Genomic DNA, 112,759 nt, shown 5'->3' on the forward strand with positions numbered 1-112,759 from the left:
TGGCGTGCACCTTGTGAAGGGTGCGGACGGCCAACCAAAAGAGGTTGATGCATCCGGAGTGCCGCGCAGCGATTTGGCAAATGTGCCCTCGTCTGTGCAGGCTTCCGCTGACGCAGTGATTTCCAATCTCGTTGAGGTGTTGGGCGTCCAGGCCGCTGGAGGCGATATCTCGCAAGCATCAGCAAAGATGCGCACTGCTTTGGATTCCCTTTTTGACAGGACCAACCCTACGCAGGTACGAGATGCTCTGCGCAACAGCATAAATGAGCTGGCTTGAGCGGTAGCGTCGAAACAGTAGGGAGCTGCAGGAAGCAAGACACCACTATGGATTACCTTTCAAGGTCTCGTGTATGACCTTGGAAGGTTCCATCATCGTTGGCTTTCGCATTGCATGCCGTCGTTTTCCAGCAGTTCATGGATTCGACGGTCCTTTTCCGCCCAGAGCTGGTTGACCCAGTTCTGGACGGTCTGGCGAAACGCCGGATCATTCTCGTAATCCCCTTGCCACAACGCCGGGTCCAGCTCGCGGGTGCGGATATCCACGATCACCTTCGGCACCGCGCCACTGATCAAGTCCCAGAACCCCGGGATCTTGTGTTGCGGGTAGACCACGGTCACGTCGAGTACCGCGTCCAGCTGTTCACCCATTGCTGCCAGCACAAACGCGACGCCGCCTGCCTTGGGCTTGAGTAGCCGGGTAAAGGGTGAATCCTGTTGCGCGCGCTTGGCCTCGCTGAACCGCGTGCCTTCCAGGTAATTGACCACCGTCACCGGCTGGCGCTTGAATAGCTCGCAGGCCTCTTTGGTGATTTTCAGATCCTGCCCTGCCAGTTCAGGATGCTTGGCCAGAAATGCTTTGGTGTAGCGCTTCATGAACGGGTAATCCAGCGCCCACCAGGCCAGGCCGAGGAAGGGCACCCAGATCAGCTCTTTTTTCAGGAAGAATTTGAAGAACGGCGTGCGCCGGTTCAGCGCCTGGATCAGCGCTGGAATATCGACCCAGGATTGGTGGTTGCTGATGACCAGGTAGGAGGTGTCACTGCGCAGGTTCTCACCGCCGCGGATATCCCATTGGGTTGGAATGCACAGCGAGAAAATCAACTTGTCGATCTCGGCCCAGGTCTCGGCGATCCACATCACCGCCCAGGACGCATAGTCACGCGAGCGGCCCGGCGCCACCAGCTTGAGCAGGGCAAACACCATCAAGGGGCCGATCAGGATCAGCGTGTTGAGTAACAGCAGCAGTGTGACCAAACAGCCGGTGAGCAGGCGGCGCATAAATAACTCTTGGAATCTTGTGGGTGGGCCATGATAAGCAAGGTGAGTCTAGAGGCCAAATCGCAAATCAGCGGACGAATGTTTCACAATGTGCCGTGTAGGGTGGCAGTCACTAACCAAGTGCCGCGTTTGCGGTCTAGAATCCGCCTACTTCTTTCCGAGGAACTCACTTCGTGAAACTGTTATTTGCCTCCCTCGCTCTGCTGGCCCTGCCTGTCATGGCTGCCGAACCGACCCTTTATGGTCGCTACGAATACATCCAGTTGCCGGAGATCGGCGAAACCTTCAAGGCCAAGATGGATACCGGCGCGCTGACCGCCTCGCTGTCGGCCCGGGACATCGAGACCTTCACCCGCGACGGCGATGATTGGGTGCGCTTCCGCCTCGGCGGCAAGGACGCCGGCAACAAGGTCTACGAGCACAAGGTGTCGCGCATCAGCAAGATCAAGAGCCGTGCCGACGAAGACGATGACAAGGACGAAGCCAGCGTGGCCAAGCGTCCGGTGATCGATCTGGAGATGTGCCTGGGCGACGTCAAGCGCACCGTCGAGGTCAACCTCACCGACCGCAGCAGCTTCAACTACCCGCTGTTGATCGGCGCCAAGGCCCTGCGTGAATTTGGCGCGGCGGTGAACCCGGCACGTCGCTACACTGCCGACAAACCGGACTGCTGATTGAACCCATGCCGCACATCCTGATTGTCGAAGACGAATCGGCGATAGCCGACACGCTGATCTTTGCCCTGCAAGGCGAGGGTTTCACCACTACCTGGCTGACCCTCGGCCAGGCGGCGCTGGAGCATCAGCGCCAGAGCCCGGCCGACCTGATCATTCTCGACATCGGCCTGCCGGACATCACTGGCTTTGAAACCTGCAAGCACCTGCGCCGGTTCAGCGAAGTGCCAGTGATGTTCCTCAGTGCCCGGGATGCCGAGATCGACCGGGTGGTGGGGCTGGAAATCGGTGCCGACGACTATGTAGTCAAACCCTTCAGCCCTCGGGAAGTAGCGGCGCGGGTCCGGGCGATTCTCAAGCGTGTTGGCCCGGGTGCGGCCCCGATGCTGTTCCAGGTGGACCTGGAGCGCATGCAGATCCACTATCGCGGGCAACCCCTGAGCCTCACGCGCCATGAGTTCCGCCTGCTGCAAAGCCTGTTGGAACAACCCGAGCGCGTGTTCAGCCGCGAGCAACTGCTGGACGCCGTCGGTGTGCCCGCCGATGCCGGCTACGAGCGCAATATCGACAGCCACATCAAAAGCCTGCGCAGCAAATTGCGTAGCGTGGCGGCGCAAGCCGAGCCGATCCAGACCCATCGCGGCCTGGGCTACAGCTACAGCCCGAGCCACAGCTGATGCGCCTGGGGCTGCGGATTTTCCTGGTGTATGCGCTGTTTATCGGCCTGACCGGCTACTTCGTACTCAACACCGTGATGAAAGAAATCCGCCCCGGCGTGCGCCAGTCCACCGAAGAAACATTGGTGGATACCGCCAACCTGCTGGCTGAAATCCTGCGCGAAGATGTGAAGAACGGCACCCTGGGCCAGAGTCATTGGCCAGCGCTGCTCAAGGCTTACGGCAATCGCCAGCCGGGTGCGGTGATCTGGGGCCTGCCGAAAAACCAGGTCAACCATCGTATTTATGTGACCGACGCCAAGGGCAGGGTATTGCTTGACTCCAGCGGTGAGGCGGTGGGCCAGGACTATTCGAAGTGGAACGATGTGTACCTGACCCTGCGCGGCGAATACGGTGCGCGCTCCACCCGCAGCGACGTGGACGATCCCGCGTCATCCGTGATGCACGTTGGGGCGCCGATTCGCGATAACGGCCAGATCATCGGCGTGGTCACCGTGGCCAAGCCCAACAGCTCGTTGCAACCCTACGTGGATCGCACTGAGCGCCGCCTGCTGTGGTACGGCGCGGGGCTGGTCATTCTGGGCCTGCTGCTGGGCGCGCTATTGTCGTGGTGGCTGACCGTCGCCCTCCGACGCCTTACTGCCTATGCCGAAGCCGTGAGCGAGGGCCGCCGCGCCGAGTTGCCGCATTATCGCGGCGGCGAGCTCAAGCAGTTGTCCACCGCCGTGGAACACATGCGCACGCAGTTGGAAGGCAAGGCTTATGTAGAACACTACGTGCATACGCTGACCCATGAATTGAAAAGCCCGTTGGCGGCGATTCGCGGTGCGGCGGAGCTGTTGCAGGGCGATATGAGCCGTGAGCAGCAGCAGCGGTTTGTCGGCAATATCGACAGCGAAAGCGCGCGCCTGCAACAGTTGATCGAACGCCTGTTGAACCTGGCCCAGGTTGAGCAACGTCAGGGGCTGGAAGAGCAATCGAACATCCCGCTGGCGGTGTTGGTCGATGAGGTGCTCAAGGCCCAATGTGCGCGAATCGAAGGTGCCGGCTTGCAGGTGGAGCAGGTCATCGCCGCCGATGTGAAGGTGTTTGGCGAACCCTTCCTGCTGCGTCAGGCCCTGGGCAACCTCCTCGACAATGCGCTGGATTTCACCCCACCCGGCGGCACTCTGAGGTTCAGTGCCCAGGTGCGGCATAACGATGTTCAGGTCAGTCTGTTCAACCAGGCCGCGGCGATTCCCGATTACGCGCTGCCGCGCCTGAGCGAGCGGTTCTACTCGCTGCCACGTCCGGCCAGCGGGCGTAAAAGCACGGGCCTGGGGCTCAACTTTGTCGAGGAGGTGATGAAGCTGCATGGCGGCTCGCTGCAGATCGGCAATGTGCCAGGCGGCGTGCAAGCGGTGCTGCATCTCCACACAGTCTCCACATTGCCCACATAAATCCCCCATACCGGCTGGGCAGACTCTCCCCCATTCAAACAGGGAGAGACCCATGAACCGCAGCCTGCTTTTCAAACTTGGCGCGATTGCGCTGCTGATTCTGCTGTTGCTGATTCCGTTGCTGATGATCAACGGCATCATCACCGACCGCCAGCAACTGCGCGACGGCGTATTGATGGACATCGCCCGCAGCTCCAGTTACGCCCAGCGCCTCACCGGGCCGGTGATGGTGGTGCCGTTTCGCAAGACGGTGCGTGAATGGAAGCTCAATGAAAAGCTCAATAAACGCTACGAAGAAACCCGTGAAGAGCGTGGCCGGTTGTATTTCCTGCCGGAGCATTTCGAGCTCGACGGCAAGGTGCAAACCGAACTGCGTGCGCGGGGTATTTACCAGGCGCGGCTGTTCCATGCCGACAACCGTATCAGCGGGCGTTTTGAATTGCCTGCGCAGTTGGGAATCACCGAAGACTTTGCTGATTACCGCTTTGAGCCTGCGTTTCTGGCGGTGGGCATCAGCGATATTCGCGGCATTGAAAACGCTTTGAAGCTGGAGCTGGGTGATCAGCGCCTGGAGTTCTCGCCGGGCTCGCAGGTGGACTGGCTGGGCGAGGGCGTGCATGTGATGTTGCCGACGCAAGACGGCAAGAAACCTGCCGTGCTGGATTTCGCCTTCGACCTGCGTCTGCAAGGCACCGAACAACTGCAAGTGGTGCCGGTGGGCAAGACCAGCCAGGTGTCCCTGGCGTCCAACTGGCCGCACCCGAGTTTCATCGGCAACTTCCTGCCGGCTCAACGGGAAGTCAACGACCAGGGCTTCAGTGCCAGTTGGCAGACCTCATTCTTCTCCACCAACCTTGAACAAGCGCTGCAAAGCTGCCTGGACCGCCAGGGCTGCGAAGACTTCAACAACCGCAGCTTTGGCGTGAACTTCATCGACCCGGTGGACCAGTACCTCAAGAGCGACCGTGCGATCAAATACGCGCTGTTGTTTATCGCCCTGACCTTCGCTGGCTTCTTCCTGTTCGAAGTGCTCAAGAGCCTGGCGGTGCACCCGATTCAGTATGCACTGGTGGGTGTGGCGCTGGCGTTCTTCTACCTGTTGCTGTTGTCGCTGTCCGAGCATGTGGGCTTTGCCTTGGCGTACCTGATATCGGCCAGTGCCTGTGTGCTGTTGATCGGTTTCTACGTGTGCCACGTGCTGCGCAGCGTCGTCCATGGGCTGGGGTTCTCGGCAGGGTTGGCGGCGTTGTATGGCTTGTTGTTCGGGTTGCTCAGTGCCGAGGATTACGCGCTGTTGATGGGCTCGCTGTTGCTGTTTGGCCTGCTGGGCACGGTCATGGTGCTGACGCGCAAGCTGGATTGGTATGGGGTGGGTAAGCGCAAGGTGGAGCAAGTGCAATGATTGGGTTGCGGGAGGATCAGCAAGCGGGGGCGCAGTTGGCCTTAAGGATCGCCACCTTCCTCAATACCACCACCGTCCCCTGTGGGAGCGGGCTTGCCCGCGATAGAGGTGGTTCAGAAGCAGATGTACTGAATGACACGCCGCAATCGCGGGCAAGCCCGCTCCCACAGGGGGTAGGTATGCATGTCAGGCGGGCGGTTGGGTCTGCTGCATCGAAGGCCGCTGGCTGACCTCGGCGTACCAGGCGGCGAGCTTGGGGTTGTCCGAGCGCCACTGCATATCCGGATGGCGAAAGTCGAGGTAGCCCAGGGCGCAGGCGACGCTGATCGAAGCGATATCGAAATGGCTGGCCAGTTCGGCGATGGCGTCCTGCTCCAGCTCGGCGAGAGCGCGACGAATCTTGTTGCGCTGTTCGTCGAGCCATTGATCCCAGTGTTTTTCCAGCGGGCGCATGGCGGTCTCGTAACGCACCAGCACGGCGGCATCCATGATGCCGTCGGCCATCGACGCCAACGTCAGGCGCCGCCAGCGCGCCGAGCCATCGCGAGGGATCAGCGGGTTGCCGACATGCTGGTGGTCGAAGTAATCGAGGATCACCCGGCTGTCGTGCAGGACTGAACCGTCGGCCAGGCGCAGGGCCGGGATCTTGCCCACGGGGTTGCCTTGCAGCACTTGGGCATCCGGGTTGACCGGTGTCGGCAGGCAAGCGTGCAGGGCCACGCGGTCCTGCTGGCCGGTCTCGCTCAGCAGCACGCGGACTTTGCGTACGAACGGCGAAGCGGGGTTGTGGAACAAGGTCATGCTGGGGGCGGACATGGGCATTCCTCGAAATGGACTGGGGCTAGCGTAGATGCTTGCGCAGTGGCTGGCGAGGGGGATTTTTGTGATCCTGAGGGCCTCATCGGGGGCAAGCCCCCTCCCACAGTGGACGGCGTTCACAAATCAAATGTGGGAGGGGGCTTGCCCCCGATAGCGCCCTCAGCCGCGCCGCTTGCCCAACGCCCAAGCGCCAATGGCAGCAGGTACGCCCAACCCCACCCAACTCAAGGAATCCCACACCCCATTCCCCAGCAACGCCGCAAACAACCCGGCGGCACTGAGCAGGCCAATCCCCATTGGTATGCCAAACACTTTCCAGAAATTCGACTGCCGAGGCTTCATACCTTGGCCGCCTTGCGCCGCACGATCCACAAGTAAATGCCGCTGACCAGCACGACGATGGTCAGCACATCCAGCACTGCCCACAAGATCTTCATCGGCATCCCGCCGTAATCACCGAAGTGCAGCGGTTGGGACATGCCCATGGCGTCCATGTACCAAGGGCGCTCGGCGATGGCCGTGACGGCCAGGGTGCTGGCGTCGATCAGCACCGGCGTGAGCAGATGGGAGGTGAGGTGCGTGCTGCCTTTCATGAACACCGCATAGTGATGCTCGCTGGAGAAGCGTGTGCCGGGGAAGGCGATAAAGTCCGGCTCCATGCCCGGCGCGGCCTGGGCGGCAATGCTCAGCAGCTCGGTGGCCGGTGCGCGGTGGGTCAGCGGCGGGGCGTTCTGGTAGGGTTCTATCATGGCGCTGAGGCTGTCCTGGCGCCAGGCGGCGATGATCAGGTCGGCGCAGGCGCTGATCACGCCGGTCACGCCCACCACCAGCGCCCACGTCAGGGTGACCACGCCGATCAGGTTGTGCAGGTCGAGCCAGCGCAGGCGGGTGGACTTGTCCTGACGCACGGTGGCGAACTTCAAGCGGCGCATGAACGGCAGGTACAACACCGTGCCCGAAACAATCGCCAGCACGAACAGAAGGCCCATGAACGCCAGCAGTAACTTGCCCGGCAGGCCGGCGAACATGTCCACATGCAGACGCAGCAGGAACAGGGTCAGCCCGCCATTGGCCGCCGGGGTTTCCACTGCTTCGCCAGTGCGGGCGTCGAGCATGAAGGTGTGCGACGAGTTCGGCTCGGTGCCGGCCGTAGCGGCCATGATCGCGATCACACCGTTCTTGTCGTCTTCGTCCCACGCCAGGTACTGCATGGCCTCGCCGGGTCGATGGGCCTGGGCTTTGGCCACAAGCTGCTCAAGGTTGAGCTGCGGCGTATCGGCCGGCATCTGTGCCAGCTCGGGCTCGTTACCCAGCAGGTGGTCGATCTCGTGGTGGAACACCAACGGCAAGCCGGTGAGGGCGAGCAGTAGCAGGAATACGGTGCAGATCAGGCTGGTCCAGGTGTGGATGAAGGACCAGCGGCGGATGGTTTTGCTTTTCATTTTCGAGCCTTCAGATGCACCCAAGCCGCCCTGTGGGGCGGCCTGGTTCTTAACTCAAGCTGATCACCACTGGTAGGTGGCGCTGGCGACGACGCTGCGTTGGTCGCCGAAGTAGCAGTACGAGCCATCACAGGTGGAAATGTAGTCCTTGTTGAACAGGTTGGTCGCGTTCACTTTCACCGACGCGCCTTTAAGGCTGTTGTCGAGGCGACCGAGGTCGTAGTGCACGGCGCCGTCGAACACGGTGTAGGCATTGGCCTTGCCGGCCCAGGTATTGGCTTGGTCGCCATAGGTATTGCCGGTGTAGCGTGCGCCGAAGCCGATACCGAAACCGTCGAGGGCGCCGGTGTGCCAGGTGTAGTCGGTCCACAAGGAGGCTTGTTGGTTGGGCATCAATTGCAGGCGATTGCCTTTGAAATCGCCTTTTTGCACTTCGGATTTAGCCAGGGTATACGCCGCGATTACCTTGAGGTTTTCGGTGACGTCAGAGATGGCTTCCAGCTCCAGACCTTTGACTTTCACCTCGCCGGTCTGGTCGGTGACAGATACACCACCGGACTGGAAGCTGCTGACCAGAACGTTCTTCTGGGTCAGGTCATACACCGCTGCACTGAGCAGCGTGTTCGAGCCCGGCGGTTGGTACTTGATCCCCAATTCCCACTGCTTGCCCTCGGTGGGTTTATAGGACTCTGTAGGTGAAGCGCTGGCGTTGCTCGCCGGTTGGAACGATTCGGCGTAGGAAATGTACGGTACGAAGCCCGAGTCGAACACATAGCTCAGTGCCGCGTTACCGCTGAAATTCTTGCTGCGGTCAGTATTGGTCGCGTCGTTTTTGTTGAAGTAAGTTGTACCTTGGTGCACCCAGTCTTCACGGCCGCCCAGGGTCAGGCGCCAGTTGTCCAGCGCCATTTGGTCCTGCACGTAGAGACCGGTCTGGATGGTTTTCTGGTTGTAGTCGTAGAAAGCGCCGGAGCGTGCGGGGCGTTCAACCGGCGTGGTGTTGACCGGGTTGAAGATGTTGACTCTTCCGGCCTGCCCGTAAATCGACAAGTACGAGGTATCGGTACGCTGGTGGTCCAGTCCGAGCAGAAGGGTGTGGGTGACGTCACCGGTGGCGAAGTCGGCCTGAAAGTTGTTATCGACCGCCAATTGTCCGATGTTCTCGTCCACGTTGGTGGACGAGCGATCCATATTGCCCTCAGCGTCGACCGGCGCCCAGCCATAGGCCCCCACGGTCAATTGCTGGAACGACAGTTCCGATTTGGTGTAACGCAGGTTCTGTTTGAACTGCCATGTATCGTTGAAACGGTGCTCGAATGCGTAGCCGAGTGCGTAATAGGTACGGTCGTAGAACTCGTAGTCCGGATCGCCCAGGTTCTTATGATGCGAAACGTCACCCAGCGGCGACTTGATCTTGGTGCCGACTATCGGCAGGAACTGGCTGGTAGCCCCGGTGTCGTCACGGGTGAACTGTGACAGCAAGGTCAGCTTGGTGTCGGTGTCGATATTCCAGGTCAGGCTCGGTGCGATGTTGTAGCGTTTGTTGTCGATGTGATCGACCTGGGTACCGGCATCGCGCACCACGCCGCCAACGCTGTAGAGAAACTGGCCTTCATTATCGATCTTGCCAGTGCTTTCGAAATTGATCTGGCGGTAGTTGTCACTGCCGTATTGCACCTGGATGGCGTGACTCGATTCAGCGCTGGGGCGGCGGCTGACCATGTCCAACAGGCCACCCGGTGGGGTCTGGCCGTAGACAGACGAGGCCGGACCGCGCAGCAAAGCGAGGCGATCCAGGTTCCAGGTTTCGGCTTTCGGGTTGGCATACACCCCGCGTGGCAGTGGCAGGCCATCGAGGAATTGCGTCGGCTCGAAGCCGCGTACGCGCATCCAGTCGTAGCGGGTGTCGCTGCCGTAGCTGGCGGACACGATACCGGGCATGTATTTGACGGCATCGTCGAGGTTCTGCACGTTGCGGTCTTGCATCTGCTCGCGGGTGGCTACCGAAATCGAGCGTGGCGCCTCGACCAGCGCGGTATCGGTTTTGGTGCCGGCGGCGGTGCGCTTTGCCACATACCCCTCCACCGGCCCCCAAGCGCTTTCATAGCTACCCTGGCCGGTGATGTTGGTAGTCGGCAAGGCGACGACGCCCTCCGGAACCGGCACCAGGGTGTAAGTGCCCGTACTGCTTTGTTCCAACTGCAAGCCAGTACCGCGCAAGGCCTCACGCAACGCGCTCTGTGCATCGAACTGGCCCTTGACCGGGGCCGAGGTCTTGCCGGCGGCGAGTGTCGGGTTGAGGGTCAGCGCCAGGCCAGCCTGGCTGGCGATCTGGTTCAGGGTGCTGGCCAATGGGGCTGCCGGCAGGTTATAGGCGCGCACGCTCAAGGCTTGTTCAGCAGCGATCAGCGAAGTGCTCGCCAGCGGGGCGCTGAGGGCGATGGCCAGGGCTAACAGACTGGGACGCAACAAGGTGTCTAGCGTGCGGGACATAAGGGCGGCTCCTGAATGGAAATATTTCTCAATTGCTTAGGTGCCGAGCGAGAATCGGAAAGTGATAGGGCTGGGTGAAACTATTTTTTTGGCGGTGTGTTTCAGGGCCTCATCGGGAGCAAGCCCCCTCCCACATTTTGATGTGTGAGTACCTTCCAATGTGGGAGGGGGCTTGCTCCCGATGGCGATTGCCCGGTCACCACAGAACTAAGGCTTGGCAGCTACAGTCACCCACCAAGGCGTGTGCTGCTTGATCTGCACCGGCAAGGTCGGCAACAGCGCATTCAACGCCAGCGTGGTGTCGTGCAGGGGGAAGCTGCCGGTGATGCGCAGGTCGGCCACGTTGTCATCCACGCCCAAGTGCCCGGTGCGGTAGCGGCCCAGTTCTTCGATCACATCGCCCAGGCGGGCGTTGTCGACCACCAACATGCCGCGGGTCCAGGCGTCGGTGGCGGGTGTCACGGCCAGCAGCGGGCCAAGGCCATCGCTGCGCATCAACACTTGCTGGCCTGCTTTGAAAACGTGCTCCTGATGCAGCGCTTCAGGCTGGGCGGCCACGGCGGACTGCAACACGCTCAAGCGCGTAGCGTCGTCTTCGCGCTTGACGATAAACCGGGTACCCAGCGCTCGCAGGCTGCCGTCGCGGGTTTGCACATAGAACGGGCGTGAATCGTCGTGGCCGGTTTCGACGAGGATTTCGCCCTCCTGCAACACAATCAATCGGCGCTGTTCGTCGAAGCGCACATCTATGGCGCTATGGGTATTGAGGTTGATGGAAGTGCCATCGTCCAGTTTCAGTGTGCGTTGCTCGCCGGTGGCGGTGCGCTGGTCGGCCAGCCAGTAGTGGATCGGCACGTAACGCTCGCCGGCAAACAAGCCCAGGCCACACACCAGTACGATACTCGCCAGGCCACGGCCCAACTTGCGTACGCGCTGGCGAATGCCGTGGCGCGATTGCAGCAACGCCGCCCGGGCCGGGCCGGCGGCCACGCTGAAGCGCTGATCGAGCATGCCCAGTTGGCGCCAGGCGCGGGCATGTTCCTCATCGCTGGCCAGCCATTTGGTGAACTCTTGCTGTTCCACCGCGCTGCCGTCGCCCGAGTCCAGAGACAGTTGCCAGGCAATCGCGGCATCCAGCACCCGTGCCGAAACCGGTTTGGAGCCAATGGCTGTCACGACGGCTCGCCATACAGCGCGATGTAGCACTGACGTATACCTTGGGCCAGGTACTGGCGCACACGGGGCACCGACACACCGAGGCGCTGGGCGATTTCTGCGTGGCCCAGGCCGTCGAGGCGGTTATAGAGGAACGCGGCGCGGGCCTTGCTCGACAGCTTGCCGAGCAGGCGGTCGATGGCCTTGAGGTCTTCAAGGATCAGTTGCTGTGCTTCCGGCGAAGGGTGTTCGCTTTCGGGGATCAGCATCAATTCGGTGAGATACGCCTGTTCCAGAGCGGCTCGACGGAAGTAGTCGAACAGCAGGCCCTTGGCGATGGCCACCAGGAACGCCCGGGGCTCACGGGGCTCGCGCAAGCCGTCGCGGCCCAGCAGGCGCATGAAGGTGTCCTGGCTCAGGTCTTCGGCGCGGCTCGGGCAGGCTACATTGCGGCGTAGCCAGGCCAACAGCCAGCCACGATGGTCGCGATACAACGCGCCAACAAGCTCACTGTGTGGGGTCTGAACCGACGACAAGGCATCACCGAATAAATAGTAGGTTTAAACTAACGAGAATTATTCGCGATTGTGTCAGAGGCGTGGGATGGGCGCAATTAGCGTCTGTCGGGAGGTGACACTAAAACGATGGCGCTTGTTGGCGCCGTTTCCACTGGGCCAAACGCTCTTGCAGCGCGTGGGGCGTGTCGATCTGCTGCTGCCGTGCACGGCTGAACAGGATCAGCATCAGCTCCGCCGTGACCAGTGCATCGGCGCTGGCGTGATGACGCTCGCCGACCTGCAGCTGGAAATGCTTGACCCAGTCGTCCAACCCGGCCTCGCGCAGCGTGGCGTCGGGGCACAAGAGCGGTGCCAGGTCGGCCACGTCGAGAAACGGGTGGACCAGGCGATAACCCAGGCTGTCCTTGAGCGCCCGGCCCAGCATGTGTTGATCGAACGGTGCATGGAAGGCCAGCAACGGGCTGTCGCCCACGAATGCCATGAAATCCAGCAGTGCCTCGGCCGGGTCGCTGCCGGCGGCAATCGCACTGGGGCCGAGACCATGAATCAATACGCTGGGGCTGAGTTTGGTGTCGGTGCGTTGCAGGGTGCGTTCGAATAGTTGCGAAAAATCCACCGCACCGTCCTCGATCACCACGGCGCCGATGGACAGCACCTGGTCACGGTTTAGGTTCAGGCCGCTGGTTTCCAGATCCACCACGACCCAGCGTTGGTTGCGCAACGAACCATCGCCCAATGCGCAAGGCTTGGGCAGTTGTTCCAGGCGCTGTTGTTGCGCGGCATTCAGCCCCGGTTTTTGCTTATGAAACCAGCCGAACCAACTCACAGTTGATACCGCAAGGTCAGGCTGCTTTGCAGGCGCTGGGCCTGGCGCAGGGATTCACGCAGGATGCGTCGGTCGAGGTGGTTGAGGCTGTCGGGGTCGACGCGGTTGGAGTAGGGCTGGTTCTCGCGGGTCTGCAATTGGTGCTGCTGCATACGGGTTTGCTGAATGAAGTGGTAGGCCTCTTCGTAGGCCGCGCCATCCAGGGGCTCGATCACTTGCTTGTCGACCAACTGACGCAGGCGCTCCAGGGTGTTGTTGGCGTGGATACCATTGGCCAGGGCGAGCAGGCGTGCGCCATCGACAAAGGGGGTCAAGCCTTGCACCTTGAGATCCAGGGTGGCCTTTTCGCCGCCCTTGCGGGTCAGCACGAACTCGCGAAAGCGTCCCACCGGCGGGCGCTGGCGTAATGCGTTTTCGGCCAACATGCGCTGGAACAAACGGTTGTCCGCGACCTGATCGAGAATGCCCTGACGCAGTTGCTCGCAACCACGCTCGTCGCCCCACACTGCACGCAAATCAAAATAGATGCTCGAGCTAAGCAGGTTCTCCGGCGTCGCCTCGCGAATAAACGCGCCGAAGCGCCGCGCCCACTCCACCCGGGACAAGCACAGCTCGGGGTTGCCGGCCATGATATTGCCTTTGCACAGGCTGAAGCCGCACAGCGCCAGGCTTTGATTGATGTGCTGTGCCAGGGGAAGCAGCCGCTCACGGATCTGGGCAGCTTCGACGGCGTCCTTGGCCTCGAACAGAATGCCGTTGTCCTGGTCGGTGTACAGCGTTTGCTCGCGGCGGCCTTCGCTGCCGAAACACAGCCAACTGAATGGCACGCCGGGGTCGCCTTTTTCCGCCAGGGTCAGCTCGATCACCCGGCAGACGGTGTGGTCGTTGAGCAGTGTAATGATGTGGGTGATCTGGGTGGAAGACGCGCCATGAGCAAGCATACGTTCCACCAATTGGCCGATTTCACCGCGGATTGCCACCAGGTTGTCGACCCGGGGCGCGTTGCGGATAGTGCGGGCCAGGTGCACCAGGTCCACGCGTTGCAAAGAGAACAAGTCACGCTCGGACACCACGCCGCACAGGCGCTGGTCTTTGACCAGGCACACATGGGCGATATGTCGTTCGGTCATGGCGATAGCGGCGTCGAACGCACTGTGGTCCGGGCTCAGGAAGAACGGCGCCTGGGTCATATGGCCGTCAATGCCCTGGCTGAAATCGCTGGTGCCGTCGGCCACCACCTGGCGCAGGTCACGCAGGGTAAAGATGCCCAGGGGCGCCTTGTGTTCGTCCACGATCACAATGCTGCCGACCTGTTGCTCGTGCATCAACGTGACCGCTTCACGCAACGGCGTGTGCGGGCTGCACGTCACCGGGTGGCGCATGGCCAATTCGCCCAGGCGGGTATTCAGGGAGTATTGGGTACCGAGGGTTTCCACGGCTTTTTGCTGCACTTGCTGGTTGACTTGGTCGAGCAGGCTACTGACACCACGCAAGGCAAAATCACGAAACGGGCTGGAAAGGGCAAACAGCTTGATAAACGCCGGCTTGTTCAGTTGCAGGCAGAAGGTGTCTTGCGCGGCTTTATGTTCGGTGCGGGTCGCACGTTCACCCAGCAATGCGGCGAGGGGGAAGCACTCGCCGGTAGTGATTTCGAAGGTGGGATCTGGCGAGTCTGGCCGCTCGCCAATCACCCGGCCCTGTTTGACGATATAGAAATGCTCGACCGGCCCGCCCGACGGTTTGAGGATGCTCTCGCCCTGGCCATAGAAGCGCAGTTGGCACTGTTCCACCAGAAAGGCCAGGTGCGCCGGTTCCATCTGGTTGAACGGCGGGAAGCGTTGCAGCAATTGCAAGGTGCCGTGGATGTTCTGCAACACAGCAGTTTTACCCGCCTGTTCGAATGCATCAGCTTTACTCATAACAGTGACCGTAGTTTTTTTGTCGTTATCGTGCTGCATGGTCGACTCCTGCACCGCGGGTGCCCATTGGACGTAAGTCTAGGTCGGTGAAAACGCTGCAAAACTAGGGAAAAACCTTACATGACTATCGTCCAAACCCCGTAGAACGCCCACTAGGCAAACTTTCCGACGAAGTGCACATTGTTCGACCTTGCACAGATGTCTGACGAGTGCTGGGAGATTGATTTAGAACTGCTGAGAAACGTATGTCCGACCACGATATTTTGAGTGATGCCGAGCGCGAGGCGCTGAGCGCCGTGATGCTCGAGCCTGATTTACCGCCCCAACGCGTATTGATCGTGGACGACGACAAGGATGCGCGTGAACTGTTGGCGGAAATCCTGGGGCTGGACGGTATTCGTTGCTTGACCGCCGACAGTGGTGAGGCGGCATGGGATTTGTTGAAATCGAGCGGCTCTATCGGTTTGCTGATCACCGACCTGCGCATGCAGCCCAGCAACGGCCTGGAGTTGATCCGTCAGGTGCGTGAGTCGACCCGGGCGGCGCTGCCGATCATCATCATGTCGGGTGACGCCGAAGCGCCGGATGTGATCGATGCGATGCACTTGAGTGTGGTGGATTTCTTGCTCAAGCCGATAGATAGCGTGAAGTTGGCGAAGTTGGTGAAGCGGGAGTTGGGGATGGCTTCCTGATTTTTGTGATGCTGTGATGGCCTCATCGGGAGCAAGCCCTCTCCCACATTTTGAACTGCGAACACTTTTAGAATGTGGGAGGGGGCTTGCTCCCGATTGCGCCGGTTCAGTCATCCTCAACCCAACTAAAAAGCCCTGATCTCTCGATCAGGGCTTTTTCATTTACAGGCCGTTTTTAGCCTTGAACTCCCGACGCCTGCGGTGCAACACCGGCTCGGTATACCCATTGGGCTGCTTGGTCCCTTCAATCACCAACTCCACCGCTGCCTGGAACGCGATATTGCTGTCGAAATCCGGCGCCAACGGACGATACAACGCGTCCCCGGCATTCTGACGGTCCACCACCGGCGCCATGCGCTTGAGGCTTTCCATCACTTGGTCTTGGTTGACGACGCCGTGGCGCAGCCAGTTGGCAATGTGCTGGCTGGAGATACGCAGGGTGGCGCGGTCTTCCATCAGGCCCACATCGTTGATGTCCGGTACTTTCGAACAGCCAACGCCCTGGTCAATCCAACGGACCACATAGCCAAGGATGCCCTGGGCGTTGTTGTCCAGTTCATTGCGGATCTCTTCGTCCGACCAATCGGTGTTGCTGGCCAGAGGAATGGTGAGGATATCGTCCACCGAGGCGCGTTCGCGCTTGGCCAGTTCGGCCTGGCGGGCAAATACGTCGACCTTGTGATAGTGCAACGCGTGTAGCGCCGCAGCGGTCGGCGACGGTACCCAGGCGGTGTTGGCACCGGCCAATGGATGGGCGATTTTCTGCTCAAGCATCGCCGCCATCAGGTCGGGCATGGCCCACATGCCTTTACCGATTTGTGCACGGCCTTGCAGGCCGGTGCTCAAGCCGATATCGACGTTCCAGTTTTCGTAGGCGCCGATCCATTTTTCCGCCTTCATGGCGGCCTTGCGCACCATCGCGCCGGCTTCCATGGAGGTGTGGATTTCGTCGCCGGTACGGTCGAGGAAGCCGGTGTTGATAAACACCACGCGCTCGCTGGCGGCCTTGATGCAGGCCTTGAGGTTGACCGTGGTACGGCGCTCCTCGTCCATGATCCCGACTTTGAGCGTATTACGCGCCAGGTTCAGCACCTCTTCGATGCGACCGAACAGCTCGTTGGTGAACGCGGCTTCTTCCGGGCCGTGCATCTTCGGTTTGACGATGTACACCGAACCTGTGCGGCTGTTCTTGCGCGTGTTGTTGCCATTGAGGCTGTGGATCGCCGCCAGGCTGGTGATCAGGCCGTCGAGGATGCCTTCGGGCACTTCGTTGCCGTCTTTATCGAGGATCGCATCGATGGTCATCAAGTGGCCAACGTTGCGCACGAACAACAGCGAACGGCCGTGCAGGGTCACGTCGTTACCGTCGATGCCGGTGTAGACGCGATCAGGGTTCATGGTACGAGTAAAGGTCTTGCCGCCCTTGGCCACTTCTTCGGCCAGGTCGCCCTTCATCAGCCCGAGCCAGTTGCGGTAGATCACCACCTTGTCATCGGCATCCACGGCGGCAACGGAGTCTTCGCAGTCCATGATGGTGGTCAGCGCGGCTTCCATCAGCACGTCTTTGACGCCGGCGGCATCGGTCTGGCCGACCGGGGTGCTGGCGTCGATCTGCAACTCGAAGTGCAGGCCGTTGTGTTTGAACAGGAGCGCAATCGGCTCGGCCGCGGGGCCCTGGAAACCGATCAACTGGACATCGTCACGCAGGCCGCTGTTGCTGCCGCCTTTGAGGCTCACGATCAGCTTGCCGTCGACGATCTTGTAGCCGGTGGAATCGACGTGGCTGCCCGCGCTCAGCGGTGCGGCTTCGTCGAGGAAGGCGCGGGCGAAGGCGATGACCTTGTCGCCACGCACCTTGTTGTAGCCCTTGCCCTTTTCGGCGCCGTTGGCTTCGCTTATGGCGTCGGTGCCGTACAACGCGTCATACAGCGAGCCCCAGCGCGCATTCGAGGCGTTGAGGGCGAAGCGCGCATTCATCACCGGCACCACCAGTTGCGGGCCGGCCATGCGCGCGATTTCGTCGTCGACGTTTTGCGTCGAGGCCTCAAAGTCTGCGGCTTCTGGCAGCAGGTATCCGATGTCTTGCAGGAAGGCTTTGTAGGCCACCGGGTCGTGGGCCTGGCCGGCGTGAGTCTGGTGCCAGGTATCGATCCGCGCCTGGAAATCGTCGCGTTTGGCGAGTAGGGCTTTGTTCTTCGGTGCCAGGTCGTGGATGACCTTGTCGGCACCGGCCCAGAACTGGTCGGCAGTAATGCCGGTACCGGGAATGGCTTCGTTGTTCACGAAGTCGAACAGGACTTTGGCGACCTGCAGGCCACCGACTTGAACGTGTTCAGTCATTGCTTGCCTCACTCTGCGGAGCTTATGCGCTTTTTCAGATTTTCATTATGTAGTGCACGGTTGGGCATACTACATGATGACTTGCGGTTGTGAAAATTAGACTAAATACGTCGTTTAGCGACCCACTTTGGTCGTACGGTCACAGCGGAGAATCGGATGTTCTCAAAAAACTATTGGATTGTTCCAGATAAATATAAAAATGGTACACGATTTGTTTTCGAGGGCTCCCGGGTCCACCTTGTAGATTGAATTCCAGAGGGCTTCGCCATGGACCATCTTGTACTCACAATTATCGCTGCCGACAAACCCGGCCTGGTTGAACGCATCGCGCAGAACATTGCCGCCCACGGTGGTAACTGGCTGGAAAGCCGCATGGCCCACATGGCTGGGCAGTTTGCCGGGATCCTGCGGGTCAGCGTGCCGACGGAGCAACGTCAGGCACTGGTGGGCGCGCTGGAAGACTTATCCACACACGGCATACGCGTGCTGGTGGGCGAGGGCAGTACAGGGCAGGCGGCAGTGTCCAAATCGATTGTGATGACGCTGGTGGGCAATGACCGCTCGGGCATCGTGCGCGAGATTACTGCGCTGTTGAGCCAGCAGGGTGTCAACGTGGAGCGCTTGAGTACCGATGTACGCCCGGCGCCCATGAGCGGGGACCCGTTGTTCAACGCCGAGGCTTTGTTGCAGGTGCCGTCTACGTTGTCTCTGGAGCGCTTGCAGGAATCGCTTGAGACCTTGGCCGACGACTTGATGGTGGAACTGCGCAACGAGGAATAACCACCCACAAGGTTATGCATGGAAATCTTGCATGGGCCTGTGGATAACCTGTAGAGACCCGGCGCCAGGCCACGTCGGCCGGACTTCTCCGTCAGCTGAGCAAAAAACGAGCAGTTTCAAGGGCTTGTGCACAAATGGCGGGGATCAGGTTGTGGATAACCTTGGGGTGAAACGCTGCAAGCCACGGGCGCCGTGGCTTGCAAAGGTTTGTGCGTTATTTGATCAGCGTTTGCGCACCGTCAGCCATGCATCCACGCTGTAGATCACCAGCCCGGCCCAGATGAAGGCGAAGGCAATCAGCGTGGCCGGCGCCAGGTGTTCGCCGAACAGCAATACCGCTTCCAACAGCACCAGGGTCGGCGCCACGTATTGCAAAAAGCCCAGTGCGGTATAGGGCAAATGCCGTGCTGCGGCGTTAAAGCAGACCAATGGAATCAGGGTTACCGGACCTGCGGCCACCAACCACCAGGCTTCGGAGGTGCTCCAGAATTCCAGTTGTGCACTGTGGGCCGATGGATTGAACAGCAACCAGGCGACGGCAATCGGCACCAGCATCCAGGTTTCCACCACCAGCCCCGGAAGTGCCTTGACCGGGGCCTGTTTACGGATCAAGCCGTAAAAACCGAACGTCAACGCCAGCGCCAGCGACACCCATGGCAAGCTACCCACCTGCCACACTTGTTGCGCCACACCGACCGCCGCCAACCCCACCGCCACCCATTGCAGGCGGCGCAGGCGTTCACCGAGTATCAACATACCCAACAGTACATTCACCAGCGGGTTGATGTAGTAACCCAGGCTGGCTTCAAGCATGCGCCCACTGTTCACCGACCACACATAGGTCAGCCAGTTGGCCGCGATCAGCGAACCGCTGAGTGCCAGGATCGCCAGGCGCTTGGGGTTGTCACGCAGTTCGCGAAACCAGCCAGGGTGCTTCCACACCATCAACAGCAAGCCGCCGAACAGCGCTGACCACAGCACGCGGTGCACGATGATCTCGGCGGCGGGCACGCTGGCGATGGCTTTGAAATAGAGCGGGAACAGACCCCAGATGACGTAGGCGCTCAGGCCCAGGATGTACCCCTTGCGAGGGTTGGCGGCTTGCATTGCAGAATCCTTGCTTAGGCAGCTAACAAAGCGCGATTGTAAGGATATTTGTCAGACAATGGGGACTTGCTTGGCAATGGGGATTTTTATGTGGGAGGGGGGCTCGCTCCCACATAAAGCAAAGCAGTCAGAAGAGTTTTAGCGGTTCTTCATTGAGCGCCGACAGTTGCTCACGCAACGCCAGCACCTGGTCGCCCCAATACCGCTCGGTGCCAAACCACGGGAAGCTGTGGGGAAACGCCGGATCGTCCCAGCGCCGTGCCAGCCAGGCGCTGTAGTGCATCAGGCGCAAGGCGCGCAACGGTTCGATCAGGGCGAGTTCGCGGGGGTCGAAATCGTGGAACTCCTGATAGCCGTCCATCAGTTCCGACAGCTGGCCCAGGCATTCCTGGCGGTCGCCAGCGAGCATCATCCACAGGTCTTGCACCGCCGGTCCCATGCGGCAGTCGTCGAGGTCGACGATATGGAACATCTCGTCGCGGCACATCATGTTGCCGGGGTGGCAATCGCCGTGCATGCGGATGTTCTTGTGCGGCGTGGCTTTATAAACCTCTTCCACACGCTTGAGCAGGTCGCGGGCCACGGATTCATAGGCCGGCAACAGGCTTTTGGGAATGAAGTTGCCTTCGAGCAAGGTGTTGAGGGAATCGTGACCGAAGTTCTTCACGGCTAGGGCTTCGCGATGTTCGAACGGGCGGGTTGACCCCACGGCGTGCAAACGGCCGAGCAACTGCCCAAGGCGATAAAGCTGGTCGAGGTTGCCTGGCTCCGGCGCGCGGCCGCCACGGCGGGGAAACAGGGTGAAGCGGAAACCTGCGTGTTCGAACAGGCTCTCGCCGTTGTGAATCAGCGGGGCCACCACGGGCACTTCGCACTCGGCCAGTTCGAAGGTAAAGCGGTGCTCTTCGAGGATCGCCTCGTTAGTCCAGCGTTGGGGCCGGTAGAACTTGGCGATCAGCGGTTCGGCGTCTTCGATGCCCACCTGGTACACGCGGTTTTCGTAGCTGTTGAGCGCCAACACGCGCGCATCGCTGAGAAAGCCGATGCTTTCGACGGCGTCGAGGACCAGATCAGGGGTGAGTGTTTCAAACGGGTGAGCCATGCGAACTCCTGCGCGCAGCAGGGCGCCGCGTCCGGCCGGGTATGGTAACGCACCGGGGCTGGGATAGGTGGTGGCTGTGCTATTGCAATCGGGGGCAAGCCCCCTCCCACATTTGAATGTATTCGCAATTCAGAATTGTGGGAGGGGGCTTGCCCACGATGAGGCCCTGTCAGGCGCCTACGATCCCGCCATCATCCCGCCGAATCGCCATCACCGACGAACGCGGCTTGCCGTTCGGCAGATGTTCAGGCCAAGTCGAACCACCGGTTTCTCCCGGATGCTGAATCCCCACAAACAACGTCTTCTGATCCGGCGCAAAGCTGATCCCGGTGACCTCACACGCCACCGGCCCGACCATGAAACGGCGGATTTCCCCGGTGCTCGGGTCGGCACACAGCATCTGGTTGTTGCCCATGCCGGCAAAGTCGCCCGCGTTGCTGTAGTCGCCGTCGGTGAGGATCCACAGGCGCCCGGCCTTGTCGAAGCCCAGGCCGTCGGGGCTGTTGAACATGTTCTGTGGGTTGATATTGGACGAGCCGCCCTTCGGCGTACCACCGTGCACGCCCGGGTTTCCGGCCACTACGAACAGGTCCCAGGTAAAGTCTGTGGCGCCGTGGTTATCGGCGTCGGCTTTCCAGCGCAGGATCTGGCCGTAGACGTTTTTCTCTCGCGGGTTGGGGCCGCCCACCGGCTGGCCGTCTTCGCCGCGCTTGGCGTTGTTGGTCAGGGTGCAGTAGACCTGGCCGTCGGTGGGGCTGACGACGATCCACTCCGGGCGGTCCATGCGCGTGGCCTTCACTACGCTGGCGGCCAGGCGCGCATGGATCAGCACCTCTGCCTGGTTGGCGAAACCGCTGCCGGCGTCGATGCCGTTTTTGCCATGGGTGAGTTCAACCCATTGGCCTTTGCCCTTGGGATGATCGGCGTTACCGTCGCCCGCATCGAAGATGGCCACGTACAAGGTGCCGTGGTCGAGCAGGTCTTTGTTGGCTTTCGGATTGCTGTGGTTGATCTGATCGCGGCTGACGAACTTGTAGATGAACTCGCCGCGTTCGTCGTCGCCCATGTACACCACGGCGCGGCCGTCGCGCGTTTCGGCCAGCGCCGCGTTTTCATGTTTGAAGCGGCCCAGGGCCGTGCGCTTGACCGGAGTGGATTGCGGATCGAACGGGTCGATTTCCACCACCCAGCCATGGCGGTTGAGTTCGTTGGGGTTCTTGGCCATGTCGAAGCGTGGGTCGTGCGGGTGCCAGTTGATGTCTTTGCTGGCGGCCACTACGCCGTAGCGTTTCTGCCCGGCGTCGAACGCTTGCTGCGGGTTGCTGCTGCCGAAGCAGTCGGTGAAGTTCTCTTCGCAGGTCAGGTAGGTGCCCCACGGTGTCTTGCCGTTGGCGCAGTTCTGGAACGTACCCAGGACTTTCTTGCCGGTTTTGTCGGCAGTGGTTTTCAACCAGTCATGGCCGGCAGCGGGGCCGCTCAAGCGGATTGGTGAGTTGCCATGGATGCGCCGGTTGTAGCGTGAGTCCTGGACGAACTGCCAGGTGTCGCCCTTGCGCCGTACTTCGATCACCGACACGCCCTCGCTGGCCAGGGCCTTGCGTACCTCCTCGGCCGATTGTGGCGTGCCGCCGTGGGCGTAGAGGTAGCGGTAGTTGGTGTATTCGTTGTTGATCGCCATCAAGGCGCGGTTGTCGTCGCCCGGGAACGGAAACAGGCTCATGCCGTCGTTGTTGTCGCCAAATTGCTGTTCCTGGGCCTTGGCCGTGCCATTGCCCGACGGGTCGAAAGCCGGGGCGTTCTTGTGCAGCGGCTGGCCCCAACTGATCAGCACCGAAGCACTGTAGCCAGGGGGCAGGGTAATGGTGTCGCTGGTGGCGGCGGCGATGCTGGTAAAACCCAACAGCGGGCTGGCGGAGGCAGCATTCACCGCCAGGGCGCTGCGGCTCAGCAGGTTACCGCCGAGGAACATCGCGGCGCCGCACAGGGCGCCCGCGCCGATAAAGCGACGGCGGGTCAGGCCGACCATTTGTTCAAGGTCAGTGGCTTGGTTTTCTTCTAATAGGCTCATCTCAGGCTCCCGCGATTTTTGCAGATACCTTAAGGAGCGGTTGTGACCAAATTGTTGCAGCCTGAAGACGTTATACCGGGGTCCCGAGCAGCACATTGCTGGGTGCGAATTGCACCTGGATCGGCTGGCCCTCGGCAGCGTTGAGTACTAGGAGTGCAGCGGGCGGTGCCAGCGCGCATAACACCTGGCCGTTGGGCAAGGCGATACGCACCTCGCTGGGGCCATCCTTGGCGTCGAGAATCGTCTCGATCACACCGCTCATGCAATTGTGTCCAGGTGTTTCTGGGTGCCCGATCGCCCGCAACTCCAGCCATCCCGCTTTGATCAGGGCGACCACCTCCACGCCGGCCTGCAGCTCCAGCCGTTGGGTGCTGTCGTGGGTAATCTGGGCGTCGAGGTACAGGTCGCCGGCCAGTTGCAGGCGAATCCTGTCGTTGCGGCCCTGGCTGTCGATGGCGATGACCTGGCCGTGCAATTGGTTGCGTGCACTGGTGCGCAGCATCAAGCGGCTGAGCAGGTTGAAGTCACTGGCCGCTTCGTCCGAACCGAGCAGCTCGGCCTGCAGCACTTGCAGGCGCTGATAAAGGCGCAGCACTCGTTCACCTTCTTGCGTCAGCTTGGCGCCGCCACCGCCTTTGCCACCGACGCTGCGTTCCACCAGCGGTTTTTGCGCCAGGTTGTTCAGTTCATCGATGGCGTCCCAGGCGGCCTTGTAACTCAACCCCGCACTTTTGGCGGCACGGGTGATGGAGCCCTGCTCGGCGATATGCCCCAGCAAGGCAATGCGTTGGGGGCGACGGATGATGTGCTGGCTGAGTGGGCTGGGCAGAGACATGGGCATACGCTTGGATGAGATAAGCCGACGTTGCCGCCCTGAAGCAGGGGAGTCAAGTCAGGGGCCGGGTTTGGGGGTGCGGGCCAGGCAATAGACATCGACCTGGCGTGCGCCGGCGCCCATCAATAACCGCGCCAGGCTGTGGGCGGTAGCGCCGGTGGTGAGTACATCGTCCACCAGCGCCAGGTGTTGCCCTGCGACTTGAGCGCCGGGCGCCAGGGCAAAGGCGTTGAGCAGGTTACGCTTACGCGTCTTGGCGTCGAGGTCTTGCTGCGCCACGGTTTCAAGCGGGCGCAGCAGCGCGTGCTCATTGAGGGGAATGTCGAGCGCGCTACTGAGCCAGCGAGCCACCATCTGCGCCTGGTTAAAGCCGCGTTGGCGCAGGCGTTTGCGGGCCATGGGGACCGGCAGTAGATAGTCGGGGCGGTTGAGTTCGGCGTTATCGAAGCGGTGCTGCAGGTGCTGCCCCAGCAGGCGCGCCAGCATGTGGCCCAGCGGCCAGCGAGCCTGATGCTTGAAGCGGCTGACCAGGGTGTCGATGGGAAAACTGTAGGTCCAGGGTGCGATCACCTGGTTAAAGGCCGGAGGGTGTTTTTGGCACTGGCCGCAGATCAACCCGTCCATCGGCAAAGGCAAGGCGCACTGTTCACAATGCTCAAGCAGCCATGGCAGTTCTGTTTCGCAGGTATTGCATACATTTTCGGCGGAGTCTGTGCATTCGTCACAGATCAGACAGATCTGTTTGTTTTTTAACCAGATGTAAACTTGGTGTTTGTACTCAGGTTGACAGTGCATGAATCTTCCTTAAATATGCCGAGCATCCGTGTCGTGCCTGTGGGTATTGCCCTTCCCGCAGCGTTAGCCAAAGCATAATCAAGGAATCGCCCATGAGCGCCAGCACCTCTGCCACCCTGCGTCACGACTGGTCTTTGGCCGAAGTCAAAGCCCTGTTCGTGCAGCCGTTCAATGACCTGTTGTTCCAGGCGCAGACCGTGCACCGCGCGCATTTCGACGCCAACCGCGTGCAGGTATCGACCCTGCTGTCGATCAAGACCGGCGCCTGCCCGGAAGATTGCAAATATTGTCCGCAGTCGGGTCACTACAACACCGGCCTGGAAAAAGAGAAGCTGATGGAGGTGCAGAAGGTCCTCGAAGAGGCCGCCCGCGCCAAGGCCATCGGCTCGACGCGCTTTTGCATGGGCGCGGCGTGGAAACACCCGTCGGCCAAAGACATGCCCTACGTGCTGGAGATGGTCAAAGGCGTAAAGGCCATGGGCCTGGAAACCTGCATGACCCTGGGCCGTCTCGATCAGGACCAGACCGAAGCGCTGGCCCAGGCCGGCCTGGATTACTACAACCATAACCTCGACACATCGCCAGAGTTCTACGGCTCGATCATCACCACCCGTACCTACAGCGAGCGCTTGCAAACCCTGGCCTACGTGCGTGATTCGGGGATGAAGATCTGCTCGGGCGGCATCCTCGGCATGGGCGAGTCCCTGGACGACCGTGCCAACCTGCTGATCCAACTGGCCAACCTGCCAGAGCATCCGGAGTCGGTGCCGATCAACATGCTCGTGAAGGTGGCCGGTACGCCGTTGGAAAACGCCGAGGACATCGACCCCTTCGACTTCATCCGTATGCTGGCGGTGGCGCGCATCCTGATGCCGCAATCCCACGTGCGCCTGTCCGCTGGCCGCGAAGCCATGAACGAGCAGATGCAGGCCCTGGCGTTTTTTGCCGGTGCCAACTCGATCTTCTACGGCGATAAATTGCTGACCACCGCCAACCCTCAGGCTGACAAGGACATGCAGCTGTTCGCACGCCTGGGCATCCTGCCCGAAGCTCGTGAAGAGCACGCCGATGAAGTTCATCAGGCAGCGATCGAGCAGGCGCTGGTGGAGCAAAAGAGCAGCGAGCAGTTCTATAACGCCGCTGTTTGATCGAGGCCAGCATGTCTTTTGATCTCGCCGCGCGCCTCGCGGCCCGCCGTGCCGAACATCTTTACCGTCAACGCCCGTTGCTTCAGAGCCCCCAAGGCCCTGAAGTGGTGGTGGATGGCCAGCCATTGCTGGCGTTCTGCAACAACGATTACCTGGGCCTGGCCAATCACCCGCAGGTGATCGAAGCCTGGCGCGCCGGTGCGGCTCGTTGGGGCGTGGGTGGCGGCGCTTCGCATTTGGTGGTGGGTCACGTCACGCCGCACCATGAGTTGGAAGAAGCCCTGGCTGACTGGACCGGGCGCCCGCGTGCGTTGCTGTTTACCACCGGCTATATGGCCAACCTGGGCGCGGTCACGGCGCTGGTGGGGCAGGGCGATACGGTGCTGGAAGATCGCCTCAACCATGCTTCGTTGCTGGATGCCGGCTTATTGTCCGGGGCGCGGTTCAACCGCTATCTGCATAACGACGCGGGCAGCCTGGCCAAGCGCCTGGAAAAGGCCACCGGCAGTACGCTGGTGGTCACCGATGGTGTGTTCAGCATGGACGGCGACCTGGCCGACCTGCCAGCGCTGGCCCGGGAAGCCAGGGCCAAAGGTGCCTGGCTGATGGTAGATGATGCCCATGGCTTTGGCCCGCTGGGCGCCCATGGCGGCGGCATCGTCGAACATTTTGGCTTGAGTCAGGACGATGTACCGGTGCTGGTTGGCACCTTGGGCAAAGCCTTCGGCACCGCCGGGGCATTTGTGGCAGGCAGTGAAGACTTGATCGAAAGCCTGATCCAGTTTGCCCGGCCGTATATCTACACCACCAGCCAGCCACCGGCACTGGCCTGCGCCACCCTCAAAAGCCTGGAACTGCTGCGCAGCGAACACTGGCGGCGTGAGCACCTCAACGGGTTGATCCGCCAGTTCCGTCGCGGCGCCGAGCAATTGGGCCTGGCGTTGATGGACAGCTTTACGCCGATCCAGCCAATCCTGATTGGCGACAGCGCCCGGGCGTTGCGTCTGTCACAGATGCTGCGCGAGCGTGGGCTGATGGTGACTGCAATCCGCCCGCCGACTGTACCGGCCGGCAGTGCAAGGTTGCGCGTGACATTGACGGCGGCGCACAGCGAAGCGCAGGTGCAGCTATTGTTAAACGGATTAGAGCAATGTTTCCGGTTGTTGAACGCAGCGGAGCCCGACCATGCGTGATCGCCTGATACTGCTGCCCGGTTGGGGTCTCGGTGTGTCGCCGCTGGAACCGTTGGCCGCGGCACTGCAGGGCCTCAACGAGCACCTGCGGGTACAGATCGAACCCTTGCCGGCGCTGGATTCCAGTGATCTGGATGAGTGGCTTGACGAGCTCGATGCGACGCTGGCGGACGACGTCTGGCTCGGGGGCTGGTCCCTGGGCGGGATGCTTGCTTCGGAGCTGGCGGCACGCCGTGGCGAACGTTGCTGCGGTTTGCTGACCCTGGCGAGCAACCCGTGTTTCGTCGCCCATGATGGCTGGCCCCACGGGATGCCCGCCGAGACCTTCGATGCGTTCCTGGCGGGCTGCCACGCCGACTCCCAGGTCACCCTCAAGCGCTTCGGCCTGTTGTGTGCCAAGGGCGCGCAGGAGCCTCGCGGGCTCTCGCGCTTGCTGGTCAGCGGCGCGCCGCATACCGCCCCCAGCGTGTTGATGCCCGGCCTGGAGCTGCTGGCCCAACTGGATACCCGCGCGGCCTTGCAGGCATTTCGCGGGCCGCAGTTGCATCTGTTTGCCGGCCTGGATGGGCTGGTACCTGCCGAAGCTGCCAGTGACCTGCTGGCGTTGCTCCCGGATGTAGAAGTCGGCCTGATTGAACAGGCCGGTCACGCGTTTCTTCTGGAAGACCCCCACGGTGTAGCGGGGGCCATCCAGGCTTTTTTGCATGAGTGTGTTGATGACTGACTTATCCCACCCTTGTTTGCCGGGTGCCTTGCCGGACAAGCGCCAGGTTGCTGCCTCGTTCTCCCGTGCAGCGGCCAGCTACGACAGCGTGGCCGAGTTGCAGCGCGCAGTAGGGCATGAGTTGGTCCGCCGTTTGCCCAGCGAGCTTTCGCCACAACGATGGCTGGATATGGGTTGCGGCACAGGGTATTTCAGTCGCGTGCTGGGTGAGCGTTTGCCCGGAAGCGAGGGCGTGGCGCTGGATATCGCCGAAGGCATGCTCAACCACGCGCGTCCGTTGGGCGGCGCCGCGCATTTCATGGCTGGCGATGCTGAACGCTTGCCGCTGAAGGCTGACAGCTTCGAGCTGCTCTTCTCCAGCCTCGCCGTGCAATGGTGTGCCAACTTCGATGCAGTGCTCAGCGAAGCTCAGCGCGTATTGCAACCTGGCGGTGTGTTGGCGTTCGCGAGCCTGTGCGTGGGTACCCTGGATGAACTGCGCGAAAGCTGGCGAGCGGTAGACGGCTTGGTTCACGTCAATCGCTTTCGCACCTTCGAGGCTTATCAGCAGTTATGTGCGGCCAGCGGCTTGCGGGTGGTGAGTCTCGCGCGACAGCCCCATGTGCTGCATTACCCGGATGTGCGCAGCCTGACCCACGAGCTCAAAGCGTTGGGCGCCCATAACCTCAACCCCGGCCGCCCCGGCGGCTTGACGGGGCGCGCGCGGATTGTTGCACTGGTAGACGCATACGAGCAGTTCCGTCAGGCTCAGGGCCTGCCCGCCACGTATCAGGTGGTGTACGCCGTACTGGAGAAACCGCTATGAGCGTCGCGTACTTCATCACCGGCACCGACACCGATGTGGGCAAGACCACTATCGCGGCCGGCCTGTTGCATGCTGCCAGGCTCGCGGGCAAAAGCACGGCCGCCGGGAAGCCGGTGGCGTCGGGGTGCCGGTTGACTGCCCAGGGTTTGCGCAATGCCGATGCCCTGGCGTTGCTGGCCGAGTGCTCATTGCCGCTCAGTTATGCCGAGGTCAACCCGGTGGCATTCGAGCCGGCTATCGCGCCGCATCTGGCTGCGCGCGAGGCGGGCGTGGGGCTGACGGTGCAATCGTTGCTCAAGCCGATGCAACAGATCCTGGCCCGTGGAGCCGACTTTACCTTGATCGAAGGGGCGGGCGGCTGGCGCGTGCCCTTGGCCGATCAGGCCAACCTGTCTGACCTGGCCATCGCGCTCAAATTGCCGGTGATCCTGGTGGTGGGCGTGCGCCTGGGCTGCATCAGCCACGCGTTGTTGACCGCCGAAGCGATCGCACGGGACGGCTTGCCGCTGGCCGGTTGGGTGGCGAATATCATCGATCCCAAGACCTCCCGTCTGGAAGAAAACCTCGCCACCCTGGCCGAGCGCTTGCCGGCGCCCTGCCTGGGGCGCGTGCCGAAGCTCAAGGATGCCAGTGCCGCCGCCGTGGCGGAGTACCTGGAGTTGGACCTGCTTGACTGATTTTGGCTATCGCAAGGCATTATGCCATTAGTGTTTTTGACGGGCCTTTTGCCGGGATGTCTGCTTCAATCCACCTTCACGATTCTCTCAAGGCAGGCTTAAGCCATGGAAATCTCTGGAAGCAGCGCGTTTTATTCGGGCCTGAGCAGTATTCAGACCGGGCAGAGCCGTGTCGACCAGGCGGCCGGCAAGATTGCCAGCGCCGCAACAGCCCAGCCATCGGCCGCGCAAAGCGATCGTCTGCAAGCTAATGACCGCGCCCAAGCGTCAAACTCGGCGAGCAATATGGTGGAAATGGCCCAGGGCAAGTTTCAAGTCGAGCTGGGGGCAAAAGTCGCCAAGGCTTCGGACGAAATGCTCGGTACGTTGATCGATACCTACGCCTGATCCCCTGCTGAACTCAATTAAAAATGTGGGAGGGGGCTTGCTCCCGATGCGGTGTATCAGCGTGCCCATTCATAGCTGACCTACCGCTATCGGGAGCAAGCCCCCTCCCATATTTGCCTGTGCCTGGCCCTGAGCTAGTTCTCTATTCGTTTTTTGCAGTGGCATCCCGCCGCAGGCCTTGCCGTGCCTGGCGATGACCTGCGTCAAGACAAACGGCATCTGGCCGACGCTTGACAACCCTGGGTCGTAAACGTATGTTTCAAACACCTGTTTGACCGCCATAACAAATCCACGCGGTTGTTCATCCCAGATACATCAGCAGAGGTTTATCGCTATGCCTGACTACAAGGCCCCCTTGCGTGATATTCGCTTCGTTCGTGACGAACTGCTCGGTTATGAAGCGCACTATCAGAGCCTGCCGGCTTGCCAGGACGCTACCCCGGACATGGTCGACGCCATCCTCGAAGAAGGCGCCAAGTTCTGTGAGCAAGTGCTGGCACCGCTGAACCGCGTGGGCGACATCGAAGGGTGTACCTGGAGTGAGTCAGGCGTTAAGACCCCTACCGGTTTCAAAGAAGCCTACAAACAGTTCGTCGAAGGCGGCTGGCCGAGCCTGGCCCATGACGTGGAGCACGGTGGCCAGGGCTTGCCGGAGTCCCTGGGCCTGGCGGTGAGCGAAATGGTCGGCGAAGCCAACTGGTCGTGGGGCATGTACCCTGGCCTGTCCCATGGCGCGATGAACACCATTTCCGAGCACGGCACCCCCGAGCAGCAAGACGCTTACCTGACCAAGCTGGTGTCGGGCGAATGGACCGGCACCATGTGCCTGACCGAGCCACACTGCGGTACCGACCTGGGCATGCTGCGCACCAAGGCCGAGCCTCAGGCTGACGGTTCCTACAAAGTCTCCGGCACCAAGATCTTCATCTCGGCCGGTGAACACGACATGGCCGACAACATTGTCCACATCGTACTGGCCCGCCTGCCGGACGCACCGGCCGGCACCAAAGGCATCTCGCTGTTTATCGTGCCCAAGTTCCTGCCCAACGCCGATGGTTCAGTGGGCGAGCGCAATGCGGTCACCTGTGGTTCCCTGGAACACAAGATGGGCATCCACGGCAACGCCACCTGCGTGATGAACTTCGACGCAGCCACCGGTTTCCTGATCGGCCCGGCGAACAAAGGCCTGAACTGCATGTTCACCTTTATGAACACCGCTCGCCTGGGCACTGCCCTGCAAGGCTTGGCCCACGCCGAAATCGGCTTCCAGGGTGGCCTGAAATATGCGCGTGATCGCCTGCAGATGCGCTCCCTGACCGGCCCTAAAGCACCTGACAAAGCCGCTGACCCGATCATTGTGCACCCAGACGTACGCCGCATGCTGCTGACCATGAAAGCCTTCGCCGAAGGTAACCGCGCGATGGTGTACTTCACCGCCAAGCAAGTGGACATCGTCAAGTACGGCACCGATGACGAAGCCAAGAAACAGGCCGATGGCCTGCTGGCATTCATGACCCCGATCGCCAAGGCGTTCATGACCGAAGTCGGCTTTGAATCGGCCAACCACGGCGTGCAGATCTACGGTGGCCACGGCTTCATCGCCGAGTGGGGCATGGAACAGAACGTGCGCGATAGCCGTATTTCGATGCTGTACGAAGGCACCACCGGCATCCAGGCCCTGGACTTGCTCGGCCGCAAAGTACTGATGACCCAAGGCGAAGCGCTCAAGGGCTTCACCAAGATTGTGCACAAGTTCTGTCAGGCCAACGAAGGTAACGACGCGGTTAAAGAGTTCGTTGCACCGCTGGCGGCACTGAACAAAGAGTGGGGCGAGTTGACCATGAAGGTCGGCATGGCCGCGATGAAAGACCGCGAAGAAGTCGGTGCCGCTTCGGTGGATTACCTGATGTACTCCGGCTACGCGTGCCTGGCGTACTTCTGGGCCGACATGGCGCGCCTGGCCGCCGAGAAACTGGCTGCCGGTACCAGCGAAGAGGCGTTCTACACCGCCAAGTTGCAGACCGCGCGCTTCTACTTCCAGCGCATCCTGCCGCGTACCCGTACCCACGTGGCGACCATGCTGTCGGGCGCCAACAACCTGATGGACATGAAAGAAGAAGACTTCGGCCTGGCTTACTAAGCCTTACCGGTTCTTTCTGCAACCGCCGCCTCTTTCGGGACGCGGCGGTTTTTTTTGCCCTCCTACAGAGTACGGGCATAAAAAACCGCAGTAATGCACTCAGGGATTACAACCCGCTGCCGTTACAGTAGTGGCAATGTGATACGTGTCAGCCCGGTTGTGCTTAACTGGCTGCATAAAGGCACAGTGCCATTATTTTGCGGGTCGGAGTTTTACCCTTGTCACGCGTGTCTGCTGTACGTTTCAGTCATTTCCTACCTTCGCTGCTGCTGTTGCTGGCCGGGCTTTCGGCTGCGTACGTCAAGGACCTCAACGTCTTCTTCACCTCGCTCTTCAACGTGTTGCCGACCCTGGTCCTGCTGCTCGGCGGCGCGTACTGCGCGGTCTATCGGCGCCAGCGTGAACTGTTCCTGATGATCACGGTGTACGTCGCCTATTTCCTGCTGGATACCCAGACCGATTTCTACCGCGACAATGGCCGCGTGCGTGACGACGCCGCGGTGGTGTTCCACCTGTGTTGCCTGCTGTTGCCGTTGCTGTTCAGCATCTATGCGCTGTGGCAGGAAAAAACCCATCTGTTCCGTGACTTCGTCGCCCGCTGCGCGGTGTTGCTGGCGGTGGGCAGTGTGGCGCTGGCCCTGGAGCAAAGTTTCCCCCAGGCTTTGCTGGGCTGGTTGGCGGAGATTCGCTGGCCGATGCTGCATGGCGCGTGGATGAGCCTGATCCAGCTGTCCTATCCCATGTTCCTGATCGGCTTCCTTACCCTGGCCGCCCAGTATTGGTATCAGCCGCGCCCGCTGCACGCCGCCCAATTGGTGGGGTTTTTGGGCCTGTTCTGGATGTTGCCGCAAACCTTCATCCTGCCGTTCACCCTCAACATCATGTGCAGCCAAGTGATGTTGATGATTGCTGCCGGTGTGGCCCACGAAGCCTATCAAATGGCGTTCCGCGACGAATTGACCGGCTTGCCGGGACGACGCGCCCTCAACGAACGCATGCAACGGCTGGGGCGCAACTATGTGCTGGCGATGAGTGACGTTGATCACTTCAAACGTTTCAACGACACCCATGGCCACGACGTGGGCGACCAGGTGCTGCGCCTGGTGGCGAGCAAGCTGTCCAAGGTCAACGGCGGCGGGCGCGCCTACCGGTATGGCGGTGAAGAATTTGCCGTGGTATTTGCCGGCAAGACCTTGGATGAATGCATGCCGCACCTGGAGGAGATTCGCGAGATCATTGCCGGCTACGCCATCAAGTTGCGTAACCCGGATCGTCCTCATGACGACCACCAAGGCCGTCAACGGCGTGCGGGCAGCGGAGCCTCCAGCGTGTCGGTGACGGTCAGCATCGGCGTGGCCGAGCGTCAGGCCGAGCAGCGTAACCCTGAAGAGGTGCTCAAGTCCGCCGACCAGGCGCTGTACGCCGCCAAGGGCGCCGGGCGTAACTGCGTGATTGCGGCCGGGCAAACCCGTCGTGGCGCGGTGCGCACGCAAAGCGCTGCGGGTTGAGTCAGCGCGCTGTATTTACTGTGACTTAAAAATACCAGATAGTCACAAGCAGACCCTATGTGTCTGAAAAGTTGTTCGGGTACACTCGGGGTCTGTAAAACCGATCCTATCGAATCACTTTTCATGTTCCCACGAGGTTTGCCATGGCTGATTACAAAGCGCCGTTGCGTGATATGCGCTTCGTCCTCAACGAAGTTTTTGAAGTCGCCAAGACTTGGGCCGAACTGCAGGCATTGGCAGACACCGTTGATGCCGAAACCGTTGAGGCGATCCTCGAAGAGGCCGGCAAGGTTACCGCCAAATCCATCGCGCCCTTGAGCCGCGGCGGCGATGAGCAAGGCTGCCATTGGACCGACGGCGCGGTGCGTACCCCGGACGGTTTCCCCCAGGCTTATGCGACCTACGCCGAAGGCGGCTGGGTGGGTGTGGGCGGCGATCCGACCTATGGCGGCATGGGTATGCCCAAGGCGGTGTCGGCGCAGGTTGAAGAAATGATCAACTCGTCGAGCCTGGCATTCGGCCTGTACCCGATGCTGACCTCCGGCGCCTGTGTCTCGATCAACACCCACGCCAGCGAAGAGCTCAAGGCCGCGTACTTGCCGAAGATGTATTCCGGTGAGTGGGCAGGTTCCATGTGCTTGACCGAAGCCCATGCCGGCACCGACCTGGGCATGATTCGCACCAAGGCCGAGCCTCAGGCGGACGGTTCCTACAAGGTCAGCGGCACCAAGATCTTCATCACCGGTGGCGAGCACGACCTGACCGAGAACATCATCCATCTGGTGCTGGCCAAACTGCCGGATGCACCGGCGGGGCCCAAGGGCATCTCGCTGTTTCTGGTGCCCAAGTTCATGGTGAACGCCGACGGCAGCCTTGGCGCGCGCAACCCGGTGACCTGCGGTTCGATTGAACACAAGATGGGGATCCAGGCGTCCGCGACCTGCGTGATGAACTTCGACGAAGCCGTGGGTTATCTGGTCGGTGAGCCTAACCGTGGCCTGGCGGCGATGTTCACCATGATGAACTACGAGCGTCTGGGGGTGGGCATCCAGGGCCTGGCGTCCGGCGAGCGCTCCTATCAGAACGCGATTGAATACGCCCGCGACCGCCTGCAAAGCCGCTCCCCGCTGGGTGCACAGGCCAAGGATAAAGTGGCAGATCCGATCATCGTGCATCCGGACGTACGCCGTATGCTGCTGACCATGAAGGCGGCCAACGAAGGCGGTCGTGCGTTCTCCACCTACGTGGCGACGCAGTTGGACATCGCCAAGTTCAGCGACGATGCGCAGGCGCGCGAGCGCGCCGATAACCTGGTGGCGTTGTTGACACCCGTGGCCAAGGCGTTCCTCACCGACCTGGGCCTGGAAACCACTGTGCTCGGCCAGCAAGTGTTTGGTGGCCATGGCTATATTCGCGAATGGGGCCAGGAGCAGTTGGTGCGTGACGTGCGCATCACCCAGATCTACGAAGGCACCAACGGCATTCAGGCGCTGGATTTGATGGGACGCAAGATCGTCGGCAGCGGCGGTGCGTTCTACACGCTGTTCGCCGATGAGATCCGCCAGTTCATCGCTGAATCGGGGGCCGAGCTGGCCGAGTTCACCACGCCGCTCAGCGCAGCGGTGGATAACCTGGATGAATTGACGGCCTGGGTACTGGACCGCGCCAAGAGCAACGCGAATGAAATCGGCGCAGCGTCGGTGGAGTACCTGCATGCATTCGGCTACATGGCCTACGCCTATATGTGGGCGCGCATGGCCAAGGCCGCGTTGGGCAAAGAGGCCGAGGAGGCTTTCTACGCCAGCAAATTGGGGACTGCACGTTTCTACTTTGCCCGTCTGCTGCCGCGCATTCATTCGTTGAGCGCGTCGGTAAAAGCTGGTAGCGAATCGCTGTTCCTGATGGATGAAGCACTGTTTTAAGGGCCTGTAGGGCGTGTAAGCAATCTCTTACATGACGTGCTGCTAATCGTCCTCTATCGCCAAATTGGATCCACGGATAATCTACTTCACATGGACGTCGCGCAGGAAGCGCAAAGCAACAACACGGACACGTAGGATTCTGCCAGGACGGCGGAGTGAAATGGATGTCAGGGAAACAGTCTGCAAAGCCCCGCTTCGGCGGGGTTTTCTTTTGCCCGCGAAAAAGTCAGGCGCTTGCCTGCGGGGCATTCATCACGTCTTCCAGCAGGGTGCGCAGCAATGCGACGGTGGCCTGTTGGCGTTGCACATCGCGGCACACCAGCCCCACCTTCAATGGCACCCTCGGTTCGCTCAAGGGTTTCCACAAAAGCGCCTGGCTGTTGTGTTCGTCCTGGGAACGCCCCGGTAGCACCGTCGCCAGCTTGGTGTGGGGCAGGCTGTCGAGTATTCCCACCATGGTGTTGAGCTCCGCTTGCACCTGCGGGCGCCGCCCCAGGTTGGCCAACTGGCCCTGCCAGATCTGCCTGACTTGAAACTCCTCCCCCAACAGCAGCATCGGTAACTCGGCAGCTTGTTTGAGCGAGACTTTCTTGAATTCGCGCAGCGGATGGTCGTCGGGAATCACCACCTTCAACTCATCTTCATACAGCAGCACACCGTGCAGGCCTGGCTGGCGTGGTGGCAGGTAGCTGATGCCAATGTCGAGGGAGCCGTTGAGCAACCGCCGCTCAATCTCAAGCCCCGTCAGCTCGTAAATCTGCACCACCAAATGAGGTTGGGCCTTGCGCACGCGCTCAAGCATTTGCGGCACCAGGCTGGTGTGCACGGTTTGCAGCACGCCGATGGCCAGGGTCCGCATGGCCTGGCCCTTGAAGTTGCGTAGCGCTTCGACGGCTTGCTGCATGCCATCAATGAGCGGCAACGCGTGGTTGTATAAGGTGTGCGCCGCCAGGGTCGGCAGCAGCCGCTTGCTGCTGCGTTCGAACAGACTTACATCAAGGTTCTGCTCCAGCTGGCGAATCTGTTGTGACAAGGCCGGTTGCGAGATCGAAAGACGCTCCGCAGCACGCCCTACGTGGCCTTCCTCATACACCGCGACGAAATAACGCAGTTGCTTGAAATCCATAAGGCTTACTTATCGAAAAAGCTGGAAAATCGAAATGGCCGCTGGCCCCCGAGACGCCTAGTCTAGCGCCTATTCGCAGGGCTTACAGGGCCGGATCGGACAATGAACAGCGTTTTTGTTGATAGCGTTTACATAGGCAAGGCAAAAAAACCTCAGGTGCAATGGTCCGGCCGTAACCACCAAGGTCAGGTTGCCAACGGGGGTAAGTTGTGAATCTGTTCAACATCCGCCGCCCCGCCCCGAGCCTGGATGACCTGATCCAGGATGCCCCACGCGACACGCATTCAACCGAGCATTTGATGCCCACTGTGGCGCGCCCACCTCAAGTGTTTGTGCGAGGCCAGGGCTCGTGGCTGTGGGACAGTGATGAGCGTGCCTATATGGACTTCAGCCAAGGCAATGCCGCCAACAGCCTGGGCCATAGCCCACAGGTATTGATCAAGGCCCTGGCTGCGCAAACCCAGGCGCTGATCAATCCCGGCAATGGCCTGCATAACCGTGCCCAACTCAATCTCGTCGAGCGCCTTTGCCAGCATACCGGCAGCGACCAGGCTTACCTGCTCAATAGCGGCGCGGAAGCCTGCGAGGCGGCAATCAAACTGGCGCGCAAGTGGGGGCAACTGCACCGTGGCGGGGCCTATCGCATTATCAGCGCCAGCAACGGTTGCCATGGACATGGCTTCGCTACGCTAGCCGCTTCGGCTGGTACCTTGGTAAACCGCTTCGAACCGCAATTGCCGGGCTTCAGTCACGTTCCCTTCAATGATCTTCCCGCCCTGCATGCTGCCGTGGATGCCCAGACGGTGGCCATTCTGCTGGAACCGATCCAGTGCGAAGCCGGCGTGATCCCGGCGACCGAACACTATCTCAAAGGCGTCGAGCGGCTGTGCCGCGAACTGGGGATCCTGCTGATCCTCGACGAAGTGCAAACCGGCATGGGCCGCTGTGGCACCTTGCTTGCCGAGCAACAGTACGGCGTGCATGCCGACATCATCACCCTGGGCAAGGGCCTGGGCGGCGGTGTGCCGTTGGCGGCGCTGCTGGCACGGGGCAAGGCCTGTTGCTTTGAAGTGGGTGAGCTGGAAGGTACCCATCATGGCAATGCATTGATGGCCTCGGCTGGGTTGGCCGTCACCGATACCGTGCTTGAGCCCGGTTTTCTTGAGCATGTACGCGTGTTGGGCTGTCACCTGGGCGAAGGGCTTGCCCGTCTGGCCTATCGCTACGGCCATGGCCCATTGCGCGGGAATGGCCTGATGTGGGGGCTTACCTTATCGGATGATTCTGCGGATGCGGTGGTAAAAGCCGCGCTGCAAGAGGGACTGATCCTCAGCGCGCCGCAACCCGACTGCCTGCGCTTCACACCGGCGCTGACGGTGAGCAAAAGCAACATCGACGAAATGCTCCTGCGCCTGGCCCGCGCCTTCTCACGGGTGCGCACCGCGCAACTGCAATGTCGAAAGGGCATTGCTGTTTAACCGTCCAATTCCTGAACCGTCTCGCGGTATACGCGGCGCCCTCAGCCTGATTCTTTTGGCTGGGGGCGTTTTTTTGCCTGAGTAATTTCTGGTGTGAAAACGTTTATTGAGTCTCTTTGGAAACGATGGCTTTTTAGCGAGCGTCGGCAAGGACTGCCGGAGGGGCACGACGTGCTCGACTTTTAATCTATACCACTGGGTGGTATGTTTTAGGAAGGGATCTCCATGAGGCTCAGGTTGTTCAAAACAAGGCGATTTGCCGAGGCGGCCACTAAAGTCTGGATCTGCGATTCTGAGTTGAGGAAGGCGTTTGGCGAAATGTTGAGGGGGCAGGCAGATAATCTGGGAGGTGGTGTCTGGAAAAAACGTCTCAACCAGAATCGGCATCGGTCTGTTGTATTGGCCAAGGGCAGGCATTATTGGGTTTATCAGTTTCTGTTCGCGAAGCAGGATCAAAGCAATATAACGCAGAGCGAACTTGTCTGGTTTCGAACACTTGCCAAAACTTATGAAGGGTTAAACGAAGCACAGATTCAGCGCATGCTGGATCTCAGGGAGTTTGTGGAGATACATCATGACCAAGAAGTATAAAAGTGAGGCGCTTGAGTCCATTCATCAGTCTGCCGAAGCGCTTCATGCCATCGGCGCCATCAGCAAAACCACGCTTCGAGAATATGATGAAGCATGCTTATCTGCCATGCCGGACCAAATCCCTGCCGAACAGATCAAGCAACTGCGTGAAAGCAGCCATGTCAGCCAACCTGTATTTGCCCGCTACCTGAACACCAGTGCTTCCACGGTCAAAAAATGGGAGTCGGGCGAGAAACGGCCCAGCGGCATGGCACTCAAGTTGTTGAGCGTCGTGAAGAAGCATGGTCTGCAGATTCTGGCGTGAGATGGCTCGATGCCAGAATCCACTGAACCCTCACGAACCGCCAATGTCGATTAGCTACACGGCTCACACGAGCCGATTTTCTGGAGCTGACCCATGGACATTATTCGTATCATCATCGCTATTCTGCTGCCGCCACTGGGTGTGTTCCTGCAAGTAGGCTTCGGCGGTGCATTCTGGCTGAATATCCTGCTGACCCTGTGCGGTTACTTCCCTGGCATCATCCACGCGGTGTACATCATCGCCAAGCGTTGAAGCCCTCAGCCTTTTGCAATGAGCCGTGAGTTGCGCTCATTGCGAAAGGCCAGTTGCTCGATGGTCTGGGTGGCATGTTCGGCTTCTTCCCGTGCCTGCAGGATGATGCCGTGCTGCTCGGACTTACTGCATACAGGGTCGGCATTGCTGGCGTCACCGGTGAGCATGAACGCCTGGCAACGGCAGCCGCCGAAATCCTTTTCCTTTTCATCGCATGAGCGGCAGGGCTCGGGCATCCAGTCGTAGCCGCGAAAGCGATTGAAACCAAACGAGTCGTACCAGATGTGCTGCATGCTGTGGTCGCGCACATTGGGAAACTGCACCGGCATCTGCCTCGCGCCGTGACAGGGCAGGGCGGTGCCGTCCGGTGTCACCGTCAGAAAGATGCTGCCCCAGCCGTTCATGCAGGCTTTCGGACGCTCTTCATAATAATCCGGTGTCACGAAGATCAGCTTGCACGGATGACCTTCGGCTTCCAGTTTGGCGCGGTATTCATTGGTGATGCGTTCGGCGCGCACCAACTGGTCTCGGGTCGGCAATAAGCCCACGCGATTAAGCTGCGCCCAGCCGTAGAACTGGCAGGTGGCGAGTTCGACAAAATCCGCTTCCAGCGCGATACACAGCTCGATGATGCGGTCGATCTTGTCGATATTGTGCCGATGGGTGACGAAGTTCAACACCATCGGGTAGCCGTGTGCCTTGACCGCACGGGCCATTTCCAGCTTTTGCGCGAAGGCTTTTTTCGAGCCGGCCAACAGGTTGTTCACCTGTTCGTCGCTGGCCTGGAAACTGATCTGGATATGGTCCAGCCCGGCCTTTTTGAAGTCGCTGATTTTCTGCTCGGTCAGGCCGATACCGGAGGTGATCAGGTTGGTATAGAAGCCCAGCTTGCGGGCCTCGGCGATCAGTTCGGCCAAGTCCTGTCGCACCAGTGGTTCACCCCCGGAAAACCCCAGCTGTGCGGCACCCATCTCGCGGGCTTCGCGAAACACCTTGATCCATTGCTCGGTGCTCAGCTCTTTGCCCTGCTCGGCGAAATCCAGCGGGTTGGAACAGTACGGGCACTGCAGCGGGCAGCGATAGGTCAACTCGGCCAGTAGCCACAGCGGCAAGCCGATGGCGGGTTTTTCAGGCAAGGGTGATCCAGTGCTCAGCACGGGCGACCTCCATGAATTGCTCGATGTCTTCACCGAGCTCCGGTACGCCGGGGAATTGTTGGTCCAGCTCGGCGATGATGGCTGCCACGTCGCGCTCGCCGTCGATCAAACCGCCGATCAACGCGGCGCTGTCGTTGAGCTTGATCATGCCTTCCGGATAGAGCAGCACATGGCCTTTTTGCGCAGGCTCATACTGGAAACGGTAGCCCTGGCGCCAGGTCGGTATTTTGCTGCGATCAAAGCTCATAGGGTGATCCCTTTATGCCACACCCGCTGCTCGGTCACGCTGTGATAGGGCGGGCGTTTGAGTTCGTAGGCCATGCTCATTGCATCGAGCATGCTCCATAGAATATCCAGTTTGAACTGGAGAATTTCCAGCATGCGCTCCTGGCCCTCGCGGGTGGTGTAGTGCTGCAAGGTGATCGCCAAGCCATGTTCCACATCGCGACGAGCCTGGCCCAGGCGGGTGCGGAAGTATTCGTAGCCGGCCGGGTCGATCCACGGGTAGTGCTGCGGCCAGCTGTCGAGGCGCGATTGGTGGATCTGCGGCGCGAACAGCTCGGTCAGCGAGCTGCTGGCAGCTTCCTGCCAACTGGCGCGGCGGGCGAAGTTGACGTAGGCGTCCACCGCGAAGCGTACGCCGGGCAGCACCAGTTCCTGGGAGCGCAGCTGGTCCGGGTCGAGGCCAACGGCCTGGCCCAGGCGCAGCCAGGCTTCGATACCGCCGTCTTCCCCCGGTGCGCCGTCGTGGTCGAGCAAACGCTGGATCCACTCGCGGCGGATCTCACGGTCCGGGCAGTTGGCCAGGATCGCGGCGTCTTTCAGGGGAATGTTCACCTGGTAATAGAAGCGATTGGCGACCCAGCCCTGGATCTGCTCGCGGGTAGCGCGGCCTTCATACATCGCCACATGGTAGGGGTGATGGATATGGTAGAAGGCGCCCTTGGCCCGCAAGGCTGCCTCGAACTCGGCGGTCGTCAGCGGTGTGTCAGTCATTTCAGTGGCTCCTACAATTCAATGCTCATGCCGTCGTACGCCACTTCGACATTGCGCCGCACCAACTCGGCTCGCTCGGGGGAATCTTCATCGAGGATCGGATTGGTATTGTTGATGTGGATAAGCACCTTGCGCTGCTTGGGCAACTGCTCCAGCACTTCGAGCATACCGCCCGGGCCGTTCTGCGCCAGGTGGCCCATCTCGCGACCGGTGCGGGTGCCGACGCCACGGCGCTGCATTTCATCGTCATCCCACATCGTGCCGTCTACCAAAAGGCAATCGCTGCCGCCCATGATATCCAGCAGCGGCGCGTCGACCTTGCCCAGGCCCGGGGCGTAGAACAGTTTACCGCCGGTGCGCAGGTCTTCGACGATCAGGCCGATGTTGTCACCGGGGTGCGGGTCGAAGCGGTGCGGCGAGTAGGGCGGCGCTGCGCTGCGCAACGGCAGTGGGGTGAAACGCAGGTTGGGGCAGGCCGGAATGGTGAAGCTGGCGTCCAGTTCGATGCGGTTCCAGGCCAGGCCGCCGTTCCAGTGGGTCAGCATGGTGAACAACGGGAACCCGGTGCTCAGGTCTTCATGGACCATGTCGGTGCACCATACCTGATGCGGGCAGCCTTCCCGCAGGCTCAACAGGCCAGTGGTGTGGTCGATCTGGCTGTCCATCAGGATGATTGCGCTGATACCGGTATCGCGCAGGGCGCGCCCGGGTTGCATGGGCGCAAAGCCCTGGAGTTGCGCGCGGATATCCGGCGACGCGTTGCACAGTACCCAATTCACACCGTCGTCGGAGATCGCGATGGACGACTGGGTGCGCGCCTGGGCCCGCAGGCTGCCATCGCGAAAGCCTGCGCAGTTCACGCAGTTGCAGTTCCACTGCGGGAAGCCACCGCCGGCGGCGGAACCTAGAATCTGGACAAACATGATCTCTCCATCAAGCGCAGCTCAAAACAAAAACGCCCCGGGCGAACCGAGGCGTTGTATTACTCAGCCAATCAACGGCTGGCGAAGTACATGGTGACTTCGAAACCAATACGCAGATCAGTGTAAGCAGGTTTGGACCAGGTCATATTCTTACTCCTATCAAGGGATGGGACGTTCACTACCAAGTAATACATATAGTCCACCTCCCACTGGAGATGTTCAGATATTGCTGCGCAATGTTACGCAATTCTTTTCAAGTTAGCGCTGTCTCGATGGAAAAAGCCTGTTGCAGGGTTGGCAACGATCATTGTGCCGCTTGCCAGTCATCGCTGATACGCGGGCCGTTAGCCACGCAACGCCAGCCGCCTGCTGCTTCAAGGAGTTGTTGGGCTGCGTGCTGCAAGTCCTCGCGTGTGCGGCTTTGGATCAGGTGTTGAAGTTGATCCAGGTAACTCGACGAATGACCCGCCAACTGCGCGTGCCAAAGCAAATCGGCGGCTTGGCTGACGGGGAGCGCCTGGGCCGTGAATTGCTGCGCAAGAGGCTGATTGCCCACGTCTGCGCTGCGTTCGATCAAAGACGGCAGTTGTTGCAGGAAGGCTTGCAGGTGTTCGGCGATCCTGCCCAGTGACAGGCTGGGCGATTGCACGCCAAACAACAGGCCGGTTTGCCCGTTGATTTGTCGGATGCCGCTGAACACGGCGTAGCCGATTTGCAGCTCAACTCTCAAACGTTGGTAGAACGGGCCCTGGAGCATATGCCCGAGCAGTCGCCAGTTGGCCTCATCGACGAGAGACTGGCTCGGCACTGGACAAAAAAGCAGCAGCGCAGCGTCGCTGGATGCGGTGTTCACCGGGTGCCAGATCCGCTGCCCGTTGAGAACTTCAGGTGTGCATTGAATGTTGGCCGGCTGCCCTGGCAAGCGGGCGGCGGCGATTTTGATCGCCGCTTCACAGGCCGCAGGCAAACCCGCACCCAGCCCCTGCCAGTGAGCAGTGGACCACGACGCTGGTGTCTCCGAGGAGTTGGCTGAAACACCGACGCAGCAAGCCGGCAACGCCTTGAGAAGTTCGCGAATGGCGATCATCGGCGGGGGCGTCGGTGATGACAGATGTGCATCCGAGCTGCTCAGGCAGCGCGCCAACGCTTCGAGCACGGCCGGCATCGGTTTGTGAAGGCCGTGCATGTTCACCCGCCAATCGTTGCCAATGGTTTCGCAAGACAACTCGACACCCGCTTGACGGGCTTGCTCGCGCAATGGCTGCAACAGGCTTTCCAATCCGGCGGGTACGGCAGCGTCAAACCGCCAATGCAGGTACAGCGCGCCTTCCTCGGTGTCATCCGCCAGTGCGTTGCTGAAGGTCAGCGCCGATAACTCCCTCCGGCCCCGTAAGCGATCCTGGGCAAAGGTACGCAAGCCCCGATGGGCGCTGGTTTGGCCGCGGATCAAACCGGCGCGTTCTTCCTTGGCCGGCGCACGAAGAAAGGGGTTGCCCGGTGGAAGTTGCCAACTGTGTTCAGACGCGGGCAGATGCAGCGATGCAAGCATGGCCTTGAGGGCTGCAATGCCTTGGTCCGACAGGTCTTCGCTGTCGTCGCGAGCCAGTGTCAGGGCGCCTTGAACCTGCTGTTGACGCGCATTGAGCAAGGCAAGCTCTTCACGTAATGGATTCCAGTCGCTGTGTGCGAAAAAGCTCAGCCAGTCATACAACAAGGCTTCGATCTGCGTCGCCGGTTGGCGGTCGCTATCGAGGGTAACGTCGATATCCAGTACCGCCTGGTCCGCGTAGTGGTACAGCACAGACGCATGCAGCGCGCTGGCCAGTTGGCGAGCTTTCAGTTCGGCCAACAACCCGCCCGACGCCGAAGCGTTGAGCCAGGTGCAGAGAAACTCCAGTGCTTGGCGGGGGGCGTTACAAGTGATGACCTGATGCAGGTGCTGGCTGGCGGTGTGTTGATAGCTGCGTGCCTGGCCGTGCATCAGCGGTAGTGGTGCGGTTTGCGGGTGCAGGGGGCCGGCAATCAGTTCGTCACCGAACTGCTGGGCAAGGGTTTGCAAATCTGCCAGCGATTGCGGACCGGCGAGGCTCAAGGTCATCTGCCCGCTTTGATAGAAGTGCCTATGGAATTCGCGCAAGGCTTGCTGAAAATCGTCGCTTTCCACCATCAGGCTGTCGCGGTTACCGGCATGGAATCCTCGCAGCGGGTGATCGGCCGCTAAACCTTGCAACAACGCAACTTGGTGTTGTGCCCTGGCGTCCTCGGACCAGGCCACGAACTCCGCGTGCAGCACTTCGCGTTCACGTCGTTGATCGTCCAGCGTCAGGCGTGGATGAGTCACCATGTCTGCCAACCGCGCCAGCCCGTCAGCGAAGGCCGAAACCGGCAGCTCAAAGAAATACTCGGTGGTTCGCTCGCGGGTACTGGCATTGACCTGCCCACCGAGGCGCTGCACGTAGGCCATCAATCCTTCCCCGGCCGGAAAACGCTCGGTACCGAGAAACAGCAAATGCTCAAGAAAGTGTGCCAGCCCCGGCCAGGCCAATGGCACATCGTGACTGCCGGCAGCCACGCGCAGAACGGCGGCGCAGCGCTTCAAGCGCGGCGCATGGCGCAGGGATACTCGCAGGCCATTGGCCAGGGTCAGATGAACGGGGTGAGGGTGAACCGGCGCAGGCATGGGCACTTCCGAGGCGTGAGAAGTGCCTATGCTAGCAAACCCGTGGGGTCAGGGCTTGTGCAGCGCGCCGTAGAGTTCGGGGCGTCGGTCTTGCAGGTAGTGGTTGGCGGCGCGTGCGCTGAGGATTGACTGGCGATCCAGGGTGCCGACGATCAAGGCTTCGTCCAGGCCGGCCTGGGCGATACGTTGGCCATCCGGTGCGGCAATGCTGCTTTGTCCACAGTAATGAATCTCGCCTTCGTGCCCGCAGTAATTGGCATAGGCCACAAAGCACTGGTTTTCAAACGCCCGCGAACGCACGGTGACGTCGGCGACAAAATCGAACGGCACCATGTTGGCGGTGGGCACCAGAATCAGTTCGGCGCCGGCCAGGGCCAGACGCCGGGTATTCTCCGGAAACTCCAGGTCGTAGCAAATCAGAAACCCCAGCTTCCAGCCGTTGAGTTCTACCACCGGAAAATCATCGTCGCCTGCGCTGAACATGGCGTGATCCAGATCGCCAAACAGGTGGGTCTTGCGATAGTTACACAGGCGCTGCCCCTCGGCGTCGATCAACTGGACGGCGTTGTAGATCTGCCCATCGTCAGCCCGCTCCGGATAGCCGTAAAGAATGGCCAGCCCGGCGTTTTGCGCGATCTCGGCAATGGCTTGGGCAGACTCCCCATCCCGCGCCTCGGCCAACGCGCCAACGGCTTCGGCGCCGATGTTATAGCCCGAGAGAAACATCTCTGGCAGCACCAGCACATCGGCGTCGGATGCCTCTTGCGCCAGTTGGCGCAGGCGCTGGATATTACCGGCCACATCCAGCGGCAGCGGCGGGCATTGGTACAGGGCGACACGCATGTTCAGCTCCTTACTCGGCCAGGGCGATTGGCCCAATTTCATCGAACACATCGCCGGGGCCCGGGTTCTCTGGGTGGGTGCTGCCACCGAAGTGAGTCATGATGCCCCACACCGCGTTGAGCGAGGTTTGTACGGCGCCTTCGACCCAGGCGGGCGTCCACGATACGTCGTCACCGGCGATGAAAATCCCGCGTTGTTCGGCGGGCATGTCTTTTTGCATGAAGTGCGCGTACATCCGCTGGTTGTAGCGATAGTGGCCGGGCAGTGCACCTTTGAAAGCCCCGAGGAAGTGCGGGTCGGCTTCCCAGGAAACCGTGATCGGGTCGCCGATGATGCGCGCCTTGATATCGACGTTGGGGTAGATCTTGTTCAACGCGTCCAGGGCCAGCTTCACCCGCTTGTCGATAGGCTGGGGCAGCATTTTCAGGGCGTCGCTCATCCACGAGTAGGAAAGGCAAATCACCCCCGGCTTGTCGTCGCCATTATCGAACAGATAGGTGCCGCGGGTCAGGCGGTCGGTGAGGGTCATGCTCATCAGGTCGCGGCCGGTTTGCGGGTCTTTGTCTTTCCAGAATGGGCGGTCAACCATCACGAAGGTTTTCGACGACTGCATGTAGCGCGTGCGGTCCAGGGCCATCCACATTTTTTGCGAGAACAAGGTTTCGTCGCATTCAATCTGAGTGGTCAGCAGCCAGCTTTGGCAGGTGGTCAGCACCGCGGCGTACTCGCGGGTATCACCGTAGTTGTCAGTGACGGCGAAACGGCCATCGGCCGCATGAGCAATGCGTTTGACCCCTGCCCGTGGTGCGCCTCTATGCAGCAAGCTGAGGCTGGTGCCGGCCGGCCAATGGGCGCAGCGCTCCGGCACATGACGCCAGATGCCCATGGGCACTTGCGCTACGCCGCCAACGACCAGGTGTTGATGGTCGTCGCAGTTGGTCATCACCACGCGGAAGATTTCCAGCATGGAGTTGGGGAAGTCCGAGTCCCAGCCGCCGGTGCCAAAGCCGACCTGGCCAAACACCTCGCGATGATGGAACGACAACTTGGCAAAGGCCTTGGAGGTTGCGACGAAGTCGTAGAAGGTACGGTCATCCCACAGCGGCACGAGCTTGTTCCACAGTTCTTTGAGCCGCGGTACATCACGGTCGCGGATCGCCTGCTGGATATCGCCGAACTGCGAGCCGGCTTCCAGTGCATCGGCCCAGGCATCGGCCACTTCCTGAAACAGCGCAGGCAAGTCGGAGAGTTTTTGTGCGTAGTGGGTCTGGCCTTCCAGATCAATCACAGTGCTGCCGGACGCCGGGGTCAGCGGGTTGGGAAAGGGTTTGGTTTCCAGCCCCAACTTGTCTACGTAATGGTAGAACGCCGTCGACGACACCGGGAAACGCATCCCGCCCAGCTCGGCGATGATGCCTTCGGCGCCTTCGAAGGCCTGGGAGCGCAAGCGGCCACCCATCTTCGAGGCTTCATACACCACTGGCTTGAGCCCCAGCTTCATCAGCTCGTAGGCCGCGACCAAACCAGCGATACCGGCGCCCACGATCGCCACTTCGGCCCCATGGTTGGCGGCGGGAATACTGCCCAGCCCGGCGGGGTGCTCGATCCAGTCATCAAATGCGAACGGGAAATCCGGGCCGAAAATGGTGATGGGTTTCTTGCCGTCTGCTGGGTGACGATTGGTCTTGCTGATAGTGCTGGACGGAATGCTCATGGCTGACCTTACTGACGGCTCGGCGGGATATGGCCCGTTGAGTATAGGAAAAGATGGCAGCCAGTTTAGGGAGCGTAGCGCTCGTTAATAAGACGCAATGTGTCGTCGGATTGCACTGATTTTTGTCAATATGACGAAATGGTTGATCAGATTGGCTGTCCGCGATCCAATTTGTTGCTGAGGATGATCGAGGTGGTGGTTTTCTCCACACCGTCGACACTGCCGATCTGATCGAGCAGTTGATCCAGTTGCTCCGGCGAATCGGTGCGCAGCCATGCCACGTAATCGAATTCGCCGCTGACCGCACACAACTGCTGCACCTGCGCCATGGCACTCAGCCTGCGCAGCACCTCTTTGCCTGAGCGTGGTTGCACGGTAATCCCCACATAAGCCTGCAAGCCGCCATCCGCGACGCGCTGGCCCAAGCGTACGCCGTACCCGGTAATCACCTGGGTCTTCTCCAGGCGTGCCAGGCGTGACGTTACAGTGGTGCGCGCAATCCCCAGTTGCCGGGCAAGCATGGCCACGCTTTCGCGGGCATTGAGCTGCAGGGCGGCGATCAGTTGGCGGTCGATTTCGTCTAGGGCGGGCAAGGGGGGACTCCGGTGCGGACGACAATGAGTACGCATGGTACAGGCTGGGTCCGGCCGAAAGAACCGTTACACCAGACACGCAAAAGCCGCGCAATGCGCGGCTTTCAAGTTGGTGGGCCCAGCAGGACTCGAACCTGCGACCAAGGGATTATGAGCCCGAATAAAAGACCAGTCCCCATTGGGAAAACCCCGTAAATCATGGATTTTATTCTGCTTTTGTTCATATTTGCCGGATAGGTTTACGGCTAGTGTGGACGCATTGTGGACGGCCATCTGTACCGTCCATTGCACTCCTTTGCAAAACGTCTCACACCGTGCAATTACCATCACCCCATGAAGCCCCACACCCGGCCTGGCCTGGAGCCTTGATTGCACCACCCTGATGGTTTGCACAAAAAACCAACGCAAAGCCCGTCGGCGGGAGGGGGATAAGTGCTTTTTTGACAGTTTTTTTCTTCGTCAGGTGATTTTCCCTGACAGCTGAGCTGAATGGCCCACTCTCTGTTTGTCGCCGCCAATTCAGCGGCCGGTTTGGCCGTTCAGCATTGCCTCTGGCCCCGATGCTGCTGGATGAGGTACAACCGTCAGACACAATGAAGTCATAGACGATGTGGGCTTGAGTTGGCCTTGTCACTGCAGTTCTGGGGCCAGGGATGTCGTATTTTCGCAGCGCACCTGCCAAGCATTGATAACCCACGTCCAGACAGTCGTTTCAAACTATGAAAAGGAGCGGTGCAGTGGTTGTAGATAAGAGTAAATTCAATTCGCATATGAAGCTGTTTCGCGAGTTAATGGACAAGTTAGAGTTAAGTGCTGATGAGCTAGAAAGAATAAAGAGCTATGTCCAAGAAAATCCAGAAGAGCTGGATCAGTTTTTTTCTCTCAGTCTCTACCAGACTTTAGAAGAAGGTAAGGATGCGTTACTGTTTGAGCAGTATGATTATTACGAAAAATTTAGGAGGAATATTTTTTCAACCTGGGAGGCTCCGCTTAAAAGACTAGATAGTCTCCTCTATATTTGTACGGAGATAGTGGAGGAACTTCGGCAGCAAATGGCTGCTTCGGAGTGTCAGCGAACTGTAAAAATTAACATTGCAACACGTTTGCAGGCTCGCTGCGTCCAAGTCGGAAAAGAGATTTCTCACTTGTTACATGGTGGGTACGCTGATGGTGCGTTTGCCAGATGGAGGACGCTTCACGAGACATCAGTAACAACTAAATTTATTTGCGAGGGCGATGAAGACTTGGCCTGTAGATTTGTTGACTTCCAGAGCGTCATGCGCCTAGATGCTGCGACGAAGTACAATAGTCGAAACGAATTGGAGTTCGACTCATTTTCTGATGAGAAAATAGCTGGATTTGAGAAAGAGAAAGAGGAAGTTCTAGGTAAATACGAGCCAAACTTTGAGAAAAAATTTGGCTGGGCAAGAAAAGCACTTGGTGATACCGTTAAAGGTAACGGAAATTTAACGTTCGTAGATGTGGAGAAATTTGTTAAGTTAAGTTTCTTGCGAAACCATTTTAGCTTTGCGAATCAGTATGTGCACGCTGGCATTGATAGCATCGGTTTTAAGTTGGGGACATCAATGTCAAGGGCGGATATTATATTGGCGGGGCCTTCAGATGAGGGCTTGATAGAACCAATACAGTGCACCAGTCTTTCTTTGGTCTATGCAACGGAGTCGTTACTAAAGGCATATCCAAGTCACCAATCCTCAGTAAGAATATCTGTTTTGTGGTTGTGGCATGAGATATTAAAACAAGAGGTATCTAATGCCTCTGCTGCACTTCAGGCTAAAGGTGATGCGGTGCGCCAGAAGGGCAACTTAGCCCAGTAAATAAGCCGCTATCAACTGTCGGGTATCAGGAAGGTATTAAAGGGTTATTGGTTTTAATTTGGTGACCAATAAAGTAGCGGTACCAGCGTTGGCCGTGAATGCCGCTGCGTTTCCCGGTACCGGCGTCGGCCCATGGGTGTGACTAGCCAGCTGGGTATTCATCTGCTGCACCAGGTCGAGCAAATCGCATAGCACCTGCAGCGCGTTGACACCCTCGGACCCTACCCATGTCTTGGGAGCGACGAGTCGCTGGCTGACCGCTGCCACGCTCTTTCGTAGCCCCTCGATTCTTTCCTGCATGTCACCGCCCACTGTGGCGTTGTGCTTCTGCCCCACCACCAGGTTCAAGTCCCGCCCAGTAGCCTGGTGCAGATCGTCCACAGCCGCCAGGCTAGCGGACCCGCCCGATAGCAGCTTGAGCGCACCCAGGGCCTCGATCGTCTTGATACCTCCCACTGACTCAGTTGAATGGTCATCCACCGTCCTGGTGTGATTCTGGAAACGCTCAGTGTTACCCATGGCGTCCACTTCGCGCTCGATCGCCTTGTCGTGGATCTTGCCGTCAGTCTGGCGCAGCCAGTTGCCATCGGCGTCCACACGCTGCTGGCACGCCTCGCTGTGCTGCCACACCTGATCCCCCTTCGGCACGCTGGGCATACTCAGCCCGTGAGGCAGGATGGTTTGGATATAGGGCTTGTGGGGCAGGCCATAGGCGAAGCACACCACAACCTGGGTGCCTTCCTCTGGAAAGGCATAGATGCCCATTTCCTCGCCACCGGTGGGCAGCGGTAACGGCACGCCCGCCAGGATCGGCAGCTTGGTGTCTGGCTCTCCGTCCGGTCCCATGACCTCGATGTCGACCGCATAGCGTGGCCGGAAGTCGTCACAGATGCCAGCGCCGGCCGGGGCGTCGGCCACGGCGACAACGCGGGCAAAGCGTGGCAGGTGGTAACCACCGGTGAGTTCGGGAAATTGTCGTTCTACGCTGCGGCGGATTGCGTCGTCCATCGGATGGCCATCTGGTTGTCGATGAGCGCCACACTGGTGATGCGCTCGCCGTGGTTGATTGTTGCACCTGGTCGCAACCCGGGAAGGGCTGCAATCATCGCGCTTTGGTTGCCCTGGTAGTCGTCGAACAGTTCCACCGGCAGCTGTAGCGGCGAACGAACGCCAAAGAAGCTGTCGGCCCAACTGCCCACGAACACTTCCCCGTCGCCCTGCTGCTGCCAGATGAAGTTGGGGATATTGAAAACCCGGGCCAGGCTGTCCATGGCTTGGTAACCAGCGGCCAGGCTGTAGAAGAACGGCGCCTTAACGCCGGCGTAGGGCCGATCCGGGACGCGAAAGCGCAATCCGGTGTGCTGGCTGATCTCGACCAGGACGGCGCGCAGATCGACGTGACGCAGGTTCAGCGGCAACGGGTTGGCCAGGATCGCGGCCAACTCGCGGCAGAACAGCACCTGCTGGGTGCTGCTGGCCGTGGTGGAGCGTTCAACGTAGCCAATGAAGTGTCGCTGCAGCGTATTGCCGTTGTAGCCGATATCGAGCGTTACCAGACCCTTGACCGGCGCCGAGGCTTGAATAGTGAACGTCGCCCGGCCGGGGCTTTTCGCGTCCAGCCGGACTTCGTTTTTGACCAGGACGTAGGGCACGCCGTTGATGGCCAACTCCTTGTGCAGCTTCATGTGTTAGCCCCGCCCAGCCAGCCGTCCACCTTTTTCAGCGTGGCTTCAAAGCCGGTCAGTTCCTCCGGCCCGCTGTTGGTATCGCCACCGGTGCCGCCGCTGCCACTCACTGCCCCGCCCGGGCCGGACTGCGCGGTGACGGCGTTACCCGATCGCCGGCCTTCGACTTTCTCAGGGTTCGACAGCTTTTCAGTCAGGGTGAACTGGATCAGCCAGCCGCGCAGGTTGTCGTCTTCTCGGGCGCTCACGCCTTCGGTGAACGTCACCTGGCGCATACCGAACGCGGCGGCGGTGTCGTTGACGATGCGGTAGGTCTTGAGCTGGCCACCGCCTTCGGTCGCTTCCACCAGGCGCATCAGGTCGCGCAGTTGCACCTGGTCAACGAAGGGAATCATGAGGCTGACGGTCAGGGTCTTGGGCTTGAAGCCCTTGTGCCCCTTGTCGGTGTTGCTGGTCTGGCCTGACAAATCGTCGCTCTCAATGCGCAGATTGCCGGTGACCTTGAGGTTCTTCCCGCGTACCTCTTGCCCATCCAGTAGCAGCGTCATAGGCCCACCAACTCACGAACAAAGCTCAAACCTTTTTCCGATCCCACCAGGAGCGCGCCGGCACACAGCACCCATTCATGCCCCGGGGCGTCACCGGCCAGCAGCGCCTGGCGCAACTCGGCGGCGTTGCCTGGGCCGATGAGGCGTGCACGCATACTGCTGTCAGGGTTGCCGCCGGCGAGTGAGGCTTTCAGGTCGGCCAGTTGCTGATCCCGGCCCTGCTGTTGAGCCGCCTTGCGGTTGGCCAACGCGACAAGGTCGGCCATGGGTGAGTTGTCGGCCGCGTAGCTCTCCAGGACCGCGAGCTGGCCAGACATGGATTGCTGCGCGGCCTTGACCACGGTGCAGCGCTGCAGGGGCAACGCCTGCCAACGCGGCAGAGTGCCGGCGGCGGGGATCTCCCACTTTTCCGTCTCCAGCTTCGACAGGTGCCGTGCGCGGCGCTCGGCCCGCACCAGGTCAGGTATGGGCAACAGCGCATTGAAGCGCGCTAGGCTCTCGGCCAACTGATCAAAGCGCGTGGCCAGGAACATCAGGCACAGCGCGAACTGGGGGCCATCCGGTCGGCCGGTGTCGCTCACGTCCACCAGCTTGCCAGCCAGTTGCTGCAGCAGGTTCGGCGCAGACAGGAAGCGCTGATAGCCACGACCCTGGCCGATACCACTTTGAAACGGCGTCACCACCAGGCACGCCGGGGCCTCGCCCATCTGATCAGCCAATGCCCCACGGCCGGCAACGATCGCGCCTTGAGCGGCGGCGCCCACCGGCCCCGGGTTGCTGCTGGTCTTGCCGTCCAGGTCCGCCAAGCGCTTGGCGGTACTGGCTTGTTCAGTGCTGGCCAGATCCTTGGCCGCTGACAGCTGGCCCATCCATTGGGTGGCCTGGTCTGGCCAGCGCATTGTGACCGGGTTCCAGGTCATGCCGGCGGCGCCCATTTAATGGCCTTCATGACCTTGAGCTTTTTATCTTTAAGCGCGATGGCCAAGTCTTGCTTGAGATTGTCGGCGTGCTGCAGCGCCGCTTGTTTGAAGCGGACCAGGTCCTGGCTCACCCGGTGCAACTGGGCCGCTGTATGCGGGAGAAAACCTTTCACCTGGTTGGCATCGAAACAAGCGTAGCTAGCATCCAGGCCGCTTAAGACCATACCCGTCAGATTGATTTGGTCATCCATCTGGCTGCTGTAACGGTATGGCTCGCCCAATGCACTGGAGATAAACCCGCTCTCGATATGACGATTACAGCCGGTGTTGATCTCCTGCAGCTTTTGTTCATACAACGCGGCCAGTATTGCGCCGATATCGTCTACCCATTCGCCATCCTTCCACACCTGGTCAGGCCCTGGCTTTTTCACGGTGTAGCCGCTGGGAATTGGCCCCAGGCCGGTGATCGTCTGCGGTTCACCGGTAGTGATACTGTAGACGATGAGCCCGTCAAAATAATCAACAAGGCTCCATTTTCCGTTACTCCAGCAGGCTGCTTTGTTTGCCGGGATCTTCGGTGGCGCCGTCTCGACACAACCGCCGGGGATCAGAAACACACCAGGCTCCAGAGGCGATTCTTCGGCCTCGGCCTGGCCGACATAAAGGCCCAGTTGGTTGGTTTGGTAGACCATTTTGGTTTTCATGTTGAACCTCAATACTTGATGCAATACATCATCGCGACGTTGATAGGCCGCGACTCATTGCCGCCGGACGCGTTTACTGTGATGTTGTGGCTGTGGGCGCCTGCAGCTGTGCTGTTTGCCGACAAATTAGCGCCTACCGAGTAGTGTCCGGCACCTTGACCTGTGGCGATATTGAGCGCGATCGGCCAGATTCCGTGGGAGTGCTCGCCCTGCACATCACTGGTGGCGGTATGGCTGTGCGAAGCGTTTTGGCTGCTCTGCAGCGAGCCAAAATTGCGGCCCGGGTCAACACCTCGGGAGTCATCCGCGCCACGGACAAATACCGCCCTTAGATCAGGCAGGGCAAAGGTAGAGACGCCGTCGCCGGCGCCATAATAGGTGCTGATCTGGGCGAATAAATCCGCGTAGATGGCCCTGGAAACTAAGGCACCGTTAGCCTTGAGATAACCGGTAGGAGGGACGTCCATAGCGAACGCTACAATGGCACCGGCAGGCACGATAGTGCTGGGGTTCAGGTTGCCTGTGTGCCAAACCTCGCGTGTTGGCGTCCAGCCCTTTTCAGTGTTTGTCACAGAACGGATCAACACACGAGGCTCTGCCCGTCCCTGTACAAACCCTATCTGCCCAGCGTATTCGCCACTGCCGTAGGGAATATTTACCAACCCCGCGTACTGGGAAAAACTGGTGGCTCCTTCACCAAAGTAATAGAAACCACCTGGTAGACCGATGGTGTCAATCGCCGCCTCGGTAGCTACGTTCGAAGCCAGACCGTACTTGCCGATTTGAATAGCATCCTTGATGCCATAACCGGCCAAGGTTGTGGCTTTGTCCGCTTTGGTGTTTGGATCAAAGCTGCCGCTATGCCAAATGGCGCTACCATTCCAACAAAGCTGGCCACTAGCAGCCATTGCCAAATCACCGGCCACCACAGTTGCCCAGTGAAAAATCATACGCGGCGCGTAATCAAACCCGCGTTGAGCGTCATACACCAATTGTGCTTCTCGAATCTCTAACGCCCCGCTTGTGTAAGTACGCCCTGGCACCGGCGCATACAGTTGTGGGCGCTTATCTGTGGTCCCCAGTGGCAGCGCGTTAGTGATGCCGTACCCGTCCAGCGTTGTGGGCTTTCCGGTGGTGATGATCGACCAGTCCAGGGCGGGGATATCACCTCGCACCAAGCGTTCATTTCCGTAGACCAGACCTTTGGCATTAATCAGCACCTTCGTATAGGTTCCAGGCACTACCCCTGTATCTGCCAACGTCATAGCGATGGTGGCATCGGCAGTGCCGTCAAAGGTTGCCGAACCTGTAGCCGCCCCGCTCACCGACAACCGGCGTGCAGTCTCCAGCTGTTTGGCCTTACCGGCCGGCGTTACACCGTTTATCAACTTGTTGATGGCGTTCTGCAGCGTCCAACGAGCCGTATACACGGCCTTGGTGGTAGCCAGGATAGAGCTGCTATTGGTGTCGTCATCGTCGCTGATGGCATTGGGCACATTACTCAGCCCCACATCGCCTTTGGTGGTCGCCCTGGCGCGCAAGTTCTGATAGTCACCGTTGCGCGCAGCCAGGTATTGAATCAGCGGCCCTGTGATCGGCTCAACCGTCCGGTGGTCTGTGATTGCAGTACTGGTGATAGACGCCAAAGAAATACAAAAATACTGGGTGCCGGCGCTGTCCACGTAGTCGACCTGGTTAGGATCAAAAACCACCCTCCAAGTCGCCACGACATCGTTTAACTCGCGGCGTAGCGCAACATGTAGCCACACGGGCACCGGGATTGCAGGAAGGGCCAAGGGCAACGGCGCGCTTAATTGGATGCGTACCCCCTCGATATAGGCCAGACCTGGTGCAAGCTGGTATCCCTGGCCGACCTTTTCAACCTGGAACGCGGCTCCAAAGAAACAGGCACGGCCAAATACATCTCGATTGCTCAGGCGCTCACGTTCATCTATGCCTTTAAGCCGCACGGTGAAGTCGTGCTGCCAGGTGCTGGCGTCGATGGTGACGCCAGTCAGTGCCTGGGCTCCGTCAAACACCACCAGGATGTTGCGGGTAACGTTGTTGCCCAGTTGCAGCGGAGGAATGTTCTTGCGCTTCTGCTGCAGCGGCACATAGGCCACCGCTAGCAAAACGTTTTCGGCGGTCTCCAGGCCGATCCAGTTCCAGTCAAAGTCCCCGATATCACTGCCCAACATCGAGCTGTAGACCACCTGGTTAGGGTTCACAAAACCGATGTTCTGTGGCGGGATCGCGTAGGTATGCACAATCTGCGCTGCCGGCGGCTTTGCGGCGCCACGATCAACCGGCGCGTTCGGGTCCAGGCCAGGTACATTGGCGAACACAAAGCGCACGACATCTAGGCGCTCTTTCGAGCCCAGTTTATGGGCGATCAGGCTTTCACCTGCAAGGGTAATACTGGCTCCCATTGGGGCTCCTACAGGCTGGCGATCAGCGTTTGCTGGTCGTCGTTGAAGTCCACCGCGACGATGCGCAGCGATACGGGGGTGATGGTCACGAAGTCATAGCGCCGGCATGTGCGGCCGTATTGCTGAATCAGCACGCGCAGCAGTTCGGGGTTCTGCGATAGCTGCGAATCGGAAAGGCGCAGCAGCACCACGTCCCAGTCCCGATCGGCCATACGCTCGTCAATCTCGACGTAGCCCACGCCCAGGCGCTGCAGAATGCGCTTGAGCCCTGCCGTGCTGCCGGCGTCGACTGCATTGAGAAAGGCGAACTTGACTCGCAAGCGGTACAGGCTTTCTGGTTCGTCCTTGAAGCGGCTGATATCCCGCTGCCAGGCCAGCAAATCAAGAACGGTCAGATGGCAGGTTTCGGCGTCCATCTGCAGCAGTGGCCACTGCAGCCAGCCCTCCACTATTTCCCACCAAGACTGTGCGGCGGCTTTCAACTTCGCCAACTGCGGGCCATCGAGCCAGAACGGCAAACCGAGCTTGATCATGGCAACACCACCTGCAGGCTGCTGATGCGGGGAATGGTCAGCTCAGACACGATGTCGTCATTGTCGAAGTGCAGCGATTCAATGCCGTTGAACTGCTGGTGGAGTTCTTCGCCCAGGCGGCTGAAAGAAAAGCGTGCCTGCGGATAGGTCAGGGTCGGCTGGTAGTCACCGGTTCCACTTTCACGGAAGGCTGCACGAATAAACTGATCTACCTCGGCCTGCAGCTTGGTGCGCTGCTCGCTCGTCAAGACGGGCCGGGGCCACAACGACACACGCAGTGCGTGCTGGGTTTCGGGCATCACCATCACCAACAAATCATCGCCATGGCCATGGTTGCCCTGGTCGCGGATGTGGGCGTTGATTTGCTCCAGGTACGTCGCTGCCGGCACGTCAGCTTCAAACAACACGTAGGCATTGGCGCTGCCTGGGCCCCGAGGTGCGCCGTGCAGGAAGTAAACGCCGTCCGGCCGCACGCCTGGAAAGGCGGCGATCATGGCGCGGTACACCGCGTCGGTGTGCCATTGATTGACCGCCGAAAACTGGTTGCGCACGCGCAAACGCAGCTGATCGTCGGGCTCAGGATCTGCACCTGGTGCAATCAGCCAGCCATCGGTGTTGACCACCTGGACGATGCCGGCAATGGGCACCGGCAAGATGGCGTAGTAACCCGGGGCCAAGTTGTAGCCGCTGCCAACTTCCTCTGCTTCTGCAGGTACTTCCAACTGCAGCACACCATCGGCAAAGGTCATCGCTTGGGTAGTAACCAGTTGGTAAACGTGACCATTAATCGCCGCGGATTGCACCTGGATGCCGGCCGGCAGCTGCAGCACGCCGCCGGCGACATCACGGGTAAACAACAGCATTCCCTTGGCCCTGGTCGCGCCTTTGCGCTCGACGTTGACCGCCCAGGCCAGCGTGTCCAGCCACTTGTCGCGGGCTGTTTTGACAAAGAAGTTGGGCAGGACCGTGCCGCTAACAAAGTTGATCAGCCATAGCACCGGCTTGGTCACCAAGGCGGTGATCACCCGCCAGAACGGTGAGTAAGCGCTTGTGTTGCTCAGCTTGCTGCCCTGGGCCGCGACTTCCTTTTCCCACGCTTGGCGCAAGCCTTCCTCAGTGACCGGGATGCCTCCGTCCGCCAGCGCCTGTTTAAAATCGACGTCGGTCACAAGGCCACCTCGATGTCGCCAAATTTCAGCGTTTTCGCCGTGACCAGGTACCGGCCAGACTCCACTTGTTTAATGAGCGCTGTGCCCGGTACCAGGCGTGCATCGGCCTCTACCAGCAATTCCAGCTGCTGGATGCAGTCGCGCTGACGCAACTTGCTGCGCTCGGCCACCAACGTGACCAGCAAGCCGCTCTCGCGGATCATGTGCGCGATGTCCTGGGCGATGCTGGCCCGGTCCTCGATCAGCAACGGCTGACGCGATGGATCCAGAACCAGGTCGTTGTCCCTGATCAGCAAGTCGATGTATTCGCTCATCCACCCACCGCCATGGCCAACATGCCTTCCAGCTCCAGAGGGTTCATCGGTTTACCGGTGTGAATGTTGACGTTCTCCACATGCGTGCCCTTGTTTTGGGTTTGGCTGTTGTTCTGGATGCTGGCCAGCAGGCCGCCACGGGGCACAGCGTCCGGCCGCTTGGGTGACAGGCTGGTCACTGCGCTGTTGATTCGTTGCTGGCTTTGCTCGGCCTTTTCGGTCGGTTTAGATGCGGTGACCAGGGCCGGCGGCTGGGTTGGCTGCGGGACGTTCAACTGCGGCCCTATCGGTGCCGGTTTTTTTAATGCTGGCGCGGCCACTAAGGCCGGCGCTGTACGTGGGGCTTCGGGCGCGGTCAGTGGCTGGGCGATCGGCGCAGAGGCCTTCGGTACGGGTGCAAGCACCAGGGCCGGCGCTTGGGCCTGGGGCTGCAGCGCGTTGAGTGTTGGCATTGCCGGCGCCGGTGTCTTTGGCGTAGCAGACAGCATCAGGGGCGGCGCCTGGATGGGTTGCTGGGGAGCGCTTACCAACTGGGGTAACAACGGCGCCTCGACCTGGGGCGCGCTGATCGTCGGCAACTCCGGCGCCGCCGGCATGTCACCAAACGCCGCCTCAATGTTCACGCCGGGGATCTTGTTCAACATCTCGATCAAGCCATTGATGGCCTGTTTAAAGATGCTAACGATGCCGTCCCAGGCCGCACTGGCCATGGCAGACCAACCACCCATCGAGTCGAACCAATCCGACAATGCGGTCAGTTGGCCGCTGACCCATTTGAGCGCCTCGCTGTTGAGTAGCGCGCTCGTCCACTGGTCCCAGTAAATGATTGCCGCCGCCACGGCCGCGACCAGGGCAACGATGCCGATCACGATCCAGGTCACCGGGTTGGCCAGCAACGCGGTGTTAACCAACCAGATAGCGCCTTGCCACAGCAGCATGGCGCCCTTAACCAGGCCCATCCAGGCGACCATCAGCACCAGGCCGGCCACGAAGCCGATCACCATCACGGTGTGGTACAGGAACATGGCGATACTGCGCAGGCCGGCCATGGTCAGCACTTTCCACACCGTGACCAGGCCCAGCCAGACCATCTTCGACATGCCCACGGTCAAAGTGAGCAACGACATGGCGGCGATGATCCCGAACACCACCAACGTGGTGATGCCGATCACACGGGTGATGTTGGGGAACAACTGGGTCCAGCGGGTCAGCGTGCTGGCAATGCCCACCAGGCGATCCATCAGCGGTGCCAGGATCGGGATCAATGACTGGCCGAAGGCAATGCGCAGGGCCTGCACAGCGGCACCGAACTGTTGCCACGGGTCCACCATGGCCTTGGCCATACGCTCGGCGTTCTCCAGGCCGCGCACATTGCCCAACTGCTCCATGCCGTTTTTCAAGCGGCCGGTGTCGCCCATCAGGGTAGTGATCAGGCGGGCCGCTTCACCACCAAAGGCGTCGCGCAGTTGCTTGCCGTTGGCCTCGATCGACAGATCCCCGAACTTGCCCTTGAGCTTGTCCAGGATGTTCATCATTGGCAGCAACTTGCCCTGCTGGTCGACAAAGGACATGCCGAGCTTTTCCGATGCGCCGCTGACGTTCTCAAAGAACGACTTATAGAGGCCACCGGCCTCCCCGCCGTCCATAGTGCCGCCCAACGTGCCCAGCACCGCCATTTGTTCGGCCAAGCTCACACCGGCAGTGCTGGCCAGGCCGCCCGCCGCTTTGAACGCTTCGCCGATCTGCTCGCCACTGGTGCGGAACAGTTGCACCGCCGTCGCAGTTTGGCCGGCCAGCGTTTCAACCCACTGGCCCTTGCCCATGGCGTCGGCCTGGCCCTTAAACAGGTTGTACATGGTGCCGACGTAGGTGCCCATGGTGTCTGCGTCGGCCTTGGTGGCCTTGGCCAGCACATCACTGGCGTTGGTGAACGTCGCCAGTTGATTGCCCACCAACCCTTTAATAGCACCTTCAATGTGGTATGCCGAGGCGACAAAATCCCGGGCGTTCTCGCCATAAGCGACAGAGAACTCCAATGATTTGCGGTTCAGAGCGTTCAGCGCATCTTCGGCCACGCCCAGCGATCGGACTTCGCCCAGGGCGCGGTTCATCTCCAAAGCCGGTTCCAGTGACTGGGTGATGGCCACGCCGGCGCCCACCATCCCAGCCAGGCCAAGGCCCATCTGGGTGATGTTCTTTTGGCCCTGTTGGGCCAAGTCAGAAAAGCTCGTCTTCACCTTGCCCATAGGGGCTGTGACCTTATCGGTCAGGCTCAAAATGAAGGCCAGGCGGGCGCTACGGTCGGTCATCGATGTTTATCCGTTGAGTGCGTAGGCGATACCATTGGCGATGGCAATTTCCATCCGCCGCCAGTGCTCGTCCTCTAGCCATTTGGCCGTTCCCATCACCTCGGCGGTGGGTTCGGCACCAGGTAGCCAGCGACCGGCCAGGGCCACCAGTTGGCCCAGGCCGTTTTCGGTCAGTCGTTCGGCGTGGTCGAGGGCTTTTTTACGGTGATTTCAACGTCCGGGCCGTACTCTTCCAGGAGCGCGCCGGCCAGTTGCATGACCAGCACCGGGTTGCCCAACTGGGCCTTGAGACTGGCGCGTTCTTCCTGCTTGACGGTGGTTACCAGGAGATTGTTGGCCGGCGAAACCTTGTTGGTTTGGGTCACGGCGTTGAAGTACTTGGTCACGTCCTGCGGGGTCAGTGCGAAGGTAAATTCTTTCTCGCCTACTTCCAGGGTGATATCGCGTGTATCGGTCATGGTGTAACTCCATTCAGGTTTAAAAGTGGTGAGTCAGCGCAGGCAAACCCGGCGCACGTGGTCCTGCAGGCCCAGGATCATTTGCCGACTGAGGGCAAGCTGATCTCTGAGGGTGAAATAATCCTGTCGAGCGTCTGCTGTGAGTTCGGGGGTAATTGCATCAGCCACGCCGCTGGTGCTGGCCGATTGGGTGGCTCGGGCGCTGCAGGTGGCGTTGAGGCGCAACCGGTTAAGGCCAGCGTCAACAGCGCGGCGCAGACTGTCGTTTTCAGTGCGTTCATCGTTCAGTTCCTGGGTGCGTTGAAGGTCGATGGCGTCACGCTCGGCCAGCATCTCGCCGCTGATGCGCGCCGCTTGGCGTAGGCCGCTGGCTTCGAACACAGCGGCGTCCCGCTCACTACGGGCGGTGTCGCGCTGGCTTTCGAGCAGGCCAAAGCCGAACCAGGCCACCAGGCACAGCACCAGGATGAAAGTGCCTTCGCGCATCACAGGCCCACCTCACACAGAGCCGCTTCCGCCAAACGGCGCGCGTGCAGCCCCGGGATAAACACCTTCTTGCCCTGGGCGGTGGTGACGAAGGCCCACACCGGGGTTTTGCCATCAGGCGCCCAGGCGAGGGCCTGACAGCCCTCTTTGATGCGGCCGGCATTAATCAAGCCCACGGCGCGACTGGCGCAGGTGCTGGGGTTGCCGAAGTTGTGGCCATGGCTGCTCAGGGCGTCGAACGTGTTCTGGCCCACGTCCTGGTTGGTGATGCAGTCGGCCAGTTGCAGTTGGCCTTTGCTGATCACCAGTTGCTCGACCTCGTTGCACCGGGCGTCCGACCAGTAGTCACCCACAACCACGGGGTATGGGCTTGTATGGCGGGTTATGCCTTTGCATACGGTCGGCAGGCCACGGGCCAGCTTGTCGGCGTAAACCGTGTTTTGGCCGTTGCCTTCCCAGGTGCCCAGGAACACCACCAGCGTGGAGCTGCAAAGCGCAATGGCGCCGGCGGCGATCTTGCCGCGCAGGCTCATGGTTTCACCTTCCAGTCGCGTAGCATTTGGCGATACTTGGGAACCAGCAGCAGGATCTGCAGCACCATGTAAAGGGCCGTCAGCATGTAGGCGACAGCCGACCAATCGACGGTCCCTGTCGCGCCAGTGGCCGCAACACCGATCGCAGGCGACGCCTTTGCCAATGCGATGGCGGTGTCCTGGGCCGCCTGATTCGCGCTCATCGCTGCATTCCTCTCTCGAAAAAAGACTGACACGGTACGCAACGGGTCTTGCCGCCAAGCGCCTGGCGCGCCGGGGGAATCTCGATGTCACAGTCCTGACAGTGAGTAAGGCTTGGGCCCGCTGACTCACGCCGGGCTTGGGCCAACTGGGCGTCGATAGCCTGGTCCCGCTGACGTTGTTCCAGGGCTTGGGCGCGGTCGAACGGGCAGACCATCAGCTAATGCCCTCAATCTCGGTGGCATCCAGGTACGGCACGCCGTTAATGCGGATAAAGTCCGGGCTGGTGACTTCAAACGGCACCTTGTGCTTGGTCTTTTCGCCACCCTTGGGATCGATGTTCAACAGGCTGGAAACCTTCAACTTGCAGCCGAATGCCTCAACGCGCAGCTCGTCGTCGCCGGCCTTAGCGAAAAACACCGAGTCGAACGCCTCCAGCTTGCGAAAACTGCCGGCAGCGCGTGCCGCGTCGATCAGCAAACCGAAGTTGGCCGAGTCCAACTCAAGCTCACCAGCAGCTGACACGTCGCCGTCGACGTAGCCGTCAGGCACGCCCCGGGTTTGCGCGGTCTTGCTGTTGTCGGTGATATCCAGGGTGCAGCTCTCGACGTGGACCTGCAGATCGCCCAGGTTCACGTCGAAGTTCTTGCCGCCAATACGTGACATGGGGGGTTACTCCGAATCGTCGGTGGAAAGGTCCAGGGCGATGTTCGCCGTGAGGTCTTTCGGGCAGTTGTGGGGCTTGATTTTTATGTACACCTCAACGGCGGTTTTGCTCTTCCAGGTCAGCACGATGTCGCCGTCTTTCGGCGATTCGATCTCGCCCGGGAACACCTCGCCGGCGAACTTGACCGACTTGGCCATCTTGCGAAGTGGAGCCATCAGCGCGTTGACGTTCACCGCCATGCTGTTAGCGGTGCTGTTCAAGCGACGGTCAGCCACGCGCCGGATCAGCAGCGGACGCACCAGGCGCGCCGCCTTGTCTGAAAGACGCAGATACTCGATCACCTGGTAGTCGCTGGCCGGCGTGTCCAGCATGTTGCCGTCACCCCAGTACACGCCTGGGTAATCGGGATAGGTCTGTGAGACAGAGAAGCGGGCTTTATCCAGCTCGGCGCGGATCGAGGACGGCAACGGGATACCTTCCTTGTCCACAGGCACCGCCCCCAGGCCCAAAACGGCACCACTTGCCACTCGCATGGGGCTGTCTGCGATGCTCACTGCAGCGTTAGCCAAACGACCGCCCAACACGCCCAGGTCATTGCCGTGCAGTTGAGGAACGGCCAGCACACGGGGAGCGGCAAGACCGTCCACGATGGCTTTCTGGTCCACCAGGTATTCAGACCAGCTCTGGAGCGGCGTCGGGCTAGGCGTGGCCGCCATCACGAACACGCGGCGCCCATAGACGTTGCCGAGCGCAATCGCGGCGTCGTGCATCGCTGACAGTTCAGCGCCCTTGGTCACCGGCTGGGTGATAACCACGGCCTCGACAGAAAAACCTTGTTGCTGGGACTGCTCCAAGGCTGTTTGCCAGTCGCCTTCGGGGCCGATTGGCGCTGCCAGGCAGGCCCAGCGATCGCCACCGTTCAAGCGTGCGGCCGTGACTTGGGTTTTCAGGTCGCTGGCCGGCAGGCCGAGCTGGGAATCCAGGTCGCTGTCGGTGTTAAGGGCGATCAATTTGCCGGCGTTTTTCGGGCCGGGGCCGATGAACAGAAAATAGCGCTCGATCTCAGTCACGGCGCCTTGGCCCAGATTGAGATTGTTAACGCTGACCTTGCCAAGTGCCATGGTGTGCCTCGTTAGCGGGGTGAATTAAGGATTTGTTGGAACACCTGGTTAACCAGGGCGCGGGTTTCGTTCCCGCTCTCCACACCGAGGAACTGGCGTTTTGGCAGGGTGATATCCCAGCTTTGCGCGCCCGTTGTTTCGGTTCGTTCGTCGTTCAAAATGCGGATCAGCAAGCCGGCCTTGGCGTAGTTCACATGCTCTTGAATCCAGGCCACGGACGGCCTGGCCAGCGCCTTCTTGCCTTTCTGGCGGACACGAAAGCCCAAACGACGCAGACGCTTGGCCTGTTTGTCGGTGCAGGCGATGCCTGGGGGGACTTTGTTCCAGCGCCGCATCTGCGCGGCGGTACGTCGCTCGCTGACGCCGTTGTGCTGCTGCGCGGCGACCCAGCGGGTGAGGGCGTTTTTCCAGCCCAGTTCGGCTTCGTCGGAGCTGACGCGGGTCACCTGCAGCAGTTTGGCCAGGCCGGCTTCCATCTTCTTCTTGCCCTTGGCCGAGCCCTTGCGCTCAGCGAACGGCGTGCCGTCCAGGTTCTTCTGTTCCCGCACCCGCTTGCGGCTCATCGTCCGCACGCGCTTGGTCACGTTGTTCAGCAGTCGCCGGCGCAATTGGGGCGGCAGCTCAAGCAACGCCAACTGGGCGTCGACGTTGACCATGCCCCTGACATCAAGGGCGAGCGGATTAGCGGCCATCGCTGCCCACCTCGCCTTGCTCAGCTACCCACAAATCGAAGGGGACGAACGCCCAGGTTTTGCCGAACGCCTCGATCTCGCCGGCGGGATCTTCGGCCAGGTATTGCGGTTCGATAAATTCCAAGGACAGGTCTACGTCGAAGCTGTCCTGGTCGAGGGGTTCAACTGCGAACAGCGGCGCCGGCAATTCGTGGCGGTCCCGATCGGGATCATGGTTTTCCAGCCAACTGCCGACCAGGGCCATCAGTCGCGCGGGGTTGCCAGTGAAGCTCTCCAGCGAGAACACAGCGCGATAGCGCATGTCAGCCATGTGCAGGCCGTCGCGGTCGGGCTTCCAGATCAGCTCAAGGCTGACCTGCTCGGTCCAGCTGTCGAATAGCTCAGGCGCAACCAGGTTACGGGCCATCAGATAGGAGGTCAGCGCCTGCAGCTGGATCATTGCAACGACGCCGTAATGCGGCCGCGGCCTTGCAGCGCACGCACGGCCTGCTGACTGAAAGCCAGGAAGGTTTCAGCACGCTCCGGCGCTTCCTTGCCGGTGTTTTCGGCGCTTTCGCGGCGGGTGACAGTGGCGAACTGGGGCAGTGAATTGCCCTTGGCGCGGCTATAGACAGCACGTTTATAGAGCGTGACCTTATAGGCGTAAGCCCATTCTGCCGGGGTGTCCACACCGGCCGCTTCCTGCAGGTTCGATACCCCTGCCGTCTGCAGCTTCGCTTTCACGCGGGCCAGGTCGGTGTTCACTTCGAACATGGCGCTTTTCAGTGTGTCGACCAGCAGCTCCACCAGGTACTCCGCCGGCACGCGTTGTTCTTTCTGAAACTCGGTCACGGAAAGGTCCGGCCAGAAGCCGTCATTCTCGATCGTCAGTTCCACAAAGGTGGTGGGTTTCCCGGAAAAGCTCATTACTGGCCGCTCAAATAGGGCGGGGAGCCTGTTTTCAGTGGGACGGTCCATAAATGGGCGGCTCACTTCCACAGGTCCCCGCTGGGGGGGTAGTCGGTTATTCGGAAGCCGGGTTAGCAGCCGTTTGTTTTTCCAAGGCCCTGCGGACCTGTTTGATGCGTGTGTTGTTGCCGGCCTGGGCATAAAGCTCAGTGGAGCGTTCCAAATGCTTGAGCGCGATATCCCACTGCTCCGCCTCCATGGCGCGCATACCAATCAACTTGTGGTACTTGCTTGGGATCTGCTCGGTCAGCGTCCACTCGCCGTCAACACGTGGCAGCAGGTCGGACAGATAGGGCTCAGGGCTGCGGCTGGCGTTGTATTCGGCGTAGGCCCACTCACACACGGCGTCGGCCACAAAGGTCTGGATGTCGCGGCGCTTGAAACGCTCCGGCATCTGCTGTCCCTGTTCCATCAGGAAGTCCGCCAGTTCCAGGGCGTCATCGAATTGGGCCGTATCGAACAACCAAACCATGACCTGCACCGCAACGCGGTTAGGGAAGTTCAGGCCCGACTCGCAGTAGCGCTGGACGTATTCCTGATACTTGGGCAGCAGCTCTTCGCGCTTGAGTGCCTGTCGTCCGGCCAGCCCGTTAATGGCGCTGATTCGCTCCAGGTCCTGGTCCAACGCCGCTTCCTGCAGTAGCAGGTGCTTGCGAGCATTGGCGGGACTGCTCAGTGCATCGGCCGGCGTATAGGCCAAGCTTGCAGCAGCGGACATCGCCGCTACTGCAGTGCTGCCCAAGGCCAGGGTGCGGCGCTTGTGCGCCAGGGCCAGACTCACGCCGCCACCAATTCAACGTTTTCAGTGAACGCGATCTTCTCCAGCTGCTCGATCACGTAGCCTTCGTTGCGGCTGTTGTAGTCCTCGACGCGGGAGCGCTTCGGGTTCTCGATCGTCTGCTTACGCCAGCTGGTGTCCTGGTAGTAGATCGACAGGTTGTCCCAACTGGTGACCAGCACTGCGTTAACCGGGAAGTTCGGCACGCTGAAAGCCGGCAGACCGCCATAGGTCGCAATGACCTGGGCGTTTTCGATGCGCTCTTTTTCGGTCGGCGTGTCGCCTTGCTTGGTGTACAGCTTGGCCTTGTCGGAGGCGAGCAAATCGGTGCCGATGATCGCGACCAGGTCGCCGTCTTCGCGCAGGATCTCGTCCACCATCTGCTTGGTGTCGTGCACCAGGGCGTCAAGGTTGGCGTAGTCACCACCGGCGCCCAGTGTGACCTTACCGGCAGTCTTCCCCTCTTTGAGCACCTGCTGTGGGGCTTGCTCGCGAAGTTGCTGCAGCCAGCCTTTGTTCACGTCCTGCAGCTTGGGGAATTTCTCCAAATCAGTATCAACAGCGGCGTGAGTGCCATGGAAGCCGATAACGATCCGATCTTGTGCGATACGCTTCTGCACGGCGGCGGAATAGCGCTCTTTGAAGTCGGGAAACTTCGCCCAGGCGTCGATTTTGGCGTACGGAAGACCAACGTCTGACTGGGTATCAGCCAGTTCGTATTGGGTGTTATCCAGCGCCGATGCGTCCTTGGCTTCGCGGTCGGTGGTCTTGGTGTTGGTGCGGCCAGTGACCGGGCCATTCACACCGATAAAGACTTTTTCGCCCTTGATCTCACTTACCGGGACGACGTTGATACGTTCCAGGAAGTCAGCTTTCGCGGTAATTGCGTCGTTCAGCTCCTGGGCAATCGTCGGTTCCACGCTGAACATGCGGCTCGATCGCTCGACGCCGTACGCTTCGGCCATCGCTTCTTGCAGCTCGGCATACTGTTTGGCGCCACGGGCGCTTAATGGCTGGGCCATGTCAGAGCACCTTACGTCGTGGGGCGGCTACTGGACCGGGGTTGCGTGGCAACTGGCGACCGGCCGAGGTGTTCTGCAGGGCGGAAAACTGCTTTTGCAGCTTCTCCAGCTGAACCAGAACGGCCTTGTTCGACCCACCGACACGGCGGAACTCACGTTCTTCTTCGGCCGTAGTGACGATCTCGTCTACTGCCGCGCTCACGTCGTCGATTGGTGCCTGTTCGGGTTCTGGTGCATCTGCGGCGGCGGGTTCAATCACAGCCTGAATGCCAGCAGCGACGACAAGCAGCTGCTCCAGCAGGGCTTTAAGGGCCGTTGCGGTAGCTTCATCCATTGGGGGTTTGCTCTCTGTTTGGGGGGGAGTGGTTTCGGCGGGCAACGCATCAGCAGCGAAACGCTTGAAGAAGCCGGTCAAGGCTTTGATCAGTCCGGTTTCGGCGGTGCTTGAGATACCGTCCTGCAGCCGGCCGAGTTCGACCGAGGCGGTGAAGTAAGAGGCGCGGTTGTTCTTGTGAGAAAAGTAGAGTTCCTGGGTGCCAACGCTTGCGGGCTGATCGGTAACACCGAGCCCCGTCAGATACGCCCTGCCGCTACCGCGAAAGTCGGGTGTAATTTCAATGCTGCTGAACAATTTCTGGCCCTGGTCATTCAGGTACAGCAGGCGATCGTTCGGCTTCAATTGCGCTTCGAGTGCTACTTCGCCCGGTTCCAGGTCGTCGGCTTCTTCTACCAGGCGCACGGCGAAAACGGTGCCGTGGGAGCCCGGCAAACGCTCGTGGTCGCACCAGATCACCGCTGTGTAAAAGGACGGCTTGTAGGTTTCAGCGATGTCGCGCAGTTCCTGGGGAAGGATCACGCGCCCATCAACGGTGGGTCCGCTGGTGGCGACACGTTTCCAGAACGAAACAAGGGAACGGGGCATGGGTTTGACTGCGCTCAATCACTGAATGAGCCGCCACGATAGGGAGCCGCCAAGCCCCAAACAAACGGTTCAAATGCGCGTTTCTCCTATATTCACGATATAGGTGGATCACGGAATTTAACCCCGCGTTTCCAGCGTTTTCGCCGCATAGACTGCGGCCCATGTACTACTCGACCGAAGTTAAAGAAGCCGCTAAACGCCTATTTCTGCGTCGCTGTAAGGCCAAGGAAATTCAGGCGCAGCTAAACCTGCCCAACATCCGCATCGTCTACTACTGGATACGCCAGGGCGGTTGGGAGGACATGCTGTCGGACGAAGAACCGCTGACTGCAGTCGGCCGGCGTATCACCCTGCTCCTGGACAAAGCCAGCAGCCTGACCAAAGACGAACTCAACGAGCTGGACCGACTGACAACGGTGCGCGAGCGCTTGTTAAAGCAAGCGGTCAAGCCGTCGCCGGCACCGGGCGGGGAATCAGGCAGCGAACCGCAGGAACGCCGCCAGGGCGCGCGTGGGGAGCGCTCCGGCCGTGGCGAGGGTGGCGGACGAAAAAAAGAAAAGAAGGTAAAGAACGACGTCAGCGAACTTACCGAAGTCGATTTTCTGGATAAGTTCATCAGCAAGATGTACGACTACCAGAAGGAGCTGTTCGCCGCCAAACAGAATCCGCTAACGATGCGGATCCGCAACGTTCTGAAAAGTCGCCAGGTGGGATTGACCTACTACTTCGCCGGCGAAGCCTTCATGGACGCTGTGCTCACTGGTGACAACCAGGTTTTTCTGTCTGCCAGCCGTGCCCAGTCCGAAATTTTCCGAAGCTACATCATCGCCTTTGCCCAAGAGTGGTTCGGCCTGGAATTAACCGGCAACCCGATAGTGCTCAGCAAAGATGGCAAACCCTGGGCCGAGCTGCGCTTTCTCAGCACCAACGGGGCCACTGCGCAGGGCTATCATGGCCATGTTTACGTCGATGAATACTTCTGGATCCGCGACTTTGAGAAGCTGAACAACACCGCCAGCGCCATGGGCACTCACTTCAAGTGGCGCAAAACCTACTTTTCAACGCCCAGTGCCGTCTCACATCAGGCGTACCCGTTCTGGACAGGGGAAAAATTCCGTAACGGCAAGCACAAAGACGCCAAAAAGCCGTGGCCCAGTGACGAACAGATCGCAGCCGGCGCGCTTTGCCCGGATGGGCACTGGCGCAAGATCATCACCGTCCTGGATGCACTTGCCGGCGGTTGCAACTTGTTCAATCTGGAACAGCTGCAGTTGGAGTATGAAGACGACAAATTCCAGCAGTTGTTCATGTGCAAGTTCATCGACAGCAGCCAAAGCGCGTTCGGGCTCAAGGATCTGGAGCGCTGCTATTCCGACCTGTTGTTGTGGGAGGACTACAACTCGGAACTGGATCGGCCGTTCGGCAACAGCCCGGTTTGGCTTGGCTACGATCCAAGCCGGACCCGCGACGATGCCACCTGCGTGGTGGTCGCCCCGCCACTGGAACCCGGGGCGAAATTCCGCATCCTGGAAAAACACAGCTGGCGGGGCCATTCGTTCACCTACCAAGCCGCCCAGGTCAAAAAGCTTACAGAGCGTTTCAACGTGCAACACATCGGGATTGACATCACTGGTGTGGGCTACGGCGTATTCGACCTGGTGCGCGACTTCTACGCGAAGGCGACACCGATCCACTACAGCCTTGAGACCAAAAACACCCTGGTGCTCAAGGCCCAGGACACGATCCAGGGCAGTCGCATCGAGTGGGATGCCGGCTGGACCGATATCGCCCAGGCATTCCTGACCATCAAGCGCGGCACCACCACCAGCGGCCAGGTTACCTACAGCGCTTCGCGCACCGATGCCACCGGCCACGCCGATATCGCCTGGGCGGTTATGCACGCCCTGGCCAATGAACCCCTCAATACCAACAAGCGGCGCCGTAGCCGCTACGTCACGAGCGGAAACAATGCCCAAGTCACAACGCAGAAAGCCCCAAGCCAGCCAGCAGGTACAACAGCCACAGCCCATGCGGGCGTTCACCTTCGGGGAACCGGAACAGGTGCTGTCCGGCAACATCGGCGAGTACCTGGGGGTGTTTCTCAGCGACGACGGCGAAATCTACAAACCGCCGGTTTCGCGGGCGGGCCTGGCCAAGCTACTGCGCGCCAACGCGCACCACGGCGCCATCCCCAAGTTCAAGCGCAACCTGCTGCTGCGTGAATTCATCCCGTCCGAGGGCTGCAGCACGCAGACCATGGGCCGAGCGAGCCTGGATTACATGGTGTTTGGCGAAGCGTATTTCTATCGCGATACCAACGCCTTTGGCGAAGTGCTGGAGATGCAGCACCTGCCGGCTATCAACATGCGGGTGAAGGTCGACGGCGGGTTCAGGATGCTGCTGCCAGACTGCAAGTATATGGACTTCCACCAGGACGAAATCGAACACGTCCTGGACTACGACGTGGAACAGAACATCTATGGCGTGCCCGACTACCTGGGCGGTCTGCAGGCGCTGTTGCTCAACGAAGCCGCGACTCTGTTCCGCCGGCGCTACTACAGCAACGGCGCGCACGCGGGTTACATCTTCTACACCAACGACCCGGACCTGACCGAAGAAGACGAAGAGAACCTGCGCGCCCAAATCAGCGCCAGCAAGGGTGTGGGTAACTTCCGCTCGATGTTCGTCAACATCCCCAACGGCAAGGAAAACGCCATCCAGATCATCCCCGTGGGGGACTTCCAGGCCAAGGACGAACTGGAGAAGGTGAAGAACATCACGCGCAATGACGTGATCGCGGCGTGGCGTATGAACCCAGCCCTGGCCGGGATCATCCCGGAAAACAGCGGTGGGTTTGGGGACATTGAGAAGATCGATCGTGTGTACACCAGCAACGAGATTCGGCCGATTTGTCAGCTGTTCAATCAGCTAAATGACACATTGAGGGTGAATCGTAGGTTTGCGTGGAGGGAGGTTGCTATTGAGGTGGCACCTACTTGATGTAGGAATTCTTAGTAGAGGAAACCAATCCACCTTGTGGCAAAATAGTGTGCATACGTACACCCTTGGGGAGGGATGCAATGCGGATTACATGTAGGGAATGTGGCGGTAAGGCGCGGATCGGATCGCGAGAGAACGTGTCTGTGGAGTACGCCAAGCTCTACTGCCAGTGCTTGAATCCGCTTTGCGGCCATTCCTTTGTGATGGAACTCAGTTATTCCCACGCTTTGCGGCCTGCGGCGGCGTCGGTCGATCAGTTGATTTTCGACCGGCTCCGCGAACTTCCGCTCAGTCGGCAGCGACAATTATTTGATCAATTAAGTTCTTTGCCGGGTTGATGAAAAACCGCTCCAAGTTTGCTGGAGCACTCCAACAAACGATCGCTTGACCAAACCATCGTTGCTACAACTCCACCGCTTTCATCTTCATCTAAGGGCCTTGCGCCCACCGATACGCTTAGTCCGATAATAACTTTGGCGACCTCTTCTATGATGTCTCGGGCTGTCGTAACAGTGCGTTCGTCCATTTCAATGGCTCCTTGTTGGCAGGTCAGAATTTGCGCACTTTACGGATTCCAATTTTATTTTGTCAAACATTAATTTCTGCAGCTGCTCGGGTCCTAAAATTTCCTGTAAGACCAATCTATACCGTCTTGGTAGAGCGGGGAAGGGCCTGTGTGCTGGGTGCACCGCCCGTTTTCAAAGCTGATGGCATGGTGCAATATTATTATACCGAGGTCGTATTTCTGAAAGGGACCCATTTATGAATCTTTTAGGTTTAAGACGGTTTTACGTAAAAGCGTAAATGCGTTCTAAGATGAATGCGTGCCACTGACGTACGCTGAGCGCACCTCATTAGGGAAAATAAGTTCGCTAAGCGAACATTTACTATTCGACATATCGAAAGCTTTTTTACTCAATATTGTAATTTTGAAGGCCAACTGCTCTTTATTTTGAAGGGGGATTTTGTAGTTCTGATTGACAAAGCATCGGTAATTGGGCGGAAAGTACCAGGTCAAACAGCTAGTTGTTTTTACGGTTTCGATGCTTGGGCCGAACTCCGGATGAGAAAAAGGGCGCCGAGGCGCCCTAAAATCAGAAATGTCTGAGCCATTTTTAGCGGCTAAAAAATATTTCTAGAGACTTCGCTTGCCTTCAAATGGTGATCACGCCATACCTCCGTTGGCCCGTCCGATTCTCGAATGCTGCGACTACCAGGCCGGTAGGGAGGGGAATCTCCACGGTTCCGTTCCCCGTATCGTGCAGAAGTAGGGCCGTGGCATCCACCAGTACAAAGTCCGGTGGCAGATCCAACTGTTTAAGAGTGTGGTCGTGCTGATTGTCACTGAGGGCAACCGCCCTACCATCGATCACGACAAACATGCCGTTGCCTCCTTCGACTCCAGTTCTTCAATCTGCTTGAGCAGTACGCTGATGATTTTTTCCTGCTCGTCTCTCAGCTGATCCTGAATAAGGGAGCGTTGCAGTCGGATGATAATTTCGCCGTTCATGCTTCGCTGGTTGCTACGGGCGGTGGCTGCGATCTGAGGGCGTAAGCCGTCTGGCAGGCGGATCACAAACTTGTCTTGTTCGCGGGAATCAAGCATGAGCTGTCTCCTTAATGGTTGGTTGGGCAAGTAAGTTGGCGACCACTGCAGCGTCGCTCTCTGATAGGTCTCCGAGGGCTTGAGCCATTTCGGCCATACTTTCCAGGCGCTGGCGGGCGTCCGGACTCTTGTGGATCAGGTAGCCGATCAGTGCTGCGCCGATCACGGCGGTGGCCAGCAGCGGGCGAGGGGGTTTAAAGGGGCTGCTGTCTTGCTCGGGTGGTGTGATAGCCTTGTATTCACTGCTGCTTGGGCGTTCTGCTTTCATGGTGTTACTCCTTTGTGGTGGTTGGTGTCGGGGAGGTGCGAACTCCTCGACACCGTCTCTTTCAGGCTTGCCGTAATGGGCTTGCCGTGAATACCGGACGCTTTTCGCAGCGAACCTCAAACAACCCCAAGTCATGACCATCTACGTCCCATAGGTGTACGACGGTGACGAAGGTCGGGGTGTCTTCTGGGTGGTCCTGCCAATGAGCGGCTGTCGCCAATTCGGCCAAATCTTCGGGCGTGCACATGTCCACGTAACCGTTCGGCAAGAGCAGTTGGCCGGGTAGGGTGTTTGCGCTGTATCGAATGATCACGGTTTTCCCCTTTCAGGCTTTGCGTACCAGGTGCACAACCAGGTCATTGGGCAACCCTGAATTTTCCTCTCGCGCCGCGAGGCCCAATACCGCCTTGATTTGAACATTGGTGCAGTCGTCCGCCAGGAAATGCTTGGCACCGGCAATGGCCTGGTTGGCGATTTGGCTGAGAGAAAATGGGGTGGTGCAGTTCGCGCCAACGACGATAGGAACGTCGATACCCTGCATGTTCAGTTCGGTTTGAATCTCCTGCAGCTTGGTGTTTTTACCTGGGGCAGCATTGCCGATAATTACTTGCACTTGCATGGTGTTACTCCCTCTGGGGTGGAATAGCGGTCAGGCGTTCGCGTTAAAAAGATGCGTGTGCCCATTGGTTCGGCGGAACATCCGGAACAATAAAGAGAGGAATAGCTGTAAGCCCCTGCCAGCTTGGGTTCCCCCCTTGTTGAGTCGAATGGCTCTGGAGCCGGAACATGCCGGAACAGCTTTTTTCACTGATTGGCTGGAGGGCTTGATTTACAAGGCCTGTAGCGATGTTCCGGAAAACTGGGTAGCCGGAACATTGCCGGAACAGCAAAGGTAGAAATGTTCCGGGACGTTCCGGTATGTTCCGGTTGCCCGTGATGATGAGATTCCTGTTATCTATCTGTTTTTTATAGATATTTTTATTGATATAGATAATGTTCCGGATGTTCCGGCAGTTCATTGGCAACACACGCATTCCAACAATTCCACCTAAATGCTCCCGCATATGAGGGTCGGTCTCCCAAATGTTCATCACTCTTTACCCCCCTTGCGGAAGATCCAGCAGTTGAGCGGCCGCTTCTCGATACACGATCGGACTTTGCGCACTTCAATGAAGGTGTGTGAGCTGCTCAGCGGCAGGGCCCGTTGTAATTGGGTCGCGTGGATGACCTCCTGGCCAGCAAGTCGGCAGGCGTTGTGGAAGTGTTCGATGTTGATAGCGATCAAGGTCCGATCAGAGCTGTGATTCAATGTCTCCAGCGTGTTCTCGCGGACTCCGTCCTGGTCGTTGATCGTGACCACCTTTTCATTTAGGTAGTGATAGATCTGCCAGAACCTCGCTGCCGTCGCGTTCTCACTGCTGACAAGCTGCTGCCGATCGATGGCGCGGGCTTCAACGTGTTTGTATAACTGTTCTAGGGTCTGCTCGCTCCACTCCGGGAACAGTGCCTGAGTGGCCTTAGCTGCGGCCATGAGTTGGGCATGGCAGAGTACGATTCGCTGATGCTGGATGACTGAGTTCGCTTGGAGTCGGCTCTCGTACTCTGTGAAGGCTTCAAAGTAACGTGCCAGCCAGTTGCTTTCCTGTTCCAGACAGCGGCGCAAATAACCCGCTAGCTCTTCAACAGGGATGGCGTTCAAACGGTTGGCCACGATCTTGCGAGCTGGTGTATGCCCCGCTCGCGTGGCGTGCATGTGAGCAATCCGCGTCAGGATGGCATCGGTGCCGCCCACCCGGGCGTTCTGCGATATGCATAGGGCAGCAAGGAAAATCAGGCTGTCGGTGTCATTGCTCGATGACTTTATGCCTACTGTTCGAAGCGTGGCGTTGTGGTCAAAAAGTGATTTCCAGTTCTCCCAGTTGTATTGGCTTGTGGTTTCGCGGCCTTGCCCGTCGACCACCGTGCTGTCCGATTCGATCAACACCACCGGTAGGTTGCTGACTTGAGATAGCGCACGTGTCAGACCAATGGCACTAGCGCCGGTGGTGTTGGGTTTCATGCCTTCATAGTTCGCACGTCCCAATAGCTTCCACAGGAAACGTAACATGCTCGACTTGCCGGCGCCGGCATCCCCGGTCAATTCGAAAAACAGCCATGACTCTTGAGTTGAGCGGATCTGTTGAGCAAATAGGGAGCCTGTCCACCATGCCAACGCAGCCAAACCATTCATGCCGTTGACTTCAAAGAAGTCAGCAAACCAATGCGGGTCGAAGTCGGTACCGCGTGTCAGTTTCAGGCTACTCAAAGAGGTTTTCAGGCCGGTTTTACCAATCTCCAGATAGCCGTGAGAGTTGGCCAAGTACTCCCTGCCTTTGTGATATCCGAACGTCTGATAGCAGTAGGTTTTACTGGCTGCATCGTAGCCAACGAAAGGCAGAGCCCGAACAGTCAAAGCATTTTCAAGCCATTTGCTACGCAGCATGGCCAGTACCTTTTCTCCGCCCTCGAAATTGCCACCAGGCGTTCGCTCCAGTAGGGACTTGGAAAAGCTACGGGGATCTCCGATGGAGTTGGGCGCTAATGGCTCTTTGCAGTTCTGAGCGGCGTTCGGGAAATTGAATTGAAAAAAGAACTGCTGATCACCACTGAGCGCATCCCTTTGGATGTACTCAAAGTGCGGCACGCAGTTGGCCACCTGCTTGATATCGCAGTATTTGTCGAACAGTTCTTCTCTGGTTTTCGGCTGCGCACCGCCATCCTGCTCCTTATCCTTGCTTGACTCTTTGCTCAACTCATCAGAATTGATCTTGGCCGTGTAAAGGCGATTGCCGAAGTCCAACAGGAAGAAATTTAAGGGCCTTTTCATGTGAAGCAAGAAGGCTTTTTTGGCCGGGTTGGGTGCGACGAATAACCGGCCCTGGTAACTGGCCTCCTGCATGAATGCATCGTCCAACTGACCGTCGCGATACACGTCATCCCAATCACGGTCTGAGCCAGTGAGAGCGACCCAGGCGAGTTCATCCATCGCATGTAACTGCCGACGATATTTGGGAATCACCAGATGCCCAGCCTTGTCATCATCCAGGGCGATGATCCAGCGCACTTTCTTGCCCTTGTTGGCCTCAATCAAGTCCCATGGGAAGTTGTTCGCCGAGATTGAGGCGATCACTTTGTAACCCGCCAGGTGCAACGCTATGGCGTGGAAGATCCCTTCAACGATGTAGACGTTATCGCCCGTCTCGATAGCCATACCTGGTGGCATCCAGCCGCCCGATCGATAGCTCATGCCCTTCTTGATGCCAGCCTTGTCGCCGCCGTTGGCTTTAACCATCGTGGCGTCGATGATTCGTTCCCAGTAGCCGTTGCACAGAGGAAAGCGAACGGTATCCGCCCACTGCCCATTGAGCATTTGCCGTCGAGCCTGTTCGTACCAACCTTTCATTTTGCTGATGTCGAAACCGCGGTTGCGCTGCAGGTAGGCGTCGGCAGTAGCGTTTGGATTTAACTCTGTGCGGGGGAAGCGCTCACTGAGGTTTTCGAACAAATAGCTGTAGCGCTCGCGGGTTTTTTCCACGTACTGGCACTGATTCAAGCGGTTGCATTTGAGCTGATACGGCTTCTTACGAGCGATGTACAGGGTGCGCTCCCCACAGCCTGGGCATATGCCCTTCTGCAGGTACTTGTTACCAATATCTTTGAAGTCCAGGTCGTGGTCATGCTCCAGGGCACTGACCACTTCCAGTCGGTAGATGTCTTCGAACTGCATATGCCGAGCCTCAGCGCTTTGAGGTGGTCGAGTTGGTGCCCACACGCTCGGCCTGGTCTGCTGCTTCAATGGCTAGGGCAACCATGTTTATAAGCAATGCCTCCTTGGACCCTTCCGCCTTGGCACGCACGAGAATCCGGCCGCGCTCGATGTCGTTTCGGATAGCCCGCTCTGACTGGCCTGAGCGGCGGGCTAGCTCTCTAACCGTGGTGTAAGGCGTGTCTATGGTGATCTGCATTTGATAAGCTCCTTAGTCATATGTGCAGTAAAAGTACACATATGAGGATATTAAGTACTCAAATGAGTAAGGTCAAGGGGTGTGCATGGAACTCGGGCAAAAGCTCAAGGAAATTCGGTTAACCGAGCGGCTGACTCAGTCAGAAATTAGCGAGGTGACAGGGATCAAACTGGGAACATGGAAAGGCTACGAGTACGGCGCTCGCAAGGAGGTGAGTTCTGGTGAATTGTTGAAAATCACGACACATCCCCGGTTTATGAAATACGCGCTTTGGCTGGTGACCGATCAGACGGCTCCCGCTTGCGGCCAGATCAGTCCGGTGATCGGTCAATGAGCATCGGCGAAAAGCTCAAGCTTATTCGGATGCGTGAGCAGCTAACGCAGACTGAAATGTGTGAGGCCACGGGTATCAGGCTTGAGACCTGGAAGGGCTATGAGTACGGGCGAAGGAAAACAGCGGCTTCTTCGGAGTTGTTGAAAGTCACACAGCATCCCCAGTTCACCAAATACACATTGTGGTTGATGACCGACCAAACTATTCCGGAGGCAGGGCAGATCAGCCCTGTGTGATGCCGTGGCGATCAAGAAGCTTGGCGAAGGTCGCTATGAGGTGGATTGCCGACCAGATGGCCGCTACGGCGTTCGGCTGCGCAAAGTATTCAAGACCAAGAACGAAGCTCAGAAGTATCACAATCGGGTTATGGGAGAGGGATCCAGCGGAACCTTTGAAAAGGCTCCCAAGCACGATCCGCGCACTCTCAAAGATTTAGTTGAGCGCTGGTATGTGATTCATGGGCAAAACCTCAAGACGGGGACTCAGAGGCTTTCTCTGCTGAATAGCATGGTCGAGAGGATGGGTAACCCAAAGGTTTCTAAGTTCAGTGCCGCAGATTTTGCCCAATACAGGGCAGAACGGGCCGAAGGGAAGCACTCCCGAAGTACGCCGGGGAATGGGTTCGTCAAAGAAGGATGCGCACCTAAGCCCATCAGCGCCAATATGCTGAATCATGAATTAGCCTATTTGCAGGCTGTGTTCAATGAGCTGACGCGGTTGGGTGAGTGGGAGGGTGATAACCCGCTGGCCAAGGTTCGCAAGCTAAAGTTTGACGAGACCGAAATGGTTTACCTTTTGCCTGACCAGATTATTGCTCTGCTTGACGATTTGGAAACACGTGAGTCTGATGCTGCGTTGATTGCTGAGGTTTGCTTAGCGACTGGTGCGAGATGGGGAGAGGCTGAGGCTTTGCTGGCTCATCAGGTGCGTAATGGTTTAGTTCATTACAGCAAAACTAAGTCCAGCAAAAACCGGTCTGTACCTATATCCAAAGATTTAGAGGCGCGGCTAGTGATGTCACTACCGTTCTCGTCAGGCTATAACACTTTTCGCCGTTCAATTTTGGCGTTGGGGATTGAGCTTCCTGAAGGGCAGCTGACTCATGTTTTGCGTCACACATTTGCGAGCCACTATATGATGAAAGGCGGGGATATATTAACTCTGCAAAGAGTTTTAGGGCACGCGACTTTGGCTATGACTCAAAAATATGCCCATTTTAGCCCCGGCCATATGGCTGAGGTTGTTTTCTTAAATCCTGTAGCCGGTCATTGTTCTAGGAGAAAGTCTGTGGAGTTAAGTGAATGAGTGATGAAAGAAAAAACGTCGTGGGGAAGCTTGGAAACTCCACAGATGAAATTTTTAAAGTTGGTAGGGCCATTCAAAGCATAACGATTCCCCATGAAATCTATAAGATAGGACAGATAGCTAAAAGTCTTAACGAGTTTTCTTCTTCATTCGCTCGTAGCCAGGAGATTTTGGCTATCGGAGAAGCTGTCAAAAAATTTCAAGCCGTAGCTAAACCCATGAACATTGTTGCGACTAACTCAACAATTGGTCGGCTGATATCCTCAATAGCTGATATCAATAAGCAACTTAACCGCTCAATGCTAGACCCGAACTCTGACCTCTTTCGAGGTTGGAAATCTGTGGTTGAATTTTCTAGTGCGTTCAATGCGGTAAGTTATAGAGGGTTGGCAAAGTTCGCAAACTCTCCCGCTAACTCAGAACTCATTAGCCTTCTTCGCTCTGGGCAGTTTACATCTGAGCAGTTAATTGAAGGTTTCGAAGATGCAGTTTCTGTTGCCGGCGTTGTTGAGGGATTACCTGCGGTAGATGTTTCGTCAAGCGGTGCTAAGCTTCAGGATGAAGTTGTAAGTGCTTTGATGGGCCATAAGAGCCTAAAGGGGTTGTCTCTAGAAGCACTCAGATATTATATTTTTTTCGTCATTTGTTCTTTTTTTTCAGATCCAATTGGCGCGATCAATAAAGGGTTTGAATTACAGAAAAATCTCTCCGGCTTTTTTGCTGAGGTAAAGACTCCTGCTGAAGCGCGAGCGATAGCACGCCACATGCCACAAGGGGTAGATAAAAGCTTAATCGCGGGCTTCCGGATCCTAACGGGCGACGGTGTGTACCTTAGAGACGGGCCAAGTAAAAGGTCTGATGAGGTTTTGAAAATGAGAGTGGGGGCGTTGCTACAGGTGTTGGATTCTTCGCATAAATCCTGGATTCTTGTTTCCGTTGTGGTGGATGGTGAGGTCTATGAGGGTTGGGTCCTACGCGGTTACACAAAGAGAATTGAGTAAGCAGTTCCACAGCTGTGGACGTTTTGTGGACGTAACGTCTTTTTTGCAACGTGGACGTTTCAGATTTTTAGATGTGAAAAACGACGAAAGCCACGCAATACGTGGCTTCGAAGATGGTGGGCCCAGTAGGACTCGAACCTACGACCAAGGGATTATGAGTCCCCTGCTCTAACCAACTGAGCTATAGGCCCTCAGTAGGTCGCGGATTATAACGATGGTTTGTTCACTGTGCCATCCGAAAAATCCTCCAGCTTCGTACGAAGGAAGCTCGCGGCAAAAAGCTCCGGCGGCAGGGGCAGGCTGACGATGTAGCCTTGCATCTGTTCACAGCCTTCGGCGGCGAGGAATGTTTGCTGTGCGGGGGTCTCCACGCCTTCGGCAATGATGGTGAATTGCATGCTGTGGCCCAGCGCGATGATGGCGCGCACGATGGCGACGTCGTGGGGATCGTCGGGCAGGCCTCGAACGAAGGATTGGTCGATCTTGAGGAAGTCCAGGGGCAGGCGCTTGAGGTAGCTGAGGGACGAGTAGCCAGTGCCAAAATCATCGATCGCCAGCTGGACGCCCAAGCGTTTGAGTTGATGCAGAACCCCCAGGGCTTCTTCGGCCTGGCTCATGATGAAGTTCTCGGTGATCTCCAATTGCAGGCAGCCAGGTTCAAGGCGGTAATCGCGCAGCAGTTGTTCGATGCGTGACAACAGGTTGGGGTGACGCAGCTGCGCGCCTGCGAGGTTGACCGACAGTGGCCCGAAATCGTCGAAAGCCTCTTGCCAGGCGTGCAACTGCCGACAGGCTTGTTCCAGCACCCAGTCGCCAATCTGCAGGATCGTGCCGTTCTCTTCGGCCAGGGCGATGAAGTGTTCGGGCGGGACGTCGCCCAAGGTCGGGTGATGCCAGCGGATCAGGGCTTCGGCGCCGATCAGCTCCTGGGTCAACAGGCTGCGCTTGGGTTGGTAATAGAGGCTCAGTTCTTCACGTTCGATGGCACGGCGCAGCTCGTGCTCCAGCGCTACGCGTTCATTGGCTTGGGCCGTCAAGTCGCGGGTATAGCTTTCGACACGGTTGCGGCCCTTGGCCTTGGAGCGATACATCGCAGCATCGGCGTTCTTGACCAGAGTGGCGACGTCGGTGCCATCCTGTGGGTAAAGGCTGGTGCCAATACTGGCGCTGATAAAAAACTCATGGTCACCGGCCTGGAATGGGGGTGTAAAGCAGTCGAGCAGTTTGTTCGCCAGATACTGGGCATCGCCGGCCTGCTGCAAGCCGGGCAGCAAGATGATGAATTCATCCCCGCCCAGGCGGGCAACGGTGTCGACGTCGCGCAGTTGCTGCTTGAGGCGTACGGCGATGTCTTTGAGCAGCAGGTCGCCGACCGGGTGGCCGAGGCTGTCGTTGATGTGTTTGAAACGGTCCAGGTCAAGAAACAACACCGCGCCTTGCCTGCCGCTTTCCTGCTGGCCGTTAAGGGCGGCCTGCAGTCGATTTTCAAACAGGGTGCGGTTGGGCAGACCGGTCAGCGGGTCGTGGTGGGCCTGATAGTCCAGGCGTGCCTGGGCCAGCTTGAGGCTGGAGATGTCGGCAAACACGGCAACGAAGTGCGTGATCAATTGGTCGCGGTTACGCACGGCGCTGATGGTCAGCCAGCTTGGGTACACCTCGCCGTTCTTGCGGCGGTTGGAAATCTCTCCCTGCCAGTGTCCATGGGCCGTCAATTGGTGCCACATCGCCGCATAGAATGCGCTGTCATGCAGGCCCGAGGCGAGCAGGCGCGGGGTATGGCCGAGTGCTTCGATTTCGCTGTAGCCGGTGATCTCACTGAAGGCGCGATTGACGGCACTGATGTTCTGTCGTGTGTCGGTGATCAAAACGCCTTCAGCGGTGCTCTCGAATACCGTGGCGGCCTGTTGCAGTTTTTCCTGCATCTGCTGGCGTTCGGTGATGTCCCGAGCGATGGTCAGCATGCAGTCTTCGTCACCGATGGGCAGCGGGCGACTGGAGACTTCGCAGAGGCGAAGCTGGCCGTCGGCGCGACGGATATGGCAGATGAAATCACGCACGAAGCCGTCGCGCTGCATCAACTCCAGCATGTGCTTGCGTTCGTTGAGATCGACCCAGATACCCAGGTCCAGGGTTGATTGGTCGAGCGAAGAGGCGCTGGTGAAGCCGGTCAGATGGCTGAAACCTTCGTTCACCTCAATCAATAGGCCATCCCTTTGGCGACTCAGCAGCAAGCCGTCGGGGGACGCATGGAACGCCTTGGCGAATTTCTCTTCGGAGGTTTGCAGCTGCTGTTGGGTTTCCTTGAGCTGGGTGATATCGCGCACCACCACCACCAGAGCTTCGGTGGTGTCGAGTTGGAAAGGCTCAGCTGAGATCAGCCCCGTAAACGCTTGGCCGTTGCTGCGCAGAAAGGACATTTCCAGGTTGCGGATACTGGTGGTCTGTACCCGCTGCAGCAAATCCGGCCCGACGCCCTGAATGCGCCATATATTCAGATCTGAGGCGGCTTTGCCCACAACCTCGTCGGCGGTCAGGCCAATCTGGTCCTCGAATGCCTTGTTGACCTCCAGCAGGCAGCCATCGGATAGCCTGGCGATCACCAGAATGTCGGGGCATTGCTGGAACACCGACGCAAACTTCTGCTCGGACAGTTGCAGGGCTTCCTCCGTGCGCTTGGCTTCGCTGATATCGATCATCAGGCCGCGCAGCACTGGCTCATGTCCGTGTTCAATCAGGCTGACAATATCGCGCACCCACAAGCAACGGCCGTCCGCCGTGATGACCCGGTAATCGACGCTGTGATCACGATTGGCACGGGTTTCCCGGTAGCAATACGCTTCGGTGCGCGTGAGGTCGGCCGGGTGAATGATGTTGCGCCAGAAGCCCGGAATCAGCCAGTGGGCGCGCGGATAGCCGAGCAAGTCTTCGGCATGGGGCGATACGTAGCTGTAGGTGAAATCGCTGATGCTCGCTTCCCAGGCGATGGCGGACAAGCTCTCTACCAGGCCGCGATAGTGGTATTCGCTGCTGCGCAGTTCTTGTTCGAGGGCGACCCTGCGGGAGATTTCCGAACTGAGCCGGCGATTGATCCGAATGACCACCGCCAGCACGGTACTGAGCAACAATACGGCGGGCAGGCCGTACGTCAGCAGGTCGACCCAGAAGGTGCGGTGATCGGTGAAGCTGCCGACCCAATGTTGCTGGATCGCATCGGTTTCGGCTGAGCTAAGGTCGGCGAGGACTTTGTCCAGGATGCCCACCAGCATTTTCTGTTCCTGCGGGACGCCCATTGCCAATTGGTAGCGATAGGGCGTTTCGCCACTGACGTACAAGCCATCGAGCTTGAGTTGGCGCAGGCTCCAGACGCTGGACGCCAAGTCGCCGACGACGGCATCCACTTCATCGGTGGCCAGGGCTTGCAGCGTAGAACTGACGTTGGGCATCGCCACCAGATTCAGGTCCGGGTGGTGAGTGCGCAGCAATTCATGGGGCGCATAGTTTTCCACCACGGCAATTTTCAGCCCGTACAAACCCTTTAGGTTGCGTGGTTTCGCGCCGCCTTCATGGGCAAGGATGACGATGGGAAAGTCGAGGTAGGGGCGTGTAAAGGCCAGGTAGCTTTGGCGCTCCGGAGTGGACATGATGCCGGGTAGTAAGTCGAGCTGGTTGCTCCGGGCTTGTTCAAGTACAGCGGTCCAGTTTGCCGGTTCGATCAGCTTGATCCTGACACCCAGTCGGTCCTGGATCAGGCGCACATAGTCGGCAGCCAGGCCCTGGTAACGACCATTCTCATCACGGTATTCAAAGGGGGGCCAGGACGCGTCCACCCCAAGGCGAAGCTCCTGATGGTCCGCCAACCAGCTACGCTCATCCTCCGTGAGAGTCAACGCGCCAGCCGTTGCGGTCCAGGTCAGCAGCGACAGTAGCAACACGGTCGGCAATCTGGGCATAACGGTCTCGTTATGGCACGGGGAATAGTTCGAGTGTAGACGGGCATTTCAGGGGAGGGGTGTTGCGGGGAATTTTATCTGTGCAAAACAAAACCCCCGGCCTGGGCCGGGGGTTCTGGTATCACTCGTCGAGGAAGGAGCGCAGATGCTCGCTTCGCGTCGGGTGGCGCAACTTGCGCAGTGCCTTGGCTTCGATCTGACGGATCCGCTCGCGGGTCACGTCAAATTGCTTACCGACTTCCTCAAGGGTGTGGTCGGTATTCATGTCGATGCCGAAACGCATGCGCAGTACCTTGGCTTCACGGGCGGTGAGGCCGGACAGTACGTCACGAGTCGCTTCTTTCAGGCTCTCAACGGTGGCGACATCGATTGGCGACTGCATGGTCGAGTCTTCGATGAAGTCACCCAGATGGGAGTCTTCGTCATCACCAATCGGCGTTTCCATGGAGATCGGCTCTTTAGCGATCTTCAATACCTTGCGGATTTTATCCTCAGGCATTTCCATGCGTTCGCCCAGCTCTTCCGGGGTCGGTTCGCGACCCATTTCCTGCAACATCTGCCGGGAAATACGGTTGAGCTTGTTGATGGTCTCGATCATGTGCACCGGAATACGGATGGTGCGGGCCTGGTCGGCGATCGAGCGAGTGATCGCCTGACGAATCCACCAGGTTGCATAAGTCGAGAACTTGTAGCCGCGACGGTATTCGAACTTGTCTACCGCTTTCATCAAGCCGATGTTGCCTTCCTGGATCAGGTCCAGGAACTGCAGGCCACGGTTGGTGTACTTCTTGGCGATCGAGATCACCAGACGCAAGTTCGCTTCAACCATCTCTTTTTTCGCACGGCGGGCCTTGGCCTCACCGATCGACATGCGACGGTTGATGTCCTTGATTTCAGCAATCGTCAGACCGGTTTCGGTCTCAAGCGCAGTCAGCTTCTGCTGGCAGCGGATGATATCGGGCTGCAGGCGGCCGATGGCTTCGGCGTATTTCGCCTTGCCCTTGGCCAGTGCGTCGGTCCAGCTTTCGTCAACTTCGTTGCCCGGGAACTGGCGCAGGAAGTCGGTACGCGGCATACGGGCATCACGCACGCACAGCTGCATGATTGCACGCTCTTGTGCACGCAGACGCTCAAGGGCGCTACGAACGCGCTCGACCAAACCTTCGAATTGCTTGGGCACCAGCTTGATCGGCATGAACAGCTCAGCCAGCGCCACCAGCTCGGCAATTGCCTGCTTGTTGGAGCGACCATGCTTCTTCAGGGCCTTGCGGGTGATTTCCATTTGATCGGAAACCGCACCGAAACGCTGGGCCGCGACGATTGGGTCCGGGCCGCTTTCGACTTCATCTTCGTCGTCGCTGCTGGCTTCGGCGTCGTCGTCTTCGGCGTCGTCATCCGCTTTCGCGGCTTTGGCGTCGACAGGCGGCGGTACTTCGGCGGCAGGCGGCGCAATGCCGTCGTCCGGGTCGATGTAACCGCTCAGGACGTCGGACAGGCGGCCACCTTCGGTGGTGACGCGGGTGTACTCGGAGAGAATGTGGTCAACCGTGCCTGGGAAGTGCGCAATTGCGCCCATCACTTCACGGATGCCCTCTTCGATACGCTTGGCGATTTCGATTTCGCCTTCGCGTGTCAGCAGCTCGACAGTACCCATTTCACGCATATACATGCGCACCGGGTCCGTCGTGCGGCCGATATCGGTCTCTACTGCAGCCAGCGCGGCAGCAGCTTCCTCAGCGGCGGCCTCGTCGGTATCAGCGTCGGCCAGCATAAGGGAATCCTTATCTGGCGCGACTTCGAATACGTTGATCCCCATGTCGTTAATCATGCGGATGATGTCTTCCACCTGCTCTGGATCTGAAATATCCTCAGGCAGGTGGTCGTTGACCTCCGCGTAAGTCAGGTAACCCTGCTCACGACCAAGTGTGATCAACTCTTTGATACGAGACTGCTGTTGCGCTTTTCCGGACATAACACCCTATCCACTGAAGGTCTTGGCGGGCAAAAAACAAGCCGAGGATTATACCCGAGCTATGACCTCACACGCCAGCTGAGGTCGGGTTTGATGCGTAAACATTCTGTTTTAAGAGGTCGCGCATCTGTTTTGCTATCTGAATCTGCTCTTCAGCCGACAATCCCGGCTGCCTTGCTCTCTTAATGAGCTCATCGAGGGTCTGAGTGTGTTGACCCGCAGATAACCTATTAATGGTGTCTAAAAACTGTTGTTCAAGGTTGTCGCCGTCAATTAGCCACTCCTTTTCCGCCAATGCTTTCAATAAACGGCCTTGTTCCGTGCCGTGCCAGCGAGCCATCAGCTGGATTGAGTTTAGCTTGGGATTTTTCTGCACCGCCTCGATCAGGGCAATCAGCACCTGGGCGTAGGTGTTGCTTTCGTTGGCAAAGTGGTCGGCGCTTTCAACCTTGCCGGCCAGTTGTGGGTGATGAATCAGCGTACGCAGCGCAATAAGCGTCGGGGCTTCCACTGCTACGGGGGTGCGTGGAGCGTAGGCTTCATCGCGATCACCGCGCTTGCCGTTTTTGCTCCAGGGTTTCTTATCCCATTTCTTGCCGCCGGCCCCGGGCTTTTTCGGCGTCCACTCCTGTTGGGGGGCAAAGGCCTCCTGAGGCTGGTGAAAGTCGGCATAGTCCGGCATGGCGTCGTAATCCATGCCTGGATCGTAGGCTGGCGGCGCATCTTGCGGTGCGCTATGCACCAGCTGGCTCACGGCTTCGCCACTCAAACCGGTAATTTCCAGCAGGCGCTGGCGCATCAGCGTGCGCAAATTGGCGCCTGGCACCTTGTCGATCAATGGCGCAGCGAGGGTGGCCATATGAGCCTTGCCTTCGAGCGAGCGCGGGTCGGCTTCTTCGGTCAATTGCTGGAAAAAATAATCCGCCAGCGGCTGCGCATGTTGATTGATGCGCGCACGGAACGCGTCGGTACCCTCCGAACGGACCAGGGTATCCGGGTCTTCGCCTTCGGGCAGGAACAGGAAGCGTGCGCGGCGCCCGTCCTGCAGGCTTGACAGTGTGGCCTCAAGCGCACGCCAGGCGGCGTTACGGCCGGCCTGGTCGCCGTCAAAGCAGAACAGCACGCTGGGCACAACGCGGAACAGGCGCTTCAAATGCTCTTCGCTGGTGGCGGTGCCCAGGGTTGCCACGGCGTTGCGCAGACCTTGCTGGGCCAGGGCGATCACGTCCATATAGCCTTCAACCACGATGATTTCGTCGAGGTTGCGGTTGTTCTTGCGCGCTTCGAACAGGCCGTAGAGTTCCTGGCCCTTGTGGAACACCGGGGTTTCCGGGGAGTTCAGGTACTTGGGCTTGTCGTCCCCGAGTACGCGGCCACCGAAGGCGATGATGCGGCCACGGCTGTCGCGGATCGGAAACATCACGCGGTCGCGGAAACGGTCATAACGCTTGCCGGTCTCGGCGTTTTCTATCAGCAGGCCGGCATCGATCATGGCCTTTTGCTGCAGGGTATCGCTGCTCAGGTGTTTGTACAGGTTGTCCCAGCCGGGCGGGGCGAAGCCGAGGCCGAAGTCGCGGGCGATTTCACCGGTGAGGCCGCGGCCCTTGAGGTAGTCAACGGCGGCCTTGCGCTGCGGATGGCTTTTAAGCGCCTGGCGATAGAAGTCGGCGGCCGCGGTCAGCAGCGGATACAGCGGCGAATCGGTAGGTTGCCGGGGTTTGTGCGGGCGGCCACTTTCTTCCCGGGGGATTTCCATGCCCGCGGCTTTTGCCAGATCCTCGACGGCCTGGGGAAAGTCCAGGTTGTCGTGGTCCATCAGGAAGCCGAGGGCGTTGCCGCCAGCGCCGCAACCGAAGCAATAATAGAACTGCTTGTCGGGGCTGACACTGAATGACGGCGTTTTTTCTTTATGGAACGGGCAGCAGGCGGTGTAGTTTTTGCCGGCTTTTTTCAGCTGTACGCGTGAGCTGACAACATCGACGATGTCGGTGCGGTTCAGAAGGTCGTCAATAAAGCTCTGGGGAATCAGCCCGGCCATGGCGTTCTCGTCATCACTGCGTGTAAATGAGGGCCCGTGAAGTGTTCAAGCGCACGTATGGAGTGCTTGATCATCATCGTCTGCATGGGTCTTCAGGAAGTGTATCTGCCGAATATTCACTGAGGGTAGTTTCTGATCAGTGTTCGGCATGGAAATGTTGCCCGGGCGTCCGGTCTTGGCCAATGGTGGGCCTCGGAAACGCATCGATGGGCACAGCCGATACAGTTGATCGCCTGCTTGAAGAATAGGTGTGCTCGTCAGTAGCCTTGTTAGGCTCGTCAGAAGAGACGTGCACCGCTGGCAAAAGAGCCAGCCCTGACGTGTGAAGCAGTGTCTCGGTCGCATGTGCGGCGTCGACGGTGAAGCATCAAGCGATATCCGCAAATGCCAACAGCCCGGCTGAGGGCCGGGCTTGGCAGAAGCTTGCTACGAACGTCTGTGTATTAGTACAGACGAACGGCGCGGCGCTGTTCGCGCTGAACTTTCTTGGCGTGACGCTTAACAGCGGCTGCTGCTTTACGCTTACGCTCAGAAGTTGGCTTCTCATAAAATTCGCGGCTACGAACTTCAGCCAGAACACCGGCTTTTTCGCAGGAGCGCTTGAAACGACGCAGAGCTACGTCGAAGGGTTCGTTCTCTTTTACTTTGACGGCTGGCATCCAGAGCTACCTTCTTTCATTACCGGGAATCAACGTTCTCGTCGCAAAAAATTCGCGGCTGAGGTCGTCGGTTTTTAAGGGTTGCGGATGTTAACCCCTCATTGGCCGGAATGCAAAGCCTCTGATCGAAAACCGCTAGTCGGGAGGGGGAGTGGCGACTATTATGCGCGCCTTCGAATTCAGCCTCTACAAGGCGCAAACCCATGCTAGTACTGGGACTTGAAACCTCCTGCGACGAAACCGGAGTCGCACTATACGACAGTGAACGCGGGCTTTTGGCCGATGCACTGTTCAGTCAGATCGACCTGCACCGCGCCTATGGCGGCGTGGTTCCGGAGCTGGCCAGCCGTGATCATGTCAAACGCATGTTGCCGTTGATTCGCCAGGTGCTGGATGAGGCCGGCTGTGTGCCGACCGAGATCGACGCCATCGCCTACACGGCAGGCCCCGGATTGGTCGGAGCCCTTCTGGTTGGGGCTTCTTGCGCCCAGGCGCTGGCCTTTGCCTGGGGTATTCCCGCCCTTGGCGTGCACCACATGGAAGGCCATTTGCTGGCGCCGATGTTGGAAAAAACACCTCCAGAGTTCCCGTTCGTCGCTTTGTTGGTGTCGGGTGGTCATACGCAGTTGGTTCAGGTCGATGGAATCGGCCAATACACGCTGTTGGGCGAGTCCCTGGATGATGCCGCCGGTGAAGCGTTCGACAAAACCGCGAAGATGATGGGGCTTAACTATCCTGGTGGTCCGGAAATCGCGCGTCTGGCCGAGAAAGGCGTCGCCGGGCGCTACGTTTTCCCGCGTCCGATGTGTGATCGGCCGGGGCTGATGTTCAGTTTCAGCGGTTTGAAAACGTCCGCGCTGAATACCTGGCAGCAGAGCGTCAGCGCCGGGGACGACGGTCAGCAAGCCCGTTGCGACATCGCACTGGCGTTCCAGCAGGCCGTGGTAGAGACTTTGACCATCAAGTGCAAGCGCGCCCTCAAGCAGGCAGGTATGAAGCGGCTGGTGATCGCAGGCGGCGTCAGCGCCAATAAGGCGTTGCGCAGTTCGCTTGAAAAAATGCTCGGCGACATGCAAGGCCATGTGTTCTACGCCCGCCCGGAATTCTGCACTGACAACGGCGCGATGATTGCCTACGCCGGCTGCCAGCGCTTGCAGGCCGGGCAGCATGAAAGCCTGGCGATCAGCGTGCAGGCGCGCTGGCCGATGGAGCAGTTGCCGCCGCTGTAGGGCTTACGTGAACCGGTTTCGCCCGGCGTATTTAAAAATGCCGTTCGCGCCCGGCAAACAGGTCGCGTAGATTGCCGCGGTGGCGCCAGACGATCAGCAGTGTCAGCACGCTCATTGGCAGTAACGCCTGCGGTGCCTGCCAGGCCAACAGCGGCAGGGTAAGCGGCGTGGCAATCAGCGCGGCCAACGAGCTGGTACGGGTCAGGTAGAACGTCAGCAGCCAGGCGAGCATGGCCAGCAATGCTGCCGGTGGGTAGATGCCCAGCAGCATCCCGGCCGCGGTGGCGACACCCTTGCCACCGCGAAAGCGGAAGTACAATGGGAACAGGTGACCGAGGACGGCGCATATGCCCACCCAGGCCTGCTGTTGCAAAGTAAGGCCGGCGAGACTGGCGATCAGCACGGGCAGAAGGCCCTTGCAAACGTCGCCCAGCAGGGTCAGGACGGCAAGTTTCTTGCCGGCCAGGCGCAACATATTGGTGGCGCCGGCATTGCCTGAGCCACTCATTCGCGGGTCGGGATTTCCCGTCAGGCGGCTGAGCAAAATGGCGAAGGACAGCGAGCCGAGCAGGTAGGCGAAAATCGCCAGTGACCAAAACATGCTAACTATTCCGGGCGAGGACGCCCTGATTCTAACGGGGCATCGCGCCCTTGTCGTGCTGCGGAGAAGAGTGCTTGGACAGAGTGTTTATCGAAGGCCTGGAAGTGGACACCGTGATCGGGGCCTACGACTGGGAGCGCGGCATCCGTCAATGCCTGCGCCTGGACCTGAGCTTTGCTTGGGATAATCGCCCGGCCGCCGCGGGTGATGACCTGACCCTGGCGCTGGACTACGCCAGTGTATCCGCGCGTATCCAGGCCTTTGCCGAGCATTCCCAGTATCAGTTGGTGGAAACCTTTGCCGAGCGCCTAGCCGAAGTGCTGATGAGCGAATTCCAGATTCCCTGGTTGCACCTCAAGTTGACCAAGCCAGGCGCGGTGCCCGCTGCCAAGGGCGTGGGCGTGGAGATCGAGCGCGGATGTCGTTGACTCAGGTTTACCTCGGGCTTGGCAGCAACATCGAGCGCGAGAGCCGTCTATGTGCCGGCCTGGATGCGCTGGCAGGGTTCCTGACGCAGATGCGCTGCTCGGCGGTGTTCGAGAGCCAGCCGGTGGGTATCAAGAGCGGGCCGTTTTTCAACCTGGTGGTGTCGGCCTATACCGACCTGCCGTTGATGGAGCTGGACCGTCGACTCAAACTCATCGAGGCCGATAATGGCCGGTATGCACCTGACCGCAAAGGGTTACCGCTGGATATCGATGTGCTGTTGTATGGCGACTTGGTGGGGGATTTTGATGGATTGATCCTGCCGCGAGCCGAAATTCTGAAAAATGCCTTTGTATTGTGGCCGCTGTCGATGATGGCGCCGGACCGTGTTCACCCTGAGGCTGGCAAGACAATGGCCGAGCTGTGGCGCGATGCGCAGATCGATCAGGTGCTGGCGCCTGTCGGCTTTGAGTGGCAAGGCCAGCAACTTACACCGGACACCCTCCTGTAGAAGCCGAGCTTGCCGTGGCGAGGGAGCTTGCTCCCGTTGGGCTGCGCAGCAGCCCCACTATTTTGGGAGCGCTTCGCACTCCAGCGGGAGCAAGCTCCTTCGCCACAAAGGCCGTTATTTCGGTGAAGGCTGTTCCTTGTAGGCTTTCAGCGCGTTCAGCCGTTCGCGCTTGAGCGCTTCTCCCAGCTCGGGGCCTTTGAAACCTTTTTCCAGCAGTGGTGCGACCGGTACTTCGCGTGCAGCCTTCGCCGCGCCGCGCAAATAATCCGCCTGTGGATAACTGCGCTGCTCAAGACCCTTGCGGCCCCGGGCATCCATTTCGCAGGCCATCACAAATTCTTCGAAGCGTTGCGGCCGGCGGTACACGTCAAAGCTTTGCAGCAACTCCAGCAAAGTCGAGGCTTTCAGCTCCAGCGCTCGATGCCCATGGGTATGATATTGCCCCACCAGCAAGGCCAGTTCCTGGCAATCCCTCGGTACCTTGAAGCGTTCGTTCACCGCCTTGATCAGCTTCAAGCCACGGTGCTCATGGGCAATATGCTGCGGCAACTTATCCACAGGCGTCAGGCCCTTGCCCAAATCGTGCAGCAGGCAGGCCCAGCGTACGGTCAGCGGCTGTTTGTACAATGCAGCTTGTTCCAGCACGCTCAAGGTGTGTACGCCAGTATCTATTTCCGGGTGATGGGCTTCGGGTTGCGGTACGCCGAACAGGGCATCTACCTCCGGCATCAGGGTTTTCAGCGCATCGCAGTCGCGTAGCACCTGGATGAAAACCTGTGGCTGATCCTCCATCAGTGCGCGGGAGATTTCTTTCCAGCTGCGCTCGGGGGTAAGGGCCTCCAGTTCGCCGGACTCACTGAGCTGGCGCATCAATTCCAGCGTCTCGGGTGCGACCTTGAAACCCAGGTGTGCATAACGTGCGGCAAAGCGGGCGACGCGCATTACTCGCAGAGGATCTTCGGCGAACGCGGGGGAAACATGACGCAAAATGCGCGCTTCAAGATCGCGTTGGCCGTGATAAGGGTCGGTCAGGGTGCCGTCATCGTCTTCTGCCATGGCATTGATGGTCAGGTCGCGACGAATCAGGTCTTCCTCCAGCGTGACATCGGGGCTCGCGTGAAACACAAAGCCACCGTAGCCTCGGCCACTCTTGCGTTCGGTGCGGGCGAGGGCGTACTCATCGCCGTTTTTCGGGTCGAGAAATACCGGGAAATCGGCCCCTACGGGCTTATAGCCTTTGGCGAGCATCTCTTCGGTCGTTGCACCTACGACGACACGGTCGATATCGGTGACCTTGATGCCCAGCAGGCGATCACGCACCGCACCGCCGACTTTGTAGATTTTCATGAAAAAGCCTCCATTAGCGGCACAGGATAACGCCTGTGCCTGAGCAATGGAGGCTTTGCTGTTTCAGAGATGAACGACGGCCATGTCCAAGCGGCCGTAGTCGTTGTCGTTATGATCGCTGCGCGGGGGCACATGATGGGTTTTCATCACCTGATCGCCTTGCAGGGTCTCCAGGTGGATGTCAAACCCCCACAGTCGGTGCAGGTGCTTGAGCACTTCCTCGGTGGAATCGCCCAACGGCTTACGGTCGTGTTGCTGATGACGCAGGGTGAGCGAACGGTCGCCGCGCACATCGATGCTGTAGATCTGCACGTTAGGCTCGCGGTTGCCCAGGTTGTATTGGGCGGCCAGGGTTTCGCGAATGATGCGGTAGCCGGGTTCATCATGGATGGCCGGGACCACAAGGTCGTCTTTCAGGTCGTCATCCAGAATGCTGAACAGCTTGAGGTCACGAATCACCTGAGGTGACAGGTACTGCAGGATGAAACTCTCGTCCTTGAAGCTGCTCATGGCGAACTTGATGGTCGACAACCAGTCGCTGCCAGCGATCTCCGGGAACCAGCGACGATCCTCCTCGGTGGGGTGTTCGCACATGCGACGGATATCGCGGTACATGGCAAAGCCCAGGGCATAGGGGTTGATGCCGTTGTAATACGGGCTGTCGAAGCCGGGTTGGAAGACTACGCTGGTGTGGGACGTGAGGAACTCCATCATGAAGCCGTCCGTGACCAGGCCCTCGTCGTACAGGTCGTTCATCAGCGTGTAGTGCCAGAATGTTGCCCAGCCTTCGTTCATCACCTGTGTTTGACGCTGCGGATAAAAATACTGGGCGATCTTGCGCACGATACGCACAATCTCACGTTGCCAAGGCTCCAGCAGCGGGGCGTGTTTTTCCAGAAAATACAGGATGTTTTCCTGGGGTTCGGCGGGGAAGCGTGCATTGTCCTTGTCGTTGTTTTTGCCGGCGCGCTTGGGAATGGTGCGCCACAGGTCGTTGATCTGTTTCTGCAGGTGCTCCTCGCGTTCCTTCTGGCGCAGGCGCTCTTCCTCGGCTGAAATCGGATAGGGACGCTTGTAGCGGTCGACCCCGTAATTCATCAGTGCATGGCAGGAGTCCAACAGGTCTTCCACCGCATCAATGCCGTGTCGTTCTTCGCACTGCATGATGTACTGCTTGGCGAACACCAGGTAATCGATGATTGAGCTGGCGTCGGTCCAGGTTCGAAACAGGTAGTTGCCTTTGAAGAAACTGTTATGTCCATAGCAGGCATGAGCCACCACCAGCGCCTGCATGCAGATGGTGTTTTCTTCCATCAGATAGGCGATGCACGGGTCGGAGTTGATCACGATCTCGTAGGCCAGGCCCATCTGGCCTCGCGTATAGGACTTCTCGGTGCTGAGGAAGTGTTTGCCATAGGACCAGTGGTGATAACCCAGCGGCATGCCCACTGAGGCATAGGCATCCATCATTTGCTCAGCGGTGATCACTTCAATCTGGTTGGGGTAAGTGTCCAGGGCATAACCTGCCGCAATACGGCTAATTTCCCGGTCATAGGCCTGGATCAGTTCAAAGGTCCACTCGGAGCCAGTGGATAGGGGTTGGCGCTTGTTCTCTTTTTTGGCGGTCATGTCACTAACCTGCGCTGGAAGAGTTCACGGAAGACCGGATAGATATCGCCGGCCGAGACCAGTTGCTGTTGGGCGAACGTGTCGGCAAAGGCTTCGCCGATGCGCTCGTATTCGAACCACAGGGCCTGATGCTCACGGGGGGTGATTTCAACATAGGTGTAGTACTGCACGAACGGCATGATCTGGTTGATCAGAATGTCGCGGCAGATCGGCGAATCGTCGTTCCAATTGTCGCCATCCGAAGCTTGTGCAGCGTAGATGTTCCATTCGTTGGCAGGGTAGCGCTCGGCCATGATTTCCTGCATCAGCTTCAAGGCGCTGGATACGATGGTGCCGCCGGTTTCCCGCGAATAAAAAAACTCTTCTTCATCCACTTCCCGTGCGCTGGTGTGATGGCGAATGAAAACTACGTCAATCTTGTCGTAGTTCCGTTTCAGGAACAGGTACAGCAGGATGAAGAAACGCTTGGCGATGTCCTTGGTGGCCTGGGTCATGGAGCCGGAGACATCCATCAGGCAGAACATTACGGCCTTGGAGCTGGGGTTGGGTTGCTTGACCAGCAGGTTGTATTTCAAATCAAAGGTGTCGAGGAACGGCACGCGGTGAATGCGTGCGCTGAGTTTCTCGATTTCTGCCTCGATTTCCTGGATATCGCCGAAGTTGTCTGGTTCTTCACGCTTCAAACGCGCCAGCTCTTCCTTGGCCGCCTTCAGTTTTGCGCGGCTGCTGCCCGAGAGGGCGATGCGTCGTGCATGGGCTGAACGCAAGGTGCGGATGATGTTGATGCGCGAGGGGTTGCCTTCGTTGCTGATCCCGGCGCGTACAGTCTTGAACGTGTCGGTGCCGGTCAGGTTGCGCTTGACCAGGTTGGGTAGCTCCAGGTCTTCGAACATGAATTCGAGAAATTCCTCCTGGGTGATCTGGAACACGAATTCGTCCATGCCTTCGCCGGAATTACCGGCCTTGCCCGGACCTTTGCCGCCACCGCCGCCTTGTGGGCGCTGGATGTGTTCGCCGGTGGTGAATTCCTTGTTGCCGGGGTGCACGACGGTCTGTTTGCCGCCGCGCCCGTGGTGAAGCACGGGCTCGTCGATGTCCCGGCCGGGAATGCTGATTTGCTCGCCATGCTCCATGTCGGTAATGGAGCGGCGGCTGACGGCTTCTTCTACGGCCTTTTTGATGTGGTCACGGTAACGCCGCAGGAAACGCTGGCGGTTTACCGTGCTCTTGTTCTTGCCATTAAGGCGTCGGTCGATCACATAGCTCATGGGGAGCCCTCCGGGCAGCTTCACGTTACAAGCTTCAAGCCGCGAGCTGGAAGCTTAGAGACAAGCGGTCAGCCGCCAGGCCGGATGCCTGGCAGCGTTGGCTTGTCGCTGCCTTACTGCGATTTACGCACCCGCAAGTACCACTCGGAGAGCAGTCGTACCTGTTTGTCGGTGTAGCCGCGCTCGACCATTCGTGTGACGAAGTCGTTGTGTTTTTGCTGATCCTCCTTGCTGGCCTTGGCATTGAAGCTGATGACCGGCAGCAGATCCTCGGTGTTGGAGAACATTTTCTTTTCGATGACCACCCGCAGCTTCTCGTAGCTGAGCCAGGTGGGATTCTTGCCATTGTTGTTGGCACGGGCGCGCAGTACGAAGTTGACGATTTCGTTGCGGAAATCCTTTGGGTTGCTGATGCCGGCCGGTTTCTCGATCTTCTCAAGCTCTTCGTTGAGCGCCACGCGATTGAGGATTTCGCCGGTTTCCGGATCGCGGTACTCCTGGTCCTGAATCCAGAAGTCGGCGTACAGCACATAGCGGTCGAAGATGTTCTGACCGTACTCGCTGTAGGACTCCAGGTACGCGGTCTGGATTTCCTTGCCGATAAACTCGATGTAGCGCGGTGCCAGGTATTCCTTGAGGAAGCGCAGGTAGCGTTCGCGGGTTTCCGCCTGGAATTGCTCCTGTTCGATCTGCTGCTCCAGTACATACAGCAGATGCACCGGGTTGGCGGCGATCTCGTGGGGGTCGAAGTTGAAGACCTTGGACAGGATCTTGAACGCAAAGCGTGTCGACAGGCCATTCATGCCCTCATCGACGCCCGCTGTATCGCGATACTCCTGGATCGACTTGGCCTTGGGGTCGGTGTCCTTGAGGTTCTCGCCGTCATACACCCGCATTTTTGAATAGATATTCGAATTCTCCGGCTCCTTGAGGCGCGACAGTACGGTGAACTGGGCGAGCATCTTCAACGTGTCGGGTGCGCAGTGGGCCTTGGCCAGGGAGCTGTTGAACAGCAGCTTGTCGTAAATCTTGATCTCATCGCTGACCCGCAGGCAGTACGGCACCTTGACGATATAGATCCGGTCGATGAAGGCTTCGTTGTTCTTGTTGTTACGGAAGGTGTGCCATTCCGATTCATTGGAGTGGGCCAGCAGGATCCCGGTGAACGGAATCGCGCCCAGGCCTTCGGTGCTGTTGTAGTTGCCTTCCTGGGTAGCGGTGAGCAGTGGGTGGAGCACCTTTATCGGCGCCTTGAACATCTCCACGAACTCCATCAAGCCCTGGTTGGCCCGGCACAGCGCGCCGGAGTAGCTGTAGGCGTCAGCGTCGTTCTGTGGGAATTCTTCGAGTTTGCGGATATCGACCTTGCCCACCAGTGCCGAAATATCCTGGTTGTTTTCGTCGCCCGGTTCGGTCTTGGCTACGCCGATCTGGTTGAGGATCGACGGGTAGAGCTTCACTACGCGGAATTGGCTGATATCACCGCCGAACTCGGCCAGGCGCTTGGTGGCCCAGGGCGACATGATGGTATTGAGGTAGCGCCGCGGGATACCGAAGTCTTCTTCGAGAATCGCGCCATCTTCCGTGGCGTTGAACAGGCCCAGGGGCGACTCGAAGACCGGCGAGCCCTTGATCGCGTAGAAGGGCACCTTCTCGATCAACTGCTTGAGCTTTTCCGCCAGGGACGACTTGCCGCCGCCGACTGGCCCGAGCAGGTAAAGGATCTGTTTCTTCTCTTCCAGGCCTTGGGCGGCATGGCGGAAGTAGGAGACGATCTGGTCGATGCATTCTTCCATGCCATGGAAGTCTTCAAAGGCCGGATAGCGGCGGATCACCTTGTTGGAGAATATTCGCGACAGGCGCGAATTGTTGGCGGTTTCCACCAGCTCCGGCTCGCCGATCGCCAATAGCAGGCGTTCGGCGGCAGAGGCATAGGTGCTGCGGTCCTGCTTGCACAGCTCGAGATACTCTTGAAGCGTGAGTTCTTCCTGCTGCGTGGACGCGAAGCGTTGTTGGAAGTGGCTAAAGATACTCATGACGTCGTCACCTCGCTCGATACGTGGAGCCGACGCCGGATCAATCAGCGGATGCTGGCAGTCATTGACGTACGCCAATGGCTGTTTTCCCCCCAGAACACCCTGAAACGCTACCGATGACCCGTACGCCGGTGTACCGGCTCTCCCCTGATTCGGATGGCCTGCGCTTAAGGATAGTTCGGAATCCGGGAGGTCAAGGCGCGATGCGCAATTAGTTTGGCTGCGCCGTTCGTCAGAAACGGCGCAAGCCCAAGCGTCACGCGGGGTAGCGGGGTGTGAAAAAAATTATTGCGAATCGCCTTCGGAAATTTCCGAAGGGTAGGTCCCACGCCACAGCTCAAAGCCGCCGTCCAGGCTATAGACGTCGGAGAAGCCCTGGCTGACCAGGTAAGCGGCCGCGCTCTGGCTGGAATTGCCGTGGTAGCAGGCTACGATCAGCGGCGCATCGAGGTCGGCGGCGCGGATGAAGTCGGCGATGTTGACGTTGTCCAGATGCTTGGCGCCGGGGATATGAGCTGCCGCATAGGTAGGCTGGTCGCGGATATCGACGACCACCGCGCCTTGCTCGCGCAGCGCTTGGGCTTCTTGGGGAGGGATACGTTTGAATTCGGTCATGGCGGGCTCCTATGGTTTGGCGGCGGCCGGCTGGGTAATGGAAAGAGGGGGTTCACACTGGCAGCCGAAGCGCTCGCCGGTGTCGATGTTCATCAGGGTCATGGCGCCGCCCCATACGCAGCCGGTGTCGAGGGCGAACACGCCGGGTTCGTCGCATTTGCCTTCCAGGGCGGCCCAGTGACCAAAGATGATCTTCGTATCACGGGTCTTGCGCTCCTTATGGGCGAACCATGGCTTGTAGCCGGGTAGCGCGGTGTCGGCGCCTTCCTTGCTCTTGAGGTCCAGCTTGCCTTCAGCGGTGCAGAAGCGCATCCGCGTAAAGTAGTTGGTGATCACGCGCAGGCGGGTTACGCCCGTGAGGTCGTTGTCCCACTTCACCGGTTCGTTGCCGTACATGCCGTCCAGGTAGGTGGTGTACAGGGTGTCATCGGCCAGTGCAATTTGGACTTCAGCGGCGCATTTGAGGGCTTTTTTCAGCGTCCACTGAGGTGGGATGCCTGCATGCACCAAGGCCATGTTGCGGCCCTCATCGTAGTGCATGAGTTTTTGCCGGCGCAGCCAGTCGAGCAACTCGGCGCGGTCCGGCGCTTCGAGAATTTCGCGCAGGGTGTCGCCCTTTTTCAGGCGCTCGATGTTATTGCCGGCCGCGAGCAGGTGCAGGTCGTGGTTGCCGAGTACGCATACCAGCGAGTCACGCAGGCTATAGAGATAGCGCAGGGTCTCCAGGGAGTGGGGGCCTCGGTTGACGAGGTCGCCCACCAGCCACAGGCGATCGCTTGCGGGGTCAAAGGCTACGCGCTCGAGCAGGCACTTGAGAGGTTCCAGGCAACCTTGCAGGTCGCCGACCGCGTACGTCGCCATCAGTGCAGGGCTCCGGGCACCGCGAGGCGGAAGGGCTTGATCGTTGCGTCGAACAAATGACCGTCGGTAGCTTTCATCTGATACGAGCCCTGCATGGTGCCGACCTTGGAGGTCATCACCGTGCCGCTGCTGTAGGTGTGGCTGGCGCCGCTGTTGATCAAGGGTTGCTGGCCGACAACGCCTGCTCCACGCACTTCCTCGACCTGGCCGTCGCCATCGGTAATGACCCAGTGGCGCGACAGCAGCTTGGCCGGGACCAACCCGTTGTTTTTTACGGTGACGGTGTAGGCAAAGGCAAAGCGGTTCTGTTCGGGTTGCGATTGGTCCGCCAGGAAGCGGGTGACGACGCTGACGTCGATCTGATAGCGAGGATCGGACATGCAAGAGGCCTTAAAAGCAGGGGACAGCAGATGCGGGTCAGTCTAGGCCATGAGGTGGGCACTAGGCCAGATACGTGATCCAAATGTGGGAGGGGGCTTGCTCCCGATAGCGATGTGTCAGTTGAAAATGTATCCACTGATACTCCCCTATCGGGAGCAAGCCCCCTCCCACATTGGATCGCGTTGAGCCTTATCCTTCTGTCGGAGCTGGCTGAATCGCCAGTTGGTCAGCCAGGCGTACGAACGCGGCCAAGTCCAGCTGTTCGGGGCGCAGGCTGCCATCGACACCGGCAGCTTCGATTTCAGCGTTGCTCAGCAGGGCCTTGAGCGTGTTGCGCAGCGTCTTGCGGCGTTGGTTGAACGCTTCACGCACAACGCGCTCCAGCAGCTTGTGATCCTTGGCTGGGTGGGGCAGCACGGCATGCGGCACCAGGCGTACGATGGCTGAATCAACCTTCGGCGGCGGGTTGAACGCGCCCGGGCCGACGTTGAACAGGTGCTCCACGCGGCAATGATACTGGACCATGATCGACAAACGGCCCCAATCGCCACCGCCAGGGCCTGCGGCCAGGCGCTCCACCACTTCCTTCTGCAGCATGAAGTGCATGTCGCGGATGATCCCGGCGTTGTTCAGCAGGTGGAAAATCAGCGGTGTGGAGATGTTGTACGGCAGGTTGCCCACCACCCGCAGGCTATTGGGGGCGGCATTCAGGCTATTGAAGTCGAACTTCAGCGCATCGCCCTGGTGCAGGTTGAAGTTGGGCTTGCCAGCGAACTGCTGGTTCAGGATCGGGATCAGGTCCTTGTCCAGTTCCACCACGTCCAGCTGCCCGCCGCTCGCCAGCAGGCCTTGGGTCAGCGCGCCCTGGCCCGGGCCGATTTCCAGCAGGCGGTCTTCTGGCTTGGCGTGGATGGAGCGCAGGATGCGATCGATGACACCCGCGTCGTGCAGGAAGTTTTGCCCGAAGCGCTTGCGCGCCCGGTGTTGGTAATGCTCAGTCATATACGGGTCTCGGCCATCTGATAGGCGGTTTCCAGGGCTACGTGCAGGCTGCCGGTATCGATCTTGCCGCTGCCCGCCAGGTCCAGGGCTGTGCCATGGTCGACGGAGGTGCGGATGATCGGCAGGCCCAGTGTCACGTTGACTGCAGCGCCGAAGCCTTTGTACTTCAGCACGGGCAGCCCCTGGTCGTGGTACATCGCCAGCACTGCGTCGCAGTGCTCCAGATATTTGGGGGTAAACAGAGTGTCTGCAGGCAATGGGCCACGCAGCTCCATGCCTTCTTGGCGCAGGCGCTCTAATGTCGGTTCAATGATGTCGATTTCTTCATGGCCCAAGTGGCCGCCTTCACCGGCATGGGGGTTTAGCCCGCAGACCAGGATACGCGGTCGGGCAATGCCGAATTTGTGTTGCAGGTCGTCATGCAGGATGCGCGTGACGCGCTCTATGCGCTCGGCGGTGATGGCGTCGGCAATATCGCGCAGTGGCAGATGTGTGGTCACCAGCGCAACACGCAGGCCACGGGTCGCCAGCATCATCACGACCTGTTCGGTATGGGTCAGCTCGGCGAGGAATTCGGTATGGCCGGAAAACGCGATGCCGGATTCGTTGATCACGCCTTTATGCACGGGCGCGGTGATCATGCCGGCAAAGTCGCCGTCGATGCAGCCTTGCCCGGCGCGTGTCAGGGTTTCCAGCACAAAGGCTGCATTGGCCTTGTTCAGTTGCCCGGCGACCACCTTGGCCTGTAAAGGGGTGTCCCATACATACAGGCTGCCGGCCGGGGCGGGCAGGTCCGGCCAATTGCCCGGTGCCACTTCCAGCAAGTTGACAGCCACGCCCAACTGCGCGGCCCGCTCAAGGAGCAGGTCGCGGCTGGTAATGGCAATCAGGGGGTGTGGCTGAGGTTGCGAGGCGAGCAGCAGGCACAGGTCTGGACCAATGCCGGCCGGCTCGCCGGGTGTCACCGCGAAACGCTGGGGTTTCACTGGGTTGCCTGGTCGGTGCCTGTTTGCTCGGCGCCTGGCAGCTTGTTCTCTACGTAGGCTTCGTCACGGATCTGACGCAACCAGGTTTGCAGCTCTTCGTCGTATTTGCGGTTACGCAGCACGGTCAGGGCTTGCTGCTCGCGGGCCTGGTTGGTGTTGTCGGTGGCGCGACGGCCAAGGACTTCCAGGACATGCCAGCCGTATTGAGTCTTGAACGGCTTGGACAATACGCCTTGCGGTGTGTCGGCCATGACCTGTTGGAACTCGGGCACCAGGGCTTTCGGGTCGATCCAGTTCAAGTCGCCGCCGTTAAGGGCAGAACCAGGGTCTTCCGAGAAACTTTTGGCCAGGGTGGCGAAGTCTTCACCGCTTTCGATGCGGTCGTAGATCTTCTGCGCCAGTTCCTTGGTTTGTGCCTCGGTACGGATTTCGCTTGGTTTGACCAGGATGTGACGAACGTGTACTTCGTCTTTCAGCGAGGTCTCGCCGCCGCGCTTGCCCAGCAGCTTGAGGATAATGAAGCCACCTGGGGTACGTGCCGGTTGGGTGATGCCGCCGACTTCCATGGAGCTCAGCTCGCGATCGAACGGAGGCGGCAGCTGTGCGGCTTTACGCCAGCCCATGTCACCGCCGTCCAGTGCGTTATCGCTGCCGGAGACGGCAATGGCGGTCTGGGCAAAGTCAGCACCGGCTTTCAGGCGGTCGTACACCGCTTGGGTCTTGGCCGCAGCGGCATTCAGTTGCTCGGAGTTGGCGGCGTCAGGGGTAGGAATAAGAATATTGGCCAGGTGCAGTTCTTCGGAGAGCTGCATCTTGCCAAGGTCCGAGGCCAGGAAGTTCTTCACTTCCTGCTCCGATACCTGGACCCGTTCGGCCACACGGCGCTGGCGCACACGGCTGATGATCATCTCGCGCTTGATCTGGTCGCGGGCGTCCTCATAGGACAAGCCATCGTGAGCCAGGGCGGCGCGGAACTGATCAATGCTCATGTTGTTGCGTTGAGCAATGGTGCCGACGGCCTGGTTCAGCTCTTCGTCCGAAATCCGGATGCCGGAACGTTCGCCGATCTGCAACTGCAGGTTTTCGACGATCAGACGCTCCAGTACCTGGGGTTCCAGGACGCTGGTCGGCGGCACACCACCGCCACGCTTGGCGATGGTTTGCTGAACTTCCTTGACCCGTTGGTCCAGCTGGCTCTGCATGATCACGTCGTTGTCGACGATGGCCGCTACTTTATCCAGCTGTTGAACCGCGGCGTGTGCCGAAACAGTACCCAGGAACAGCGCGCCCAGCACTAGCGGGCGCAAACACTCAGAAAGCTTTGTCTTCACGTTCACGATAACCTTCAATGCCTTTGTCGAGGAAGCTCTCTACCTTGGCGCCGGTCAGGCCGCCGAGTCCTTTAAGGACGATCTGGAAGAAGAGCCCGTGGTCACCCTTTTCGTTAAGCGGGGCGATCTGGCTGTATTCGTCGTTGGAAACCCAATAGCGATTGATGACGCGCAGTTTCCAGCAGCAGTTGTCGTACTCGAAACCACCGAAGGCTTCCAGGGTGCGGTTGCGGGCATAGTCATACTGCCAGCGGGTGATCAGGTTCCACTGAGGAATGATCGGCCACATCATCGAGAAGTCGTGTTGCTGGATTTTGTAGTAATCCTTCACGTAGTTCTCTTGACCCGGAGTGCCGTAGTCACCACCGAACTGCCATTTGCCGGTCAGCTGGTTGTAGACCACCTGGTCATTGCGATAGCGGTAGCCGAGGTTGACGACCTTGTTCGGGTTGTCTTCTGGCTGGTAGTGGAACATCGCACTGCCAGAGCGTGGGGCATGGCTTTCAGTGTCCCAGTTATAATCGGCCGTGGCACGCCAGTCGCGGTTGAAGCGGAATGCGTATTCCAGGGCGATCGGCGAGACATCTGTTCGGGAGTCATCTCGGTCAGCGGCCAGGACTCCTGGCAGTTGAACCTCGCGATCCTTGAAGTACAGTGCCTGGCCCACGGAAACACGCTGGCGTTCGAAGCCATTTTCTTCGATCCACCGGCTGGTTACGCCTAGGGATAACTTGTTCTCGTCACCGATCCGATCGTTACCGGCGAAGCGGTTATCACGGAATAGAGAGGCATAGCTGAACGAATATTCACTGGTGTCGAAAACCGGAATATCGCTTTGATCTTTGTTCGGTACGTAGAGATAGAACGCCCGCGGCTCAAGGGTCTGGTTATAGTCTTTACCGAACCAATTGGTTTTGCGGTCGAAGTACAACCCGCTGTCTACGCTCGCGATAGGAACAGCGCGATCTTGCGAACTCTTGAACTCATCGCCGGGAGCGAGCGTATTTTTACCGATGCTATCAAGGTCGAGATCGTATTTTGTATAAACGTACTTGAGCTTCGGAGTCACGAAGCCGTAAGTCCAGTTCATCGGATATTCGACCGCTGGGGCAACATTCAGGCGAGTACCGTTTGCACGGGTCAGGCCAGTGACATAGGTATCCAGTCGGCGCGAAACCAAGCCGTTCTCATCGGTAAAATCACCGTTCTCCAAATCTCGATCGAAACGTACGGCTTCGGTTTCATAGCTGAAGTTCAGGCCGCCAGGGTGGAATGGCAGTTGACCATTGAGTGTTAGCTGCGGCAGCCGGTCATACGGCGTGATTTGGGAAATTGTCGCCAACTGGTAGGCTTGAACATTCAAGCGAGCCTGATAGGAGTCACCACGGTACGTCAGGGAACCCTGTTGGTTCAGGAAGTCCTGGCTCTCAACCCCTTCCTCATACGACTTCAAATCCTGGAAGTAATAAGGATCGCTGATTCGGGTGTAATCCACCTGCGACGTCAGACGCGAATCCAACCCACCCTTATGCTGCCAATTGAGCATATAACGGGTTTTTTCGTAATCGGTCTGCTTCTTCCGCTCGTCGCTATCATCATTGAGATACGCCCCACCAAACTGCCCTTCACTCGACTTGGTCAGGTAGCGGAATTCGCCCTCCATCAACAAGCCGCGCTTGGTCATGTATTGCGGGTACAACGTGGCATCGTAGTTCGGTGCCAGGTTGAAGTAGTACGGCGTTACCAGCGTAAAGCCAGTCTCGCTGCCGGTGCTGAAGCTCGGCGGCAGGAAGCCGGATTGACGACGGTCGTCGATCGGGAAGTAGATGTACGGGGTGTACAGGATCGGGATGTTCTTGACCCGCAACGTCGCGTTGGTGGCCGTACCGAAACCGGTGGCCGGGTTCAACGTGATGTTGTTGCCCTTGAGCTGCCAGGCGTTGCTGTCCGGCTCGCAGGTGGTGTACGTACCGTCCTTGAGACGGATGATCGCGTTCTCGGCACGCTTGGCGTACAGGGCGTTACCGCGAATGCGCGACTTGTGCATCACGTATTCGGCGTTGTCGATCTGGGCGGCGCCGGTGTCGAGCTGGACCTGGGCATGGTCGCCCACGATCAGCGCGCCGTTGTCGCGCAGTCGCACCTTGCCGTTCAGCTCGCCACGGTTCTCGGCCTGGTACAGGCTGGCTTCGTCCGCTTCAAGCTGCATGCTGCCCTGGCGCATGACCACGTCACCGGCCAGGGTGGCGACCTGCTGTTCCTGCTCGTAGCGCGAGGCCTTGGCACCGATGAAGGTCGGCGCATCGCTCTTGTCCGTCTTGTCGTTCATGCCAGGACGAGTCGGCTCGATGTAGGCACCGCCGCAGTAAGGGCCGGTTTCGGCCAACTGCGCTGCAGTCAGCTTGTCGCGAGGTACCCAGTCCAGGTGGCTGTAGTCGGCGCTGCGCGAGCGCAGGCCACGGCCCTTGGATTCGGTGACCAGCACGGTCTTGGGCTCGGCGTCGACGCTGCCGCCAGCCTTGCCTTGCGGCGTGCCGTTGGCCGAGCTGACGGCAGAACCGTCATGCACCGGGCGCGGTGGCAATGGGGCTGCGGCGGTCTTCGGCGCGCAATCCCAGGCACCCGAAGCAGAGACTGAGCAGTCATACTGTTCCGCGGCGACCACGAATGAGGTGGCGAAAGGTTGCAAGGCCAGCAGACTGCCGGTTACCAGCAACGGAAATTTTCTACGAAACGCGGGGGATTTCAATGCCATCTTATTAGTCCGGGCTTCCTGCGTGCCATCTGCCCGCGGTTTGGGCCGCACGCCTCTCGATGGTCTGAAAAAGATGCGTGATAATAAAGCATGCCCCGCTTGACGGCTAGCGCCGTCGGAGACCCTTGTAATGCCCGAGCAAGATCTACGTTTACAACAGCTGGAAGTCTGGCTGGATGAGCAGTTGCCGATCCTCTTCAACGCTCAGGACTGGGGTCCCGTACCCCCGGCCACATTGACCGCGGCCAGCAGCGACGCGAGTTTCAGGCGTTACTTCCGGTGGGAGGGCGGTGCCCATACGTTCGTCGTAATGGACGCGCCACCCCCCCAGGAAAACTGCAAACCTTTCGTCGATATCGCGCATTTACTGGCGAAATCAGGAATAAATGTGCCAAAAATTTATGCAGAAGACTTGCCTCGTGGCTTTCTTTTGCTCAATGACCTGGGCAGAAAAACCTATCTGGACGTGATTGACGCTGAAAATGCCGATCAATTATTTGCCGACGCCATCGATGCGCTGCTGGCTTTCCAGCAATTGCCGATGGACGCACCATTGCCCAGCTACGACGTGGCCTTGTTGCGTCGCGAGCTGGAGTTGTTCCCGGAATGGTATGTGCGCCGTCACCTGGGGATCGACTTCGACGCTGAGCAACAAGCCCTCTGGCAACGCGTCAGCGAAAAATTGATCGACAGTGCCCTGGCGCAGCCCAAGGTGCTGGTGCATCGCGACTATATGCCGCGCAACCTGATGATCAGTGAACCGAACCCTGGCGTACTGGATTTTCAAGATGCGGTCTACGGCCCGGTGACTTACGACATTACCTGCCTGTTCAAGGACGCTTTCCTCAGTTGGCCCCAAGCGCGCGTGCGTGAATGGCAGCACGGCTACTGGCAGCGCGCCGGGCGGTTGGGGATCCCGGTGCAGGACGACTTCGAAGACTTTCTGCGCGCCAGCGACCTGATGGGCGTGCAGCGTCATCTCAAGGTCATCGGTATTTTTTCGCGTATTTGCCACCGTGACGGCAAACCGCGCTACCTGGCCGATGTGCCGCGTTTCTTTGCTTATATAGACGCGGTGCTCGCCGACCGACCCGAGTTGAGCGAACTGGGCGAACTGCTCGCCAGCCTGCGCCAGCCCGCCGAGGCCATTGTATGAAGGCAATGATCCTGGCAGCGGGAAAGGGCGAGCGCATGCGTCCGCTCACCCTGCATACGCCCAAGCCGCTGGTGCAAGCCGGCGGCAAGCGGTTGATCGAGTATCACCTTGAAGCTTTGGCGAAGGCCGGCTTTACCGAGATCGTGATCAACCATGCCTGGCTAGGCCAGCAGATTGAAAACTACTTGGGTGACGGCGCCCAGTTCGGGCTGCGCATCCGCTACTCGCCGGAGGGTGAGCCGCTGGAAACGGGGGGCGGGATATTCCAGGCGTTGCCGCTGCTGGGGGGTGACCCCTTCCTGGTGGTCAATGGAGATATCTGGACTGACTACGATTTCACCCGTCTCGGGCAGCCGATCCAGGGCCTGGCGCACTTGGTGATGGTCGACAACCCTGAGCACCACCCGTCAGGCGGGGATTTCTACCTGGATAAAGGTCTGCTTCATGATGCCGCGCCCGGTGCCGATAACCTGACCTTCAGTGGCATTTCAGTGCTCGACCCCAAATTGTTTGCGGGTTGCAGCGCCGGTGCCTTCAAGTTGGCGCCGCTGTTGCGTGCGGCCATGGCTAAAGGTCTGGTAACGGGGGAGCACATGACGGGACGCTGGGTGGATGTCGGGACGCTGGAGCGTCTGGCGCAAGTCGAAACCTTGCTGACAGCGGAGCAGTAGGATGTTGTGGCCAGGGACGCTGATCGGCGCCGGGGCTGGCTTTGCCATTGCCAGTATTCCAGGGGCCTTGTTGGGTGCATTGCTGGGGCAGGCGCTGGATCGTCGTCTGCAACTGCACAGTTGGGCGCAGTTGCGCGAACGCCTGGGCGGGCGCCCGGCGTTGCGCAACGACGAACTGTTGTTTGTGCTGTTGGGGCGGTTGGCCAAGAGTAACGGCCGGGTTGTGGATGGGCATATCCAGCAGGCGCGTCAGGAGATGCGTGCGTTGGATATGTCCGAGCCGGCCCAGCGTCGCGCTATCAGCGCCTTCAACCGGGGCAAGTCTGGCAGCGACCGTGTGCGCAGCTACCTGCGTGTGCTCAAGGCGCAACCCCATGCGGCGGAAGGCGTGCTACGTGCCTGTTGGCGCATGGCCTGGGCGGACGGACGGGCGGATGACGCCGAGCGCGACCTGATCGACCTGTGGGGCAAATGGCTGGGCTGGACGCCGCAACAACTCCAGGCACTGGCAACCGATTACGCGCCGCAGCGCAAGCCGCTGGCCAATCGTGGTGGAGCCTATCAGGAGGCGTTGCAGGTCCTGGGTGTGACGGCGACCACTGAGCCCTCGGTGATCAAACGCGCCTACCGTCGCCTCCTCAGCCGCCACCACCCGGACAAGATCGCCGGCACGGGCGCCAGCCCCGCACAAGTGCGTGAAGCCACCGAACGCACCCGGGAGCTGCATAACGCTTACGCGTTGATTCGCGAGCGTCGGGATTTTCGCTGAGGCTATCGGCCTGAGAGGCCCCTCCCACATTGTTTCTGCAACAGGTTCGAAGACATGATCAGTCTGCGCCGCCCTGCGGGCTGAGCCATCCGCGAACCCGCCGATACAACTGTTCCTGCTCTGCTGCGCTATTGCCGGGCAACGCCGTGAGCGATACCTGCTTGTAACCGTCATTCTTCGAGCGCTTGGCCGCCTGGATACGCTCCTGCGCGTTTTTGCGTTCCTGGGGTGTGTCTTGATAAAACACATCCGCCGTGGGCACCTTCAAGCTCGGCGCCAGTTGTTGCAGGTCCGGTTGGCGAGCCGCCGGCGTCTTCCCGGCCACCATGATCAGCTTCTGCACCTGGGATGGCTGTTTCTCGCTCAGGTAACGTGCGGCCCACCAGGCGCCGGTGCCGTGGCCGAGCAGCACCACACTGCGGGCGCTTTGGGTCTGGGCGAAGGCGACGGCGGCGTCGATGCGGTCGAAGATGCGCTTGGCGTCGGTCTTGTCCTGTTCATCTGCATCCGGCACCACCGCCGGATCAGTGCCTTCGGCCTCGGCGCTGGCGGCCTGTTCGACAGGTTTGGCGGCCGTGCTGCCGTCCTTGCTGCTGGTGTCGACCGCAGCTTTTGGCGGTTCGATGACCCGTGGCGGCAAGGTGTCTACATTTACGTCCGGCAGTGACAGGCTCAAGGTGCCCCAGGCCGCATCCGGTAACTTGCGCCGCAAGGGGGCGATTGCTTGCGGCCAGTCGGCGTTCTCCCCGGCGCCCGGTACGATAATCACCACACCTTCGGCCTCTGCGCCGTTGGCGGGTTTCCACAGGGCCAGGAACGAATCGCTACCGGCTTGCAGCTGTTGTTGTTCCGGTTGCGGAATCTGGCGCTCCAGAGCGCTGGCTTGCGACTGGCTGCGCTCGGGCAGAGGTTGGCGCTCAGCAGGTTTTTCGGCAGCGGGCGCGGGCGCGTCGGCGGCGTGAGCAGGCAGGGCGCTGGCACATAGTAGCGACAGGCACAACGTTGGCAGTGCCGAACGGTGGAGAAAAAGCATCGTTAATTTCCGGCCATAAGTGATGTGAGCAGCCTAATGGGTTGGTCAGTATTTGTCAGTGATGTGGGGCGTGGTTTTCTGCCAGCAGGTTATCGGCGATGACCATTCAACCAGTGAATGGCAGACAACACGCGATGGGCAGCTATTCTTGTGCCAGCCCATCATTCATAAGAGGCCGCGCACATGAGTACTTCCTCATTCAAGATCGCCCATAAACTGCTGACCGGCGCGGGCGCCATCGAGCAATTGGCCGCGGAACTGACCCGGCTGGATGTGGATAACCCGCTGATCGTCACCGATGCGGCCCTGGTCAAGTCTGGCACTGTCGCCCTGGCCCTCGAACATCTGGGCGATCGTGCTTACGAAATCTTCGATCGCGTACTGCCCGACCCGGAAATCGCCATCGTTGAAGACTGCATGCGTGCGTACCGCGAAGGCGGGCATGACGGCCTCATTGGTGTGGGCGGCGGCAGCGCCATCGATATCGCCAAGAGCGTGGCGGCCTATGCCGGCTACCACGGTGCGCTGGCGGATTTGTTCGGGGTCGACCAGGTGCCGCGCAAGGGCCCGCCGCTGATCGCCATCCCGACCACGGCGGGCACCGGTTCGGAGGTGACCAATGTGGCGATCCTCTCCGACAAGGCCGCACAGCTGAAAAAAGGCATCGTCAGCGACTACCTGCTGCCGGATGTCGCGCTGATCAGCCCGCAAATGACTCTGACCTGCCCGCGCAGTGTCACCGCGGCCAGTGGTGTGGACGCCTTGGTGCATGCCATTGAGTCCTATCTGTCACTGAACGCCTCGCCGATCACCGACGCCCTGGCCATCGGCGCCATCAAGCTGATTGCCAACGCGCTGCCCAAGGCTTACGCCAACCCGGCCAACCTGCAGGCCCGTGATGACATGGCTACTGCCAGCCTCATGGCCGGCATGGCATTCGGGAATGCCGGAGTCGGTGCCGTGCATGCGCTGGCTTACCCGTTGGGCGGGCGTTTCAATATTGCCCATGGTGTGAGCAATGCGCTGTTGCTGCCGTACGTCATGCATTGGAACAAGTTGGCCTGCGTCGAACGTATGCAGGATATTGCCCAAGCCATGGGCGTGAATGTGACGGTGCTGAGTGTCAACGAGGCTGCCGACCAGGCCGTGGAGGCAATGACGCGACTATGCGCCGCCGTCGAGATCCCCGCCGGGCTGCGCAGTTTCGGGGTGCCCGAAGACGCCATTGCGGCCATGGCCACGGAAGCTGCGGGTATCGAGCGCCTGATGCGCAATAACCCGCGTCAGCTCAGTGCGGCCGATATCGAGAAAATCTACCGGGCGGCTTACTAACCGTTGAGTTAGGTCACGGTGCGCGCAGCAAAGCATGAGGTATACAATGCGCGCCATCGTGATTTAGCTCAAAAAAGGTGCGTCATGCAGCCCTTCGTCATTGCTCCATCGATTCTCTCCGCCGACTTCGCCCGCCTGGGTGAGGAAGTGGACAAGGTGTTGGCCGCGGGTGCCGACTTCGTGCACTTCGATGTCATGGACAACCACTACGTACCCAACCTGACCATAGGCCCGATGGTCTGCGCAGCGCTGCGCAAATACGGCATCACCGCGCCGATCGACGCCCACCTGATGGTCAGCCCCGTGGACCGCATCATCGGTGACTTCATCGAGGCCGGCGCGACCTACATTACCTTCCACCCGGAAGCCACGCTGCACGTCGACCGCACCCTGCAACTGATCCGCGAAGGCGGCTGCAAGGCGGGCTTGGTGTTCAACCCAGCCACTCCGCTGAACGTACTTGAGTACGTGATGGACAAGGTCGACATGGTGCTGCTGATGAGCGTCAACCCAGGTTTCGGCGGGCAGAAATTCATCCCGGGCACCCTGAACAAGCTGCGTGAAGCGCGAGCGCTGATCGACGCCTCAGGGCGCGATATCCGCCTGGAGATCGACGGCGGCGTCAACGTCAACAATATTCGTGAAATCGCTGCCGCCGGCGCCGATACCTTCGTGGCAGGCTCGGCGATCTTCAACGCACCGGACTACCAGGCCGTCATCGACACGATGCGTGCCGAACTGGCGCTGACGCGTCCATGAGCGGCTTCGAGCAGCTGTTCCCCGGCAAGCTGCCACGGCTGGTGATGTTCGATCTGGACGGTACGCTGATCGACTCGGTGCCTGACCTGGCAGCGGCGGTGGACCAGATGCTGCTCAAACTGGGGCGCAAGCCGGCGGGGATCGAGTCGGTGCGTGAGTGGGTCGGCAACGGCGCGCCGATGCTGGTGCGCCGGGCCCTGGCCAACAATATCGACGCTTCGGGTGTCGATGAGGTGGAAGCCGAGCACGCTCTGGAACTGTTCAATGTCGCGTACGAAAACGGCCACGAACTCACCGTGGTCTACCCCGGCGTGCGTGACACTCTCAAATGGCTGAGCAAGCAGGGCGTGGAAATGGCCTTGATCACCAACAAGCCGGAGCGCTTTGTCGCGCCGCTGTTGGACCAGATGAAAATCGGCCGTTATTTTCGCTGGATCATCGGTGGCGATACCTTGCCGCAGAAGAAGCCTGACCCGGCCGCACTGTTCTTTGTGATGAAAATGGCGAATATCCCGGCGTCCCAGTCATTGTTTGTCGGCGATTCGCGCAGTGATGTACTGGCGGCAAAAGCTGCAGGCGTGCAATGCGTAGCCTTGAGCTACGGCTACAACCACGGGCGCCCGATTGCCGAAGAGTCGCCGGCGCTGGTGATTGATGATCTGCGCCTGCTAATCCCCGGTTGCCTGGGAGCGGGCGCTGAGATAACGTTGCCCGACATTGATCCGTCCCCTTCTGGAAACGCCATCGTGGTGGTCACTCGCAAACTCTGGATGAAAGTCATCAAGGCCCTGGCCCGCTGGCGTTGGCGCGCCTGACTGATTCTCGCCGCGCTGCGGCACGTTTGCCTACCTGACCGTTTGACCCTCAAGCCACGAGGCTCCCCCATGATCCGTGAAGAATTCCTGCGTTTGGCCGCTGCCGGCTATAACCGTATTCCCCTGGCCTGCGAAACCCTGGCCGACTTCGACACGCCGTTGTCGATTTATCTGAAGCTTGCCGATGCGCCCAACTCTTACCTGCTCGAATCGGTACAGGGCGGCGAGAAATGGGGCCGTTACTCGATCATCGGCCTGCCATGCCGCACGGTGCTGCGCGTGCACGACCATCATGTCAGCATCACCCACGATGGCGTAGAGATCGAAAGCCATGACGTTGAAGACCCGCTGGCCTTCGTCGAAGCTTTCAAGGCGCGCTACAACGTACCGACCATTGCCGGCCTGCCGCGTTTCAATGGTGGCCTGGTGGGGTATTTCGGCTATGACTGCGTGCGCTATGTCGAAAAGCGTCTTGGGAAATGTCCGAACCCAGACCCATTGGGTGTGCCGGACATTTTGCTGATGGTCTCCGACGCAGTAGTGGTGTTCGACAACCTTGCCGGCAAGATGCATGCGATTGTCCTTGCCGACCCTGCTCAAGCGGATGCCTTCGAGCAAGGCCAGGCCAGTCTGCAGGCGCTGCTGGAAAAACTCCGCCAGCCGATCACCCCGCGTCGCGGCCTCGACCTGAGTCGCCCACCCGCGGCCGACCCGGTGTTTCGCTCCAGCTTTACGCAGGATGACTACGAGCGCGCAGTCGATACCATCAAGCAATACATCCTCGCCGGTGACTGCATGCAAGTGGTGCCGTCACAACGCATGTCCATCGACTTCAAGGCCGCGCCGATCGACCTGTACCGTGCGCTGCGGTGCTTCAACCCGACGCCGTATATGTACTTCTTCAACTTTGGCGACTTCCACGTGGTGGGCAGCTCGCCGGAAGTGCTGGTGCGTGTCGAAGATAACCTGATCACCGTACGCCCGATTGCCGGCACACGCCCACGTGGCGCAACCGAAGAGGCAGACCTGGCGCTGGAAGAAGACCTGCTCAGCGATGACAAGGAAATCGCCGAGCACCTGATGCTGATCGACCTGGGGCGCAATGACACCGGGCGTGTTTCAGAAATCGGTTCGGTGAAGTTGACCGAGAAGATGGTCATCGAGCGCTACTCCAACGTGATGCACATCGTGTCCAACGTGACTGGCGAACTGAAGGCCGGGCTGACGGCGATGGATGCACTGCGCGCGATTTTGCCGGCGGGCACCTTGTCGGGCGCACCGAAAATCCGTGCGATGGAAATCATCGACGA

113 protein-coding genes and 1 tRNA gene (1 of these 114 running past the window's edge) are annotated in these 112,759 nt (G+C 59.4%); 38 read left to right on the plus strand and 76 right to left on the minus strand.

Annotation, left to right across the window (positions count from 1 at the left end; all coding sequences use genetic code 11):
* Positions 1-277, plus strand: a 277-nt coding sequence (locus JH25_RS29080; protein ID WP_236648052.1) for a hypothetical protein, incomplete at its 5' end; no start/stop codon positions are given.
* A 92-nt stretch (positions 278-369) separates the two neighbouring features.
* Here the strand turns inward: JH25_RS29080 and JH25_RS10540 are convergent.
* Positions 370-1,278 (minus strand): acyltransferase, encoded by a 909-nt coding sequence (locus JH25_RS10540; protein ID WP_032879094.1) that lies wholly within the window; start codon positions 1,276-1,278, stop codon positions 370-372.
* 173 nt (positions 1,279-1,451) lie between these two features.
* On the opposite strand from JH25_RS10540, the gene rloA2 reads away from it, so the two are divergent.
* From rloA2 to creD, 4 genes are read left to right on the plus strand one after another with little or no spacing between them, the layout of a single operon-like run.
* Positions 1,452-1,952 (plus strand): retropepsin-like aspartic peptidase RloA2, encoded by a 501-nt coding sequence (rloA2, locus tag JH25_RS10535; RefSeq protein WP_005792112.1) that lies wholly within the window; start codon positions 1,452-1,454, stop codon positions 1,950-1,952.
* An 8-nt stretch (positions 1,953-1,960) separates the two neighbouring features.
* Positions 1,961-2,629 (plus strand): two-component system response regulator CreB, encoded by a 669-nt coding sequence (gene creB, locus JH25_RS10530; protein ID WP_032879095.1) that lies wholly within the window; start codon positions 1,961-1,963, stop codon positions 2,627-2,629.
* A complete protein-coding gene (gene creC / locus JH25_RS10525; protein WP_032879096.1) occupies positions 2,629-4,068 on the plus strand; it encodes a two-component system sensor histidine kinase CreC in 1,440 nt (479 codons plus the stop codon). The genes creB and creC overlap by 1 nt, the downstream gene beginning before the upstream one ends.
* Before the next feature lie 52 nt (positions 4,069-4,120).
* Positions 4,121-5,470 carry a cell envelope integrity protein CreD gene (creD, locus tag JH25_RS10520; protein WP_032879097.1) on the plus strand — a complete coding sequence of 450 codons (1,350 nt, stop codon included), beginning with the start codon at positions 4,121-4,123 and terminating at the stop codon, positions 5,468-5,470.
* A 186-nt stretch (positions 5,471-5,656) separates the two neighbouring features.
* On the opposite strand, the gene JH25_RS10515 is transcribed toward creD, so the two are convergent.
* From JH25_RS10515 to JH25_RS10480, 8 genes are all read right to left on the minus strand, one after another.
* A complete protein-coding gene (locus tag JH25_RS10515) occupies positions 5,657-6,286 on the minus strand; it encodes a glutathione S-transferase family protein (protein ID WP_032879098.1) in 630 nt (209 codons plus the stop codon).
* A 162-nt stretch (positions 6,287-6,448) separates the two neighbouring features.
* Complete coding sequence (locus JH25_RS10510) at positions 6,449-6,631, minus strand: hypothetical protein (protein ID WP_032879099.1); 183 nt, start codon at positions 6,629-6,631, stop codon at positions 6,449-6,451.
* Positions 6,628-7,731: a PepSY-associated TM helix domain-containing protein gene (locus tag JH25_RS10505; RefSeq protein WP_005792106.1), complete on the minus strand. Its 1,104-nt coding sequence runs from the start codon at positions 7,729-7,731 to the stop codon at positions 6,628-6,630. Before JH25_RS10505 ends, JH25_RS10510 begins: the two co-directional genes overlap by 4 nt.
* Positions 7,732-7,794: 63 nt before the next feature.
* Positions 7,795-10,224 carry a TonB-dependent siderophore receptor gene (locus tag JH25_RS10500; RefSeq protein ID WP_032879100.1) on the minus strand — a complete coding sequence of 810 codons (2,430 nt, stop codon included), beginning with the start codon at positions 10,222-10,224 and terminating at the stop codon, positions 7,795-7,797.
* Between the two features lie 207 nt (positions 10,225-10,431).
* Entirely contained in the window at positions 10,432-11,400 is a 969-nt protein-coding gene (locus JH25_RS10495) for a FecR domain-containing protein (RefSeq protein ID WP_032879102.1), read from the minus strand.
* Positions 11,397-11,915: an RNA polymerase sigma factor gene (locus JH25_RS10490; protein WP_005792103.1), complete on the minus strand. Its 519-nt coding sequence runs from the start codon at positions 11,913-11,915 to the stop codon at positions 11,397-11,399. Before JH25_RS10490 ends, JH25_RS10495 begins: the two co-directional genes overlap by 4 nt.
* Positions 11,916-12,015: 100 nt before the next feature.
* Positions 12,016-12,723 carry a 3'-5' exonuclease gene (locus tag JH25_RS10485; RefSeq protein ID WP_032879103.1) on the minus strand — a complete coding sequence of 236 codons (708 nt, stop codon included), beginning with the start codon at positions 12,721-12,723 and terminating at the stop codon, positions 12,016-12,018.
* Positions 12,720-14,642 (minus strand): putative nucleotidyltransferase substrate binding domain-containing protein, encoded by a 1,923-nt coding sequence (locus JH25_RS10480; protein ID WP_032881191.1) that lies wholly within the window; start codon positions 14,640-14,642, stop codon positions 12,720-12,722. The genes JH25_RS10485 and JH25_RS10480 overlap by 4 nt, the downstream gene beginning before the upstream one ends.
* A 245-nt stretch (positions 14,643-14,887) precedes the next feature.
* Here JH25_RS10480 and JH25_RS10475 point away from each other — a divergent pair, with 245 nt between their 5' ends.
* Positions 14,888-15,334 carry a response regulator gene (locus JH25_RS10475; protein ID WP_032879104.1) on the plus strand — a complete coding sequence of 149 codons (447 nt, stop codon included), beginning with the start codon at positions 14,888-14,890 and terminating at the stop codon, positions 15,332-15,334.
* Positions 15,335-15,496: 162 nt separating this feature from the next.
* Here the strand turns inward: JH25_RS10475 and JH25_RS10470 are convergent, their stop codons facing one another.
* Complete coding sequence (locus JH25_RS10470; protein WP_032879105.1) at positions 15,497-17,674, minus strand: malate synthase G; 2,178 nt, start codon at positions 17,672-17,674, stop codon at positions 15,497-15,499.
* 267 nt (positions 17,675-17,941) lie between these two features.
* Between JH25_RS10470 and JH25_RS10465 the strand changes: the two genes are divergently transcribed.
* A complete protein-coding gene (locus tag JH25_RS10465; RefSeq protein WP_005792098.1) occupies positions 17,942-18,454 on the plus strand; it encodes a glycine cleavage system protein R in 513 nt (170 codons plus the stop codon).
* A 222-nt stretch (positions 18,455-18,676) separates the two neighbouring features.
* Here JH25_RS10465 and rarD read toward each other — a convergent pair whose 3' ends face one another.
* The 5 genes from rarD to JH25_RS10440 form a co-directional block, all read right to left on the minus strand.
* Positions 18,677-19,561 carry an EamA family transporter RarD gene (gene rarD, locus JH25_RS10460; protein ID WP_005792097.1) on the minus strand — a complete coding sequence of 295 codons (885 nt, stop codon included), beginning with the start codon at positions 19,559-19,561 and terminating at the stop codon, positions 18,677-18,679.
* Positions 19,562-19,688: 127 nt separating this feature from the next.
* Entirely contained in the window at positions 19,689-20,663 is a 975-nt protein-coding gene (locus JH25_RS10455; protein ID WP_032879106.1) for a serine/threonine protein kinase, read from the minus strand.
* A 169-nt stretch (positions 20,664-20,832) separates the two neighbouring features.
* Entirely contained in the window at positions 20,833-22,731 is a 1,899-nt protein-coding gene (locus JH25_RS10450) for a PhoX family protein (RefSeq protein ID WP_032879107.1), read from the minus strand.
* Between the two features lie 70 nt (positions 22,732-22,801).
* Complete coding sequence (locus JH25_RS10445; protein ID WP_032879108.1) at positions 22,802-23,566, minus strand: TOBE domain-containing protein; 765 nt, start codon at positions 23,564-23,566, stop codon at positions 22,802-22,804.
* Between the two features lie 57 nt (positions 23,567-23,623).
* Positions 23,624-24,361 (minus strand): ComF family protein, encoded by a 738-nt coding sequence (locus tag JH25_RS10440; RefSeq protein WP_032879109.1) that lies wholly within the window; start codon positions 24,359-24,361, stop codon positions 23,624-23,626.
* Between the two features lie 92 nt (positions 24,362-24,453).
* Between JH25_RS10440 and bioB the strand changes: the two genes are divergently transcribed.
* From bioB to JH25_RS10390, 9 genes are all read left to right on the plus strand, one after another.
* Positions 24,454-25,509: a biotin synthase BioB gene (gene bioB, locus JH25_RS10435; RefSeq protein ID WP_005792092.1), complete on the plus strand. Its 1,056-nt coding sequence runs from the start codon at positions 24,454-24,456 to the stop codon at positions 25,507-25,509.
* A gap of 11 nt (positions 25,510-25,520) precedes the next feature.
* A complete protein-coding gene (bioF, locus tag JH25_RS10430; RefSeq protein WP_032881194.1) occupies positions 25,521-26,702 on the plus strand; it encodes an 8-amino-7-oxononanoate synthase in 1,182 nt (393 codons plus the stop codon).
* The gene (locus tag JH25_RS10425; RefSeq protein WP_032879110.1) at positions 26,695-27,426 is read left to right on the plus strand and encodes an alpha/beta fold hydrolase; all 732 of its coding nucleotides are present in this window, start codon (positions 26,695-26,697) and stop codon (positions 27,424-27,426) included. Before bioF ends, JH25_RS10425 begins: the two co-directional genes overlap by 8 nt.
* Positions 27,419-28,231 carry a malonyl-ACP O-methyltransferase BioC gene (gene bioC, locus JH25_RS10420; RefSeq protein WP_032879111.1) on the plus strand — a complete coding sequence of 271 codons (813 nt, stop codon included), beginning with the start codon at positions 27,419-27,421 and terminating at the stop codon, positions 28,229-28,231. The genes JH25_RS10425 and bioC overlap by 8 nt, the downstream gene beginning before the upstream one ends.
* A complete protein-coding gene (gene bioD / locus JH25_RS10415) occupies positions 28,228-28,908 on the plus strand; it encodes a dethiobiotin synthase (RefSeq protein ID WP_032879112.1) in 681 nt (226 codons plus the stop codon). The genes bioC and bioD overlap by 4 nt, the downstream gene beginning before the upstream one ends.
* 105 nt (positions 28,909-29,013) lie before the next feature.
* On the plus strand, positions 29,014-29,295 hold the full coding sequence (locus JH25_RS10410) for a hypothetical protein (RefSeq protein WP_032879113.1): 282 nt from the start codon (positions 29,014-29,016) through the stop codon (positions 29,293-29,295).
* A 334-nt stretch (positions 29,296-29,629) separates the two neighbouring features.
* Positions 29,630-31,435 (plus strand): phenylacyl-CoA dehydrogenase, encoded by a 1,806-nt coding sequence (locus JH25_RS10400; protein ID WP_032879115.1) that lies wholly within the window; start codon positions 29,630-29,632, stop codon positions 31,433-31,435.
* 218 nt (positions 31,436-31,653) lie between these two features.
* Positions 31,654-32,943 (plus strand): GGDEF domain-containing protein, encoded by a 1,290-nt coding sequence (locus tag JH25_RS10395; RefSeq protein ID WP_032879116.1) that lies wholly within the window; start codon positions 31,654-31,656, stop codon positions 32,941-32,943.
* Between the two features lie 143 nt (positions 32,944-33,086).
* The gene (locus JH25_RS10390; RefSeq protein ID WP_032879117.1) at positions 33,087-34,865 is read left to right on the plus strand and encodes an acyl-CoA dehydrogenase C-terminal domain-containing protein; all 1,779 of its coding nucleotides are present in this window, start codon (positions 33,087-33,089) and stop codon (positions 34,863-34,865) included.
* Between the two features lie 226 nt (positions 34,866-35,091).
* On the opposite strand, the gene JH25_RS10385 is transcribed toward JH25_RS10390, so the two are convergent.
* Positions 35,092-35,991 (minus strand): LysR family transcriptional regulator, encoded by a 900-nt coding sequence (locus JH25_RS10385; RefSeq protein WP_005792083.1) that lies wholly within the window; start codon positions 35,989-35,991, stop codon positions 35,092-35,094.
* A gap of 209 nt (positions 35,992-36,200) precedes the next feature.
* On the opposite strand from JH25_RS10385, the gene JH25_RS10380 reads away from it, so the two are divergent.
* The 4 genes from JH25_RS10380 (at position 36,201) to JH25_RS28170 (ending at position 38,616) form a co-directional block, all read left to right on the plus strand.
* Complete coding sequence (locus tag JH25_RS10380) at positions 36,201-37,469, plus strand: aspartate aminotransferase family protein (RefSeq protein WP_032879118.1); 1,269 nt, start codon at positions 36,201-36,203, stop codon at positions 37,467-37,469.
* Between the two features lie 225 nt (positions 37,470-37,694).
* Positions 37,695-38,060 (plus strand): type II toxin-antitoxin system RelE/ParE family toxin, encoded by a 366-nt coding sequence (locus tag JH25_RS10375; protein WP_032879120.1) that lies wholly within the window; start codon positions 37,695-37,697, stop codon positions 38,058-38,060.
* On the plus strand, positions 38,044-38,364 hold the full coding sequence (locus JH25_RS10370) for a helix-turn-helix domain-containing protein (RefSeq protein WP_032879122.1): 321 nt from the start codon (positions 38,044-38,046) through the stop codon (positions 38,362-38,364). Before JH25_RS10375 ends, JH25_RS10370 begins: the two co-directional genes overlap by 17 nt.
* Positions 38,365-38,457: 93 nt before the next feature.
* Entirely contained in the window at positions 38,458-38,616 is a 159-nt protein-coding gene (locus JH25_RS28170) for a YqaE/Pmp3 family membrane protein (protein WP_003194776.1), read from the plus strand.
* 5 nt (positions 38,617-38,621) lie between these two features.
* Here JH25_RS28170 and pqqE read toward each other — a convergent pair whose 3' ends face one another.
* The 9 genes from pqqE to JH25_RS10330 form a co-directional block, all read right to left on the minus strand.
* Positions 38,622-39,752: a pyrroloquinoline quinone biosynthesis protein PqqE gene (pqqE, locus tag JH25_RS10365; RefSeq protein WP_050549385.1), complete on the minus strand. Its 1,131-nt coding sequence runs from the start codon at positions 39,750-39,752 to the stop codon at positions 38,622-38,624.
* Entirely contained in the window at positions 39,745-40,020 is a 276-nt protein-coding gene (pqqD, locus tag JH25_RS10360; RefSeq protein ID WP_032879124.1) for a pyrroloquinoline quinone biosynthesis peptide chaperone PqqD, read from the minus strand. Before pqqD ends, pqqE begins: the two co-directional genes overlap by 8 nt.
* Positions 40,017-40,769: a pyrroloquinoline-quinone synthase PqqC gene (pqqC, locus tag JH25_RS10355; protein ID WP_017138042.1), complete on the minus strand. Its 753-nt coding sequence runs from the start codon at positions 40,767-40,769 to the stop codon at positions 40,017-40,019. The genes pqqD and pqqC overlap by 4 nt, the downstream gene beginning before the upstream one ends.
* An 11-nt stretch (positions 40,770-40,780) precedes the next feature.
* Positions 40,781-41,692 carry a pyrroloquinoline quinone biosynthesis protein PqqB gene (pqqB, locus tag JH25_RS10350; RefSeq protein WP_005792074.1) on the minus strand — a complete coding sequence of 304 codons (912 nt, stop codon included), beginning with the start codon at positions 41,690-41,692 and terminating at the stop codon, positions 40,781-40,783.
* Positions 41,693-41,763: 71 nt separating this feature from the next.
* The gene (pqqA, locus tag JH25_RS28175; protein WP_003194766.1) at positions 41,764-41,838 is read right to left on the minus strand and encodes a pyrroloquinoline quinone precursor peptide PqqA; all 75 of its coding nucleotides are present in this window, start codon (positions 41,836-41,838) and stop codon (positions 41,764-41,766) included.
* Positions 41,839-41,996: 158 nt separating this feature from the next.
* Positions 41,997-44,372: a pyrroloquinoline quinone biosynthesis protein PqqF gene (gene pqqF / locus JH25_RS10345; protein ID WP_032879126.1), complete on the minus strand. Its 2,376-nt coding sequence runs from the start codon at positions 44,370-44,372 to the stop codon at positions 41,997-41,999.
* Positions 44,373-44,420: 48 nt separating this feature from the next.
* Positions 44,421-45,215, minus strand: coding sequence for a carbon-nitrogen hydrolase family protein (locus tag JH25_RS10340; protein WP_032879127.1), 795 nt, complete (start codon positions 45,213-45,215; stop codon positions 44,421-44,423).
* 10 nt (positions 45,216-45,225) lie between these two features.
* Positions 45,226-46,908 carry a flavin monoamine oxidase family protein gene (locus JH25_RS10335; protein ID WP_032881195.1) on the minus strand — a complete coding sequence of 561 codons (1,683 nt, stop codon included), beginning with the start codon at positions 46,906-46,908 and terminating at the stop codon, positions 45,226-45,228.
* A gap of 167 nt (positions 46,909-47,075) precedes the next feature.
* Positions 47,076-47,522, minus strand: a complete 447-nt coding sequence (locus JH25_RS10330) for an Lrp/AsnC family transcriptional regulator (protein ID WP_003194755.1) — start codon at positions 47,520-47,522, stop codon at positions 47,076-47,078.
* Between the two features lie 737 nt (positions 47,523-48,259).
* Here JH25_RS10330 and JH25_RS10325 point away from each other — a divergent pair.
* Positions 48,260-49,360 (plus strand): DUF5677 domain-containing protein, encoded by a 1,101-nt coding sequence (locus JH25_RS10325; RefSeq protein WP_236648053.1) that lies wholly within the window; start codon positions 48,260-48,262, stop codon positions 49,358-49,360.
* A gap of 36 nt (positions 49,361-49,396) precedes the next feature.
* Here JH25_RS10325 and JH25_RS10320 read toward each other — a convergent pair whose 3' ends face one another.
* The 24 genes from JH25_RS10320 to JH25_RS10210 form a co-directional block, all read right to left on the minus strand.
* Positions 49,397-50,368 carry a hypothetical protein gene (locus JH25_RS10320; protein ID WP_032879128.1) on the minus strand — a complete coding sequence of 324 codons (972 nt, stop codon included), beginning with the start codon at positions 50,366-50,368 and terminating at the stop codon, positions 49,397-49,399.
* A complete protein-coding gene (locus tag JH25_RS10315) occupies positions 50,341-51,045 on the minus strand; it encodes a hypothetical protein (protein WP_032879129.1) in 705 nt (234 codons plus the stop codon). The genes JH25_RS10320 and JH25_RS10315 overlap by 28 nt, the downstream gene beginning before the upstream one ends.
* Entirely contained in the window at positions 51,042-51,593 is a 552-nt protein-coding gene (locus tag JH25_RS10310; RefSeq protein ID WP_032879130.1) for a baseplate complex protein, read from the minus strand. The genes JH25_RS10315 and JH25_RS10310 overlap by 4 nt, the downstream gene beginning before the upstream one ends.
* Entirely contained in the window at positions 51,590-52,528 is a 939-nt protein-coding gene (locus JH25_RS10305; RefSeq protein ID WP_236648055.1) for a hypothetical protein, read from the minus strand. Before JH25_RS10305 ends, JH25_RS10310 begins: the two co-directional genes overlap by 4 nt.
* Positions 52,510-53,217 carry a DUF4376 domain-containing protein gene (locus JH25_RS10300; protein WP_032879131.1) on the minus strand — a complete coding sequence of 236 codons (708 nt, stop codon included), beginning with the start codon at positions 53,215-53,217 and terminating at the stop codon, positions 52,510-52,512. Before JH25_RS10300 ends, JH25_RS10305 begins: the two co-directional genes overlap by 19 nt.
* A gap of 8 nt (positions 53,218-53,225) precedes the next feature.
* Complete coding sequence (locus JH25_RS10295; protein ID WP_032879132.1) at positions 53,226-55,646, minus strand: phage tail-collar fiber domain-containing protein; 2,421 nt, start codon at positions 55,644-55,646, stop codon at positions 53,226-53,228.
* 8 nt (positions 55,647-55,654) lie between these two features.
* Entirely contained in the window at positions 55,655-56,179 is a 525-nt protein-coding gene (locus JH25_RS10290; RefSeq protein WP_032879133.1) for a phage tail protein, read from the minus strand.
* A complete protein-coding gene (locus tag JH25_RS10285) occupies positions 56,176-57,348 on the minus strand; it encodes a baseplate J/gp47 family protein (protein ID WP_032879134.1) in 1,173 nt (390 codons plus the stop codon). Before JH25_RS10285 ends, JH25_RS10290 begins: the two co-directional genes overlap by 4 nt.
* Positions 57,345-57,662 carry a DUF2590 family protein gene (locus JH25_RS10280; protein ID WP_032879135.1) on the minus strand — a complete coding sequence of 106 codons (318 nt, stop codon included), beginning with the start codon at positions 57,660-57,662 and terminating at the stop codon, positions 57,345-57,347. The genes JH25_RS10285 and JH25_RS10280 overlap by 4 nt, the downstream gene beginning before the upstream one ends.
* Complete coding sequence (locus JH25_RS10275) at positions 57,659-59,971, minus strand: phage tail tape measure protein (RefSeq protein WP_032879136.1); 2,313 nt, start codon at positions 59,969-59,971, stop codon at positions 57,659-57,661. Before JH25_RS10275 ends, JH25_RS10280 begins: the two co-directional genes overlap by 4 nt.
* Positions 59,972-59,977: 6 nt before the next feature.
* A complete protein-coding gene (locus JH25_RS28700; RefSeq protein WP_370881244.1) occupies positions 59,978-60,121 on the minus strand; it encodes a DUF6890 family protein in 144 nt (47 codons plus the stop codon).
* A 20-nt stretch (positions 60,122-60,141) separates the two neighbouring features.
* On the minus strand, positions 60,142-60,429 hold the full coding sequence (locus JH25_RS10270) for a putative phage tail assembly chaperone (RefSeq protein ID WP_032879137.1): 288 nt from the start codon (positions 60,427-60,429) through the stop codon (positions 60,142-60,144).
* Between the two features lie 33 nt (positions 60,430-60,462).
* A complete protein-coding gene (locus tag JH25_RS10265) occupies positions 60,463-60,915 on the minus strand; it encodes a lysis protein (RefSeq protein WP_032879138.1) in 453 nt (150 codons plus the stop codon).
* Positions 60,915-61,448, minus strand: coding sequence for a lysozyme (locus JH25_RS10260; protein ID WP_032879139.1), 534 nt, complete (start codon positions 61,446-61,448; stop codon positions 60,915-60,917). The genes JH25_RS10265 and JH25_RS10260 overlap by 1 nt, the downstream gene beginning before the upstream one ends.
* Positions 61,445-61,651 (minus strand): hypothetical protein, encoded by a 207-nt coding sequence (locus JH25_RS10255; RefSeq protein ID WP_032879140.1) that lies wholly within the window; start codon positions 61,649-61,651, stop codon positions 61,445-61,447. Before JH25_RS10255 ends, JH25_RS10260 begins: the two co-directional genes overlap by 4 nt.
* Positions 61,648-61,866: a TraR/DksA C4-type zinc finger protein gene (locus tag JH25_RS10250; protein ID WP_032879141.1), complete on the minus strand. Its 219-nt coding sequence runs from the start codon at positions 61,864-61,866 to the stop codon at positions 61,648-61,650. Before JH25_RS10250 ends, JH25_RS10255 begins: the two co-directional genes overlap by 4 nt.
* Positions 61,866-62,315, minus strand: a complete 450-nt coding sequence (locus JH25_RS10245) for a phage protein (RefSeq protein WP_032879142.1) — start codon at positions 62,313-62,315, stop codon at positions 61,866-61,868. The genes JH25_RS10250 and JH25_RS10245 overlap by 1 nt, the downstream gene beginning before the upstream one ends.
* Positions 62,316-62,321: 6 nt before the next feature.
* On the minus strand, positions 62,322-63,437 hold the full coding sequence (locus tag JH25_RS10240; protein WP_032879143.1) for a DUF2586 domain-containing protein: 1,116 nt from the start codon (positions 63,435-63,437) through the stop codon (positions 62,322-62,324).
* An 11-nt stretch (positions 63,438-63,448) separates the two neighbouring features.
* A complete protein-coding gene (locus JH25_RS10235) occupies positions 63,449-64,129 on the minus strand; it encodes a virion morphogenesis protein (protein WP_032879144.1) in 681 nt (226 codons plus the stop codon).
* Positions 64,119-64,568: a phage tail protein gene (locus JH25_RS10230; protein ID WP_032879145.1), complete on the minus strand. Its 450-nt coding sequence runs from the start codon at positions 64,566-64,568 to the stop codon at positions 64,119-64,121. Before JH25_RS10230 ends, JH25_RS10235 begins: the two co-directional genes overlap by 11 nt.
* The gene (locus JH25_RS10225; protein ID WP_032879146.1) at positions 64,565-65,035 is read right to left on the minus strand and encodes a head completion/stabilization protein; all 471 of its coding nucleotides are present in this window, start codon (positions 65,033-65,035) and stop codon (positions 64,565-64,567) included. The genes JH25_RS10230 and JH25_RS10225 overlap by 4 nt, the downstream gene beginning before the upstream one ends.
* A gap of 97 nt (positions 65,036-65,132) precedes the next feature.
* Complete coding sequence (gene gpM, locus JH25_RS10220; protein ID WP_032879147.1) at positions 65,133-65,858, minus strand: phage terminase small subunit; 726 nt, start codon at positions 65,856-65,858, stop codon at positions 65,133-65,135.
* Complete coding sequence (locus tag JH25_RS10215) at positions 65,855-66,877, minus strand: phage major capsid protein, P2 family (RefSeq protein WP_032879148.1); 1,023 nt, start codon at positions 66,875-66,877, stop codon at positions 65,855-65,857. Before JH25_RS10215 ends, gpM begins: the two co-directional genes overlap by 4 nt.
* Before the next feature lies 1 nt (position 66,878).
* Positions 66,879-67,799 carry a GPO family capsid scaffolding protein gene (locus tag JH25_RS10210; protein WP_032879149.1) on the minus strand — a complete coding sequence of 307 codons (921 nt, stop codon included), beginning with the start codon at positions 67,797-67,799 and terminating at the stop codon, positions 66,879-66,881.
* 161 nt (positions 67,800-67,960) lie between these two features.
* On the opposite strand from JH25_RS10210, the gene JH25_RS10205 reads away from it, so the two are divergent.
* The 3 genes from JH25_RS10205 (at position 67,961) to JH25_RS28180 (ending at position 71,137) form a co-directional block, all read left to right on the plus strand.
* Entirely contained in the window at positions 67,961-70,021 is a 2,061-nt protein-coding gene (locus tag JH25_RS10205; protein ID WP_032879151.1) for a terminase large subunit domain-containing protein, read from the plus strand.
* Positions 69,960-70,799 carry a phage portal protein gene (locus JH25_RS10200; RefSeq protein WP_032881198.1) on the plus strand — a complete coding sequence of 280 codons (840 nt, stop codon included), beginning with the start codon at positions 69,960-69,962 and terminating at the stop codon, positions 70,797-70,799. The genes JH25_RS10205 and JH25_RS10200 overlap by 62 nt, the downstream gene beginning before the upstream one ends.
* Positions 70,800-70,879: 80 nt before the next feature.
* Entirely contained in the window at positions 70,880-71,137 is a 258-nt protein-coding gene (locus JH25_RS28180) for an ogr/Delta-like zinc finger family protein (RefSeq protein WP_019817370.1), read from the plus strand.
* On the opposite strand, the gene JH25_RS28705 is transcribed toward JH25_RS28180, so the two are convergent.
* The 9 genes from JH25_RS28705 to JH25_RS10155 form a co-directional block, all read right to left on the minus strand.
* Complete coding sequence (locus JH25_RS28705; RefSeq protein WP_032879152.1) at positions 71,113-71,325, minus strand: hypothetical protein; 213 nt, start codon at positions 71,323-71,325, stop codon at positions 71,113-71,115. The genes JH25_RS28180 and JH25_RS28705 overlap by 25 nt on opposite strands.
* Positions 71,326-71,953: 628 nt before the next feature.
* On the minus strand, positions 71,954-72,181 hold the full coding sequence (locus JH25_RS10190; protein ID WP_032879154.1) for a hypothetical protein: 228 nt from the start codon (positions 72,179-72,181) through the stop codon (positions 71,954-71,956).
* The gene (locus JH25_RS29265; RefSeq protein WP_032879155.1) at positions 72,169-72,405 is read right to left on the minus strand and encodes an Arc family DNA-binding protein; all 237 of its coding nucleotides are present in this window, start codon (positions 72,403-72,405) and stop codon (positions 72,169-72,171) included. Before JH25_RS29265 ends, JH25_RS10190 begins: the two co-directional genes overlap by 13 nt.
* Positions 72,398-72,673: a hypothetical protein gene (locus JH25_RS10180; protein ID WP_032879156.1), complete on the minus strand. Its 276-nt coding sequence runs from the start codon at positions 72,671-72,673 to the stop codon at positions 72,398-72,400. The genes JH25_RS29265 and JH25_RS10180 overlap by 8 nt, the downstream gene beginning before the upstream one ends.
* Before the next feature lie 61 nt (positions 72,674-72,734).
* Positions 72,735-72,986: a hypothetical protein gene (locus tag JH25_RS10175; RefSeq protein ID WP_032879158.1), complete on the minus strand. Its 252-nt coding sequence runs from the start codon at positions 72,984-72,986 to the stop codon at positions 72,735-72,737.
* A 12-nt stretch (positions 72,987-72,998) separates the two neighbouring features.
* The gene (locus tag JH25_RS10170; protein WP_032879159.1) at positions 72,999-73,292 is read right to left on the minus strand and encodes a hypothetical protein; all 294 of its coding nucleotides are present in this window, start codon (positions 73,290-73,292) and stop codon (positions 72,999-73,001) included.
* A 43-nt stretch (positions 73,293-73,335) separates the two neighbouring features.
* Positions 73,336-73,764 carry a hypothetical protein gene (locus tag JH25_RS10165; RefSeq protein ID WP_032879160.1) on the minus strand — a complete coding sequence of 143 codons (429 nt, stop codon included), beginning with the start codon at positions 73,762-73,764 and terminating at the stop codon, positions 73,336-73,338.
* The gene (locus tag JH25_RS10160) at positions 73,764-76,439 is read right to left on the minus strand and encodes a toprim domain-containing protein (RefSeq protein WP_032879162.1); all 2,676 of its coding nucleotides are present in this window, start codon (positions 76,437-76,439) and stop codon (positions 73,764-73,766) included. Before JH25_RS10160 ends, JH25_RS10165 begins: the two co-directional genes overlap by 1 nt.
* A gap of 10 nt (positions 76,440-76,449) precedes the next feature.
* Entirely contained in the window at positions 76,450-76,677 is a 228-nt protein-coding gene (locus JH25_RS10155) for a hypothetical protein (RefSeq protein WP_032879164.1), read from the minus strand.
* Positions 76,678-76,762: 85 nt separating this feature from the next.
* On the opposite strand from JH25_RS10155, the gene JH25_RS10150 reads away from it, so the two are divergent.
* Genes JH25_RS10150 through JH25_RS10140 form a run of 4 tightly spaced genes read left to right on the plus strand, consistent with a single transcriptional unit; the run spans position 76,763 to position 79,317 of the window.
* The gene (locus JH25_RS10150) at positions 76,763-77,011 is read left to right on the plus strand and encodes a helix-turn-helix domain-containing protein (RefSeq protein ID WP_032879165.1); all 249 of its coding nucleotides are present in this window, start codon (positions 76,763-76,765) and stop codon (positions 77,009-77,011) included.
* A complete protein-coding gene (locus JH25_RS0127250; RefSeq protein WP_032879167.1) occupies positions 77,008-77,247 on the plus strand; it encodes a helix-turn-helix domain-containing protein in 240 nt (79 codons plus the stop codon). The genes JH25_RS10150 and JH25_RS0127250 overlap by 4 nt, the downstream gene beginning before the upstream one ends.
* A gap of 4 nt (positions 77,248-77,251) precedes the next feature.
* Positions 77,252-78,316: a phage integrase gene (locus JH25_RS10145; protein ID WP_032879168.1), complete on the plus strand. Its 1,065-nt coding sequence runs from the start codon at positions 77,252-77,254 to the stop codon at positions 78,314-78,316.
* On the plus strand, positions 78,313-79,317 hold the full coding sequence (locus JH25_RS10140; protein ID WP_032879170.1) for an SH3 domain-containing protein: 1,005 nt from the start codon (positions 78,313-78,315) through the stop codon (positions 79,315-79,317). Before JH25_RS10145 ends, JH25_RS10140 begins: the two co-directional genes overlap by 4 nt.
* 114 nt (positions 79,318-79,431) lie before the next feature.
* Here JH25_RS10140 and JH25_RS10135 read toward each other — a convergent pair.
* The 5 genes from JH25_RS10135 to rpsU form a co-directional block, all read right to left on the minus strand.
* Positions 79,432-79,508, minus strand: a tRNA-Ile gene (locus tag JH25_RS10135).
* A gap of 15 nt (positions 79,509-79,523) precedes the next feature.
* On the minus strand, positions 79,524-83,267 hold the full coding sequence (locus tag JH25_RS10130) for a bifunctional diguanylate cyclase/phosphodiesterase (protein WP_032879171.1): 3,744 nt from the start codon (positions 83,265-83,267) through the stop codon (positions 79,524-79,526).
* A 121-nt stretch (positions 83,268-83,388) separates the two neighbouring features.
* On the minus strand, positions 83,389-85,239 hold the full coding sequence (gene rpoD, locus JH25_RS10125) for an RNA polymerase sigma factor RpoD (protein ID WP_005792068.1): 1,851 nt from the start codon (positions 85,237-85,239) through the stop codon (positions 83,389-83,391).
* Between the two features lie 67 nt (positions 85,240-85,306).
* Positions 85,307-87,277 (minus strand): DNA primase, encoded by a 1,971-nt coding sequence (gene dnaG, locus JH25_RS10120; protein WP_005792066.1) that lies wholly within the window; start codon positions 87,275-87,277, stop codon positions 85,307-85,309.
* A 443-nt stretch (positions 87,278-87,720) separates the two neighbouring features.
* Positions 87,721-87,936: a 30S ribosomal protein S21 gene (rpsU, locus tag JH25_RS28185; protein ID WP_002551877.1), complete on the minus strand. Its 216-nt coding sequence runs from the start codon at positions 87,934-87,936 to the stop codon at positions 87,721-87,723.
* A gap of 203 nt (positions 87,937-88,139) precedes the next feature.
* On the opposite strand from rpsU, the gene tsaD reads away from it, so the two are divergent.
* Positions 88,140-89,165 (plus strand): tRNA (adenosine(37)-N6)-threonylcarbamoyltransferase complex transferase subunit TsaD, encoded by a 1,026-nt coding sequence (tsaD, locus tag JH25_RS10115; RefSeq protein ID WP_005792063.1) that lies wholly within the window; start codon positions 88,140-88,142, stop codon positions 89,163-89,165.
* A gap of 31 nt (positions 89,166-89,196) precedes the next feature.
* Here tsaD and plsY read toward each other — a convergent pair whose 3' ends face one another.
* On the minus strand, positions 89,197-89,766 hold the full coding sequence (gene plsY / locus JH25_RS10110; protein WP_005792062.1) for a glycerol-3-phosphate 1-O-acyltransferase PlsY: 570 nt from the start codon (positions 89,764-89,766) through the stop codon (positions 89,197-89,199).
* Between the two features lie 74 nt (positions 89,767-89,840).
* On the opposite strand from plsY, the gene folB reads away from it, so the two are divergent.
* Positions 89,841-90,194, plus strand: coding sequence for a dihydroneopterin aldolase (gene folB, locus JH25_RS10105; protein ID WP_032879173.1), 354 nt, complete (start codon positions 89,841-89,843; stop codon positions 90,192-90,194).
* Entirely contained in the window at positions 90,185-90,703 is a 519-nt protein-coding gene (folK, locus tag JH25_RS10100) for a 2-amino-4-hydroxy-6-hydroxymethyldihydropteridine diphosphokinase (RefSeq protein ID WP_032879174.1), read from the plus strand. Before folB ends, folK begins: the two co-directional genes overlap by 10 nt.
* Before the next feature lie 114 nt (positions 90,704-90,817).
* On the opposite strand, the gene JH25_RS10095 is transcribed toward folK, so the two are convergent.
* The 11 genes from JH25_RS10095 to JH25_RS10045 form a co-directional block, all read right to left on the minus strand.
* Positions 90,818-92,050, minus strand: a complete 1,233-nt coding sequence (locus JH25_RS10095; protein ID WP_032879176.1) for a multifunctional CCA addition/repair protein — start codon at positions 92,048-92,050, stop codon at positions 90,818-90,820.
* 63 nt (positions 92,051-92,113) lie between these two features.
* Positions 92,114-93,679, minus strand: a complete 1,566-nt coding sequence (locus tag JH25_RS10090) for a SpoVR family protein (protein ID WP_005792056.1) — start codon at positions 93,677-93,679, stop codon at positions 92,114-92,116.
* The gene (locus JH25_RS10085; protein ID WP_032879178.1) at positions 93,676-94,947 is read right to left on the minus strand and encodes a YeaH/YhbH family protein; all 1,272 of its coding nucleotides are present in this window, start codon (positions 94,945-94,947) and stop codon (positions 93,676-93,678) included. The genes JH25_RS10090 and JH25_RS10085 overlap by 4 nt, the downstream gene beginning before the upstream one ends.
* Positions 94,948-95,060: 113 nt before the next feature.
* Positions 95,061-96,983 (minus strand): PrkA family serine protein kinase, encoded by a 1,923-nt coding sequence (locus JH25_RS10080; RefSeq protein WP_003194732.1) that lies wholly within the window; start codon positions 96,981-96,983, stop codon positions 95,061-95,063.
* Between the two features lie 285 nt (positions 96,984-97,268).
* Complete coding sequence (glpE, locus tag JH25_RS10075) at positions 97,269-97,598, minus strand: thiosulfate sulfurtransferase GlpE (protein ID WP_032879179.1); 330 nt, start codon at positions 97,596-97,598, stop codon at positions 97,269-97,271.
* Positions 97,599-97,607: 9 nt separating this feature from the next.
* Positions 97,608-98,459 carry a symmetrical bis(5'-nucleosyl)-tetraphosphatase gene (locus JH25_RS10070; RefSeq protein ID WP_032879180.1) on the minus strand — a complete coding sequence of 284 codons (852 nt, stop codon included), beginning with the start codon at positions 98,457-98,459 and terminating at the stop codon, positions 97,608-97,610.
* Positions 98,459-98,839: a Co2+/Mg2+ efflux protein ApaG gene (apaG, locus tag JH25_RS10065; protein ID WP_032879182.1), complete on the minus strand. Its 381-nt coding sequence runs from the start codon at positions 98,837-98,839 to the stop codon at positions 98,459-98,461. Before apaG ends, JH25_RS10070 begins: the two co-directional genes overlap by 1 nt.
* Positions 98,840-99,029: 190 nt before the next feature.
* On the minus strand, positions 99,030-99,842 hold the full coding sequence (gene rsmA / locus JH25_RS10060) for a 16S rRNA (adenine(1518)-N(6)/adenine(1519)-N(6))-dimethyltransferase RsmA (protein WP_005792048.1): 813 nt from the start codon (positions 99,840-99,842) through the stop codon (positions 99,030-99,032).
* Positions 99,839-100,828: a 4-hydroxythreonine-4-phosphate dehydrogenase PdxA gene (gene pdxA, locus JH25_RS10055; protein ID WP_032879183.1), complete on the minus strand. Its 990-nt coding sequence runs from the start codon at positions 100,826-100,828 to the stop codon at positions 99,839-99,841. Before pdxA ends, rsmA begins: the two co-directional genes overlap by 4 nt.
* On the minus strand, positions 100,825-102,159 hold the full coding sequence (locus tag JH25_RS10050; protein ID WP_143508490.1) for a peptidylprolyl isomerase: 1,335 nt from the start codon (positions 102,157-102,159) through the stop codon (positions 100,825-100,827). The genes pdxA and JH25_RS10050 overlap by 4 nt, the downstream gene beginning before the upstream one ends.
* Positions 102,140-104,914 (minus strand): LPS-assembly protein LptD, encoded by a 2,775-nt coding sequence (locus JH25_RS10045; RefSeq protein ID WP_032879186.1) that lies wholly within the window; start codon positions 104,912-104,914, stop codon positions 102,140-102,142. The genes JH25_RS10050 and JH25_RS10045 overlap by 20 nt, the downstream gene beginning before the upstream one ends.
* A gap of 130 nt (positions 104,915-105,044) precedes the next feature.
* Here JH25_RS10045 and JH25_RS10040 point away from each other — a divergent pair, with 130 nt between their 5' ends.
* The 3 genes from JH25_RS10040 to JH25_RS10030 are packed head-to-tail and all read left to right on the plus strand — an operon-like array spanning position 105,045 to position 107,510.
* The gene (locus tag JH25_RS10040; RefSeq protein WP_032879188.1) at positions 105,045-106,070 is read left to right on the plus strand and encodes an aminoglycoside phosphotransferase family protein; all 1,026 of its coding nucleotides are present in this window, start codon (positions 105,045-105,047) and stop codon (positions 106,068-106,070) included.
* A complete protein-coding gene (gene murU / locus JH25_RS10035) occupies positions 106,067-106,741 on the plus strand; it encodes an N-acetylmuramate alpha-1-phosphate uridylyltransferase MurU (RefSeq protein WP_032879189.1) in 675 nt (224 codons plus the stop codon). The genes JH25_RS10040 and murU overlap by 4 nt, the downstream gene beginning before the upstream one ends.
* Position 106,742: 1 nt before the next feature.
* Positions 106,743-107,510, plus strand: coding sequence for a TerB family tellurite resistance protein (locus JH25_RS10030; RefSeq protein WP_032879191.1), 768 nt, complete (start codon positions 106,743-106,745; stop codon positions 107,508-107,510).
* Between the two features lie 58 nt (positions 107,511-107,568).
* Here the strand turns inward: JH25_RS10030 and JH25_RS10025 are convergent, their stop codons facing one another.
* Positions 107,569-108,543, minus strand: coding sequence for an alpha/beta hydrolase family protein (locus tag JH25_RS10025; protein WP_032879192.1), 975 nt, complete (start codon positions 108,541-108,543; stop codon positions 107,569-107,571).
* A 183-nt stretch (positions 108,544-108,726) separates the two neighbouring features.
* Here JH25_RS10025 and JH25_RS10020 point away from each other — a divergent pair, with 183 nt between their 5' ends.
* From JH25_RS10020 to trpE, 4 genes are all read left to right on the plus strand, one after another.
* Complete coding sequence (locus tag JH25_RS10020) at positions 108,727-109,875, plus strand: iron-containing alcohol dehydrogenase (RefSeq protein WP_032879194.1); 1,149 nt, start codon at positions 108,727-108,729, stop codon at positions 109,873-109,875.
* An 84-nt stretch (positions 109,876-109,959) separates the two neighbouring features.
* Positions 109,960-110,634, plus strand: coding sequence for a ribulose-phosphate 3-epimerase (rpe, locus tag JH25_RS10015; protein WP_005792031.1), 675 nt, complete (start codon positions 109,960-109,962; stop codon positions 110,632-110,634).
* A complete protein-coding gene (locus JH25_RS10010; protein ID WP_005792030.1) occupies positions 110,631-111,449 on the plus strand; it encodes a phosphoglycolate phosphatase in 819 nt (272 codons plus the stop codon). The genes rpe and JH25_RS10010 overlap by 4 nt, the downstream gene beginning before the upstream one ends.
* A 69-nt stretch (positions 111,450-111,518) precedes the next feature.
* On the plus strand, positions 111,519-112,759 hold the 5' portion of the coding sequence (trpE, locus tag JH25_RS10005) for an anthranilate synthase component I (RefSeq protein ID WP_005792028.1). The gene runs 241 nt beyond the window's last position; the window shows 1,241 of its 1,482 coding nt (coding positions 1-1,241); it begins with the start codon at positions 111,519-111,521; its stop codon lies beyond the right edge, outside the window.

Source organism: Pseudomonas sp. BRG-100, assembly GCF_000737955.1.
Taxonomy (GTDB): domain Bacteria; phylum Pseudomonadota; class Gammaproteobacteria; order Pseudomonadales; family Pseudomonadaceae; genus Aquipseudomonas; species Aquipseudomonas synxantha_A.

Bases quoted from the DNA above. Each gene is read 5' to 3' on its own strand.
- JH25_RS10540 (WP_032879094.1), bottom strand. From the start codon at position 1,278: ATGCGCCGCCTGCTCACCGGCTGTTTGGTCACACTGCTGCTGTTACTC.
- creB (WP_032879095.1), top strand. From the start codon at position 1,961: ATGCCGCACATCCTGATTGTCGAAGACGAATCGGCGATAGCCGACACG.
- creC (WP_032879096.1), top strand. From the start codon at position 2,629: ATGCGCCTGGGGCTGCGGATTTTCCTGGTGTATGCGCTGTTTATCGGC.
- creD (WP_032879097.1), top strand. From the start codon at position 4,121: ATGAACCGCAGCCTGCTTTTCAAACTTGGCGCGATTGCGCTGCTGATT.
- JH25_RS10515 (WP_032879098.1), bottom strand. From the start codon at position 6,286: ATGTCCGCCCCCAGCATGACCTTGTTCCACAACCCCGCTTCGCCGTTC.
- JH25_RS10510 (WP_032879099.1), bottom strand. From the start codon at position 6,631: ATGAAGCCTCGGCAGTCGAATTTCTGGAAAGTGTTTGGCATACCAATG.
- JH25_RS10505 (WP_005792106.1), bottom strand. From the start codon at position 7,731: ATGAAAAGCAAAACCATCCGCCGCTGGTCCTTCATCCACACCTGGACC.
- JH25_RS10500 (WP_032879100.1), bottom strand. From the start codon at position 10,224: ATGTCCCGCACGCTAGACACCTTGTTGCGTCCCAGTCTGTTAGCCCTG.
- JH25_RS10480 (WP_032881191.1), bottom strand. From the start codon at position 14,642: ATGAGTAAAGCTGATGCATTCGAACAGGCGGGTAAAACTGCTGTGTTG.
- JH25_RS10475 (WP_032879104.1), top strand. From the start codon at position 14,888: ATGTCCGACCACGATATTTTGAGTGATGCCGAGCGCGAGGCGCTGAGC.
- JH25_RS10470 (WP_032879105.1), bottom strand. From the start codon at position 17,674: ATGACTGAACACGTTCAAGTCGGTGGCCTGCAGGTCGCCAAAGTCCTG.
- JH25_RS10465 (WP_005792098.1), top strand. From the start codon at position 17,942: ATGGACCATCTTGTACTCACAATTATCGCTGCCGACAAACCCGGCCTG.
- rarD (WP_005792097.1), bottom strand. From the start codon at position 19,561: ATGCAAGCCGCCAACCCTCGCAAGGGGTACATCCTGGGCCTGAGCGCC.
- JH25_RS10455 (WP_032879106.1), bottom strand. From the start codon at position 20,663: ATGGCTCACCCGTTTGAAACACTCACCCCTGATCTGGTCCTCGACGCC.
- JH25_RS10450 (WP_032879107.1), bottom strand. From the start codon at position 22,731: ATGAGCCTATTAGAAGAAAACCAAGCCACTGACCTTGAACAAATGGTC.
- JH25_RS10445 (WP_032879108.1), bottom strand. From the start codon at position 23,566: ATGTCTCTGCCCAGCCCACTCAGCCAGCACATCATCCGTCGCCCCCAA.
- JH25_RS10440 (WP_032879109.1), bottom strand. From the start codon at position 24,361: ATGCACTGTCAACCTGAGTACAAACACCAAGTTTACATCTGGTTAAAA.
- bioB (WP_005792092.1), top strand. From the start codon at position 24,454: ATGAGCGCCAGCACCTCTGCCACCCTGCGTCACGACTGGTCTTTGGCC.
- bioF (WP_032881194.1), top strand. From the start codon at position 25,521: ATGTCTTTTGATCTCGCCGCGCGCCTCGCGGCCCGCCGTGCCGAACAT.
- JH25_RS10425 (WP_032879110.1), top strand. From the start codon at position 26,695: ATGCGTGATCGCCTGATACTGCTGCCCGGTTGGGGTCTCGGTGTGTCG.
- bioC (WP_032879111.1), top strand. From the start codon at position 27,419: ATGACTGACTTATCCCACCCTTGTTTGCCGGGTGCCTTGCCGGACAAG.
- bioD (WP_032879112.1), top strand. From the start codon at position 28,228: ATGAGCGTCGCGTACTTCATCACCGGCACCGACACCGATGTGGGCAAG.
- JH25_RS10410 (WP_032879113.1), top strand. From the start codon at position 29,014: ATGGAAATCTCTGGAAGCAGCGCGTTTTATTCGGGCCTGAGCAGTATT.
- JH25_RS10400 (WP_032879115.1), top strand. From the start codon at position 29,630: ATGCCTGACTACAAGGCCCCCTTGCGTGATATTCGCTTCGTTCGTGAC.
- JH25_RS10390 (WP_032879117.1), top strand. From the start codon at position 33,087: ATGGCTGATTACAAAGCGCCGTTGCGTGATATGCGCTTCGTCCTCAAC.
- JH25_RS10385 (WP_005792083.1), bottom strand. From the start codon at position 35,991: ATGGATTTCAAGCAACTGCGTTATTTCGTCGCGGTGTATGAGGAAGGC.
- JH25_RS10375 (WP_032879120.1), top strand. From the start codon at position 37,695: ATGAGGCTCAGGTTGTTCAAAACAAGGCGATTTGCCGAGGCGGCCACT.
- JH25_RS10370 (WP_032879122.1), top strand. From the start codon at position 38,044: ATGACCAAGAAGTATAAAAGTGAGGCGCTTGAGTCCATTCATCAGTCT.
- JH25_RS28170 (WP_003194776.1), top strand. From the start codon at position 38,458: ATGGACATTATTCGTATCATCATCGCTATTCTGCTGCCGCCACTGGGT.
- pqqD (WP_032879124.1), bottom strand. From the start codon at position 40,020: ATGAGCTTTGATCGCAGCAAAATACCGACCTGGCGCCAGGGCTACCGT.
- pqqC (WP_017138042.1), bottom strand. From the start codon at position 40,769: ATGACTGACACACCGCTGACGACCGCCGAGTTCGAGGCAGCCTTGCGG.
- pqqB (WP_005792074.1), bottom strand. From the start codon at position 41,692: ATGTTTGTCCAGATTCTAGGTTCCGCCGCCGGCGGTGGCTTCCCGCAG.
- pqqF (WP_032879126.1), bottom strand. From the start codon at position 44,372: ATGCCTGCGCCGGTTCACCCTCACCCCGTTCATCTGACCCTGGCCAAT.
- JH25_RS10340 (WP_032879127.1), bottom strand. From the start codon at position 45,215: ATGCGTGTCGCCCTGTACCAATGCCCGCCGCTGCCGCTGGATGTGGCC.
- JH25_RS10320 (WP_032879128.1), bottom strand. From the start codon at position 50,368: ATGGACGACGCAATCCGCCGCAGCGTAGAACGACAATTTCCCGAACTC.
- JH25_RS10315 (WP_032879129.1), bottom strand. From the start codon at position 51,045: ATGAAGCTGCACAAGGAGTTGGCCATCAACGGCGTGCCCTACGTCCTG.
- JH25_RS10310 (WP_032879130.1), bottom strand. From the start codon at position 51,593: ATGACGCTGCTACTGGATGGGCAAGAGGTACGCGGGAAGAACCTCAAG.
- JH25_RS10305 (WP_236648055.1), bottom strand. From the start codon at position 52,528: ATGGGCGCCGCCGGCATGACCTGGAACCCGGTCACAATGCGCTGGCCA.
- JH25_RS10300 (WP_032879131.1), bottom strand. From the start codon at position 53,217: ATGAAAACCAAAATGGTCTACCAAACCAACCAACTGGGCCTTTATGTC.
- JH25_RS10295 (WP_032879132.1), bottom strand. From the start codon at position 55,646: ATGGGAGCCAGTATTACCCTTGCAGGTGAAAGCCTGATCGCCCATAAA.
- JH25_RS10290 (WP_032879133.1), bottom strand. From the start codon at position 56,179: ATGATCAAGCTCGGTTTGCCGTTCTGGCTCGATGGCCCGCAGTTGGCG.
- JH25_RS10280 (WP_032879135.1), bottom strand. From the start codon at position 57,662: ATGAGCGAATACATCGACTTGCTGATCAGGGACAACGACCTGGTTCTG.
- JH25_RS10275 (WP_032879136.1), bottom strand. From the start codon at position 59,971: ATGACCGACCGTAGCGCCCGCCTGGCCTTCATTTTGAGCCTGACCGAT.
- JH25_RS10270 (WP_032879137.1), bottom strand. From the start codon at position 60,429: ATGACCGATACACGCGATATCACCCTGGAAGTAGGCGAGAAAGAATTT.
- JH25_RS10265 (WP_032879138.1), bottom strand. From the start codon at position 60,915: ATGCGCGAAGGCACTTTCATCCTGGTGCTGTGCCTGGTGGCCTGGTTC.
- JH25_RS10260 (WP_032879139.1), bottom strand. From the start codon at position 61,448: ATGAGCCTGCGCGGCAAGATCGCCGCCGGCGCCATTGCGCTTTGCAGC.
- JH25_RS10255 (WP_032879140.1), bottom strand. From the start codon at position 61,651: ATGAGCGCGAATCAGGCGGCCCAGGACACCGCCATCGCATTGGCAAAG.
- JH25_RS10250 (WP_032879141.1), bottom strand. From the start codon at position 61,866: ATGGTCTGCCCGTTCGACCGCGCCCAAGCCCTGGAACAACGTCAGCGG.
- JH25_RS10245 (WP_032879142.1), bottom strand. From the start codon at position 62,315: ATGTCACGTATTGGCGGCAAGAACTTCGACGTGAACCTGGGCGATCTG.
- JH25_RS10240 (WP_032879143.1), bottom strand. From the start codon at position 63,437: ATGGCACTTGGCAAGGTCAGCGTTAACAATCTCAATCTGGGCCAAGGC.
- JH25_RS10235 (WP_032879144.1), bottom strand. From the start codon at position 64,129: ATGGCCGCTAATCCGCTCGCCCTTGATGTCAGGGGCATGGTCAACGTC.
- JH25_RS10230 (WP_032879145.1), bottom strand. From the start codon at position 64,568: ATGATCCAGCTGCAGGCGCTGACCTCCTATCTGATGGCCCGTAACCTG.
- JH25_RS10225 (WP_032879146.1), bottom strand. From the start codon at position 65,035: ATGAGCTTTTCCGGGAAACCCACCACCTTTGTGGAACTGACGATCGAG.
- JH25_RS10215 (WP_032879148.1), bottom strand. From the start codon at position 66,877: ATGGCCCAGCCATTAAGCGCCCGTGGCGCCAAACAGTATGCCGAGCTG.
- JH25_RS10210 (WP_032879149.1), bottom strand. From the start codon at position 67,799: ATGCCCCGTTCCCTTGTTTCGTTCTGGAAACGTGTCGCCACCAGCGGA.
- JH25_RS10205 (WP_032879151.1), top strand. From the start codon at position 67,961: ATGTACTACTCGACCGAAGTTAAAGAAGCCGCTAAACGCCTATTTCTG.
- JH25_RS28180 (WP_019817370.1), top strand. From the start codon at position 70,880: ATGCGGATTACATGTAGGGAATGTGGCGGTAAGGCGCGGATCGGATCG.
- JH25_RS28705 (WP_032879152.1), bottom strand. From the start codon at position 71,325: ATGGACGAACGCACTGTTACGACAGCCCGAGACATCATAGAAGAGGTC.
- JH25_RS10190 (WP_032879154.1), bottom strand. From the start codon at position 72,181: ATGTTTGTCGTGATCGATGGTAGGGCGGTTGCCCTCAGTGACAATCAG.
- JH25_RS29265 (WP_032879155.1), bottom strand. From the start codon at position 72,405: ATGCTTGATTCCCGCGAACAAGACAAGTTTGTGATCCGCCTGCCAGAC.
- JH25_RS10180 (WP_032879156.1), bottom strand. From the start codon at position 72,673: ATGAAAGCAGAACGCCCAAGCAGCAGTGAATACAAGGCTATCACACCA.
- JH25_RS10170 (WP_032879159.1), bottom strand. From the start codon at position 73,292: ATGCAAGTGCAAGTAATTATCGGCAATGCTGCCCCAGGTAAAAACACC.
- JH25_RS10165 (WP_032879160.1), bottom strand. From the start codon at position 73,764: ATGAACATTTGGGAGACCGACCCTCATATGCGGGAGCATTTAGGTGGA.
- JH25_RS10160 (WP_032879162.1), bottom strand. From the start codon at position 76,439: ATGCAGTTCGAAGACATCTACCGACTGGAAGTGGTCAGTGCCCTGGAG.
- JH25_RS10155 (WP_032879164.1), bottom strand. From the start codon at position 76,677: ATGCAGATCACCATAGACACGCCTTACACCACGGTTAGAGAGCTAGCC.
- JH25_RS10150 (WP_032879165.1), top strand. From the start codon at position 76,763: ATGGAACTCGGGCAAAAGCTCAAGGAAATTCGGTTAACCGAGCGGCTG.
- JH25_RS0127250 (WP_032879167.1), top strand. From the start codon at position 77,008: ATGAGCATCGGCGAAAAGCTCAAGCTTATTCGGATGCGTGAGCAGCTA.
- JH25_RS10140 (WP_032879170.1), top strand. From the start codon at position 78,313: ATGAGTGATGAAAGAAAAAACGTCGTGGGGAAGCTTGGAAACTCCACA.
- JH25_RS10130 (WP_032879171.1), bottom strand. From the start codon at position 83,267: ATGCCCAGATTGCCGACCGTGTTGCTACTGTCGCTGCTGACCTGGACC.
- rpoD (WP_005792068.1), bottom strand. From the start codon at position 85,239: ATGTCCGGAAAAGCGCAACAGCAGTCTCGTATCAAAGAGTTGATCACA.
- dnaG (WP_005792066.1), bottom strand. From the start codon at position 87,277: ATGGCCGGGCTGATTCCCCAGAGCTTTATTGACGACCTTCTGAACCGC.
- rpsU (WP_002551877.1), bottom strand. From the start codon at position 87,936: ATGCCAGCCGTCAAAGTAAAAGAGAACGAACCCTTCGACGTAGCTCTG.
- tsaD (WP_005792063.1), top strand. From the start codon at position 88,140: ATGCTAGTACTGGGACTTGAAACCTCCTGCGACGAAACCGGAGTCGCA.
- plsY (WP_005792062.1), bottom strand. From the start codon at position 89,766: ATGTTTTGGTCACTGGCGATTTTCGCCTACCTGCTCGGCTCGCTGTCC.
- folK (WP_032879174.1), top strand. From the start codon at position 90,185: ATGTCGTTGACTCAGGTTTACCTCGGGCTTGGCAGCAACATCGAGCGC.
- JH25_RS10095 (WP_032879176.1), bottom strand. From the start codon at position 92,050: ATGAAAATCTACAAAGTCGGCGGTGCGGTGCGTGATCGCCTGCTGGGC.
- JH25_RS10090 (WP_005792056.1), bottom strand. From the start codon at position 93,679: ATGACCGCCAAAAAAGAGAACAAGCGCCAACCCCTATCCACTGGCTCC.
- JH25_RS10085 (WP_032879178.1), bottom strand. From the start codon at position 94,947: ATGAGCTATGTGATCGACCGACGCCTTAATGGCAAGAACAAGAGCACG.
- JH25_RS10080 (WP_003194732.1), bottom strand. From the start codon at position 96,983: ATGAGTATCTTTAGCCACTTCCAACAACGCTTCGCGTCCACGCAGCAG.
- glpE (WP_032879179.1), bottom strand. From the start codon at position 97,598: ATGACCGAATTCAAACGTATCCCTCCCCAAGAAGCCCAAGCGCTGCGC.
- JH25_RS10070 (WP_032879180.1), bottom strand. From the start codon at position 98,459: ATGGCGACGTACGCGGTCGGCGACCTGCAAGGTTGCCTGGAACCTCTC.
- apaG (WP_032879182.1), bottom strand. From the start codon at position 98,839: ATGTCCGATCCTCGCTATCAGATCGACGTCAGCGTCGTCACCCGCTTC.
- rsmA (WP_005792048.1), bottom strand. From the start codon at position 99,842: ATGACTGAGCATTACCAACACCGGGCGCGCAAGCGCTTCGGGCAAAAC.
- JH25_RS10045 (WP_032879186.1), bottom strand. From the start codon at position 104,914: ATGGCATTGAAATCCCCCGCGTTTCGTAGAAAATTTCCGTTGCTGGTA.
- JH25_RS10040 (WP_032879188.1), top strand. From the start codon at position 105,045: ATGCCCGAGCAAGATCTACGTTTACAACAGCTGGAAGTCTGGCTGGAT.
- murU (WP_032879189.1), top strand. From the start codon at position 106,067: ATGAAGGCAATGATCCTGGCAGCGGGAAAGGGCGAGCGCATGCGTCCG.
- JH25_RS10030 (WP_032879191.1), top strand. From the start codon at position 106,743: ATGTTGTGGCCAGGGACGCTGATCGGCGCCGGGGCTGGCTTTGCCATT.
- JH25_RS10025 (WP_032879192.1), bottom strand. From the start codon at position 108,543: ATGCTTTTTCTCCACCGTTCGGCACTGCCAACGTTGTGCCTGTCGCTA.
- JH25_RS10020 (WP_032879194.1), top strand. From the start codon at position 108,727: ATGAGTACTTCCTCATTCAAGATCGCCCATAAACTGCTGACCGGCGCG.
- rpe (WP_005792031.1), top strand. From the start codon at position 109,960: ATGCAGCCCTTCGTCATTGCTCCATCGATTCTCTCCGCCGACTTCGCC.
- JH25_RS10010 (WP_005792030.1), top strand. From the start codon at position 110,631: ATGAGCGGCTTCGAGCAGCTGTTCCCCGGCAAGCTGCCACGGCTGGTG.